Annotated in this window: 88 protein-coding genes (1 of these 88 only partly in view); 34 read left to right on the top strand and 54 right to left on the bottom strand. The window is 71.8% G+C overall.

Annotated features, from left to right (window positions below; all coding sequences use genetic code 11):
- Positions 1-179: 179 nt before the first annotated feature.
- Positions 180-611, bottom strand: coding sequence for a hypothetical protein (locus tag ABZ862_RS07355; protein ID WP_360954503.1), 432 nt, complete (start codon positions 609-611; stop codon positions 180-182).
- Between the two features lie 111 nt (positions 612-722).
- Here ABZ862_RS07355 and ABZ862_RS07350 point away from each other — a divergent pair, with 111 nt between their 5' ends.
- A complete protein-coding gene (locus ABZ862_RS07350) occupies positions 723-1118 on the top strand; it encodes a hypothetical protein (RefSeq protein ID WP_360953737.1) in 396 nt (131 codons plus the stop codon).
- Positions 1119-1399: 281 nt separating this feature from the next.
- On the opposite strand, the gene ABZ862_RS07345 is transcribed toward ABZ862_RS07350, so the two are convergent.
- From ABZ862_RS07345 to ABZ862_RS07295, 11 genes are all read right to left on the bottom strand, one after another.
- On the bottom strand, positions 1400-1843 hold the full coding sequence (locus ABZ862_RS07345) for a PIN domain-containing protein (RefSeq protein ID WP_360953734.1): 444 nt from the start codon (positions 1841-1843) through the stop codon (positions 1400-1402).
- Positions 1840-2106, bottom strand: a complete 267-nt coding sequence (locus tag ABZ862_RS07340; RefSeq protein WP_360953731.1) for a CopG family transcriptional regulator — start codon at positions 2104-2106, stop codon at positions 1840-1842. Before ABZ862_RS07340 ends, ABZ862_RS07345 begins: the two co-directional genes overlap by 4 nt.
- A gap of 300 nt (positions 2107-2406) precedes the next feature.
- Positions 2407-2745 (bottom strand): XRE family transcriptional regulator, encoded by a 339-nt coding sequence (locus ABZ862_RS07335; protein WP_360953728.1) that lies wholly within the window; start codon positions 2743-2745, stop codon positions 2407-2409.
- Entirely contained in the window at positions 2742-2942 is a 201-nt protein-coding gene (locus ABZ862_RS07330) for a type II toxin-antitoxin system RelE/ParE family toxin (RefSeq protein ID WP_360954500.1), read from the bottom strand. The genes ABZ862_RS07335 and ABZ862_RS07330 overlap by 4 nt, the downstream gene beginning before the upstream one ends.
- Complete coding sequence (locus tag ABZ862_RS07325) at positions 2939-3856, bottom strand: ion transporter (RefSeq protein ID WP_360953725.1); 918 nt, start codon at positions 3854-3856, stop codon at positions 2939-2941. The genes ABZ862_RS07330 and ABZ862_RS07325 overlap by 4 nt, the downstream gene beginning before the upstream one ends.
- Positions 3857-4033: 177 nt before the next feature.
- Positions 4034-4261, bottom strand: a complete 228-nt coding sequence (gene tatA / locus ABZ862_RS07320) for a Sec-independent protein translocase subunit TatA (RefSeq protein WP_360953722.1) — start codon at positions 4259-4261, stop codon at positions 4034-4036.
- A 90-nt stretch (positions 4262-4351) separates the two neighbouring features.
- Positions 4352-5872, bottom strand: a complete 1521-nt coding sequence (locus ABZ862_RS07315; RefSeq protein WP_360953719.1) for an LCP family protein — start codon at positions 5870-5872, stop codon at positions 4352-4354.
- A gap of 538 nt (positions 5873-6410) precedes the next feature.
- Complete coding sequence (mgtA, locus tag ABZ862_RS07310) at positions 6411-9077, bottom strand: magnesium-translocating P-type ATPase (protein WP_360954497.1); 2667 nt, start codon at positions 9075-9077, stop codon at positions 6411-6413.
- A 49-nt stretch (positions 9078-9126) separates the two neighbouring features.
- Positions 9127-9486, bottom strand: a complete 360-nt coding sequence (locus ABZ862_RS07305; protein WP_360953716.1) for a metalloregulator ArsR/SmtB family transcription factor — start codon at positions 9484-9486, stop codon at positions 9127-9129.
- 178 nt (positions 9487-9664) lie between these two features.
- On the bottom strand, positions 9665-10051 hold the full coding sequence (locus ABZ862_RS07300; RefSeq protein WP_360953713.1) for a hypothetical protein: 387 nt from the start codon (positions 10049-10051) through the stop codon (positions 9665-9667).
- 570 nt (positions 10052-10621) lie between these two features.
- The gene (locus ABZ862_RS07295; RefSeq protein WP_360953710.1) at positions 10622-11206 is read right to left on the bottom strand and encodes a TerD family protein; all 585 of its coding nucleotides are present in this window, start codon (positions 11204-11206) and stop codon (positions 10622-10624) included.
- Between the two features lie 540 nt (positions 11207-11746).
- On the opposite strand from ABZ862_RS07295, the gene ABZ862_RS07290 reads away from it, so the two are divergent.
- Positions 11747-12073 (top strand): helix-turn-helix transcriptional regulator, encoded by a 327-nt coding sequence (locus ABZ862_RS07290; protein WP_360953707.1) that lies wholly within the window; start codon positions 11747-11749, stop codon positions 12071-12073.
- A gap of 71 nt (positions 12074-12144) precedes the next feature.
- Here the strand turns inward: ABZ862_RS07290 and ABZ862_RS07285 are convergent, their stop codons facing one another.
- Positions 12145-12948 carry a hypothetical protein gene (locus tag ABZ862_RS07285; protein ID WP_360953704.1) on the bottom strand — a complete coding sequence of 268 codons (804 nt, stop codon included), beginning with the start codon at positions 12946-12948 and terminating at the stop codon, positions 12145-12147.
- Between the two features lie 731 nt (positions 12949-13679).
- Between ABZ862_RS07285 and ABZ862_RS07280 the strand changes: the two genes are divergently transcribed.
- Positions 13680-13883: a cold-shock protein gene (locus tag ABZ862_RS07280; protein ID WP_053670392.1), complete on the top strand. Its 204-nt coding sequence runs from the start codon at positions 13680-13682 to the stop codon at positions 13881-13883.
- A gap of 211 nt (positions 13884-14094) precedes the next feature.
- Positions 14095-15642 (top strand): DEAD/DEAH box helicase, encoded by a 1548-nt coding sequence (locus ABZ862_RS07275; RefSeq protein ID WP_360953700.1) that lies wholly within the window; start codon positions 14095-14097, stop codon positions 15640-15642.
- A 212-nt stretch (positions 15643-15854) separates the two neighbouring features.
- Here ABZ862_RS07275 and ABZ862_RS07270 read toward each other — a convergent pair whose 3' ends face one another.
- Positions 15855-16229, bottom strand: a complete 375-nt coding sequence (locus ABZ862_RS07270; RefSeq protein ID WP_360953697.1) for a hypothetical protein — start codon at positions 16227-16229, stop codon at positions 15855-15857.
- Positions 16230-16880: 651 nt separating this feature from the next.
- Here ABZ862_RS07270 and ABZ862_RS07265 point away from each other — a divergent pair.
- Complete coding sequence (locus tag ABZ862_RS07265) at positions 16881-17255, top strand: MerR family transcriptional regulator (protein ID WP_360953694.1); 375 nt, start codon at positions 16881-16883, stop codon at positions 17253-17255.
- Between the two features lie 159 nt (positions 17256-17414).
- Here the strand turns inward: ABZ862_RS07265 and ABZ862_RS07260 are convergent, their stop codons facing one another.
- Positions 17415-18962: a hypothetical protein gene (locus ABZ862_RS07260; RefSeq protein ID WP_360953691.1), complete on the bottom strand. Its 1548-nt coding sequence runs from the start codon at positions 18960-18962 to the stop codon at positions 17415-17417.
- A gap of 277 nt (positions 18963-19239) precedes the next feature.
- Here ABZ862_RS07260 and ABZ862_RS07255 point away from each other — a divergent pair, with 277 nt between their 5' ends.
- Positions 19240-20214 carry a ferritin family protein gene (locus ABZ862_RS07255; protein ID WP_360953688.1) on the top strand — a complete coding sequence of 325 codons (975 nt, stop codon included), beginning with the start codon at positions 19240-19242 and terminating at the stop codon, positions 20212-20214.
- Positions 20215-20312: 98 nt separating this feature from the next.
- Here the strand turns inward: ABZ862_RS07255 and ABZ862_RS07250 are convergent, their stop codons facing one another.
- A complete protein-coding gene (locus tag ABZ862_RS07250) occupies positions 20313-20858 on the bottom strand; it encodes a hypothetical protein (protein ID WP_360953685.1) in 546 nt (181 codons plus the stop codon).
- A gap of 291 nt (positions 20859-21149) precedes the next feature.
- Between ABZ862_RS07250 and ABZ862_RS07245 the strand changes: the two genes are divergently transcribed.
- A complete protein-coding gene (locus tag ABZ862_RS07245) occupies positions 21150-22790 on the top strand; it encodes an FAD-dependent oxidoreductase (protein WP_360953682.1) in 1641 nt (546 codons plus the stop codon).
- On the opposite strand, the gene ABZ862_RS07240 is transcribed toward ABZ862_RS07245, so the two are convergent.
- From ABZ862_RS07240 to ABZ862_RS07220, 5 genes are all read right to left on the bottom strand, one after another.
- A complete protein-coding gene (locus tag ABZ862_RS07240) occupies positions 22750-23613 on the bottom strand; it encodes a hypothetical protein (RefSeq protein ID WP_360953679.1) in 864 nt (287 codons plus the stop codon). The two genes, ABZ862_RS07245 and ABZ862_RS07240, sit on opposite strands and share 41 nt — an antisense overlap.
- 186 nt (positions 23614-23799) lie before the next feature.
- Positions 23800-23985, bottom strand: a complete 186-nt coding sequence (locus ABZ862_RS07235) for a hypothetical protein (protein ID WP_360953676.1) — start codon at positions 23983-23985, stop codon at positions 23800-23802.
- An 89-nt stretch (positions 23986-24074) separates the two neighbouring features.
- Complete coding sequence (locus ABZ862_RS07230; RefSeq protein WP_360953673.1) at positions 24075-25367, bottom strand: glycosyltransferase family 2 protein; 1293 nt, start codon at positions 25365-25367, stop codon at positions 24075-24077.
- A gap of 368 nt (positions 25368-25735) precedes the next feature.
- Complete coding sequence (locus ABZ862_RS07225) at positions 25736-26224, bottom strand: hypothetical protein (RefSeq protein WP_360953670.1); 489 nt, start codon at positions 26222-26224, stop codon at positions 25736-25738.
- A 396-nt stretch (positions 26225-26620) separates the two neighbouring features.
- On the bottom strand, positions 26621-29737 hold the full coding sequence (locus ABZ862_RS07220; RefSeq protein ID WP_360953667.1) for a tetratricopeptide repeat protein: 3117 nt from the start codon (positions 29735-29737) through the stop codon (positions 26621-26623).
- 517 nt (positions 29738-30254) lie between these two features.
- On the opposite strand from ABZ862_RS07220, the gene ABZ862_RS07215 reads away from it, so the two are divergent.
- A complete protein-coding gene (locus ABZ862_RS07215; protein WP_360953665.1) occupies positions 30255-32507 on the top strand; it encodes a tetratricopeptide repeat protein in 2253 nt (750 codons plus the stop codon).
- A 693-nt stretch (positions 32508-33200) separates the two neighbouring features.
- Here ABZ862_RS07215 and ABZ862_RS07210 read toward each other — a convergent pair.
- From ABZ862_RS07210 to ABZ862_RS07185, 6 genes are all read right to left on the bottom strand, one after another.
- A complete protein-coding gene (locus ABZ862_RS07210; RefSeq protein ID WP_360953662.1) occupies positions 33201-34439 on the bottom strand; it encodes a hypothetical protein in 1239 nt (412 codons plus the stop codon).
- Positions 34440-34672: 233 nt separating this feature from the next.
- On the bottom strand, positions 34673-35200 hold the full coding sequence (locus ABZ862_RS07205; protein ID WP_360953659.1) for a hypothetical protein: 528 nt from the start codon (positions 35198-35200) through the stop codon (positions 34673-34675).
- Positions 35184-35675, bottom strand: coding sequence for an RNA polymerase sigma factor (locus ABZ862_RS07200; protein ID WP_360953656.1), 492 nt, complete (start codon positions 35673-35675; stop codon positions 35184-35186). Before ABZ862_RS07200 ends, ABZ862_RS07205 begins: the two co-directional genes overlap by 17 nt.
- Before the next feature lie 127 nt (positions 35676-35802).
- The gene (locus ABZ862_RS07195; protein ID WP_360953653.1) at positions 35803-36492 is read right to left on the bottom strand and encodes a class F sortase; all 690 of its coding nucleotides are present in this window, start codon (positions 36490-36492) and stop codon (positions 35803-35805) included.
- Complete coding sequence (locus tag ABZ862_RS07190) at positions 36489-36899, bottom strand: sortase-dependent protein (protein ID WP_360953650.1); 411 nt, start codon at positions 36897-36899, stop codon at positions 36489-36491. Before ABZ862_RS07190 ends, ABZ862_RS07195 begins: the two co-directional genes overlap by 4 nt.
- 128 nt (positions 36900-37027) lie before the next feature.
- Positions 37028-37603 carry a cupin domain-containing protein gene (locus ABZ862_RS07185; protein WP_360953647.1) on the bottom strand — a complete coding sequence of 192 codons (576 nt, stop codon included), beginning with the start codon at positions 37601-37603 and terminating at the stop codon, positions 37028-37030.
- Between the two features lie 172 nt (positions 37604-37775).
- Between ABZ862_RS07185 and ABZ862_RS07180 the strand changes: the two genes are divergently transcribed.
- Positions 37776-38333, top strand: coding sequence for a hypothetical protein (locus ABZ862_RS07180; RefSeq protein ID WP_360953644.1), 558 nt, complete (start codon positions 37776-37778; stop codon positions 38331-38333).
- 216 nt (positions 38334-38549) lie between these two features.
- Positions 38550-39296 carry a DUF4142 domain-containing protein gene (locus ABZ862_RS07175; RefSeq protein ID WP_360954494.1) on the top strand — a complete coding sequence of 249 codons (747 nt, stop codon included), beginning with the start codon at positions 38550-38552 and terminating at the stop codon, positions 39294-39296.
- A 111-nt stretch (positions 39297-39407) separates the two neighbouring features.
- Here the strand turns inward: ABZ862_RS07175 and ABZ862_RS07170 are convergent, their stop codons facing one another.
- Positions 39408-41051: an alpha-amylase family glycosyl hydrolase gene (locus tag ABZ862_RS07170; protein ID WP_360953641.1), complete on the bottom strand. Its 1644-nt coding sequence runs from the start codon at positions 41049-41051 to the stop codon at positions 39408-39410.
- 341 nt (positions 41052-41392) lie between these two features.
- Between ABZ862_RS07170 and ABZ862_RS07165 the strand changes: the two genes are divergently transcribed.
- Entirely contained in the window at positions 41393-42331 is a 939-nt protein-coding gene (locus tag ABZ862_RS07165; RefSeq protein WP_360953638.1) for a hypothetical protein, read from the top strand.
- 36 nt (positions 42332-42367) lie between these two features.
- On the opposite strand, the gene ABZ862_RS07160 is transcribed toward ABZ862_RS07165, so the two are convergent.
- Positions 42368-43711, bottom strand: a complete 1344-nt coding sequence (locus tag ABZ862_RS07160) for a helix-turn-helix domain-containing protein (protein ID WP_360953635.1) — start codon at positions 43709-43711, stop codon at positions 42368-42370.
- A gap of 220 nt (positions 43712-43931) precedes the next feature.
- On the opposite strand from ABZ862_RS07160, the gene ABZ862_RS07155 reads away from it, so the two are divergent.
- On the top strand, positions 43932-44072 hold the full coding sequence (locus ABZ862_RS07155; protein WP_360953632.1) for a hypothetical protein: 141 nt from the start codon (positions 43932-43934) through the stop codon (positions 44070-44072).
- Between the two features lie 56 nt (positions 44073-44128).
- Here the strand turns inward: ABZ862_RS07155 and ABZ862_RS07150 are convergent, their stop codons facing one another.
- Positions 44129-45364 (bottom strand): hypothetical protein, encoded by a 1236-nt coding sequence (locus tag ABZ862_RS07150; RefSeq protein ID WP_360953629.1) that lies wholly within the window; start codon positions 45362-45364, stop codon positions 44129-44131.
- Positions 45365-45703: 339 nt separating this feature from the next.
- Here ABZ862_RS07150 and ABZ862_RS07145 point away from each other — a divergent pair, with 339 nt between their 5' ends.
- The 4 genes from ABZ862_RS07145 (at position 45704) to metG (ending at position 50929) form a co-directional block, all read left to right on the top strand.
- Positions 45704-46147 carry a hypothetical protein gene (locus ABZ862_RS07145; RefSeq protein ID WP_360953626.1) on the top strand — a complete coding sequence of 148 codons (444 nt, stop codon included), beginning with the start codon at positions 45704-45706 and terminating at the stop codon, positions 46145-46147.
- 179 nt (positions 46148-46326) lie between these two features.
- Positions 46327-47229 carry a hypothetical protein gene (locus tag ABZ862_RS07140; protein ID WP_360954491.1) on the top strand — a complete coding sequence of 301 codons (903 nt, stop codon included), beginning with the start codon at positions 46327-46329 and terminating at the stop codon, positions 47227-47229.
- A 185-nt stretch (positions 47230-47414) separates the two neighbouring features.
- Positions 47415-49088: a VWA domain-containing protein gene (locus ABZ862_RS07135; RefSeq protein WP_360953623.1), complete on the top strand. Its 1674-nt coding sequence runs from the start codon at positions 47415-47417 to the stop codon at positions 49086-49088.
- Between the two features lie 131 nt (positions 49089-49219).
- The gene (metG, locus tag ABZ862_RS07130) at positions 49220-50929 is read left to right on the top strand and encodes a methionine--tRNA ligase (protein WP_360953620.1); all 1710 of its coding nucleotides are present in this window, start codon (positions 49220-49222) and stop codon (positions 50927-50929) included.
- A gap of 109 nt (positions 50930-51038) precedes the next feature.
- Here metG and ABZ862_RS07125 read toward each other — a convergent pair whose 3' ends face one another.
- Positions 51039-51251 (bottom strand): DUF397 domain-containing protein, encoded by a 213-nt coding sequence (locus tag ABZ862_RS07125; RefSeq protein ID WP_360953617.1) that lies wholly within the window; start codon positions 51249-51251, stop codon positions 51039-51041.
- A gap of 674 nt (positions 51252-51925) precedes the next feature.
- On the opposite strand from ABZ862_RS07125, the gene ABZ862_RS07120 reads away from it, so the two are divergent.
- From ABZ862_RS07120 to ABZ862_RS07110, 3 genes are all read left to right on the top strand, one after another.
- Positions 51926-52171, top strand: a complete 246-nt coding sequence (locus tag ABZ862_RS07120; RefSeq protein ID WP_360953614.1) for a hypothetical protein — start codon at positions 51926-51928, stop codon at positions 52169-52171.
- Between the two features lie 97 nt (positions 52172-52268).
- The gene (locus ABZ862_RS07115; protein ID WP_360953611.1) at positions 52269-52484 is read left to right on the top strand and encodes a hypothetical protein; all 216 of its coding nucleotides are present in this window, start codon (positions 52269-52271) and stop codon (positions 52482-52484) included.
- Between the two features lie 204 nt (positions 52485-52688).
- Entirely contained in the window at positions 52689-53618 is a 930-nt protein-coding gene (locus ABZ862_RS07110) for a hypothetical protein (protein ID WP_360953608.1), read from the top strand.
- A gap of 32 nt (positions 53619-53650) precedes the next feature.
- Here the strand turns inward: ABZ862_RS07110 and ABZ862_RS07105 are convergent, their stop codons facing one another.
- Positions 53651-54649, bottom strand: a complete 999-nt coding sequence (locus ABZ862_RS07105) for an intradiol ring-cleavage dioxygenase (protein WP_360953605.1) — start codon at positions 54647-54649, stop codon at positions 53651-53653.
- Positions 54650-54772: 123 nt separating this feature from the next.
- A complete protein-coding gene (gene aspS, locus ABZ862_RS07100) occupies positions 54773-56536 on the bottom strand; it encodes an aspartate--tRNA ligase (protein WP_360953602.1) in 1764 nt (587 codons plus the stop codon).
- A gap of 145 nt (positions 56537-56681) precedes the next feature.
- Between aspS and ABZ862_RS07095 the strand changes: the two genes are divergently transcribed.
- Positions 56682-58811, top strand: a complete 2130-nt coding sequence (locus tag ABZ862_RS07095; protein WP_360953599.1) for a SpoIIE family protein phosphatase — start codon at positions 56682-56684, stop codon at positions 58809-58811.
- A 205-nt stretch (positions 58812-59016) separates the two neighbouring features.
- On the opposite strand, the gene ABZ862_RS07090 is transcribed toward ABZ862_RS07095, so the two are convergent.
- Together ABZ862_RS07090 and ABZ862_RS07085 are read right to left on the bottom strand one after the other, a co-directional pair.
- Positions 59017-59994, bottom strand: a complete 978-nt coding sequence (locus ABZ862_RS07090; RefSeq protein ID WP_360953596.1) for a pirin family protein — start codon at positions 59992-59994, stop codon at positions 59017-59019.
- A 117-nt stretch (positions 59995-60111) separates the two neighbouring features.
- Complete coding sequence (locus tag ABZ862_RS07085; protein ID WP_360953593.1) at positions 60112-60618, bottom strand: SseB family protein; 507 nt, start codon at positions 60616-60618, stop codon at positions 60112-60114.
- A 255-nt stretch (positions 60619-60873) separates the two neighbouring features.
- On the opposite strand from ABZ862_RS07085, the gene ABZ862_RS07080 reads away from it, so the two are divergent.
- The 6 genes from ABZ862_RS07080 to ABZ862_RS07055 all read left to right on the top strand — a co-directional run bounded on the left by ABZ862_RS07080 (position 60874) and on the right by ABZ862_RS07055 (position 67164).
- Positions 60874-62700 carry an acyl-CoA dehydrogenase gene (locus tag ABZ862_RS07080; RefSeq protein ID WP_360953590.1) on the top strand — a complete coding sequence of 609 codons (1827 nt, stop codon included), beginning with the start codon at positions 60874-60876 and terminating at the stop codon, positions 62698-62700.
- A 219-nt stretch (positions 62701-62919) separates the two neighbouring features.
- Positions 62920-64248 carry a M18 family aminopeptidase gene (locus tag ABZ862_RS07075; RefSeq protein ID WP_360953587.1) on the top strand — a complete coding sequence of 443 codons (1329 nt, stop codon included), beginning with the start codon at positions 62920-62922 and terminating at the stop codon, positions 64246-64248.
- 305 nt (positions 64249-64553) lie between these two features.
- A complete protein-coding gene (locus tag ABZ862_RS07070) occupies positions 64554-64805 on the top strand; it encodes a DUF6458 family protein (protein ID WP_360953584.1) in 252 nt (83 codons plus the stop codon).
- A gap of 254 nt (positions 64806-65059) precedes the next feature.
- Entirely contained in the window at positions 65060-66211 is a 1152-nt protein-coding gene (locus ABZ862_RS07065; protein WP_360953581.1) for a glycosyltransferase family 2 protein, read from the top strand.
- A 168-nt stretch (positions 66212-66379) separates the two neighbouring features.
- Positions 66380-66544 carry a hypothetical protein gene (locus ABZ862_RS07060; protein ID WP_360953578.1) on the top strand — a complete coding sequence of 55 codons (165 nt, stop codon included), beginning with the start codon at positions 66380-66382 and terminating at the stop codon, positions 66542-66544.
- A 125-nt stretch (positions 66545-66669) separates the two neighbouring features.
- Positions 66670-67164, top strand: coding sequence for an LURP-one-related family protein (locus tag ABZ862_RS07055; protein ID WP_360953575.1), 495 nt, complete (start codon positions 66670-66672; stop codon positions 67162-67164).
- A gap of 121 nt (positions 67165-67285) precedes the next feature.
- On the opposite strand, the gene ABZ862_RS07050 is transcribed toward ABZ862_RS07055, so the two are convergent.
- Entirely contained in the window at positions 67286-68083 is a 798-nt protein-coding gene (locus tag ABZ862_RS07050) for a carbon-nitrogen family hydrolase (RefSeq protein WP_360953572.1), read from the bottom strand.
- A gap of 220 nt (positions 68084-68303) precedes the next feature.
- Between ABZ862_RS07050 and ABZ862_RS07045 the strand changes: the two genes are divergently transcribed.
- Positions 68304-69128, top strand: a complete 825-nt coding sequence (locus ABZ862_RS07045) for a maleylpyruvate isomerase family mycothiol-dependent enzyme (RefSeq protein WP_360953569.1) — start codon at positions 68304-68306, stop codon at positions 69126-69128.
- A 206-nt stretch (positions 69129-69334) separates the two neighbouring features.
- On the opposite strand, the gene ABZ862_RS07040 is transcribed toward ABZ862_RS07045, so the two are convergent.
- Entirely contained in the window at positions 69335-70576 is a 1242-nt protein-coding gene (locus tag ABZ862_RS07040; protein ID WP_360954488.1) for an MFS transporter, read from the bottom strand.
- Positions 70577-70626: 50 nt separating this feature from the next.
- A complete protein-coding gene (locus ABZ862_RS07035; protein ID WP_360953566.1) occupies positions 70627-71316 on the bottom strand; it encodes a GntR family transcriptional regulator in 690 nt (229 codons plus the stop codon).
- 238 nt (positions 71317-71554) lie between these two features.
- Here ABZ862_RS07035 and ABZ862_RS07030 point away from each other — a divergent pair, with 238 nt between their 5' ends.
- Both ABZ862_RS07030 and ABZ862_RS07025 read left to right on the top strand, forming a co-directional pair.
- Entirely contained in the window at positions 71555-72457 is a 903-nt protein-coding gene (locus ABZ862_RS07030; protein ID WP_360953564.1) for a D-alanyl-D-alanine carboxypeptidase, read from the top strand.
- A 196-nt stretch (positions 72458-72653) separates the two neighbouring features.
- A complete protein-coding gene (locus ABZ862_RS07025) occupies positions 72654-73610 on the top strand; it encodes a Bro-N domain-containing protein (protein WP_360953561.1) in 957 nt (318 codons plus the stop codon).
- 98 nt (positions 73611-73708) lie between these two features.
- Here the strand turns inward: ABZ862_RS07025 and ABZ862_RS07020 are convergent, their stop codons facing one another.
- From ABZ862_RS07020 to pdhA (ABZ862_RS07010), 3 genes are read right to left on the bottom strand one after another with little or no spacing between them, the layout of a single operon-like run.
- Positions 73709-75295, bottom strand: a complete 1587-nt coding sequence (locus ABZ862_RS07020) for a dihydrolipoamide acetyltransferase family protein (protein ID WP_360953559.1) — start codon at positions 75293-75295, stop codon at positions 73709-73711.
- A gap of 10 nt (positions 75296-75305) precedes the next feature.
- Entirely contained in the window at positions 75306-76286 is a 981-nt protein-coding gene (locus ABZ862_RS07015) for an alpha-ketoacid dehydrogenase subunit beta (RefSeq protein ID WP_360953556.1), read from the bottom strand.
- 1 nt (position 76287) lies between these two features.
- The gene (gene pdhA, locus ABZ862_RS07010; protein ID WP_360953553.1) at positions 76288-77475 is read right to left on the bottom strand and encodes a pyruvate dehydrogenase (acetyl-transferring) E1 component subunit alpha; all 1188 of its coding nucleotides are present in this window, start codon (positions 77473-77475) and stop codon (positions 76288-76290) included.
- A 617-nt stretch (positions 77476-78092) separates the two neighbouring features.
- Here pdhA (ABZ862_RS07010) and ABZ862_RS07005 point away from each other — a divergent pair.
- Positions 78093-79109, top strand: a complete 1017-nt coding sequence (locus ABZ862_RS07005) for a phosphotransferase (RefSeq protein WP_360953550.1) — start codon at positions 78093-78095, stop codon at positions 79107-79109.
- Between the two features lie 137 nt (positions 79110-79246).
- Here ABZ862_RS07005 and ABZ862_RS07000 read toward each other — a convergent pair whose 3' ends face one another.
- Entirely contained in the window at positions 79247-80827 is a 1581-nt protein-coding gene (locus tag ABZ862_RS07000) for a protein kinase (RefSeq protein WP_360953547.1), read from the bottom strand.
- A gap of 331 nt (positions 80828-81158) precedes the next feature.
- On the opposite strand from ABZ862_RS07000, the gene ABZ862_RS06995 reads away from it, so the two are divergent.
- A complete protein-coding gene (locus ABZ862_RS06995) occupies positions 81159-82850 on the top strand; it encodes a protein kinase (RefSeq protein ID WP_360953544.1) in 1692 nt (563 codons plus the stop codon).
- Positions 82851-83048: 198 nt separating this feature from the next.
- On the opposite strand, the gene ABZ862_RS06990 is transcribed toward ABZ862_RS06995, so the two are convergent.
- Positions 83049-83588, bottom strand: a complete 540-nt coding sequence (locus ABZ862_RS06990; protein ID WP_360953541.1) for a bacterial proteasome activator family protein — start codon at positions 83586-83588, stop codon at positions 83049-83051.
- Between the two features lie 165 nt (positions 83589-83753).
- Here ABZ862_RS06990 and ABZ862_RS06985 point away from each other — a divergent pair, with 165 nt between their 5' ends.
- Positions 83754-84419, top strand: coding sequence for a hypothetical protein (locus ABZ862_RS06985; protein WP_360953538.1), 666 nt, complete (start codon positions 83754-83756; stop codon positions 84417-84419).
- A 37-nt stretch (positions 84420-84456) separates the two neighbouring features.
- Here ABZ862_RS06985 and ABZ862_RS06980 read toward each other — a convergent pair whose 3' ends face one another.
- The 6 genes from ABZ862_RS06980 to pdhA (ABZ862_RS06955) form a co-directional block, all read right to left on the bottom strand.
- On the bottom strand, positions 84457-85437 hold the full coding sequence (locus ABZ862_RS06980) for an NAD(P)H-quinone oxidoreductase (RefSeq protein ID WP_360953535.1): 981 nt from the start codon (positions 85435-85437) through the stop codon (positions 84457-84459).
- 314 nt (positions 85438-85751) lie between these two features.
- Positions 85752-87218: a molybdopterin molybdotransferase MoeA gene (locus ABZ862_RS06975; RefSeq protein ID WP_360953532.1), complete on the bottom strand. Its 1467-nt coding sequence runs from the start codon at positions 87216-87218 to the stop codon at positions 85752-85754.
- On the bottom strand, positions 87215-88135 hold the full coding sequence (locus ABZ862_RS06970; protein ID WP_360953529.1) for an NTP transferase domain-containing protein: 921 nt from the start codon (positions 88133-88135) through the stop codon (positions 87215-87217). Before ABZ862_RS06970 ends, ABZ862_RS06975 begins: the two co-directional genes overlap by 4 nt.
- Before the next feature lie 216 nt (positions 88136-88351).
- Positions 88352-90001, bottom strand: coding sequence for a dihydrolipoamide acetyltransferase family protein (locus ABZ862_RS06965; RefSeq protein ID WP_360953526.1), 1650 nt, complete (start codon positions 89999-90001; stop codon positions 88352-88354).
- The gene (locus ABZ862_RS06960; protein ID WP_360953523.1) at positions 90001-91005 is read right to left on the bottom strand and encodes an alpha-ketoacid dehydrogenase subunit beta; all 1005 of its coding nucleotides are present in this window, start codon (positions 91003-91005) and stop codon (positions 90001-90003) included. The genes ABZ862_RS06965 and ABZ862_RS06960 overlap by 1 nt, the downstream gene beginning before the upstream one ends.
- Positions 91002-92198 (bottom strand): pyruvate dehydrogenase (acetyl-transferring) E1 component subunit alpha, encoded by a 1197-nt coding sequence (gene pdhA, locus ABZ862_RS06955; RefSeq protein ID WP_360953520.1) that lies wholly within the window; start codon positions 92196-92198, stop codon positions 91002-91004. The genes ABZ862_RS06960 and pdhA (ABZ862_RS06955) overlap by 4 nt, the downstream gene beginning before the upstream one ends.
- A gap of 174 nt (positions 92199-92372) precedes the next feature.
- On the opposite strand from pdhA (ABZ862_RS06955), the gene ABZ862_RS06950 reads away from it, so the two are divergent.
- The gene (locus ABZ862_RS06950; protein WP_360953517.1) at positions 92373-92873 is read left to right on the top strand and encodes an Lrp/AsnC family transcriptional regulator; all 501 of its coding nucleotides are present in this window, start codon (positions 92373-92375) and stop codon (positions 92871-92873) included.
- A gap of 80 nt (positions 92874-92953) precedes the next feature.
- Here ABZ862_RS06950 and ABZ862_RS06945 read toward each other — a convergent pair whose 3' ends face one another.
- Together ABZ862_RS06945 and ABZ862_RS06940 are read right to left on the bottom strand one after the other, a co-directional pair.
- Complete coding sequence (locus ABZ862_RS06945) at positions 92954-93544, bottom strand: TetR/AcrR family transcriptional regulator (RefSeq protein ID WP_360953514.1); 591 nt, start codon at positions 93542-93544, stop codon at positions 92954-92956.
- On the bottom strand, positions 93541-95055 hold the full coding sequence (locus ABZ862_RS06940; RefSeq protein WP_360953511.1) for a 3-hydroxyacyl-CoA dehydrogenase: 1515 nt from the start codon (positions 95053-95055) through the stop codon (positions 93541-93543). The genes ABZ862_RS06945 and ABZ862_RS06940 overlap by 4 nt, the downstream gene beginning before the upstream one ends.
- A gap of 273 nt (positions 95056-95328) precedes the next feature.
- Between ABZ862_RS06940 and paaN the strand changes: the two genes are divergently transcribed.
- Positions 95329-97017, top strand: coding sequence for a phenylacetic acid degradation protein PaaN (paaN, locus tag ABZ862_RS06935; RefSeq protein ID WP_360953508.1), 1689 nt, complete (start codon positions 95329-95331; stop codon positions 97015-97017).
- A gap of 71 nt (positions 97018-97088) precedes the next feature.
- Here paaN and ABZ862_RS06930 read toward each other — a convergent pair whose 3' ends face one another.
- The 3 genes in view from ABZ862_RS06930 to ABZ862_RS06920 are tightly spaced (each overlapping or abutting the next) and all read right to left on the bottom strand, a layout consistent with a single transcriptional unit that may run on beyond the window.
- Complete coding sequence (locus ABZ862_RS06930; protein WP_360953505.1) at positions 97089-97850, bottom strand: TrmH family RNA methyltransferase; 762 nt, start codon at positions 97848-97850, stop codon at positions 97089-97091.
- Positions 97847-99076 carry an HTTM domain-containing protein gene (locus tag ABZ862_RS06925; RefSeq protein ID WP_360953502.1) on the bottom strand — a complete coding sequence of 410 codons (1230 nt, stop codon included), beginning with the start codon at positions 99074-99076 and terminating at the stop codon, positions 97847-97849. Before ABZ862_RS06925 ends, ABZ862_RS06930 begins: the two co-directional genes overlap by 4 nt.
- Positions 99073-99655, bottom strand: the 3' portion of a protein-coding gene (locus ABZ862_RS06920) for a DUF5819 family protein (RefSeq protein ID WP_360953499.1). 254 nt of this gene lie beyond the right edge of the window; 583 of the gene's 837 nt are visible here — the last part of the coding sequence; the start codon falls outside the window, past its right edge; it ends in the stop codon at positions 99073-99075. The genes ABZ862_RS06925 and ABZ862_RS06920 overlap by 4 nt, the downstream gene beginning before the upstream one ends.

Here is a 99655-nt window from a genome sequence, read left to right as displayed (position 1 = left end):
CCAGCGCCGCCCGGTTCGGGTCCGCGCTCTGGCCTTCGTCCAGCGCGGACCGCCCCCGCCATCCCCATCGAAGGACAAACAGCGGCATTGTTGCCTCTCGTGGTCCAAGCCACCGCCAAGGACATCCGCTGGGGCGGACGCCCCGCAGCCACGGCCGCACGAGGATCCGGGCGCCGCAGTCAGTCCTGGCGACAGCGGGCAATGAGCTGTGCGCCATCAGCGGTGAGTAACCGCGGCATGAGCCGACGCAGCGCAGCCGCATGCTGACGGACACGCTTGAGCGTCGCTCGCCGGATCGGAGCCGAGCCGGGAACGTCTTGAGCGGGACCGCATCCGCTCAAGACGTACAACTCCTCCAGCCACACTCCCCTGGCCCTCACACCGTCCGATGCGACCGGGGCGACCAGCGTCGCCACCACGGGCTCGTGCCCGTCCAGGAACCAGACCTCCACGTCGAGACCGCTGCTGTGGAAGAGGAGTCCATCGTCAGTCTGCTCCGGGCCCGAGAAGCCTGCGTCCTCGACCAGGAACGCGAACTCGACGCCCGCTTCCGCCCGGAATGCCTCGGACAGATCCCCTTGATGCCCCATGCTTCGATACTCCGATGCCATCAGCACCGGCGGAAGACCTCAACCCGGCGAACCTTCGCGGTCACAGCACCAGGCCCGGCTCCAAGCCGACTTGGTAGCTTCGCTGGCATGGATTGGGGACCCTTCGCGAGTGTGGCCGCAGCTGTGATAGGCGTCGGCGGTGTCATTGTCGAGCGCCACAGGAGGGAGCCGCGCGGCCGTGAAAGGATCAAGTCAGACCTTGAGCTGCTGAACCTTCTGCCGTCAGACAGCCAGGTGACCCCCCTGCTCCGCACGCACATCGAAGACAGCATCCGACAGATGATCGAAGTTGAGGACGTCAAGCGGCGCGATCCCTTCGGTATCGCCCTTGCGATCGTCTTCATTTTGCTTGCAGGCGCTCTCATCACCACAAGCTTCCTGAACGGTGGCTGGTACTGGTGGCTCACCGTTCCGGGGGCAGTGACAGGGATCTTTGGTATCGCCGGCCTCGCTCAGGATGCGGCCAAGAGAACCCGTGATGAGCGGGGAAGACCCACGGTTGAGTAGACGCCCCTGACCGGCCCTTCCCTATGCGTTCGTGTGCTCGGTCCGGCTCGAACGGGATCCTGGATCGGCTGAGTCGGTCGACGCGCAGGCGCACGACGGACCGGGACGCCGCCCGTCTGCTGCCGGCGCCACCATGTCAGTGACTGGCTCCGACCTGCATCAGGCCGGCCCTCAGCTCGCTGTCCTGGGCGACGGTGGACGCCCGTTCTGCGCGGGCTTCGTGGTGGAGGGGTGCGTAAGTCCCTTTGTCGGAGAGGGCACTTGGCGGCCGGGGGTCTGCGTCAGAGGGGGAGGTCGTCGGGGAGTACCCGGAACGCCTTGTGGCGGCCCAACGGGCGTACGGCGCGGAAGTCTCGTCGGTCGAGGGTGAGGATCGCGTCCGTGTCGTAGTCGGCGGCGAGCGCCACGTTCACCGCATCGGCAAGGTCGAGGTCCAGCGCGCGGTAGCGGACACGGACGGACTGGGCGGCTCCCAGGTGCTCCTCCGTGATCTCCGGCATGACGACACGACCCCGGCTCATCCAGCGCCGTAGGTCGTCGACCGCGCTGAGGGCGGCCTCTCTGCCGAGCTCACGCGTCGCCACGTGATCCAGTTCGGCCAGCAGGAGCGGGGACATGATCAGCAGGCCCGCCGCCATGATGGCCTCGTTCGCCGCCCGGTGTTCGGGATGAGCCGAGTCCAGGGCTGCCAGAAGGCCGGATGTATCGGCGATGACGATGATCACGCGGCGGATCCGGAACTCGGGCCGGTCTCACGCCGGACGGCTTCGGCGACCGTGTCGCGGACCTCCGACGTGGAGAGCGTGCGGCCCGGCCCCTCGAAGGTGCGGGAGAACAGCGGCTCGTCCCAGACCCGGTTCGCCATGGCCGCAAGGTGGATGCCCTGGCGGATGATCTCGGCCTCGCTTATTCCTCGGCGCTTGGCGGCCTCCTTGATGATGGCCAGGTCCTCGGGGTCGGCGTAGACGTTGGTACGCTTCATGGACATGTACCAAGGGTAGTCCATGTACCAGATTGATGTATCTGCGCGATCCCGGTGCAGGTCAAGCCGACCACACGCGTCACCGTTGACGCCTCGCCCGAGCCGGACGCCGCAGGGAAAAGGTTCACCGTGACCGGGCGGGTCACACGGTGAGCCTGCAGTTTCACGGCAGAGGGCAAGTGTCCGATTCCCCGGGAGGTCGCGCGAGGAACACGGGGAAAGCCGGGGATCGACTCCCTCGGCCGACCCGGCGACAAGCGTGTAAGCAGCCGTGTCTCAACTCCACGGCATCTGGCGACAAGCTGCTCAGGCGACGGTGTACTCGGCATCCCCGAAATCTGCGACTACGCGCAGTCGACCGCCGAGTGCTTCCACGTAGGCCCGGAGGGTCACGACCTCCGCACGATCCAGCTCCCTGTGCTCGATCGCGGAGACCCGAGGTGCCAAGACCCCCATGGAGGCGGCCACTTGACGCTGAGTGACTGCCTGTTCACGCCTGACCTCCGCAAGCTTGTGAGCACGTACTTCGGCGGTCAGCCGGTCCATGGCCGCTTGCTTCTCCTGAGCCGACCGCACCGGCAACCCAGCGGCCGCGCGCCGATCGCGCGCCTTGCGCCTGGTTTCCTCCCAGCTCACGGCGCTCATTCGTACTCCCTGGTTTCAAGATCGGCCAGATGTTTCCGGTACCGCTCCTCAGCAAGCGGGATGTTCATGTCATACCAGCACTGCCAGTTCCCGGCCTTGTCACCGGCCACCAGTAATACTGCCCGGCGCACCGGATCAAAGGCGAAGAGGATACGAATGCCGTAGTGACGGTTCCTGACGGCGCAGGCGGCGGTCAGCGGGGGTCCCTGGTGGTCGGGAGCAGGGGGGCTGAGCGGGTGAGGTCGTGTTCCAGTGCTTCCAGGGCCTGGCGGGTGGCTGTGATGCGTTCCAGCAGGGCGCGGTGGTCCTCCGGGGGAGCGGCGGCGGGGACCGGGCGGGGGTCGTCCTGTGGTTCCTCCCGTTCCATCTCCCGGGCCTCGTCCAGCGAGGTGATGACCACGCCGATCAGGACGTTGACGAGGACGAAGGAGGCGATCAGGACGTAGGAGGCGTAGTAGACGAGGCTCCAGCGGGAGACCGCCAGGCCGGCGTGGACGGCGTCGCCGATGCCGTCCAGGGTCATCAGCAGGAACAGGGTGAGGACGGCTCTGCCGATGGAGCCGTAGTGCTTGGGGTCGCTGTGGCCGAAGAAGACCCAGCCGACCATGGCGTAGACGTACAGCAGGAGTGCCCCGACGAGCAGGAAGCTGAGCGTGCCGGGCAGGCTGCGGGCGACCGCGACCAGCACGATCCGCAGCTGTGGCAGGAAGCGGGCCGTGCGCAGCACCCGGGCCAGCCGCAGGAGCCGCAGCACGGTGGTGTTCTCGCGGACCAGGGGCAGGAACGCGCACAGCACCACCGCGAGGTCGAACAGGTTCCACGGGTCCTTCCAGAAGTCCCGTGGGCGGTCCGCGTACGCGCCGAGGCGCAGCAGGATCTCGGCGGTGAACACGGCCAGGCAGCCGTGCTCGGCCGGCCATAACCAGCGGTGCCACTCCTCGACGAGCCCGGAGTAGGTCTCCAGGCCCAGCAGGGCCGCGTTGAGGAGGATGACGGCGAAGACGCCGAGGGCGAACCAGCGGGCTTCCGTGAGGGCCCGGCAGCGGTGTGCCAGGTCCTGGCGGGTGGGTCGGGGCGCGGCGCCGGTCGTGCGGTGGTGCTGCTCGGGCATCCTGCTGTCGTGCTCCTCGGCTCTGCGGCTCTGCGGGGTGTCTGGCCGACGCTGCGGGGACGTCGGTTCGTCGGAGGGTCGTCTGACGGGCCGTCGGTCACCGGACGGCCGGTGAGCCGCCGTTGGGCCACGGCTTCGGCGGTGTGAGCTGCCGGCCCGCGCCGCCGGCCGCTCGGGTCACTCGGCCGAGGTGCGCTCCGTGGCGGGCGCGTTCTCCGGCTGGGCGGCGGAGTACCGCGCGGTGGCAGGGCCGTCGTCCTTCATGGCCCTGGCCTCGCTCTTGAGGATGCGCATCGACTTGCCCAGGCCGCGGGCCGCCTCGGGCAGCTTCTTCGAGCCGAACAGGACGATGATCACGACGGCCACGATCAGCAGGTGCCAGGGTTCCAGTCCGTTGCGCAGCATCCCTTACGCCTTCCTCTCGGACACCGGAGCCTTGCTTGCCGTGTTGCGCAACTGTACAACCCGGGGGCGATCCAAGGGGAGGGCGGTGTCTCAGCTGTCGGAGTCGGGTTTGGTGGCTGCCGCGGCGTATGCCTGGGACGGCGTCATGGGAACGCCGTTGAGGGCGACCGTCTTGTAGGGGCTCACCTGGGCGCAGTGCTTGCCCTGGTCGGCGGTGGAGACATGGGCGCCCGCCACCGCGGTTTTGGTGTCGGCCGGCGCGGGCGAGGAGGTGCCGCCCGGAAAGCTCGTGCCGCTGGGCCAGTCGCTGCCGATCACCAGGGTCAGGCCCGTTCCGGTGCCCTGCTTCAGGTGCGAGGAGGACAGGCCCAGCGCCTTGGCTGCCGTCCGGGCCTCGCCCTTCCGGCCGGTGCCGTAGGTGAGGGTCGTGACGGCTGCGGAGCTCGGGGCGTTGGCCGTGGTCGTCGCGGAGCTGAAGCCCTGGCCGGTGAGGGCGTTCGCCACGGTGGAGGCACGGCCCGTGATGCCGGTGCCGTTCTCCACCGTGACGGCGATCCGGGACGGGGGCACGGCCGAGGCGGTGGCAGTGGCGGTGGCGGCGGCGGCCGTGGATCTGCCGCCGGAGCCGGTGGACAGCGACTGGTCCCCGGCGATGGCGGCGAAGAGGCTCTTGGCACCGTCGGCCACCACCACGCGGTCGCTGTCGGAGGGGTCGGGAGCGGTCTGCATGGTGGTGAAGGTCATCCGCTTGGTGGGCACCTTGTTCACGTCGGCCGCGAGCCCGATGAGCTTCTTGACGCTGCCGAGGCCGTCGTCCACGGTCAGTGCCTTGGTGGCGGCGTCCGCGAGATCGTAGACCGCCGTCGGGTCGGTCAGGGTGCCCGCACTCTTGAATTTGCGGATCATCGCGCTGAGGAAGATGTGCTGCGTGAGCGTACGGCCGAGATCGCTGCCGTCGCCGAAGCCGTGCCGGGAGCGGACGAACTCCAGGGCCGTCTCTCCCTTGAGGGTGTGGGTGCCCTTGGACAGTTTCAGGTGCGAGTAGGTGTCGTAGACGTCGGCGCTGACGCACACGGAGACACCGCCGACCGCGTCGGACATCTTGACCACGCCCGAGAAGTCGAGCTGGACGAAGTGGTCGATGGGGATGCCGGTGAGCTGGTGGACGGTGGCCACCTGGCAGGCGGGGCCGTACTGGAGCGCGCTGTTGATCTGGCCGTGGTAGCCGGCCGTGGACGTACCGGTCGCCGTGTCCTTGCAGGCCGGGATGTCGGTCACGGTGTCGCGGGGGATGCTCATCACGGTGGCGTTGGAGCGGTCGGCGGATATGTGCACCACCATCTCCACGTCCGCGTTCCCGCTGCCGCTCTGCACGCCGGTCTTCGAGCAGCCGCCGCCGAGCTTGCAGTCCGCCGCGCTGGTACGGCCGTCCGAGCCCATGACCAGGATGTTGATCGGGGTCCGGCCGAACGCGTCCGCCTTCTCCGCACCGCCCTTGCCGTCGAGCGGGACACTGTTGATGTTGCCGTTCAGGTGCTCGTAGAACCACCAGCCGACGCCCGCCGTGCCCAGCACCAGGACGGCCAGACACAGGCCGGCGATCCGCAGCACCCGCCCGGCGCGCCCTGCCGGCCGGGTCCGGCGGCGTGACCGGGAGTCTGTTCGGGGGCGGGCAGCCGCCCGGCCCCGGCGCCGGGAGCCCGGCGGGCGCGTCCCACCGGGCTCCGCCTCGCGTCGGCCGGGGGTCCGGGTGGTGGAGGTGCGCGTGGCCTGACCGCCCGAGCCGTCCCCGGGGTCGCTCATTCCCTACTCCCATGAACGGCCGGCCCGTCAGCGTGGTCGTCCTGGGACGGCCGGAGCGTGCGCGGCGGTGTGCGGGCAGCCGGGGCAGGAGCTCACCGCGGTTGCATGATTGCGCAATCTAACAAACATCTGGGGATCGGGACACAGATCCTCCCGCGTTCCACACGGTCCGTGCAGAGCCTTTCGGCCCCGGCCGGGGCAGTACCGAACGGCGGTTGCGTCCAACGTACTTGCCGCCTCTCGGCCGTTGCGCAACTCGGCATCCGCACCGAGGAGTTCGAGCCTACTCCCGCGCCCGTCCCCGGTCTGTGCCGGCCGACGTGCGGCTGGCGGGGCGGGATCGGGTTCAGGGCCCTTGGGGGGCGGCGCCCGCGGCGAGCCGTCGCTCACCGCGCGACGCGGCCACCCGGAGCCCGGCCGCGTAGAGCAGGAGAACGGCACCGAGCAGCAGGTAGTACACCGCTGGAAGTCCGGTCAGTCCGAGCGGCGGGCCGAGCGGTGACGGCGGCAGCAGCAGGCCGATGACGGTGAGCACCGCGGCGGCCCGGCCCACGGGGCCCGGCCCGCGCCCCCTCGGGCCTGTGCCGGTCCGCAGGAGCAGCATCACCAGCGCCTGGGTGAGCAGGTTCTCGGTGAACCAGCCGGAGTGGAACAGCGCTTCGTCGTCCCCCGTTCCGGGGCCGTGCAGGGCGAGCGCGAGGACGCCGAAGGTGACGAGGTCGGCGACGGCGTTGAGCACGCCGAATCCGGTGATGAAACGCAGCAGGTCGGCTGGGCGCAGCACCATGGGGCGGTGCAGCACCGACGGGTGGGGGCGGTCGCGGGCGAAGGCGAGCTGGGCCGCGTCGAAGCACAGGTTCTGTGCCAGGACCTGGGCCGGGAGCATCGGCAGGAACGGCAGGAGGAGCCCCGCGGAGAGCATCGCGATCACGTTGCCGAGGTTCGAGGACAGCGTGACCCGCAGGTAGGTGGCGATGTTGCCGCCCGCGTGCCGGCCGGCTCCGACGGCCTGGGCGATCGCGGTGAGGTCCTTCTCGGCGAGGACCACGTCCGCGCTCTCCCGCGCCACGTCGGCGGCATCCCGCGGGGCGATGCCGACGTCGGCGGCGCGCAGGGCGGGCAGGTCGTTGACGCCGTCGCCCAGGAAGCCCACCGTGTGCCCGGCGGCCCGCAGTACGGTGATGATCCGGGCCTTGTCCTCGGGGGTGCAGCGGGCGAAGACGGTCGTACGGCGGACGAGACCGGCGAGTTCGGCGAGTTCGGCGGAGGCGAGACCATCGGGGCCGTCGAGGCGGTGGAGGCGGCCGAGGCGGTCGGCTGTGAGCACCGCGTCCCCGGCGAGGGGTATGCCGAGGTCGTGGCAGGCCCGGGCGGCCGTGCCCGGATGGTCGCCGGTGAGGATCTTGACGGTGACGCCCTGTTCGGTGAGGACGGCCAGGGCGTCGTCGGCGGTGGGCGCGAGTGCGTCCCGCAGGGTGATCAGGCCGCGGAAGGTGAGGCCGCGTTCGTCGGCCGGGGTGTAGTCACGGGCGCGCGCCGGGCGCTCGGCGACGGCGACCGCGAGGACGCGCAGACCGTCCTCGGCCTGCCGGGCGGCGAGGGCGGACAGCCGCGCCCGGTCGTCGTCGGAGAGGACGCAGCGTTCCAGTACGGTCTCGGCGGCGCCCTTGGTGACGAGGGTGTGGGTGCCGAGGCGGCCGGGGGTGCGGACGACGACGGTGGCCAGGCGGCGGACCGGGTCGAAGGGGACGGCCGCGATCCCGTCGTACGCCGCGAGGCGGTCCTCGTCGGCCGCGTCCAGGAGCGCTTCGTCGAGGGCGTCCGCGGCCGGCAGGTCGGCGAGCTGCAGGGTCCACCAGGCGTTCGCGGCGGCCCAGTGCAGGATCTCGGGGTCCTCACGCCCGTCCGGGTCCCAGGCGCGGTGGACGACCGGCCGGTCCTGGGTCAGCGTGCCGGTCTTGTCCAGGCACAGCACGTCCATGGCGCCCGTGTCGTGCAGCGCGGGCAGCCGTTTGACGATCACCCCGTGGGTGCGGGCCAGCAGCGCGGCGCCGCGGGCCAGGCAGGTGGTGACCAGTACCGGCATCATCTCGGGGGTCAGCCCGACCGCCACCGCGACGGCGAACGGCAGGGTCTCCAGGCCGCGCCCGCGCAGCGCGGCGTTCGCCATGAGGACCAGCGGCGGGGTGAGGAGCATGAACCGGATGAGGATCCAGGAGATGCCGTGCACGGAACGGTCGAACGCGCTCGCCCGCGGCCGACCGGTGCCGGGGCCGTGAGCGGCGGCGAACCGGGTGTGCGCACCGGTGGCGGTGACGATCGCGGTGGCGCTGCCGGAGGCCACACCGCTGCCCGCGAAACACAGCTGCGGCTGTCCGAGGACACCGGCCCCTGCGGGGTGCGGGCTGTCGTCGGCGTACTTCGCGACGGGGGCCGACTCCCCGGTCAGGGCGGCCTGGTGCACGGTCAGACCGCTCGCCCGCAGCAGGCGTACGTCCGCGGGGACCAGGTCGCCCGGCCCGAGCCGCACCACGTCGCCGGGGACCAGCTCGCCCACGGGCACCTCGCGGACCACGGGCGGCGCGGCCCCGTCCCCGTCGTCCGCGCGCCGCAGCACGGTGGCGGTGGCGGCGACCAGTTCGCGCAGCCCGGCCGTGGAGCGGTCGGCCCGGTGCTCACCCGACGCGCGCAGCACGCAGCTCACCACGACCAGGAGGAGGATCACCGCGGCGGTCCCCCAGGCGAGGACGGCTGCCGACACCAGGCCGAGGCACCCCAGCACGGCGGTGAACGGATCGCGCAGACTGCGGGCGAACAGCCTCGTCCACGATGCTTCACGCCTGGCCGGAACCGTGTTGTCGCCGAACGCTGCCAGCCGCTCCGCGGCCTGTGTCTCCGTCAGGCCGCGCGGGCCGCTGTCCAGCCGACGCAGCACCTCCAGCACGCTCGGCACCTCCAGCACGCTCGGCACGGCCGGCCCCGGGCGGGACCGGTCGGCGCCGGGGGCCGGCAGAGCCACGGGACCGGATGCTCCGGCGTCCTGCCCCGGGGCCGCAGTGGTCTCAGTCACCGGCCTCGCGCAGTCGGCGGACCGGCGATGCCTGGTACGACCGCGCGGTCAGCTGTCCGACCATCACGCGCACCACGGTCACGATGTCGGGGTCGTCGACGTAGTAGACCTGTCGGCGCCCCTCACGTCGCGAACGCACCAGCCCCGCGAGTTTCAGCTTGGCCAGGTGCTGGCTGACCGCCGGCAGGGCGCCGCCCACCCGGTCGGCGAGGCGGGTGACATCGCTCTCGCCCTGGGACAGCGCCCACATCAGATGCAGGCGGGCCGACGAGGCGAGCAGACCGAACGCCGCGGCCGCCTCGGCCAGGACTTCGGCGGACGGATCTTCGAAGCCACCGACGTTCTCCGCCACAGTCCTCTCCCGTTCCGACCGCAGCACGGCCGCCGCTCATGTGCCCGCCCAGTCTAGGGGCGACGGGGAAGGCCCCTCATCGGCTGGATCGTCCTCGGGCCGGTCCCCGGCGCCATCGCCGAGATCCTCGCGCAACGGCCGCGGCGGTGCGGAAGTCACCGTGCGCGGCCCGGCCGTCTCATGCGTTCGGCGTCACCGGCGCACGGCGCGGTCTCCCCGGCCCCCCCGGACGTTCTCCCTCGATACGGGCGAGCAGAAAGGGCACCATTCCCCTTTCCAGCAAGGCCAGTTCCGCAGCCTGCTGTGCCTGTGCCGTCTTCGCGCCGGCGTCGCGTGCGGTGCTGTCCTCACCGAGGGAGCGGTTGCGTTCGGCCGTCACCGACCGCCAGATCAGATCACCGACCACGGCCCCGGCGGCCACCGCGCCGACGAGAAATCCCGCCGTAAGAAGGCAGTCGCCCACATAGGGGCGCCCGTCGAGGACGCGCAGGCCGTATCCGGTCGGCAGAAGGACACCTGCGACCACTGCCGGCAAGCCCGGTACGAGGATCGCCGACCTGAGCACGCTCCCTCCCGCACCGCACGTCCCCCCTCCCGGGTGTTCGCCGGCCTCCGGCCGGTGATCACACCCGGCGACCGCGGGCCGGGCGTCCTGACAGTCCTGGCACCCGACGGCCGTCGCGGCGGTGATGACGGCATGCGCCTGAAGCGCCTCGGCACGCAACCGCTCACGATCCAGCGACCCGCCGGTGCGTTCCAGCGCGCTCGTGACCTGCCGTGAGTCCAGGGCCTGATCGAGGACACGCCGGAACGGGACACCGGCCTCTGCCTGTGACGGTTCGGGACCCGTCATGTGTCTCCCGGTGAGCTGGAAGCCTTCGCGGTGCCCGCAGTGCGTGGAACGCCCGCGCCGGACTGCGGGGGAGGAGTGAGGAGTGAGGAGTGAGGAGTGGCGAGTCTAATGCTTCGCGGCTTGCGCAATCCTGAAAGGCTTGACCGGTGGCCGGGCGCCCGCGAGGACCGGCGCCGGCTCGCTCGCAGAGTGGCCCTGTGACGGGCGGCCTGGGCGCCCGCCACATGACGGGCACCCGGGCCGGCGGGGTTCGGCCGGCCGTGGGCCGGGCTCGCAGGCGTGCTACTTGCTGATGGCGAAGCGCATCAGGGCGTGCTCGTCGCCCTGCTTGATCTTCCCCGTCACGTTGATCACCTCGAGTTTCCAGCTGCCGCCGACCCGCATCGCCTTGGCCACGGCGCAGCCGTTGTCCTGGGTCAGCAGGCTCGGCCAGATGTCGGCGACCTGCTGGGTGCTGCCGCCGGTCGCGTCGTAGACCTTGAAGCTGATGTTGCGCGCCTTCTGGAAGGAGCTGCCCTTCTTGTACGCGGCGGCGACGAACACGATCGACGTGATGTGCGGCGGTATACGGGCGAACTCGACGGTCACCGTCTCGTCGTCGCCGTCCCCGTGCCCGCTCTGGTTGTCGCCGCTGTGGACCAGCGAGCCGTTGCCCATGGGGTCGAGCGAGTCGAGTCCCGCGAGGCGCACCGGGTCTGCGCCCTGCATGGCGATGGCGATCAGGTCGAGGTCCGTGCCCTGCCTCTGGCGGAGCTTGCCCAGCACGCCTCCGCTGCTGCCGACCGTGGGGTCCCAGGACGCGCCGATGGACAGATGGGTCACCCCGTCCAGGTCCGCCGGGCCGTCTTCCTTGGTGAGCGTGATCATGTCTGGGACATCCCTTTCCCGAAGATTGCAACAAACAGAGTGTGCCCTCCACATTGTTGATTTCATATGACGGGCCTGCACCGAACCGGCTGCATCGGTAACCGGCTGCATCGGTGCTGCCGTCTTCCGCCCGGCCCGTCGCCCGCCCAGGCCGTCGCCCGCCCGGCCGGGCAGCACCTCCGTCCCCGTACCACCACGGCCCTGTCGGTCGGCGGTCACTTCGACGTCCGCACTCGGTGGCAGAGAGGGTTACGCGGCTTGCCCCCGCCTTCAGCACAGTGCGGTCCGAGCCTGGTCCCAGTTCCTCAACGAGCGCGTGCCGCGGCGGAGGCGCGGCCACCGATGGAGTGACGTACGGAGCAGGCCCAGACGCGCCGCTGGACAGGTAAAACGCAGGTCAGGGTGTTCCCGAAGGACCGTGCGAGGAAGATTGGGCCAGGTTTTTCGGGGAACCAAGTTTTTAGCTACAGCTAAAGGTGGCATTCTGGGAGTAGGGCAACGACCGTTGCCCTGAGCAGACTTGGGGGTTACTCCGTGAGCATGTTCGCTCGCAGTGAGAGCAACACCGACTTAGCGGCTGCCCAGCTGGGCCGGCAGGCCACCGCGTCCCTCGCCGGCCTTCTCGCGGGCCTGAACACGTCCCGTTCGGACCTGGCCAAGGCCATGGGCGTCAGTCCGGGACGCGTCAGCCAGATCATGTCCGGAGACGCCAATCTGACGGTGCGTACGCTGGCCGCCGTCGCGGAGGCGCTCGGAGCCGGCGTCGAGATCAGGTTCTACACCCATCCGCAGACCCCGGACGGGCAGGACGACGGCAGCGAGGCCCAGTCACCGGCGCACGAGAGCAGCCTCGTCTCGCGGCTCTAGGTGTTCTGTCCGGTAACCCGTTCCCGCCCGTGCGGACCTTCCCGCCCGTGCGGACCTTCGGGCGGGAGGCACTACCGCTGGTTGCGGACGCGGCGCAACCAGCGCCACCGTGACGGGGCCGCGCCCCCGCGGAAGGCGTCATTGGGAATGATCTTCGACCGCAACTCCTCGAGTGCGGCCTGTTCCGACTTCCGGCCGTGCCGGTAGGCGAGGAGGAGCAGGTGCCCGCACCTCGCACGTGCCTCTCCCAGGGCGCTCCGGCACTCGAACACCTCCCGCTCAGTGGGTTCTCGCCGGTCCCAGCGTGAGTGGACTCCGCACGCCTGGTCGGTTCGCGTCTGCACCTCCAGGGCCTTGTCTATCGCCTGCTGTGCTTCTTCGTAGGCGGTGTTGATCGCTTTGAGCTGCGCCGCCTGCTGGTGCCGCTCCCGCAGGAACTGCCACACGTCATGGGCCAGCAGGCGCAGCTGGGCCGACTGCTCGACGCCGTCGGTGAACTCCTCGCACCAGCTCAGGCCGTCGGTGTGGATCCGGTACTCGAGCCGCTCCATCAGCCAGGCCACCCCGAGGGTCATCAGCTTCACGTACGGCTGTGTGGTCTCGTCCCGCTTCCTGCGGGGCAGCGCGGTCGCCCCCATGCCGAAACCGACCGCGGCCGGGGGAACCTTGGCCAGATGCGGCAGCAGAAATCCCGCACCGACCGCCACACCGCACATCAGCGCCACCACCGACAGCGCCAGGCCGACCGACCAGCGGCTGCCCAGCAGCCTGCCCTTGCCGCTGAAGTGACGCAGCAGACCGAACCAGGCCACACCCGCGCACACCGCGGCCGGTAACACGAAGGCAGTCCACCAGGTCTGTTGATACCAGCTCATCAGCGGCCCCACGCTCACGCACGGACAGGACAGGACCGACGCCAGCGAGCAGAGGTGAGGCGGGCTCCCCCTCGGCGTGTACGCGCCCAGCCCTTTCGCGGCAGCCCTCCACACAGACCACAGCGAGCGACCACGATGATGTCACCCACTACCGCACCACTGGGTCACTTCGGCCAACAATCAGCCACCCCCGCACCGGTGGAACGGCCACGCCCGTTCACACGGCGGCTGCCGCGCCAGGGCCGGTGAGGCGCACGGGCGCTCCCTCTCCCTTTCCGCGGGCCTTTCCCTTTGCCGACGGCTCGGGATCTTTGCCGACCGCCCCGGATCTTTGCCGACGGCTCCAGGGCGCCGACGTGTGGTTCTCGTCTCCTTTCCGGGAACCGGTGCTCGCGTCGGCTTCCCGGCCCGCTGATCGGCGCGGAGGGCGTGCACCCGCCGTCGCACCAGGTCACAGGGCTGCGGACGGAAACAGCCGACGAGAACACCGTGCCCCCGGAAAGCAATATCTGTGGTCGCAGCGTAAGAATTCGACGCGGCGCCCGATGAATATTCCTGCGAGCACAGGCGGTCCAGAATTATCTTCCCCGCAGGGCCGACACCGGCATGCTACTGTCGTCATCAGTTGCAGGTGTGGTTGCCAGAAGGTTTTTCCGACGGCTGATCATCACGGCGACACGGAATGCGCACAGGGCTCATTCCTGACACCGTTCCCCGTAAGGAGAAACATCATGGCCACAGGCACCGTGAAGTGGTTCAACTCGGAAAAGGGCTTCGGCTTCATCGAGCAGGACGGCGGCGGCCCCGACGTCTTCGCCCACTACTCGAACATCGCCACCCAGGGCTTCCGTGAGCTGCTGGAGGGCCAGAAGGTGTCCTTCGACATCGCCCAGGGCCAGAAGGGCCCGACGGCCGAGAACATCGTTCCCGCCTGACGCACCGGCACCGACGCGTACTTCGCAGCTGGGGCCCGCACCTTGGGGTGCGGGCCCCAGCTCGCTTCATTTCCAGTCATTCCCGGTAATTCCCAGTCATTCCCAGGGTGATTATCCCCTGTCGTCCACGGCCCGTTCTCGCAATTCTCTGCACCGCTCGATCTGCTGCGGAAAATTCCTTGATACGCGCCCGCATCGAGGAAGGTTCCGCTTGAACCCCACACGTACCACCCGCGGCCGCACCGGTCGCCCGGCCGACCGCTTCGGTGGGAATTCCGCGGCCGGCCGCTCCTTCGCTCCGCGCCGCTCCGGCGGTCACGGCGGCAACCGCCAGCGGACGCAGGGCGAGTTCGCCCTGCCGAAGACGGTCACACCCGCGCTGCCCGCCGTCGAGGCGTTCGCCGAACTCGCCATGCCGGCCCCGCTGCTGGCCACGCTCGGCCAGGAAGGCGTGACCGTACCGTTCCCGATCCAGGCGGCGACCCTGCCGAACTCCCTGGCAGGCCGTGACGTACTCGGGCGCGGGCGCACCGGATCGGGCAAGACCCTCGCCTTCGGCCTCGCGGTACTGGCCCGTACGGCGGGCCGCCGTGCCGAGCCGCGCCAGCCGCTGGCCCTGGTCCTCGTACCCACCCGCGAGCTGGCCCAGCAGGTCACCGACGCGCTCACTCCCTACGCCCGCGCCGTGCGGCTGCGGCTCGCCACCGTCGTCGGCGGCATGTCCATCGGCCGGCAGGCCGGTGCGCTGCGCTCCGGCGCGGAGGTGGTCGTCGCGACGCCCGGCCGTCTCAAGGACCTCATCGACCGGGGTGACTGCCAGCTCTCCGACGTCGCCGTCACGGTTCTCGACGAGGCCGACCAGATGACCGACATGGGCTTCATGCCCCAGGTCACCGCCCTGCTCGACCAGGTACGCCCCGGGGGCCAGCGGATGCTGTTCTCGGCCACGCTGGACCGCAACGTCGACCTGCTGGTCCGCCGCTATCTGACCGACCCGGTGGTGCACTCCGTCGACCCGTCGGCCGGTGCCGTCGCCACGATGGAGCACCACGTGCTCCACGTGCACGACACGGACAAGTACCGCACGACCACCGAGATCGCCGCCCGGGACGGCCGGGTCATCATGTTCCTGGACACCAAGCACGCCGTGGACCAGCTGACCAAGCACCTGCTGAACAACGGTGTCCGCGCCGGGGCCCTGCACGGCGGCCGGTCCCAGCCGCAGCGCACCCGGACCCTGACGCAGTTCAAGGACGGTCACGTCACGGTCCTGGTCGCCACCAACGTCGCGGCCCGCGGCATCCACGTCGACAGCCTGGACCTGGTCGTCAATGTGGATCCGCCCAGCGACCACAAGGACTACCTGCACCGTGGCGGCCGTACGGCCCGCGCCGGGGAGTCCGGCAAAGTCGTCACCCTCGTGACCCCCGGCCAGCGCCGCGGCATGAGCCGGCTGATGGCTTCCGCCAGCATCACACCGCACATCACCGCGGTCCGTTCGGGCGAGGCGGAGCTGAGCCGCATCACGGGCGCCCAGGCGCCCTCCGGTGTGCCGGTGGTCATCACCGCGCCCGCCGCGGAGCGGCCCCGCCGCACCTCTTCGCCGTCCCGGAGCCGCCGGAGCCGTACCGGTCAGGGCCGTCCTGCCGCTCAGGGCCGTCCCACCGGTCAGGGGCGTCCTGCGGGTGAGGGTCGTCCCACCGCCGAGGGGGCTCGCCGCAGGACACAGCGGCGGACCGGTGACGGCTCGGCCGTGTAGGCCGGGGCAGGCGACGCCCGCAACCGTCGCCTCGCCGCGAACAAACGGGCGGGAAACCGCCCTCAGGATCCCGCTGGGCCCTGCCGACGCGCGTCGGCAGGGCCCAGCGCCGTGTCGGGTCCTCGCACCACCCCACCGGCCGGACCGCGGGACGCACGACGCGGGCCTCACCGGCCGGACCGCCCGGCGCGGGCAGCGGTCTCAGGACCGGCTCACCGGTCGACGTAGCTGAGCTCCCCCACGGTCCATGCGCTGACGTCCTTGATCGCGACCCGGTACATACCGCCCGTCTCCGGGATGCCGAGGCTGCCCTGCAGGATCCGGGCGAGATGGAAGTGCAGATGCGTGGGCGCCTCGCCGCGTCCCGGCCGCTTCTCGCGCGGCCCGCGGGCGAAGAGGTCCGAGAACGGGCCGAGACGGTCCGACGCCTTCAGCACCTCCGCCACCCGCTCCCTCCACACGGCCTCGGGAGCCAGCCGACCGGTGATCACGGCACCGCCGACGACCACGGTCAGCGACATCTGATTGCTTCGTTCGGACTCCACCGCCGCGGAGATGGTGACGAGCAGCTCATCAGGGTTCGACATGACAGCTGAGCATATGCGGCCCGCCCGCGTCCGGGCGGCCTGCGGGGCTGACGCGGGCGCCCGCACGGCGGGAGACAGCTTCCGCACCCCGGGGAGGACCGGATACCGCAGGGTTCTTCCTCCCGCAGAAGAGTGAAATCTGCTCCTACCGAGGTAGCTTTTCGCGCCTGATGTGGGTACGGTTCTTCTCGTAGACGCGGTCGAACGAGACCCGCCAGACACGAACTGGCGGATGGCTGTAACGCAGTACGCAGGTCAGTGCGGCTCTCGAGCCTCGAAGCCACAGCGTCACCGGAACGGTGACGGGACTGGGAGCCGCACCGGGCGGCTCGCACGTCGAGGAGCTGCCGACAGCAGTACCGGTTCATCCAAGAGGTTCACGCAAGAGATCGGTCCGGAGAGGAACGGAGGAGCAGACGCCATCAGGATCGCCCGGCCCGGGGAACACTCGGCCCGGGTACCGCAAGACCCCAGAACGGATGGTGGTCCCCGGTCACGCAGCTGCGATCCCCCGCTCCGCCCTGCCGGGCCGGGTAGCGGAAACAGAAGGTCGGCAGAGCAACAGGGCCGACAGATGGTGTTGAATTTCCTTCGGGGCCCTGGTGCCGTACGGCACCAGGGCCCCTCGACGCGTTCGCACAGCGAGGTGACATGACATCGGACCGCCCGTTGAATGATCGTCTGGACGACGACGACTACCCGGCGTACACCATGGGCCGGGCCGCCGAGATGCTCGGCACCACCCCAGGCTTTCTGCGAGCCATCGGCGAGGCTCGCCTGATCACTCCGCTCCGCTCGGAGGGAGGACATCGCCGGTACTCCCGCTACCAGCTGCGGATCGCCGCACGCGCCCGCGAACTCGTCGACAAGGGAACCCCGATCGACGCCGCGTGCCGCATCGTCATCCTCGAGGACCAGCTCGAGGAAGCGCAGCGCATCAACGCCGAGTACCGCCGAGCCGCCGGCGAACCGACGGCCGGCTCCACCCCGGGCCCCCGCCCCGGCTCGGGCTCCAGCTCCGGCTGACCACGCGGGCGGCTCCGCACCCGGGTCCGGCTCCCTGCCATGCCGTGCCTGCCACGGCTGCCGTATCCGCCACGGCTGCCGGCCGGATGAACGGCGGACCGCCCATCCGGTGCGCCTACGCAGCCCGCGACGGCCCCGAAGGGATCGGAAGAGGCGGGTTCAGCCGATCGCGTACGCCCGGTACACCGTCTCCACCGAGCGGTCCCCGGCGGCGTCCTTCACCTCGGAACGCAGGGCGACGGCGCCCGAGGCCGGGTTGTGGACGGATGCCTGCCAGGTCGAGCCGGAGTGCTTGACGGTCACCGCCTTCCAGGTCTTGCCGCCGTCGGCGGACGACCAGACCCGGACGGACTTGGCGGTCACCTTGGTGAACTTGTCGTCGGGGCCCTGCGAGCCGCGCCCGGCACTCACGTCGACCGTCGTGGTGCTGTTCGGTGCGGCCTGGTTACGGGTGTTCAGCCCGGCGGGCAGGAAGCGGGTGAGGAAGACGGGCGTGACCATCGGCTTGGCCGGGTCGGCCTTGAAGCCCCAGTCGAGGGTGATGCGCGACGACAGCATGCCGGCGGGGAACGTGATGCCCGGGTGGTGGCGACGGGCGTCGACGGTCAGGTGGTACCAGCCCGCCGAGCGGATGCCCGCGGAGAACTCGTCGTCGGACGAGCCCCAGTTGGTCAGGGTCTTCTTCTTGATGACGGTGCCCCCCTTGGTCAGGGCCACCGTCTCCTTCGTCGGGTCGGCCCCGCCGGCGCCGACGTCGGGGTCGCCGATCAGGGCGTCCGGAATGAAGTGGACGGACTTGTTCCTGACCGTCGGCAGGTAGTGCAGCGGACTCCACACGGCCCGGCCGAAGGACTGGGTGACGCTCTGCCCCGCCGTCAGTGTCCTGGCCTTCGGGAAACCGCCGCCGACGTGGTCGCCGTTGTCCGCGAAGATGTCGTCGCGCGGCTGCCAGGTCCCCGGCGTCACATGGACGGTGGCGCTGTACGGCGCGCTGTCGGAACCGACCCCGGCCATCAGGTCGGTCGTGCAGTCGTCGGTCTTCGGCGTCGCCTGGAGCGCGGTGTAGTTCTGCCGGGCCATCTGCGTACCGCTACGCACCGAGAAGCGCATCGTCGCCAGTTTCGACCGCTTGAACGCCCCGCCGGGCGCCGCCGGGATGCCCGTGGTGTTCTTCACGGCGACATAGCCGTCGTTCCCCGACCACCGCGCCAGGTAGCCGAACTGGAGCAGCTTGGAGGAGTTCGGGATGGCGTAGAGGGCTCCCTCGTCGTTCCAGCCGCCCACACTGAAGGCGGAGGGCATGGTGCTGACGGTGGCGGCGCACACCTGCGCGCTGATGCGCGGCGGGTCGGTCACGTCGGCGGGCGTGTCCAGCGACACCTTGACGGCCTTGCCCTTGCGGGCGTCGAGGGTCACCGACGTGCTGCCCGAGACCTGCACGACCTGCGCGCCGATGGTGTCGGTGCCCAGACCGTCCGTGGCGCTCTCGTAGATGTCGGTCATCGCGAGGTAGCGTCCCGACGGCAGGCTGATCCGCTTGCCGGACTTGACGCTGTACGTCTGACCGGACGGCACGGCGACGACGGTGACCGTCGTCGCCACCTTGCCGCCGTGCCGCCCCAGCGTGGTGACGGCCAGCGACGCCGACGCCGCCTGCGCGGACGTGGCGGAAACGGCGGTGGCGACCAGCGGCAGCAGCGCGGCCACACCGGTTAAAGCGAGCGATCTCCGTCGCACCCTCATCAATTCCCCAACTCCCCTTCACGGCCCTCGAATTCGGCCAATCCTAGCCATGGCACGGACATGACGGATCAAGGGGGAGACACGCCCGGTCGAGCCGTGCCGAACACCTTGCGCGACGTCGACCGAGCCGTCCATCACACTGTGTAGTCACTCCAAAGGGGGAGATTAAAAAGCGGAAGCGGGCGGGGGCGGGTGGCATGGGAGGGGCGCTCGAACGAACGGGTGTCCGGAAGGAGCCGTCATGTTCCGCCATTCCCTACGCACGCTCGTGGTCGGTCTGTGCGCGCTGACCGCCGCCTCCCCGGCTGCCACGGCCATGGCGCTCACCGGGTCCGTTCCCGGTGATCAGCACCTGGGCGCGTACACCGTCACCCGTGCCCTGCACGCACGGACTCTCGCCGACCTGGCCACCGGCATGAAGGGGGAGGCGTTCGCCTACGCCTCGTACAGCCTCTTCGCCGTCCAGGCCGACCGCGAGGGCCGCCCCGCCGTGGGCCGGCTGTTCCGGGCCACGGCGGACACCGAGCTGAACGAGCACCTGCGGCAGGCGGCCGCCCTGGCGGGCACGGTCGGCACCGACGCGGCCGATCTGCGCCAGGCCATCAGCGGCGAGACCTACGAGCACCAGGTCATGTACCGCCGCTTCGCCGCGCAGGCCCGCGCCGACGGCGACCTCATGGCCGCCAGGCTGTTCACCGAACTCGCGGCGGACGAGGGCCGGCACCGGGACGCCTTCCGTGCCGCGCTCAGGGTCGTGACCACCGGCAGAGGTACCGTCCCGCCGCCCCCGGTGGCCGACCCGGTCACGGTGCCCGCCGGGCTGCCGAAGGTGAAGGCCGCCCGCACCCTGGCCAACCTCGACACCGCCCTGCACGGCGAGGCGCTGGCCCACGCCAAGTACATGCTCTTCGCCGCCCACGCCCGGCAGACCGGCAACGCCGCGCTGGCCCGGCTGTTCGAGGGCACCGCCAAGGTCGAGCTGCGCGAGCACTTCGCCGGGGAAGCGGTCCTGGCCGGCCTGGTCCGCACGACGCGGCAGAACCTGCGCAGGGCCGTCACCGGCGAACGTCTCGAGGCGACCACCCTGTACCCGGGGTTCGCGAGGCGAGCCGCCGCCGTCGGCGACACCGCCGCCGCCCGCTACTTCCGCGACACCGCCGCCGACGAGGCCCGCCACGCGACCGCCTTCCAGCAGGCGCTCGACCGGCTGCGGTGATCCACGGTCCACGGGGAGTGAGACCCGTGTGTCCCTCGCCCGGCAGGGGTGTGCGGCCGTGCGATCACCGGTCGGCGGATCTCATGGGGGTGTTCCGGTCACGCCGGGGGTGCGGCGTAGGGGTTCCCGTCGGACGCCGGTGAGCCACCCCGCCGGGCCCCCGGCGGCGGCACCGGAACCCAGTCCGGGCCACGGTGGTCCAGCCACCAGCCGCCGATGGTGTGGAACTTCTCCTCGAACCGGCGGTCCCACTTGAGCCAGCCCGTGATCGGAGCCCGCAGGCGGGTGACACGGCCGCTCGCTTCGTAGATCACCACGATCCGGCTGCCGAACTGCGACTCCACGCAGATGGCCTGGACGTCCGCCCACGGGATGGTCCGGCGGCGGAAGACGCGTACGACGGCCGCCGACGGTGTGAGAGCGATGCCCAACGGCCGCGACGTGGCCAGCCCCAGGACCAGCACGACGGCCCAGATCACCACCGCGAACCGCAGCGGACGGAACATTCCTCCGTCCTGCAGGGACGAAATCGCCACAGCCGTGAAGAACACCGTGCTGGGCAGCACGGGCAGCATGAGCTGGAGGAGCGTCGGCCGGTATCGGATGTTCTCCGGTGACACCGCACCGGGCCGCGCCTGCTGCATCGGTTCCCACCCCTCACGCCATGCGGCCGCCGACGGCGCATGATCACCGGGGCAGTGTGGCGGACCGGGAGCGCACTGTCCATACGCCCTGTCCGCGTCCGCCCCGTCCGGCCGCCCGACCACCCCACCACGCAGCCGCTCGGCCGCTCGGCCGGAAGGACCGGCCGGGTCTCTGGGTGACGGCGGACCCTCGGCCCCGGGTGTCAGGGCCGTTGGTCCCCATCGGCGACCGCACCGCCCTGCATACCCTAGGGGGTATAAGAACCGCGGGGGGAGAGAGCGAGGAGAGCCGTGAAGGTCGTCATCGTGGGAGGTGTCGCGGGCGGGATGTCCGCCGCGACCAGGCTGCGCCGGCTGCGGGAGGACGCGGAGATCGTCGTGCTGGAGCGCGGCCCGGACGTGTCGTACGCCAACTGCGGGCTGCCCTACCACGTCGGTGGTGTCATCACCGAGCGCGACAGGCTGCTCCTGCAGACCCCCGCCTCCCTGAACGCCCGGTTCGCCCTCGACGTCCGGGTCCGGCACGAGGTGCTCGGCATCGACACCGCCTCACGCACCGTCCGGGTCAAGGACCTGGACGCCGATCGCGTCTACAGCCTCTCCTACGACGACCTCGTCCTCAGCCCCGGCGCCTCCCCCGTCGTGCCGCCCGTGCCCGGCGCCGAGCGCGGGCTGACCCTGCGGGACGTCGGGGACACCGACCGCATCATCGAGACCGTCGGCACCGGCGGCGTCCGCAGTGCCGTGGTCGTCGGCGCCGGGTTCATCGGGGTCGAACTCGCCGAGAACCTCGCCCACCGCGGCCTCGACGTCACCCTCGTCGAACTCGCCGACCAGGTGCTGCCGCCCCTCGACCCCGAGATGGCGGCCCCGCTCGCGGATGAGCTCGAGCGCGGCGGCGTACGGCTGCGGCTCGGCACCCGGGTCACCAAGGTCCTGCCCGACGCCGTCGAACTCGACGACGGCACCGTCGCCCCCGCCGCCCTCGTCGTCTTCGCCGCCGGGGTCCGCCCCGACACCACGCTCGCCCGCGCCGCCGGTCTGGAGACCGGCCCCCGCGGCGGCATCGCGGTCGACGACCGGCAGCGCACCAGCGACCCCCACGTCTACGCCGTCGGAGACGCGGCCGAGAAGCGCGACCGTCTCACCGGCGACAGCACCCTCGTCCCGCTCGCCAACCTCGCCAACCGGCACGGCCGTCTCGTCGCCGACGTCATCGCCGGGCGGCCGGTCCGCTCCCGCTCCGCCGTCGGCACCTCGATCGTCAAGGTCTTCGGCCTCACCGCCGCCGCCACCGGCTGGAACGAGAAGCGGCTGCGCGACGCCGGACGCCCGCACAGCGTCATCCACATCCACCCCGCATCCCACGCCGGCTACTACCCCGGCGGCCGCCAGATGGCCCTGAAACTGCTCGTCGACCCCGCCGACCAGCGCATCCTCGGCGCCCAGGCGGTCGGCGGCGACGGCGTCGACAAGCGCATCGACGTCCTCGCCACCGCCCTCGCCACCGGACTCACCGCACCGGAGCTGGCCGACCTCGAACTCGCCTACGCCCCGCCCTACGGCTCCGCCAAGGACCCCGTCAACATGCTCGGCTACGTCGCCGACAACCGCGTCACCGACACCACCGACACCGTCCAGTGGCACGAGACCGAGCAGGCGGCGCGGGACGGAGCGGTACTCCTCGACGTACGGACCGGGGGCGAGCACGCGGCCGGAGCCATCCCGGGCTCGCTCAACATCCCCGTCGACGAGCTGCGCACCCGCCTCGACGAGATCCCCGCCGACCGTCCGGTCGTCGTGTACTGCCAGGTCGGACTGCGCGGCCACACCGCCACCCGGATCCTCGCCCAGCACGGCTACGACGTACGCAACCTCGACGGCGGCTGGCTCACCTGGCAGGCGGGGCGGAGCCGCCGGGACGAGAAGTGACGGCCGGTTCCTGAAGGACGATCACGGGGCGGACGGAGAAGTCCTCGTACATCTCCTCCCCCTCCGCCCCATGGACGAACCCGGCCATCTGCGGGTTGCGGTTGGCAGTGGCCAGCGGCAGCCAGCCGAGCAGAATGCCGTAACCACCGCACACCGACTCACCGCCGTCCCCGCCGTGGACGGCGGTGGGGTCGCTGGTCAGCTCCGCGCGGTAGGTGTCGTAGGCGATGCGCAGGCCGAAGGCGTTCGGACGGGTGTGGGGGCCGGTGCGGTCGCCGTAGGGGATGCGGTCCATGGGGCAGTCGTTCCCCCAGCGGAACAGCGTGCCCGCGCCCGCGCCACAGGCGTGTTCCCACTCGTCCGGGGTCGGCATCCGCAGGCCCCGGGCCGCCAGCGCGGACCGCAGGACGGAGGGCGCCTCCGCCAGCGGCTCGTCCTCCACAGCCATCAGCACGGTCGCGACCTCGGCGGTGCGGTACGGGCTCAGCAGCTCGGCGAGATGGGCCCGCAGGTCGGAGCCGTGGCCGAAGCCCTGCTCAACGCTGTCGGCGTAGTCCGCGCTCTGTTCCGGCGTCGGCTCCCAGGCGTCCAGATCGAAGCCGAGGGACACCCTGCCGCCAGGGATCAGCGCGAACTCCCGGCCGTGGCATTCGATACGGACGCGGTGCAGCGGGGCACCGAGGTGCTCGGTGGTGTCCACGGCGGTCACCCGGCCCTCCGCCGCACGAGCGGCCTCCTCGGCGACGCGGCGCGCGGCGGCCAGGTCGAGGGACCTCCAGCGGTCGAAGGTGAGATCGGCGAGTGCGGGCGCTGCCATGGCCATGCGCCGCAGTCTCGCACAGGCGTACGACAACACGATCCGTCACCCACAGCAGCCTGCCGGGACCCACGTGTTCTTCGGGGGGGCGGCCGTTCGTCGTGTCATGGACCGGATGACCAGGGTCGCGCCCATCGGGTTCGGCGCGAAGGTCGCTGTCGCCTGACCCCGGTCACTTTTCCCGACCCCCGCTCAGTTGCCCGCCGCGCTCGCGTCGCGGCGGCGGCGGTGGGCGGCGGCTGCGTAGGTCGTCAGGCCGCCCAGGACCAGTGCCAGGCTGGCCGCGATGATCAGGCCGGTGGTGGAGGAGGTGCCGGTGGCGGCCAGGGAGGCACCCCCGGCGACGAGTCCGGTGCCGGTTCCGCTGAGGTAGTTCACGGGCTTGTTCCTGTCTTGCGGAGGAGAGAGTTGTCTGGAGGCGTGAGCGGAAGGAGGTGGGTGGGCGGGGGCCGGAGGCGGTCGGCCGGTCACTTCCAGGCCGAGACGCGGGTCGCGTACGACTTCACGACCGACGACACGAACCAGTAGGCCCGCACCGAGGAGAAGACCAGCCCCGGCAGCATCAGCACGTCGATCAGGACGCCCTTCCAGCCGAGGTGCCGGGTACGGAAGGCGGCGTAGAGGACCCAGAAGGCGACCAGGCCCAGCCACACCGGGTCCAGGACGAACCCGGAGTCCGCGACGACACCGGTCCAGGCGGCCAGCCAGCCCAGGGTGTAGAGGAAACCGGCGAAGCCCAGCACCATGCTGGTGATGGAGAACCAGGTGTGCTTGGTCCAGCCGCGGCGGCGCAGGGTGTCGACGGTGCCGCGCCCCCAGCGCTCGCGCTGGCCGATCAGCTCGCGCAGGGTGGGCATGAGGTCGGTGTAGGCGATGCAGTGCTGGTTGGCGGTGACCTTCCAGCCCGCCTCCTTCAGCGCGAGCGTCGTCTCGTAGTCCTCGACGAGGTTGGCGTGGTCCTCCCAGAAGACCTCGCCGCGCCAGCGCAGGATGCTCAGCAGCGCCTCGGTGCGGTAGAAGGAACCGGCGCCGGACATGCTGTGGATGCCGAACCGGTAGCGGCCGCGCGCGTAACGGCCGTACTCCATGATCTGCATGCCCAGCAGATACCGCTGCCAGAGGTTCTTCCACAGCCCGGTACGGCCCAGGCAGGTGGCGCTCAGCCCGCCCACCCGCCGGTCGGACGCCATGACGTTGCGGGCCCGCTCCAGGAACTTCGGGTGCAGGCTGGTGTCCGCGTCCATCACCAGCAGGTACTTCACCGTCGCCGCGAGTCCGCCGGGCGCGCGGTGCAGCCAGCCGATGCCGTGGTTGAGGGCGCCGGCCTTCTTGTGCGGGTTGTCGGGCAGGTTGAAGACGACCGTGCGCGGTACGCCGGGACGGTCGGCGAAGTCGCGGGCGAACTCCTCGGTGCGGTCGGAGGAGTTGTTGACCACGACGACGATGAGATCGGGCGGTGCGCTCTGCGCGGCCAGCGACTCCAGCGCCAGCAGGACGCCCGCCTCCTCGTCGCGGGCGGGGAGGATCACGGCGGTCTCCATCAGCGGAGCCGCCGCCTGGGTGACCAGCCGCCGCCGGTGCGCACCCTGGGCACGCCGGCCCCGGGCCTGGGCCTGGGTGTCGGTCTCGGTTTCGGTCTGGGGCTGGAAGGAGCCGCCCTCTGGCGGGTGGCCTTCCCTGGTGAGCAGGGGGCCGGTCGGGCCGGCCCCGACCGCTGCGGACGCCGGTTCGCGGGCAGCGGACGTCCTGTGATCGGACACGGACATGGTGGTGTGCATCCCCCAGCGGCACGACGGCCGCCACGTCATTCTTGTCTCTACGGACGGCATTCGGCTGCCGTCAGCCCTGGGCGCCGACTCCGTGCCCGATGTGTCCCCCCGGCACGGAGCGGCGCGGCCACCACGGTGAGACGCGGCGGCACGTGAGTCCATTGTGGCCCCGGGAGTTACGGCTCCGGAAGAGTGACGGAAGGGCGCGCGGGTGCCCAAGGGGTGGTGCGGAAGTCCGTTTCGCGCCCCTCCAACGTGTCACCCGAAGGTCCGGGGCTGTTCGCGACCGATCGAGGCCGAGCAGGGCGTGAAGGCCCACGATCTCCACGGTCGCGGCCCCGTCCGGTCCAGGTGGCCGGTCAGCTCGGCCCCGGTCCCCGCTCAGGGGCGCGGCCCTCTTCGGCCGGGCCGTTGAAGGTGATCCCGGAGAAGTCACGGCCCTGGAGCACCGGGCCTTGCTGGCTCCCGCCGCCGATGATGTTGGTGACCTGTCCCTCACCGCTGTGAAGCCCCTGGGCCTGCCGACTCCACCGCTCGAGTGCCTCACGGAAAGCCGGGTCCTGCCGGGCCCGGCGGGTCAGGGACTCACTCAGTGCACGGGCCCGGAGCATGTCGTGCGGGCTCTCGTTCAGTGCGGCCAGTTCGTCCTCACCGGCCAGTCCGTCCTCATCAGCCGGTTCGTCCTCACCGGCCAGTCCGTCCTCACCGGCTGGCCGGACCACCGGAAGCGGCTGCCGCTCGGGGCGTCTTCGCACCAGGCCGGTCAGCGTCTCCCACAGGCTCCGGCCCGCTTCACCGCCGGCTCCGGTCGCCATCGCCACAAGAAGTCCCACCGAGATCGGATCCATGCCCGTACTCCCACCCCGTGAACGGATCGCCGTGCATGACCCGTCATGGTTCCAGGAACAGCCGCCCCGGTGGAAGGACGGGTCAAGCCAGCCCGGTGCCGGGCCGTCCGTCGACGGACGGCCCGGCACCGGATGCCCCGTTCGTCAGATACCGGTCACCGAAGGCACGACAGAAGTGACGACGACATAGGCGATGCAGGTGAGCGCGGAGCCCGCGACCGCGACACGAAGAGCGGCAGAGAAGAACTTGAGCATGGATTTCCTTGGTTCGTCCTAGGAACAACGGAAACGGACCGGGAACCCCCCGCTGTGAACCGGAGTCCGTGAGGCCATGATCGTAGCAGTCGCCGCATGACTATACGCAACCTTGCATGACTACACAGAGCGTCGGATCCGCTACCCGTGCCCGGGTTCCGAGCCACGCGCATCGGCCAGCGCACGAGCCGCGCGGGCTTCTTCGTCGGAGGCACCGATATGGCTGCTCAACGACCGGCTCTCCTCCAGATGGGCCACCGCCTCAGCGGTACGACCGGTCACTTGTTCGGCCAATGCCAGATCATAGAGTGCGTCGACCTCCTCGCCCACGGCGTGGATGCGCCGAGCCAGGGTGAGGGCCTTGAGGTGCCAGGCCAGCGCCTGCTCGCTGCGGCCGGCCGTGTGATGCGCCCGGCCGATGCGATGCAGAGCGATCGCCTCGCCACGGAAGTCCTTGATGTCCCGGAAGACCGACAGGGCGCCGTCGTACAGGGCCAGGGCCTCGGCCGTCCTGCCCTGCATGTCCAGGACGCTGGCCAGGTTCATGTGGAGAACGGCATGGTCCCGCCTGCTGCCCAGACCCTCCGCCACGTTTATGGCTTCCCGGTAGGCGTGTTCCGCCGTCTGCGGATCGCCCATCTTCTTGCTGATCTCCGCCAGGTTGTTGAGCGCGGTGTATCTGCCTCGCGCGTCGCCGAGTTCGGCGAAGTCGGCGAGCGCGGCCGTGAAGAACCCGAGCGCCGCGTCATGCTCGGCGAGATGCAGATGCGTGATACCCAGCATGTTCCGGGTGCGCGCGATCAGATGCCTTCCCTCATGACCGTCCAATCGCGCCAGTGAGCCCGTCAGAAGTGATCTCGCCTGCGCGTACTCACCCGTCTGCCACAGGCAGACGGAGATCTGGTGGACGCTCTGTGCCTCGAGTTCGGTATCGCTGACGGACCGGGCGATGTCCAGCACCTCGCGTGCCTCCGCGACGGCCTCCGGGTAACGGGAGCCGTGCACGTGCACGGCGGCGAGGTCGAGCAGAGCCCGGGCCCTTGCCATCCGATCGCCCTGAGCGTCCCAGTGGGCGAGGGCCCGGCGCAGCAGCGGTTCGACCGTGTCCGGACGTCCTTCCATGGCCAGAAACCCGGCGAGCACATGCACCGCCAGCGCCCATTGGCGCCGTGTGCCACGTTCCTCGACCTGATGCAACGCGTCCAGAAGATTTGCACCTTCGGTGATCAGCCATTTCTCAGCGGATCGCGGGTCCACCGGCCCCGCGAGCGCGGCAGGAGCGACGGTACGGACCTCCGGTGACATGCGTGCCCGTTGAGGGTACGCCGACCGGTCGGCGAGGTCCGCGGCAGCGAGGTAATGAGCCACCAGAGCCCCCACCGCCGCACGGGCGTCCTGCGCGGAGTCCTCGTCACCGGCCTCGATCAATGATCGTGCGTGGTCGCGCAACAGGTCATGCATGGCGAATCGATGTGGCGACGGTTCGGAGATCAGATGGTGGGCCATGAGTTCTTCGAGCACGCGCTCGGCGGCTGCGACGGAGAGACCGGTCAGCGCCGCCACCGCCGAGGGCCCGAACTCGACCCCGTGGTGCAGACCCACGCGCCGGAAGACCAGCCGCTGTTCGGCGTTGAGGGACCGGTAGGACAGGTCGAACACATGGGTGAGTGATCGCTCGCTGTCCCTGAGCTCGGCGAGACGCCCGCCACCGCCGGTCAACTGGCCCAGCAGATCGGCGGTCGTCCACGACGGACGCGCCAACAGCCGGTTCGCGGCGATCTCGACGGCCAGCGGCAGAAAGCCGCATACACGGACGATCCCGTCCATGTCCTCCACGCTCACCCCCGACCGCGCACCGAGCCGCCGGGTGAACAGGGCGATCGCGTCGTCACGAGGCAGTACATCAAGGGTGAGCGCCCGTAACCCGGGCAGCCCGGGGAGCCGTCTTCGGCTGGTCACGATGACCGCTGTGGGTGAAGCACCCGGCAGGAGCGGCCGGACCTGCTCCGAATCGGTCGCGTCGTCCAGGATGACGAGCATGCGGCGGTCCCGGCAGACCAAGCGCCATTGGGCCACGAGGTCCGTCTCGTGCAGCAGTTTCCTCGTGTCCTTTCCGAGCAGACGCAGCAGTTCGGCGAGCACCTGCTCGGGCATGCGCGGTGTGCCGTCGGGAGCCGACCGCCCGAGGCGCACGAAGAGCCGGCCGTCGGGGAAGCGGTCACGCAGCCGGTGCCCGATGTGCACGGCGAGCGAGGTCTTCCCCACCCCTCCCATGCCGTGGATCGCCTCGACGCTGATGACGACACCCGGCCCGTCTCCTCCCCCGGCCTCGGCCTCGGCCGCAGCCTCGCCCAATACGGTGTCGAGCCTGCGCAGTTCGCCCCGGCGGCCGATCCAGGGAACGTCACGGGGCAGGTTGTCGGGTGCTCGTCCGGACGGCCGCACGTGTACCTCGCCGCCGCCGCGGCCCTCCCCGTCCTCGCCGGCGTCCGCATTCCGCAGCAGTTCCCGTGCGGGCGTGCCCTGCAGAATTCCCTGGTGCACGCGGTGCAGCCGCCGTCCGGCGTCGAGGCCGATGTCACGGACCACGCGCTGCCGGGTGCGGTGGAGAAGTCTGGTCGCATCAGCTGTCCGGCTGCTGCCGTACAGGGCGACGGCCAGCCGCTCGGCCATCGCCTCGTCGAGGGGATGCTCCTCGACCAGCGGCAGCAGGACGGGAACAGCGTCGGTGAACCTGCCCGCGCTGATGAGGATGTCGGCGCGGATCACGGCCGCGCCCAGGGTCGTCTCCTTCACGGCGGCACGCAGGTGCTCCGGCCAGGAGCCGGAGATCCCGGCCAGCGGCTCCCCGCGCCAGAGCGCGTCCGCCCGGTCCAGGAGGCGTAAGGCCGCCTCCTGGTCGGTCTCGCGCAGGGCACGACTCTGGTTGACGCAGCTCGTGTAACAGCGCAGGTCCACCAGGTCCGGATCGATGTGCAGGACGTAGGCGTTGGTCCGGCTGAGGACGACCGGGGCGTCACCCCCCGCGATCCGCAAGGCACGGCGGACCCTGGACACATGGGCGTGCAGTGCCTCCCGCGCTTTCAGGGGCGGATGTTCGTCCCAGACACGGTGGATCAACGTGTCGACGCTCACGGAACGGTCCGCGTCCCAGGCGAGGGCAGCCAGGGTGAGGCGGGTCTTGGTCGATCCGAGATCGTTGCGACGGCCGGAGGTCCGTATGTCCACGGACCCCGAGAGCCGAATCTCGAGCTCCACCAGCGTCCTCCCCGCCGGTAGGCCGGCCTTCTGCCAGCCGGGCATACGAGGCTGCCATGTGGTCGCCTCATGGGCCATATGAGGGCGGATTACGTCCGAAAGCAAGCGAACGCGAATACGTTCTGTTCGTTTTCCTCCCGAAGCGGGGAGGGGATTCCCAGGTACCGGACGGTTGATACCGAAAGGATCCCCTCCTATGTCAGGTTCCCCGTCGAAGCGGCTGGCGGAGCTGCACGCGGCCTTGGCCGCTTGCGGCCGCGACCGGGACTCCGCCGCCTGGCACGAGTTGGCGCGGGTGGTGACCACTGCGGCCCGTGCAGACGAGGCGGTGGCCGGACTCTGGCCTCCCGACGGGGCGGCGGCACGAGAGCCGACCACGACCGCTTGGTGGCCGCTGGCCCAAGAACTTGACCGGATCAGCTCCCGGCATGCCGGGACATACCTCGCGTTGAGCGACTGGCTACGGCATCACGCGCCGCCGCCCCTGGGCAGACCCCGCCCTCCGCTCCCCGCGTACATGTCTCCGCCCCCGGACACCCCGCCATCCCCGTCTCCGTCTCCGCAGCTGAGCGCGGACGCCACACCCCAGCCGCACGGCCCACCGCCCCCGGCCACCAACACCAACACCAACACCATCAGCGGCAGTTCCGTACTGCACGGCCCCAGTGTGCAGGCCCGCGACATCCACGGCGGCCTCCACTTCCACATCCGGCCCGAACCACCCCGCGCGGACCGCCCGGTACCCCGCCAGCTCCCGCCCGTCACCGCCCTGTTCCTCGGCCGCGACGCCGACCGAAGGATCCTGGACGAGCTGTGCACCCGACCGCCCGAGCACACCTCCCGGATCGTGGTCGTGACCGGGCTCGCCGGTGTCGGCAAGACCGCCCTCGTCTCCCACTGGCTGCACGAGCACGCGGACAGCTATCCCGACGGACAGCTTTACGCCGACCTGGGTGGTCACACCACCGAAGGCGAGAGCAGCCCCGCCTCACCGGGAACCGTCCTCGAAGCTCTGCTCGTCGCCCTGGGAGCGACGTCGCTCCCGGCGGACACCGCGCAGCGCAGCGCCCTGTGGCACTCGGTGACTTCGGAGCTGCGGATCGCCGTACTCCTCGACAATGCCTTCAGCGCCGCCCAGGTCCGTCCGCTGCTGCTCGGCACGGCCGCCGGACTCACGGTGGTGACCAGCAGAAATTCACTCACCGGGCTACGCGTCGACGGCGCCTTGGTGCACCGGCTCGACGGGCTCCCGGCCGAGGCGGCCGTCGAATTCCTCGCCGTGGGCGGCGGACCACGCATCGAACGGGAACCCGCCGCCGCGCGTGAGGTGGTCCGGCTGTGCGGGCGTCTGCCCCTGGCCGTCGGGCTGGCTTCCGCTCAGCTCGCCCTCCGCCCGCACCGTTCCGTGTCCGCACTCGCCGCCAGTCTGTCCCACGGGCAGGGACACGGTGCCGTGGACGCGCTGCGCGTCGACGGGGAGGCCGTGGTCCGAACGGCACTCGACCTGTCGTACGGTCTGCTGCCGGACACGAGTGCCGCCCTCTACCGGCTCATGGGACTGCTGCCGACGAACCGTCACGACCTCGCCATGGTGACCGCTGTCCTCGGTGGTGACGAGTCCGCCTCCGACAATGCCTACCGGACCGAACTTGCCGTACAGGCCTTGGTGGAGGCAAACCTTCTTCAGGAGACGAGCCCCGACAGCTACCGGCTCCACGACCTGGTCCGGCCCCACGCGCGCCGCCTCGCCCTGGAGCGGGAGGCCCACGAGGAGCCCGGAGAACGCGACCGGCCACTACGCCGCTACGTCGACTGGTGCCTTGCCACCACGGCGGCCGCGGACGCCGTCCTCACCCCTGGTCACCGCCTGACCGCACCCGGCCTCTCCGGGGAGACCGCGGCCCGCACCCCGTTCGACGGTCCGGACGAAGCGCTTGCCTGGCTGGGCTCGCACCGGGACACGATCATGGATGCCGTCCGGCACTGCGCACAGGCCGGCTGGTACACGTCCTGCTGGCAGCTGACCGACCTGGCCTGGGCCTTGTTCCTGCGGCTGCGCCCCACCGAGATGTGGGTCGAGGCGCACCGCCTCGGTCTCGGCGCCGCCCGCCGCGCAGGATCGCGGCAGGCCGAGAACCGCATGCTCACTTCGGGCGCCATCGGGCTGCGGAACGCAGGGCGGTACACGGAGGCCGAAGACTGGTACCGGCAGGCACTGGAACGGGCCGTGTCCGACGACGATGTACGGCAGCAGGCCCAGGCCGTCAGCGGCCTGGGACACCTCTGCCTTCTGACCGGTCGCCTCGACGAAGCTCGCGAGCACTTCGCACACGCCCTCGGACTACGGGAGTCCATCGGCTACCGACGGGGGGCCGCGCTCTCCCGACGGCGGTTGGGCGAAACCGCTCTGGCGGCCGGCGACCTCCTCTCGGCGGCCCGTTGTCTGCGACAGGCGGCCGCCGAGTTGCACGAACTGGACGAGATGTACGAGGAGACCCGGGTGCTGGCCGTGCTCGGGCATGTCCTGGACGCCCGAGGGGAGCACGAGGAGGGGCTACGGCGACTGCGTGAGGCGCTGAACCGGTTCCGCGCGGGCGACGCCAGGTCCGAGCACTGGGAAGCCCGCTGCCTGGAATGGCTGGGCCTGTCCGCCGCGTCCCGGGGCGACGCGGCGGAGGCGACGGACTGCTACGAGGCCGCCCGCGCGCTCTTCCGGCGCCTGGACCCCTCGGACGCGCAGCGCCTCGACGACCGGCTGCGGCAGCTGTGAACCGCCCACCGCAGCAGACCGGCCCCGGCCAGTCACTTCACCTCACCTCACTCGCTTCGCTTCACATCACTTCATTTCACCGAGGTACCGCGACCGCCGGCCGACCGGTCGGCGGCGTCATGCGTGTCACCGACAGCAGCGCACCGGGCGCCCTCCCGGCCGTCATCCACGCATGCGTCACCGCGGCGACAAGGTGAGCGCGGGCGACACCGGTCCTCTCGCCCCGCACCGGAAGGAGACGAACGCCCCCCGCCGGGTCCCGTACACCGATGACGACGCCCCCGTCACAGGACAGGGGCACTGCGGCCACGAGACAGCCCGGGTGACGGACGAGCAGGTCGCCCACCCGGCAAGCGGCCATGGACAGCGGCAGCGGCACATGGCCGACCAGTACGTCCGCCCATTCCGTCCGGACCGCTCGACACCGCAGACCAGGGTCGGCCCACAGGTGTACGTCGCACGGCGGCCGGCCGTCGTGATCCGCGCAACACGCCTGCCCCGGACCGGAGGCACAGGACACGAGTGCGGTTCCGTGCCCCGTGTCCGAGCGCCAGACCACGGGGACGGCCTCGCCCCGGCGGTCAGGGAGCGCGGCGTCGCTGTCCACTCCCTCGGACGGGTACGTGGCACTTTGGAAACACACCGTGGTCCAGGCGAGATGACGGGCGAAACGGTACTGTCCGCCCAGGCGGCTCATCCTGCCTCTTTCCGGTCCGGGCGGACCTCCCACTCCGACAGCGGTGAGGGCGCGGCGGGCGGCGGCACGTACGGCGGATGCGCCGGTTCACTCAGGTCCAGCAAGCGGTAGACGATCGAGCGCATCCGCCGGTGGAACTCGCCCGGCACCGAGGACAGCGCGGCCGCCACCCGGGCGTACTGCCCGGGCCTGCGCGTCCGTGCCGCGTACTCCAGCTGCCCGGCCGGCGGATGCAGCGGCGACATGACCGGCGCGGCGGTGGCAAGCAGTGCCGCCGGTGAGAAGGGCGCCATCTCGCGTTCCGGACTCCCTGTGAGCAGCACCGTGGCATCCGTGAGGGTGCCGTACGCAGTGAGTGAGCCATGGTCGCCCACGAGCCAGTCGGCAGCGATCAGCAGTGCCTGCCAGTCGGCCTCCGGAGGCACGATCGCAAGCCGTTCACAGGCCGCCAGCCAGCCGCGCACCTGCCATGTGCCGTGGCCCGCGTAGACGTTGGGGTGGAGCAGGAGCGCGATCCGGTAGCGGTCCCCGGGCAGCTGGGTCAGCAGGTGCGGAACGAGCGAGTCGAGCCGTCCGAACGTCGATGCCGGCCCCCAGGTGGAGGTGACCACCACGAGCCGCTGCCCGGTGCCGACGCCGAGCACGCGCCGGTAGGCGTCGCGCCGGGGCAGCTCGGCGACGATCCGGTCCACGCAGGGGTCTCCCACGACATGGGCCACCGGCAGCGCCTGCGGGCAGGAACGCGCCAGCTCCGCGAGATCCCGGTCGTGGGCGTAGCCGATCGCGGCCGGGACGACGCGGCCGTCGTGCATCAGATGCTGCGGGCTGAGCATTCCGGGCCACCGCTGCTGCCCGGGAGCCGCCGCCGTGACGTCGGTGAGCGGTTTGATCTGCCCGGCACCGTGCGAGATCCGCAGGACCGGGGCCCGCAGCTCGTGCAGGCCCCGTGACCCGGCCGCCAGCACGAGATCGAATTCGGCCCGTAACGCCTCCTCCCAGGGCACGGTCGTGATGCCCAGACCGTGCAGGAACTGTGCGACACCGCTGCCGAAGGCGTGCGGCGCCGCCGTGAAGACCACCTGGACACGCAGGTCCGCGTGCAGCAGCCCGAAGACTTCTCGCAGCCGCTGCGCGAACGTCACCGTGTGGACGACCACCAGCACCCTCTTGCAACCCCGTACGGTCAGCCAGTGGCCCTGTTCGATCAGTGCCGTCTTCGTCGTTCTCAAGGACATGCGATCCCCCATCGCCCGTCAGCGCGTGGTGCGTATGACGAGGAGAGGAGTGCCCGGCCCCCGCGGCGCTTTCCTTGCAGCACCCTTGCAGCACCCTTACGGCCGCCGGAACGCGTGCCCGGGTACGCGTACGGGTGCGCGCGGTGCTCACGTCCATGAGCTGTCCGACGCCCGCGCACGACTTCCTGTGACCTGCGTCGCGTGCGCTTTACGCGTCACGTGCGCCGGACGCGTCAGGTGGGTGACGGGCGGGTGCCGGTCGTGGCGCGGACCGTGGTGCGTTCCGTGGCGGTGGCACGGGGCGTGGCGCGGGCGGCGGCAGTGGGGCCGGCGGTGGCAGTGGTGTCGGCCGGGTTGCGGGTGCGGGCGCCGGTGCCGGGGGAGGCACTCGGGACGGTGCTCGGGCGGGGGGCCGGCGTCACCGGGTCCGTCGACGGAACCCGGGACCGGTCGGAGGGTGAGGTGGGGGTACGGGTGGGGTCGGGTACCGCGGACGGGGCGGTGGGCGGGGCCAGGGGGATCGCCGGGCGGGGCGGGCCGGTGGCGGAGGTCAGGTGGAGGGGGAGGGTCAGCAGGGCGGCTGCCGCGCAGGTCAGGGCCGCGCCCAGGGCCGTACGGCGCAGTCGGCGGCGGGACGCCGTACGGCGGACGGTCTCGTAGTGGCCGGGGGGCGGGGCGAGGAGGTCGGCCGGGGGGCGGAGGATCACCGCGAGGGGGTCGTCGGGGGCGAACTCCGGGTCGTCGTCAAAGCGAGTGGTCAAGGCTTCTCCTCAGATGGACGCGGAGCAGTTCGCGGGCCGCGTGGAGGTCGGCCTTGACGGTTCCTTCCTTGCGCCCGGTCAGCACGGACACCTCCCGGATCGGCATGTCAGCGTAGTAGTGGAGCAGGATCGGGACGCGCAGCCGTTCCGGGAGGGACTGGACCAGCAGGCGTACCGAGGGGTCCGTCTGTTCCTCCGGGCCGCGCACCGCCGCCTCCGCCGTGACCCGGCGCATCGCCCTGCGCTCGCGCTCCAGTTTCCGCCAGTGGTCCCGGACCAGATTGGCCGCGGTGACATAGAGGAAGCCGCGCGGCTCCTCGACCGACGTCCAGCGGGCCCAGAGCCGGGTGAACGCCTCCGACGCGATCTCGTGGGCGGTGCCGTCGTCGTCCACGAGACGGCGGCACCAGCCGGCGAGGCGCGGGTAGAGGGCGGCGAACAGCTCCGACGCCTCCTTGTCCCGGGACCGTTTCAACGTTCTCCATCGAGGTCGGAAGTGTCGGAAGTGGGGGTGGGGATGCGGGTGCGGGTGCTCCGCGTCGTCCGCGTCGTCGGGGAGGATGCCGGGCCGACGGGGTGCGTTCCCCACGGCCCGGGATCCGTCAGCCGGTGGAGGTCAGGGCGGCGAACACGATCACGTTGTCCAGGTAGCCCGTGCCGGTGCGCGGGCCGCCGCAGGTGATCAGCCGCAGCTCCGGGCGGTCCACGTCGCCGTAGACCTCGCCGGACGGGAACGCCGATTTGGCGACCGTACGCAGCCGGGTCACCCCGAACGACGCCTCGGTGCCGTTCGCCAGGCGCACCGCGATCCGGTCGCCCCGGCGCAGCTCCGCCAGCCTGCGGAAGACGCCGTCGCCGTAGGAGCCGACCGTGACGTGCCCGAGGATCACCGACGGGCCGGCCTGGCCCGGAGCCGGCGAGTTCCGGTACCAGCCCGCCCGGTCGTGCGCGGTGACCGGCGGTACCTCCACGGTGCCGTCGGACGCCAGGCCCAGCCGTATCACCGGGGTGTCGACGCCGACGGCCGGGATCCGCAGCCGCACCGGGACCGAGCGCGCCAGGGCGTGCGGTTCGTGCGTGTCCGGTGCGCCTGCCGTCCCGGACGGCGCGTCCGTGGTGCCGGACGCCCGTCCCGCGTGCACCGGCCCGGATCCGGATCCGGCACCGGATCCGGCACCTGTCCGGGCCTCGGCCCTGACCCCGCTCCCGCCCCCGCCGCACGCCGTCAGCAGCGACGCCGACATCGCGGCCAGCGAAGCCGTGGTGAACGCGCGCCGGGAGAGTGCGGTCATGCTCCGGTGGCCCGGCGGCGGCGTACGACGAGGAACGCGCCGCCACCGGCGACCAGCGCCGCCGCGGCACCCCCGCCGATCAGACCGGCCGTGCTGCCGGATCCGGAGGACTCCGGCGCGACCCCCGTGTCGGGGGCGCCCTTCGGCACGACGGAGACCTGGCCGCCCTTCGTGTCCCGGGCCGGGGCGGGGCTCGCCCCCCGGTCGGACGGCGCGACGGTCGGTTCGGTGACCGGTGCTGCCGATGCCCCGGTGGACGGCCGGGTGGTCGGGACCGGGGCGGCCGTGGCGCTCGCGCGCGTCGAGGGGACGGGGGACGGGGTCCCGCTGTCGGCGAACGCCGGGGCGGCGCCCGCGAGTACGGCGGTGGCCGTCAGGGCCAGGGCGCTGAAGACGGTTCGGCGCATGGTGTCGCTCTCAATCCGTGGCTCGGTGATGAAATCGAGCGGAGAGACGAGGCAGCGGCACCGCGCGTTGTAAAGGAATGGCAAAAGAGAGAGAGGGGTGGGGGAGGAGGCGAGGGGGAGGGCGGGGGCTACTGCGCCTCCGGCATCCGCAGCGCCGCTCCCGGCCGGCTCAGCGCCCTGATCAGGTCCGCCCGCGCCGGATGGCGGTCGGCGAGTTCCGCCGGGTCGCCGCCCTCGTAGTCGGAGGGCAGGAAACCCGGCGCCATGGTCGTGCCGAACAGCGACCAGCGGCCGCCCGGTGCCACCCGTGCCCCCATCCAGGTACCCGACGGCACCACGGTCTGGCAGGTCTCCGGGCCGCCCAGCAGAACCAGTTCGTCGCCGCCGTCGGGGAAGAGGAGAAGCAGTTCCAGGGGGTCGCCGCGGTAGAAGTGCCAGATCTCGTCGGTGGGCAGCCGGTGCACGGCCGAGAAGTCGTCCGGCGCGGCGGTGAGCAGCATCATGATCGCCGTACCGGACGGGCGGCCCGAGGCGTCCGGCGGGCCCGCCCAGGTCTGCCGGAACAACCCGCCCTCCACGGGCAGCGGGCGCAGACCGTGCAGGGCGGCGAGCCGTGCGGGGTCCTCCCCCGGCGGGGACGGCACGTGCGGCGGGTGCGACGAGTGCGACGGGTGGGGCGCGGATGCGGGCCGGTGGTCGTCCATATGGCTCAGCCTGCCCCCTTCCGTGCGCTGCCGCCCGGGGCGTGACCAGCACCCGCCCGCCATCCGGGTGACGCCCGGCGTGCGGCCCGTACGCCACGGCCCTTGACTGGTCATGGTGTACGGACGTACCCGCGGCCGGTCCTCCCGGCCGCCCCCCGGAAGGCGAGGCGACATGACGCGCTGGACGACCGCTGCCGTGGTCACGACGGCCTCGGCCGTGTTGGTACTCGCGCCGGTACTGACCGGCTGCTCCGACAACAACAGCCCCTCCAGCACGGCCAGCAAGGCCGCCTCCGCCGCGTCCTCGCTGGCGTCGCAGGGCGCCTCGGCGGCGTCCTCGCTGGCGTCGCAGGCCGCTTCCGCCGGCTCCTCGCTGTCCTCGCAGGCCGCCTCGGCGCTGGCGTCGGCCACGGCGGAGGCGGGGCAGAAGCTGGACGAGATCAAGAACGGCACGAACGTCAAGAGCGACGTCACCCTCGGCACCCCGGCCACCGGCTCCGACGGCCGTACGACGGTGCAGGTGACCGTCCGCAACACCGCCGGCTCGACGAAGTCCTTCGCGGTCGAGGTCACGTTCAGGGATTCCGGGGGCGGACTGCTCGACGTGGTGATCGTGACCCTGTCCGACGTACCGGCCGGCAAGTCCGCCGACGCCACGGCACGCAGCACGCACCAGCTGTCCGGGGACGGCGGGGTGAAGGCCGAGGTCGGGCAGGCGGTGCGGTACTGAACGGACGGCCGCCGCGCCACGGGCTCTGTGCCACGGGCGCCGCGCCCCCGACTCCCCGCTCGGTTGCGGCCGTTCACAGTTTTTACCAAAACTAGAGATTCCGATGCGTGCCCCGTCCGTATCTCCCGGTGTCCGACCACCCGCCCTGCGCGGGGGGCACCCGACCGGGCAGGAGGCACGGTGCGCTTTTCGCGAAACGCGATGGGAACTCTCTTCGTGGGCGGGGCCCTCAGCGTGACGCTCGTCTCGCTGGCATATCCCTCGATGCTCGGCGTGACCAAGGTGTCCAGTTCACCGGACCTGGTGATCGCGCAGACCCAGTGGGGGCCGCTCACGGAGGGGGACCGGGACTTCGTGGTGAAGGTGCGCTCGGCGGGGCTGTGGGAGTACCCGGTGGGGCAACTGGCCCTGAAGAAGGGGACGTCCAAGGCGGTCGTCACCGCGGGCAAGCATCTGATCGACGGGCACGCGGCACTGGACACCACCTGCCGCAAGATCGCCCCGATGCTGAACATCTCCATCCCCAACCAGCCCAGCCCGCAGCAGCAGGGCTTCATCAACACCCTGACGGCGGACAGCGGCAAGCAGTTCGACAAGGACTTCGCCAACATCCTGCGCGTCACGCACGGCACGATCTTCAACTCGATCGCGAAGATCCGCTCCACCACCCGCAACACCCTGGTGCGTGCCCTGGCCGACCAGGCCAACGACACGGTGCTGGACCACATCACGGTCATGGAGCAGACCGGTCTGGTCGACTTCGACCAGGTCCTCTTCCAGGAGACGACCCCGCCGAAGCTGCCCTCCTCCGACCTGACCCCGCCACCGCCGTCCGGCGGCCAGCCCGAGGTCGTCCTCACCCCGCCGCCGAACAGCACCACGCAGCCGCCGGTCCTGCCGGGCGAGAGCGGCGCCAACGGGACCGGTGGCCAGGCGGCGAGCAACAGCCCGGCGGTGGGCTGATCCCGGGCGGACCGCCCGGCGGCGGGGCGTGAACCCGCGGCCGCAGGACGTGACCCGCGGACAGCGGCCGTACGCCCGTGACCGGCGGCCGCATGTCCGTGACCGGCGGGCTCAGGCGAGCCAGGCCGTGGTGTCCGGCCCGAGCCGCCCGTCCTCCGTCGGGGCGCTGCTGAGCAGCACCTCGCCGGGTGGCAGCGGCACGGACCGGCCGGACAGGTTGGTCACGCACCGCCACCCGTCACCGCGGGCGAACTGGAGGACGCCCTCAGGGGATTCGTCCGCCCAGACCAGCCGCTCGCCGTCGAGCAGCTTGCGGCGCAGCCGCAGGGCGGCGCGGTACAGCTCCAGGGTCGAGCCCTCGGTGCCGTCCTGCGCCGCCACCGCGTACGACGCGAACTCCGGCGGCTGCGGCAGCCAGGCACCGCCCGCCCCGAAGCCGTACGACGGTCCGGTCGTCGTCCACGGGATCGGCACCCGGCACCCGTCGCGGCCCTTGCGGACCCGGCCCGTCTGCTGCCAGATCGGGTCCTGAAGGACGGCGGTGGGCAGGTCGGCGACCTCGGGCAGGCCGAGTTCCTCGCCCTGGTAGACGTACGACGAGCCGGGCAGCGCCAGCATCAGCAGGGTCGCGGCGCGCGCCCTGCGCAGTCCGGCGGCGCGGTCGATGCTTGGGGCGCGGCCGTCCGACAGCAGCCAGGCGTTCTCGTCGGTGCCGGGCGGCAGGACGAGGCGTGACGAGTGCCGTACGACGTCGTGGTTGGACAGCACCCAGGTGGCGGAGGCACCCGCCGTCTGCGCGGCCGCCAGGGACTCGGTGATGACCTGCCGCAGCGCGTCCGCGTCCCAGGCGGTCTGAAGGTACTCGAAGTTGAAGGCCTGTCCGAGTTCGTCGAGCCGGGCGTACAGGGCGCGGCGGGAGTGCGGGACCCAGGCCTCGGCGACGGCGGTGCGGGGCGGGCTGTAGGTGTCGAAGACGCGGCGCCAGTCGCGGTAGATCTCGTGGACCTCGTCGCGGTCGTAGTAGGGGTGGCTGCCGGGCGGGACCCGGTGCAGGGCCAGTTCGCCGACCGCCTCGAGATCGCCCACGTCGCGCAGCGGCTCGGAGAGGTCCTTGGCGAGGGCGTGGGCGACATCGACACGGAAGCCGTCCACGCCCCGGTCGGCCCAGAAGCGCAGGGTGGCGCGGAAGTCGGCGCGGACCTCGTCGTGGTCCCAGTTGAGGTCGGGTTGCTCGGTGGCGAAGAGGTGCAGATACCACTCGCCGTCGGCCACCCGGGTCCAGGCACTGCCGCCGAACACCGACTGCCAGTCGGTGGGCGGGAGTTCACCGTGCGTACCGCCTCCGGCGCGGAAGACGTAACGGTCCCGGGCGGCGGATCCGGGGCCGTCCCGGAGAGCCTCCTGGAACCAGTCGTGCCGGTGGGAGGTGTGGTTGGGGACGATGTCGACGACGACCTTCAGCCCGAGCCGGTGCGCCTCGGCGGTCATCTCGTCGAAGTCGTCGAGTGTGCCGAGGCGGGGGTCGACATCGCGGTGGTCGGCGATGTCGTAGCCGCCGTCGGCGAGTTCGGAGGGGTAGAAGGGGCTCAGCCACACGGCGTCGACGCCCAGCGTGGCGAGGTGCGCCAGGCGCTGGGTGATGCCCTTCAGGTCACCGAGCCCGTCGCCGTCGGCGTCGGCGAAGCTGCGCGGGTACACCTGGTAGACGACGGCCTGGCGCCACCAGTCCGGGTCACGGGAGGAGATGTCGGGCACGCGGGCTCCCTTTCATGGGCGATCGGACACGGACGCGTCGCTGTCTGCTGCTGAGCGGTCCTCCCACGGTACGGGCCTGACCCCGGCCGGCCCAGCGTGAGGCCGTCCGGGGGTACTCCCTCCGGGGGATTTCCGCGGCCGGGCCCGCGGCACCGCCGAAGCGGGGGTCCGGGGGCGGCAGCCCCCGGGGACGGGCACGGGAAGGGGCGGCGGGGGCGAAACCCCCCGGCCCCGCCCCCTCCCCCGTACGCCACCGAGCACTCGCGGACCGCGCGCCCCGGTGTTCCCGTGGAAGGGATCTGCGAGTCCGGCCCGAGCCGTCCACCCCGGAGGCACCCCGAATGAGCCGTCGCCGCCCACCAGCCGTCCGCACACTCACCGAGACGGCGGTCAACGCCAGATCCGCCCCCGTGTTCGCGCTGCTGTTCGTGTTCGCCGCGCTTCTCACCGCGGCCGCCTGCGCGGGCGTGGGCAGCGGGAGCGTGACGGCCGACGACCCCGCGGGGGCGCAGCCGCCACCGGTCGCGTCACCCGCGTCGCCCGCGCCGCGGAAGGGTCCCGTGCCGCTGACCGCGGCACAGGCCGCCGCCGTGCTGGTCACCGACGTCGACCTGGGCGCCCCCTGGACGCCCACCCAGGGCGCGGCGACCTGGCGGGACGGGTTGCTGAAGGCGACGGCGAACGACGCCTCCCCCGACTGCCAGCGCCTGCTGGACGCCCTCTACACCGACGAGATCCTGGGCGAGCCCTCGTCGCCGGGGACCGCCGTCGCACTGGACGACCCGGCCGACCAGGCCCAGCTGCGCTACCAGGTCGCCGTGCACCGGGCGGCCGACGTGGACCGCACCCTGGGCTGGCTGCGGACGCTGCCGCAGACGTGCGGACGGTTCACGGCGACGACGACCCGGGCCGGGGTGCAGGACGTGCAGGTCACCGAGGAGCAGCTGCCGCAGGTGGGCGACGCGCGGGAGGGGCTGCGGGTGACGCTGACCGGGCAGGGGACGGCCGGCACCGCTACCGGGACCGGGAACCTCGACGCCGCCACCGGCACCCCCGTCACCGGGACCGGGACTGCGAATCCCGGAGTCGGGAACACCGCCACCGGCGCCGTGGCGGGGGCCGGTGTGCTCACGCTGGACATCGCGGCGGTACGGGTCGGCGACGACGCGATCACCGTCACCACGGGCGGCCCGGCCGCCGTACCGCCCGCGGCCACGCAGGCGGCCCTCCAGACGGGCGTGCAGCGCCTCACGGAGGCCCGACGACCGCACCCCGCGTGACCGCCGGGCCGCGGTGGGGCGACCCGCCCGCGCCCGTCACAGCGAGGGCTGCGCCGGTGCGGGCCCCAGGGTCGTGGTGCCCGGCGCGGTGCGGTGCCCGAGGCCGGTGCGGTAGGCGTCCAGGGCCGCCTCCACACGCCCCGTGCGCCGCAGCAGATCGCCCAGCAGCCGGCACAGGTCGGCGAGGTCGCCCGCCGCGCCCGCCCGCTCCAGCAGGCTGAGGGCGCGGACGTAGTGCTCCTCGGCCTTCTCCGTGTCGCGGGCGTCGTCGGCGATGATGCCGAGGAGGCGGTGCGCGGCGGCGGAGTGGACGGCACCGCGCTCGGAGGAGAGGTCGCCGAGGACACCGTGCAGCAGCCGGGCGGCCTCCTCGGACTTGCCGCGCCGGTGCAGTACGTCGGCGAGTTCCACGGCGACCTGACTGCTGTAGAGGACGGCGCGCTTGGCGCTCAGCATGGCGAGGGCCTCGCGCAACTCGCCTTCCGCGCTTTCCAGTTCACCGTTCTGGACACAGACGTAGCCGCGCATCCAGTGACACATGGCGAGTTCGGTGCGGATCTGCAGCTGGCGGTAGAGCTCGGCGGCCTTGGCGAGGGAGGCGTCGGCCTCGGCGACCCGGCCCTCGGCGATCAGGGTGCGGGCGACGGAGCGGTGCATACGGGCGACGAGGGCGGGGTCGCCGACCTGCGGGGCGAGGGCGAGGGCGAGTTCGGCGGCCTGGGCGGCGCGGGCGTGGGCGCCCATGTCCATGTAGGGGCCGATGATGCTGCCGTAGAGGAGGAGCAGGGCGTCGGGGTCCTGGAGGCCGCCGCGGTTCAGCTCGTCGAGGGTGGACTCCAGCAGGTACACGGCGTACCGGAGTTCTCCGGCGAGGTAGTGGGAGACGGCGCGGCCGCGCAGCGCGGGGACCCGGGCGGGGAGGGGATGGTCGGCCAGACACGCCTCGGCACGCTCGAAGTAGAGCCGCCCGACATCCAACTCGCCCGTCTCGAGCGCGCATTCGCCGAGCCCGAGCAGCGCGGTGGCCCGCTCCCAGCCGAGCCCGTGCCGTTCGGCCTCCGCGAGGAGGGTGCCGTACTGCTCGGCCGCCTCCTCCGCAGCACCGGTGGCGAGGGTGCGCTGCGCCTCGGTCAGCCGCAGCCGCAGATCGGCGGCGAGGCGGGCCGGGCGGCCGGTGGCGAGTTCGTCGAAGGCGACACCGAGACGGTCCGCCACATGCCGCAGCGCGTCGTCGGAGGGGCGCACCCGGCCGGACTCGAGGGTGGAGATGTACGCGGGCGTGTACGTGGGCTCCGCCAACTGCTTCTGGGTCAGCCCGCGTTCGGTGCGCAGCTGCTGCACCCGGCGACCGATCGTGGTCGGGTCGTCTCTCTCCGGCATCGCCCCAACTCCCCCTGTGCCTCTTGCCGTTAGGCTGCGGCAGCCTCTAGGTTAAACGCCACATTAAACATGCTTAACACGCCGCTGTTGTTGCGAGGTTGCCGTGCTCGGACACACATCCGCGCGTTACGAACGCCCCAGCGCACTCTCCCGCCACCTGTCACACAGTCTGCCCCGCCGTCCGCCCCGCCCCGGCAGGCGGACGGCCGCCGTCAGAGGTGTGACGGCGGCCGTGATCGCGGTGGCCGCCCTGATCACGGCCGCCAACGCCGTCCCGGCCCCCGCGGTCCCCGCCCACTCGGTCCCCACCCACACCGGCCGGCCCCCCGCCCAGCCGACGGCCCACACCGAAGGAAGCTAGCGCCGGGGCACGGCCGGACGACCGGACGGCACGGATCGACGACCGGACGGCACGGATCAGGGATTGGCCGCCTGTAGCAGATCGAGGTGCCGGCGTACGTTCTCCAGCGCCCCCTCCCGCCGTCCCGGCACCCGCTCCCGCAACTCCGCTAGCAGCAGGCCGAGTTCACGGACCTGCGCGGAGTCCTGGATCCGGCTCCACTGGTGGTGGGCCCGGTCCGCGGCCGTCTCGACGGCGGGCGCGTCGGCCGCCTGCCCCGCCGCGAGCCGGGCCGACGCGACCTCGAGCCAGGTACGGCAGCTGCGCGCCGGGTCTCCCGCGAGCATCGCCAGATCGGCGCGCACCTCCGCCCAGTGCAGCACCTCCTCGGAGGCGGGCCCGTGCTCCCGTACGGCGGCCTCGGCCCAGCGGGCGGCCAGCGCGTCGGCCTCGGCGTGCCGCCCCGCCTGCGCGGCGGCGGTGATCTCGGCGTGCGGATCACCGGCCGCCGGCTCCGGAGCCGGCTCGCCCGGCACCGAAGCCGGTGCCGGTGCCAGAGGCGGTGCCGGTGCCTGGCCCCGCTCGCCCGGCACGAGATCCTGCGCCCGGCCCCGCTCGCCCGGTACCGGATCCTGCGCCCGGCCCTCCTCGCTCAGCACGAGATCCTGCTCCCGGCCCTGCCCCCGGCCGCCCCGCCGTCCGCCCGTCGCCGCCGTCTCCGCGTCCAGCAGCCGGGCCAGCGCCGCCTCGTGCAGCTGCCCGGCGGGCGGCCGGTGTCCGCTGCGCAGCAGCGTGGCGACGGCCTTCATGTACGCCGGCTGCGCCACCGTACGCCGCTGCGGCGGCGGGGCGACCCGCCCGTAGACGGCGGTCCCGGCGCCGGAGTCGAGCGGCTGGGTGCGCAACAGCTCCCAGGTCTCCGCATCGGCGTGCAGATCGGCGAACAGGGTCGTCGAGCCCGGTGCGCGCAACCGCAGTTCCTCCCGGAACCAGTGCCAGGGGAAACCGGTGTAACGGACGGTCGACGGGGTGGTGCGGGCCAGCGCGAGATGGGGGAGGCGCTGCTTGCGGTCCGTCTGGAGCTGGCCGGTGACGAAGACGGTGAGCGGATCGGGGGAGGTGGCCGCGGCCCGCAGCCGGGTGAGGACGGCCTGCGGCTCCAGCGGATCGGCGAGTTCGACGACGTTGGCGGTGTCCGTACCGGACAGCACGGCGGGGGAGACGGCCGCGAGCACGGGGAGCACGGAGGCCGCGTCCACCAGACAGCCCCGGCCCTGCGGCGAGGCCGCGAGCAGCAGCACGGTTCCGGGCATCGGCCCCTCCAGTCGGACACACCTGAGTCGGACACATCTCTGTCGAACGCGCCGAGCCGAGATCGCAGACCCGGACCGAAACCGCGACCCGGACCCGGCGGAGCGTCGATCACCTACGGCAGCACGGTAACCGCTGCGCGGGCAAAGGAAGATGAAGGACCCGCAAACGTACCCCTACGGGCAGCGGCCCGGGCCGTGCGAGGACCGCCGCCCGCCGACTTGCCAGGGTCGCCGCCCAGGTGTGGTCTGGAAGGCGGAGTGCGCCGACGCACCGCCGCCTCGCTGTATCGCCGTCTCGCGGTACGGATGTGTCGGCGTGCCGAAAGGGAGGAGTGCCCCATGTCCTACGCGCTGCCCACCCAGGGCCCCGTGACCGGCCGCCCGGTCCACACACCCGACGTCTTCAGCGAGCGCACCCACGCGACCGCGAGGCTGGTGGTCCCGGTGCTGCTCGGTCTCGTCTACGGCTACTGGGCAGCCGCCGACCGGCGCGCCGGCGGCCCCATCACCGGCTGGAACGTGCTGTTCGGCATCGTCACCACGATCGTGTTCGCGGTGGTGATGGCCACCCTGCTGGTGGTGGGCCCGCACCTGAAGCGCGAGGTGCACGCCCTGATGTGGGTCGCGTTCACGGGCACGGCGTTCGGCTTCCTCTACAGCCAGAGCGGCGCCTCGGTGCTGCGCTGCATGCTCATGGGGCTGCTGATCGGCGCGGTCACCGGGGCCGCCCTCTTCTACTGGTACTACACGCACGAGGACGCACAAGGCCACCACCTGGCATAGCCCCCCAGCCCCCGCCCCTCGACCCCGGCGCCCACCGCCGGGGTCCACATCTGCCCCGGCTCCCCCCTTCCTCCCCTCCCCTCCCCCTCCCCCTCCCCGTCTCCACCCACCCGGCCGTACAACGCACCGCACCGCTCGCACACCGCGCGCACCCGTCGTTGCCTGGAGAGGTGCTGTCGCTGTCCTCACGTCTCCGGAACGCGCTGTCAGCCGTACTCATCGCGCTGGCCTGCTTCCTCCTGCCGTTCGGCGCGCTGGCGGCCTGGGCGGCGTACGGCCTGGCCGACAGCGGCCGCTACGTCACGGCGATGGCGCCGCTGGCCGCCGACCCGGACGTACGGAACGCGGTCGCGGACACCGTCGGCGCGGGCATCCTGCGCGAGGTGGACATCGGCGGCCCTGCCGCGCAGGGGACGGTGGCGCCGTTCGTCCAGGACGCGCTGCGCTCGTTCACCCGTACCGAGGCGTTCCGCACCGCGTGGGACGCGGGCAACCGGGTCACGTACGACGCCGTGTGGCAGGCCCTGCACGACGACCGCGCAGGCACCGTGACCGTCGACCTGGCCCCGGTCACCGCGCAGGTGAGGGACCGGCTCAGCCGCGACCACGTGCCGCTCGCCGACCGCATCCCGGTCGAGCACACCGCGGTCGCCGTCCTGCCCGCACGGGACCTGGACGGTTTCAGGAAGGGGTTCCACGTGCTCGAAGTCGCCGGCTTCTGGCTCCCCGTCTCGGCCGTCACGTTCGCCGCGGCCGGTATCGCCGTCGCCGTACGCCGTCGCCGGGCGGTGATCGCGACGGCCCTCGGTACGGCGCTGGGCGGCGCCCTGCTGGCCCTGGCCCTGGCCGTCGGCCGCCGGGTCACCCTGGCCCGGCTGCCGCGGGAGGTCTCCCAGCCGGCCATCGGTGCCATCTACGACGCCCTCACCGACACCCTGTACACCTGTGCCTGGCTGCTGCTGGCGCTGGGCACGACGGTGGCGGTGACGGCACGGCTGACGCGGTACCTGCGGGTCATGCGGCTGCTACGGCGCCGGCGGGCACCCGAGCACGAGCGGGAGCTCGTGGGCTCGGCGGACTGACGCACCGCGCCGCCGACCGTGACGACACTCAAACGAAATTGACCGAACCTGACCGAAAGTGGCCGACCCTCCAGGGTACGCAGCAGCCCTCGCCCCTCCCCAAGATCCCCTCCGAAGGCGGTTAACCTTACGTGTCCGTCCTGGCCAGGGATTGACGGGCTACAACTCATGCGAAGGGTTGCGACATGGGCATTCTCACTCTCCTGCGGAAGAAATTCGGCCGCCAACGCAAGGAGGGCGCGGCTGAAAACGTGCAGGAACCCACCGCTTCGACCACTTCGCAGGCCGAGGCCGCACAGCCCACCCCGGAACCCCACATCCCCGAGCCCCGCCCGGAGACCGACTCCGAGCACGACCTCGTCTCGGCGGCTTTCAACAACGTAACGATCCCCAAGCCGACCCCGGAACCGGCGGCGGAACCTGTCACGGAAGCAACCCCGGAACCCGAACCGGTCGCGGAGCCCGTGGCGGAAACCACACCTGAGCCGACCCCGGAACCGGCGGCGGAACCCATCGCAGAAGCAACCCCGGAACCCGAACCGGAACCGGAACCGGTGGCGGAGCCCGTCGCGGAACCGGCGCCGGTGGCGGAAGCAACCCCCGAGACAGAGCCGGAACCCGAGCCCGTGGCCGAAACCACGCCTGAGGCGGCCCCAGAACCGGAACCGGTGGCGGAGCTCGTGGAGGAGACGACTCCGGAACCGGTGGCAGAGCCCGTCGCAGAAGCAACCCCGGCACCCGAGCCGAAGCCGGAACCGGTGGCGGAGCCCGTCGCGGAACCGGCGCCGGTGGCGGAAGCAACCCCCGAGACAGAGCCGGAACCCGAGCCCGAGCCCGAGCCGGAACCCGAACCCGCAGCAGAACCCGTGGCAGAAGCGACCCCGGAACCCTCGACGGAGCCCGAGCCCGCAGCCGCGATCGCGGTCGCAGCCGCCGAGGAACCGGCTGCCGCTGCCCCCGTCCCGGAACCCGCCGCCGAGGCCGCACCAGTCTCCGAGCCGGAGCCCACGCCCGCTCCCGAGCCCACTCCGGCGACACCCGAAACCCCCGACCCGACGGCCGCCGACGACGAGGACGCCCCACAGGGGCCACCCGCACCCGACGACGAAACCCGCACGGGTGGTGCGGGTGGGAACACCCCCGCCGAAGGCGAAGCCGAGGCGTCCGCCCCCGCGCCGGAGGCCCCGGCCCCGGTCCTGCCCCCCACCCTCGCCACCGCGTACACCGCCGCCGCAGCCGTCCTAGAGGCACACGACCTCACGACCGCCCGAGCGAAGCTCTACCTGGTCCTCGACCGCTCCGCCTCCATGCGCGCGTACTACAAGGACGGCTCGGCCCAGGCCCTGGCCGACCAGACCCTCGCCCTGGCGGCGAACCTGACCCCCGAGGCCCCTCAGACCCCGGAAACCGCAGAGGCCGGCGCCGGCGTCCACGTCGTGTTCTTCTCCACCGAGGTGGACGGCACCGCCGACCTCACCCTCACCGACCACGAGAACAAGATCGACGAGGTCCACGCCGGCCTGGGCCGCATGGGCCGCACCAGCTACCACGCCGCCGTGGCGGCCGTACTGGAACACCACGCCAAGTCCGCGACCGCGACCCCCGCCCTGGTGATCTTCCAGACGGACGGCGCCCCCGACGCGAAGACCCCGGCGACGCAGTCCCTGACGGAGGCCGCGAAGACCCACCCCGAGGTCTTCTTCTCCTTCGTCGCGTTCGGTGAGCACGACAACAAGGTGTTCGACTACCTCCGCAGGCTGAAGACCCCGAACACGTCGTTCTTCCACGCGGGCCCGGCCCCGAAGGAGCTCACGGACACGGAGTTCTACGAGGGCGTTCTCGCGAACTGGCGCCCGTAAGGACACAGAGCCCGGCCCCGCCCCGTGCCGCCCGCCTCCCACCCCGCAAAACGGGAGGCGGGCGGCATACACATGTCGGATACGATTTCAAGGTTCGTATCACCGCGACCGCGACCTGGGAGCAGCCCCCGATGGCTCGACACCTCATCACCAGCGCCCTTCCGTACATCAACGGGATCAAGCACCTGGGCAACATGGTGGGGTCCATGCTCCCGGCGGACGTGTACTCCCGTTATCTGCGCCAGCGCGGCCACGACGTGCTGTACATCTGCGCGACGGACGAGCACGGCACCCCCGCCGAACTGGCGGCGAAGGAGGCCGGGATCTCCGTCGCGGAGTTCTGCGCGCAGGCGCACGACGCGCAGAAGGCGGTCTACGACGGCTTCGCGCTCGCCTTCGACCACTTCGGCCGCAGCTCCAGCGCGGAGAACGTCGAGATCACCCAGCACTTCGCGCGCCGCCTCAACGAGAACGGGTTCATCGAGGAGCGGGCGATCCGCCAGGTCTACTCGCCGGCGGACGGCCGTTTCCTCCCGGACCGCTACGTCGAGGGCACGTGCCCGCACTGCGGCTACGACAAGGCGCGCGGCGACCAGTGCGAGAACTGCACCCGGGTCCTGGACCCCACCGACCTGATCAACCCTCGCTCGGCGATCTCGGGCTCCACGGACCTGGAGGTGCGGGAGACCAAGCACCTGTTCCTCCTCCAGTCGAAGCTCCAGCACGAGGTCGAGGAGTGGGTGTCCCGGCACGAGGCGCAGTGGCCGCAACTGGCGTCGTCGATCGCCCGCAAGTGGCTGACGGAGGGCCTGCACGACCGGGCGATCACCCGCGACCTGGACTGGGGCGTACCGGTCCCGGCGGACACCTGGCCGGAGCTCGCGGCCGAGGGCAAGGTCTTCTACGTGTGGTTCGACGCGCCGATCGAGTACATCGGCTCGACGAAGGAATGGGCCGACGCGACCGGCGGCGACTGGAAGTCGTGGTGGTACGACGTCGACACGGACGTCCGCTACACCCAGTTCATGGCGAAGGACAACGTCCCCTTCCACACGGTGATGTTCCCGGCCACCGAACTCGGCATCCGCGAGCCGTGGAAGAAGGTCGACTACGTCAAGGCGTTCAACTGGCTGACGTACTACGGCGGTAAGTTCTCCACGTCCCAGAAGCGCGGCGTCTTCACCGACCAGGCCCTCGACATCCTCCCGGCGGACTACTGGCGCTACTTCCTGATCGCCAACGCCCCCGAGTCGGACGACTCCTCGTTCACCTGGGAGCACTTCACGGCGACGGTGAACAAGGACCTGGCCGACACCCTCGGCAACTTCGTCAACCGGGTCCTGTCCTTCTCGAAGAAGCGCTTCGGCGACGAGGTCCCGGCGGGCGGCGAGCCCGGCGAGGCGGAGACGAGGCTGGGCGAGCAGATCGCGGAACTCCTCGCCGACTACGAGTCGCACATGGAGTCCCTCCAGTTCCGCAAGGCGGCGGCGGCGCTCCGCGCGCTGTGGTCGGCGGGCAACTCCTACCTGGAGGAGAAGGCCCCCTGGCTGGAGATCAAGACGGACAAGGACGCCGCGGCCCTCACCCTCCGCACGGCGATGAACCTGATCCACCTGTACGCGGTGATCTCGGAGCCCCTGATCCCGGCGACCTCGGCCGCCATGCGCCAGGCCTTCGCCCTCCCCGACGACACGGCGACCTGGACCACCCCCGCCGAGGCGAAGTCCCTCACCACCCTCGCCCCCGGCATCCCCTTCACGGTCCCCCCGGTCCTCTTCGCCAAGCTCACGGACGAGGACCTGGAAACGTACAAGACCCGCTTCGGCGGCACGGAAGCCTGACGGTCCTCTCCGGAGAACGCAGAACGGGAAGCGGCGGCCAGGGTCACCCGGGAAGTCCCCGGCCCCTGGCCCGCCGGACCGCCGGTGCCAAGACCGCCGGTGCCAAGGGTCAGTTGCCCACCACGTACATCACGAAGCCTGCCCACGCTTCCGGGGCGAGGCTCAACCGAGGGCCTTCGGCATCCTTCGAGTCACGCACATGGACAGTGGCGGGCGTGGATGCCACCTCGACGCAGTCGTTCGGATTGCTGCTGTCGCTGTAGCTGCTCTTGAACCACGTCAGCTCGGAGCCGTCTCCGACAGGTGTCCAAGCTGCTTGCACATCACCATCATGCCCCCGACCGGGCGAGTCAGCGTCACCTCACGCCCGTATCCCGAAGAACCGCCCTGCTCGGCACCGGAACTCGGTTATCCGAGCTGCGGTAGCTTCGGCGGCTTTGTTCATAGAACTCGGGGGAAAGAAACCCCACCCACCCTCCCTCGTCGCGCGCGCGGCAAACTCACTCCTGCGAGTGAACCTGCCCAACTGGGCTGGTCAGGGGACGGGTTGCGTGGCCTACGCTCAGCGCTACAGCACCGCCGCAAACATGCGGCGGCCCCCGCCGGGACAGCCATCCCAGTGCGAGGGCCTGACCAACGAGGAAGAAAGAGGCTTCCCGATGGACTGCGAAAACCCTAGCCTGCCGATGCGCCCCGCGTCCCGTTTCCCCGCCGAAAAGCCCCCGACCCGGCCCGCCCGCCCACACCAGCGCGAGCGCCCCCGCATCGGCGGCGTGATCCACGAGTACGCGACTCACCCCTCCCGCTTCACCGTGGTCGGCAACCACTTCTCCCAGCACCCGGAGTTGTCGGTGACAGCCCTGGGGGTCGGCCTCCACATCCAGTCCGTCGCCCCGGGCACGCCGGTCGACATCAAGACCCTGGCCGCCCGCTTCCCCGAGGGCCAGACCCGTATCGCCGCCGCGCTGAACGAACTGGAGACCCACGCCCACTGCCGTGGAAGCGGGCCGGTGCCTACGCCTCTACCCGCGCAACGCCCTCCTCGCCCTGCTGGCCCGTGCCACCTGGCTGCCGTACGGGGACCTGTACCACTTCGCCCACTCCGCGCACCCCGCCGTCCGCTGGAACTACCTGCCCACGCTGGAGAAGTGCCTGCACGGCCCCGACTACCGGCCGCACGCACTGCTGCTGGGCGCATCCGCCGTACTCCTCCACCACCGCCGGTCCACCCACCGAAAGTGATCACGGCCTCCGGCACAGGTGACACCCGCCAAGGGCCGAAACGGCCTTGAGCCCCTTTGGCCGACGCCACGGGAGCGTGTCAGTCGAGGAGGAGGCGATGGCCTTCCGTGGGGTGGATCTGCCCGGCCGCCGCCGGCATGCCGACCGGCATACAGCGCTTCTGGGCAGTGCCGACCTCACCGACCAGGCGCTGTCCGACAACATCGAACTCGGCGTGGTGCTGCGCGACCGGCAGGTGGTCGGGGCCCTGGTGGACCGCTTCCGCCGGCTTCCGGACCCCGGGAACGGTGTCATGCGACGACAGCTTCGGTGAGGTGTCAAGAGGGTGTGGACAGTACGGGTCACCGGCCTCCGTAAAGCCTGTTGCGCGCATTCACTCACGTGAGTGAAAAAACTAACTTGGCTGGAATTGTGCCGGGTTGATCGGCTTACGTTCAGCTCGACGGGACGCAATCACAAACGGGCGTCACCGCACCCGGGCTGCGCCAACGGCCCCTCCCACGTACCGAGGAACCCCATGGTCAGTTCGCCCCATGAGGCGATGCACCGGCTCTTCCAGCACGATCTGGAGCTGTTCAGCCGTCTCTCACCGCTGCTCGGTTTCAGCCTTCCCACGCCTCGCAACGTCACGGTCCTGCCGACCGACCTGACCGAGACGGACCCCGTCGAGCGGCGGGTGGACACACTCCTGAAGTTCCGGCTCGGGGAGGACGAGGACGACGTCCTGATCCTCGCCGTCGAGTCGCAGGGCCGGAAGGACCCGGCCAAGCCGGCGAGCTGGGCCTACTACACCTCGTTCCTGTGGACGAAGTACAAGAAGCCCACCGCGCTGGTGGTCGTGTGCCAGGACTACGCCACGGCCCGGTGGGCGGCGCAGCCGGTGACGAGCGGACCGCCCGGTCTGCGCACGCTCACCGTCGCGCCCCTCGTCATCGGCCCTCACAACACGCCGGTGATCACCGACCCGGCCCAGGTCCGCGAGGACCTCACGCTGGCCGCGCTCTCCGCCATCACACACGCGGGCGATCCGGACATCGATGCCATACTGAAGGCGGTGTCCACCGCGTTGCGGGACGTCCCCGACGACGTCACCGCCCCGATCATCGAATTCATCGGACAAGGCCTGGGCGACCGCCCGGCCCAGAAGCTCTGGAGGCAACTGGTGGCCGTGGACCTCTCCTTCTACAAGTCGCCCATCGCCGAGGAGATCCGCGACGAGGGGCGTGAGGAGGGACGCGAGGAGGGACGCGAGGAGGGGCTCGCCATCGCCATACTGCTCGTCCTCACCCGGCGTGGCGTCGATGTCTCCGAGGACGTCCGCGAGCGCATCAACGCCTGCACCGACATGGACCTCCTCACCACCTGGCTCGCCCGCGCCCTCACCGCCGCCACCGCCGAAGAGGTCGTACAGGACGAGGAGGTCGGCGGGGTCCGGCGGGCGGGGTGACACCGCCCGCCGGACCCCGTCGTGGCGGTGCGTCAGCTCGGCGTGGCCGAAGGTGATGCGCTCGGTGCCGGGCCCGGGCCGTTCTGGCCGTCGTTCGTCGTGGCCGGGTCCACGCCGACCGTGAGCGACGCGCGGACACCTCGCGCGATGTCGTCGTGGCGGTAGCGGAGGTTCAGCAGGCCGCCCTGGGCGCCGGACTGGTCGTAGATGGTGTCCTCGGTGAGGGTCGTGCGGGGCTTGGTGTTGGAGGCGTACGGCTCGACCACGGCCGTGGCCAGGACCGCCTCCTCCGCGAAGAAGAACTGGCCCGTGTGGCAGGTGTGGCCGCCCTCGTAGCCGGCGTCGGTCCACTCGCCGTCCACATGCACCTTGGTGTGGATGTGGACGCAGCGGCCCTGGTACCAGCCCGGGAAGACGGTTCTGAAGGTGACGTGGCCGTGCCGGTCCGTCCGCCACGTGCCGCGGAGGTAGCGGGTGTCGTCGGTGGGGTCCTGGTGGCCCCCGCCCCCGCCGCCCGGACCTCCGGTGGGGGGCTCGCCGGTCGGCGTACCCGTCGGGGGCTCGCCCGTCGGGGCCGGGCCGCCGCCCCCGCCGCCGTTGCCCTGGGACTCGTAGCCCGAGTACACGCCGCCCGCGTCGCAGTGCCAGATGTCCACGGCCGCGTCGCGTAACGGACGGCAGGTCTCCGAGTCGATCACCTTCAGGGAGAGCAGGAGCGGGATGCCCTGTCTGTCCTCGGTGATGTCCGTGCGGAGCTTGTCCGCGTCGATGTAGTAGGGGCCTTCCACCGCCTCGGAGGTGAGGCGGTAGCAGACCTCCGTGCCGCCGGGGGCGCCCGTAACACCCGTGTCCGCGGCGGGAGGCACCGGCTCGCGTCGCTCCGCGGCCAGCGCCTTCGCCGCGAACGTCGTCGCCAGGGCCGCCGTCGCCGCCACTCCCGCACCCGCCGCCATGACGGTGCGCCGCGTCGGCTGTGAGGGGACCGGCTGTGAGGCTGCCGGTTCGCTGTGTGGTTCCTGGGGTTCCGTCATGAGGCCGGGACGCTAGGTAAGAAACCTGTCAGGAACATGGGAATGGGCTGTCAGTCCGCCGAGGAACGGAAAGTGGCCCGGAACCGATCGTCGGTTCCGGGCCACTCACCGTCAGACTCCCGCCTACTTCGGCTGCGGCTTGCGCACCAGCAGGTGCAGCTCCTTCAGCCGGGCCTCCTCCAGCTCCGTCGGCGCGCCCATCATCAGGTCCTGGGCGTTGCCGTTGAGCGGGAAGGCGATGGTCTCGCGGATGCTCGGCTCGTCGGCCAGCAGCATGACGATACGGTCGATACCGGGGGCGATGCCGCCGTGCGGCGGGGCGCCGAAGCGGAACGCGCGCAGCATGCCCGCGAACTTGTCCTCCACCGTCTCGCGCGCGTAGCCCGCGATCTCGAACGCCTTGAGCATGATCTCCGGCTCATGGTTCCGGATCGCGCCGGAGGACAGCTCGACACCGTTGCAGACGATGTCGTACTGCCAGCCCAGGATGTCCAGCGGGTCCTGGGTCTCCAGGGCCTCCAGACCGCCCTGCGGCATGGAGAACGGGTTGTGCGAGAAGTCGATCGCGCCGGTCTCCTCGTCCTTCTCGTACATCGGGAAGTCGACGATCCAGCAGAACCGGAACACGCCCTCCTCGAAGTGACCGGCACGGCGTGCGGCCTCGACCCGCACCGCACCCATGATCTTCGAGACCTCGTCGAACTCGCCCGCGCCGAAGAACACCGCGTGCCCGGCGGCCAGCGACAGCCGCTTGGTCAGCTCGGCGACGTTCGCCTCGGTGAGGAACTTGGCGATCGGGCCGGTCAGCGAGCCGTCCTCGGCCACCCGCACCCACGCCAGGCCCTTCGCGCCCAGCGAGATCGCGAACTCGCCGAGCTGGTCGAAGAACTTGCGCGGCTGCCCGGCGACGTCCGGTACCGCCAGCGCGCGCACGTGCTTGCCGGCGAACGCCTTGAACTCCGAGCCCTCGAAGACATCGGTGAGGTCGGTGAGCTCCAGCTTGGCGCGCAGGTCCGGCTTGTCGGAGCCGTACTTCAGCATCGCCTCGCGGAACGGGATGCGCGGGAACGGCGAGGTGACGTGCCGGCCGCCGCCGAACTCCTCGAAGATCTCCGTCATCAGCCGCTCGATCGGCTGGAAGACGTCCTCCTGCTCGACGAAGCTCATCTCGACGTCGAGCTGGTAGAACTCGCCCGGCGAGCGGTCGGCGCGGGCGTCCTCGTCACGGAAGCAGGGCGCGATCTGGAAGTAGCGGTCGAAGCCGGAGATCATCAGCAGCTGCTTGAACTGCTGCGGCGCCTGAGGGAGGGCGTAGAACCTGCCCGGGTTGAGGCGGGAGGGGACGACGAAGTCGCGGGCGCCCTCGGGGGAGGTCGCGGACAGGATCGGCGTCGCCATCTCGTTGAAGCCCATCGCCGCCATCTTGTGACGGATCGAGGAGATCACCGACGTACGCAGCAGGATGTTGCGGTGCATGCGCTCGCGGCGCAGGTCGAGGAAGCGGTACTCCAGGCGCCGCTCCTCGTTGACCCCGTCCTCGGTGTTGATCGTGAACGGCAGCGGCGCGGCCGCGCCCAGCACCTCGGTGTCGCCGACCTCGATCTCGATCTCACCGGTGGGCAGCTCGGGGTTGATGTTCTCCGCGCCGCGGGAGACGACCTTGCCGTCGATCCGGACGACCGTCTCCTTCGAGAGCTTGTCCAGCGCCTCGTAGGCGGCGGTGCCCGGGCGGGCGACGAGCTGCGTGATGCCGTAGTGGTCGCGCAGATCGATGAAGAGGATGCCGCCCAGGTCGCGCCGATTGTGCAGCCAGCCGCTCAGCCGGACGTCGGCGCCGACGTCAGAGGCGCGGAGCTCGCCGCAGGTGTGGGACCTGTACCGATGCATCGTCGTTCATCCATTCCCAGGCGTGTGCAGTGGGTGTTTCACGTGAAACACCCCCAGCCTACCGGCGTCCACGAGATCACCTCCCCACCATTACGGTGCCGGTGACCACTGGCACTCTCCGTTCCCCTGTTCCTAAAGTGGGGCAATGCGCACTGGTGAGCCCCTGCCCGCGGTAGGGGACGTCCTGGCCGCCCTCGCCACCGGGGTCTGGCACTGGGACACCGCCACCGGGCTGGTCACGGTCGACGCCGAGGCCGCCCGGCTGCTCGGGCTGCCCGCGCGCGAGGCCCTCCTCACCGAGGCCCAGACCCGCGCCCGGCTCCACCCCGTCGACTGGAACGAGATCACCGGCGTCGTCCAGCTCGCCGTCGCCGAAGGCACCCTCGCCGAGGTCCGCATACGGATCATGGACGAGCGGGGCCGGATCGTACGGGTCGTACGCAGCCGTTCCAAACCCTCGTTCGACCCGGTACGCAAGGCGTACGAACTGATCGGCACCCTCCAGGAGGTCACCGAGCCGTCCCCCGGCACCGCCGCCGGACGCAGCGCCGTCACCGGGGACTGGCGGCGCTCCCGCGAGGCGTTCCTGCTGGACGCGGGCCGCGCGCTCGCGGAAGCCCGGTCCACCACCGAGGTCCTGCGGGTCGCCGCCGGTCTGTCGATGCCGGGCTTCTCACCCGACGGCCTCGCCGTCTTCGGCGCCGAGGGCGGCCAGCTCACCGTCATCGGCCACCACGGCCAGCAGCCCGGCGACGAGAACCCCTTCGTCGAGATGTCACTGGCCACCGACTACCCCGCCGCCGAGGTGGTACGCACCGGACGCGCCGTCTACCTCTCCTCACCGGAGCAGTACAAGGAGCGCTACCCGCTCACCTGGCCGCTCGCCAGCCGCTTCGGCCGCCAGTCCTGGGCCTTCCTGCCGCTCACCGCGGGCGGCCGGACCATGGGCGCGTGGATGGCGGGCTTCGCCTATCCCGTCGCCTTCAACCCCGACGAGCGGTCCGTACTGACCACCGTGGCCCGGATGCTCGCCCAGGCGCTGTCCCGCGCGGGAGCCGCCGACGCCTCCCGGGAGCTGACCGACGGCCTCCAGCGTTCCATGCTGCCGGTCCTCGGCCCCCGCATCCCCGGGATGAACATCGCCGCCCGCTACATACCCACCGGCGGCGGGCTCCAGGTCGGCGGCGACTGGTACGACATGATCCCGCTGCCCGGGGGCGACCGGTTCGCCCTGGTCATCGGCGACGTCCAGGGCCACGACGTACGGGCCGCCGGACTGATGGGACAGCTGCGGATCGCGCTGCGCGCCTATGCCGCCGAGGGCCACCGCCCCGACGCCGTCCTCGCCCGCGCCTCCCGTTTCCTGCACGGCATCACCGACAACCCCTGCGAGGAGACCGACCCGCGCTTCGCCACCTGCCTGTACGTCGAGGCCGACCCGTCGACGGGCGTACTGGAGATCGCCCGCGCCGGACACCCGGAGCCCGCGGTGCGGATGGCGGACGGCACCGTGCTGACCCGGCCGACGGCGGGCGGGCTGCCGCTGGGCATCGACCCGGACGCCGACTACCCGACCACCCGGCTCTTCCTCGAACCCGGCGAGACCATGCTGCTCTGCACCGACGGGCTGATCGAGACCGGCGGTCACGACCTGCAGACCGGCTGGCGGCGGATCCGCGGCATCCTCGAGGAGCACACCGGGGATCTGGAGACCCTGGCCGACGCCGTCGTCCAGGGCGTCCACGGGCCGTCCTCGCACCACACCCCCGGCCCGCTGGCCGACCGCCGCGAGGACGACATCGCCGTCGTCCTGCTGTGCCGGCCCGGCGCGGGCCGCCCCGGTGAGGCATGCGGCTGCGCCGGAACCCTCGGCGTACGGCCCGGTGGGCGCCGCACGATGCTGACGGTCGCCCAGGACGAACCCGCCCGGGTCGCCGAGGCCCGCCAGCAGCTGCGCCAGCTGCTGCACGACTGGAGTTCACCGGAGCAGATCGACTCGGCGGTCCTGCTCCTCTCGGAGATGCTCACCAACGTCCTGGTGCACACCGACGCCGACGCCCTCCTCACCGCCGAGGTCACCGGTGACGTGGGCGAACGCCGGATGCGCATCGAGGTCACGGACGCCGGCGACGACCTCCCCCACAAACGCCGCCCCGGCGAACTGGCCTCCTCCGGCCGGGGCCTGGTCCTCATCGAACTCCTCGCCGACACCTGGGGCGTCGACCCGCGGGGCGAGGGCAAGAGCATCTGGTTCGAACTGCACGAGAAACACTGACGGCCCGCACGAGAAACGCCGAGGGCCTGCGCGAGAAACACCGACGGCCGGGCCGCCCGGGTGCGGACGGCCCGGCCGTCAGCCCGGGACCGGACGCCGGACGGCCAACCGGACGCCGGACGGCCAGGTCGGTGACCGGACGTCAGACGGGCCGGCCGGGCCGGTGACCGGGGGCCGCCGGTTCGGCCGGACACTTGAAGGCGGGTCAGGCGTCGGGGCCGTCGCCGCTCATCCCGTGCACCGCCGGGATGCTGCCGAGGCGGCCCTTCTGGTAGTCCTCGAAGGCCTGCATCAGCTCGTCCTTGGTGTTCATGACGAACGGGCCGTAGTGGACCATCGGTTCGCGGATCGGGCGGCCACCGAGGAGGACGACCTCCAGGTCCGGGGTGCGGGAGTCCTGCTTCCCGTCCGCACGGACGGTCAGCGAGCCGCCCGCGCCGAAGACGGCCGTCTGGCCGACGTGCACCGGACGGCGTTCCGTGCCGACCGAGCCCTTGCCCGCCAGGACGTACGCCAGGCCGTTGAAGTCCTCGCGCCACGGGAGGGTGAGCTCCGCGCCGGGCGCCAGGGTGGCGTGGATCATCGTGATCGGGGTGTGGGTGATGCCGGGGCCCTCGTGGCCGTCCAGCTCACCGGCGATGACACGCAGCAGCGCGCCGCCGTCGGGAGAGGTCAGCAGCTGGACCTGGCCGCCGCGGATGTCCTGGTAGCGCGGCGCCATCATCTTGTCCTCGGCCGGGAGGTTCACCCACAGCTGGAGGCCGTGGAAGAGACCGCCGGACATGACCAGCGACTCCGGCGGCGCCTCGATGTGGAGGAGACCCGAGCCGGCCGTCATCCACTGGGTGTCGCCGTTGGTGATGGTGCCGCCACCGCCGTTGGAGTCCTGGTGGTCGAAGATGCCGTCGATGATGTAGGTGACGGTCTCGAAGCCGCGGTGCGGATGCCAGGGGGTGCCCTTGGGCTCGCCCGGCGCGTACTCCACCTCGCCCATCTGGTCCATCATGATGAACGGGTCCAGGTGACGGTAGTGGATCCCGGCGAACGCCCGGCGCACCGGGAAGCCCTCGCCCTCGAAGCCGCTCGGCGCGGTCGTGACGCCGAGCACGGGGCGGGCCACGGCGTCGGCCGGTGCGGTGACGCGGGGCAGGGTCAGCGGGTTCTCGACAGTGACTGCGGGCATGTCGGTTCCTCCTTGTGCGGCCAGTTTAGTTGAGCATTGAACTTTCTGCCACTCATCCGGAACGCGAAGAGCCCGGAGGACATTCCCTCCGGGCTCCGGTCACGTCGGACGTCTCCGCTAGCCGTACATCCTGCGCATCGCGAACTCCACCATCTGCTCCACCGACTTCGCGTCGAAGACGATCCGGTGCTCGCCCTCCATGTCGAGGACGAAGCCGTAGCCGGTCGGGAGCAGGTCGATCACCTCGGCGCCGGTGATCACGAAGTACTTGGACTCCTTGCCCGCGTACCGGCGCAGCTCCTTGAGCGAGGTGAACATCGGGATCACCGGCTGCTGGGTGTTGTGCAGCGCGAGGAAGCCCGGGTTGTCGCCGCGCGGGCAGTAGACCTTGGAGGTCGCGAAGACCTGCTGGAAGTCCTCCGCGGTCAGCTGCCCCGTGGTGAAGGCGCGCACCGCGTCCGCGAGCGAGGGCGGGGACGGCTCGGGGTACAGCGGCGGCTGCTGCTGGCCGTAGCCGCCCATCCCGCCGGCCATGTGCTGCTGACCGCCCGCCATGTGCTGCTGCGGCGGGACGTATCCCTGCTGCGCGGAACCGACGTCGGTCGGCTGACCGTATCCGTACATGGGCGCAAGCGTACCGAGCCGTCCGCCCGGATGGCGTAAGGGCGGGGCACTGCGAGGCACGGATCACGGCGGCCGGCGCCACAGCGGCCGCGGATCGGCCGGCGCCTCGGTGGTCGCGGATCGGCCGGCGTCCGGAAGTTCGGGGTTGCGTCTTATTACCGACGGGTAGCATCATCGTAGCCGTACCTACTTGCCAGTATGCGAAGCAGTGCGAGGATCCAGTGCCTCGCCCGATCTCTCCACGGAGCCATCGCCATGGGGCACTACAAGCCGAACCTCCGCGACATCGAGTTCAACCTCTTCGAAGTCCTCGGCCGCGACAAGCTGTACGGCACGGGACCGTTCGAGGAGATGGACACCGAGACGGCCAGGAGCGTGCTCGGGGAACTGACCCGTCTCGCGGAGAACGAGCTGGCGGAGTCCTTCGCCGACGCCGACCGCAACCCGCCCGTCTTCGACCCCGAGACCAGCACCGCGCCGGTCCCCGCGTCCTTCAAGAAGAGCTACCGCGCCTTCATGGACTCCGAGTACTGGCGCCTCGGCCTGCCCGAGGAGATCGGCGGCACCACCGCGCCGCCCTCGCTGATCTGGGCGTACGCGGAGCTGGTCCTCGGCGCGAACCCGGCCCTGTGGATGTACTCCTCAGGCCCCGCGTTCGCCCGCATCCTCTTCGACGAGGGCACCGAGGAGCAGAAGAAGATCGCCGGGATCGCCGTGGAGAAGACCTGGGGGTCGACCATGGTGCTCACCGAGCCGGACGCCGGTTCCGACGTGGGCGCGGGCCGCACCAGGGCGGTGAAGCAGGAGGACGGCTCCTGGCACATCGAGGGCGTCAAGCGCTTCATCACGTCCGGTGAGCACGACATGGAGGAGAACATCCTCCACTACGTCCTCGCCCGTCCCGAGGGCGCCGGCCCCGGCACCAAGGGCCTGTCCCTCTTCCTCGTCCCGAAGTACCTCTTCGACTTCGAGACCGGCGAGCTGGGCGAGCGCAACGGCGTCTACGCCACCAACGTCGAGCACAAGATGGGCCTCAAGGCGTCCAACACCTGCGAGATGACCTTCGGCGACCGCCACCCGGCCAAGGGCTGGCTGATCGGCGACCGGCACGACGGCATCCGCCAGATGTTCCGCATCATCGAGTTCGCCCGCATGATGGTCGGCACGAAGGCCATCTCCACCCTCTCGACGGGCTACCTCAACGCCCTCGAGTACGCCAAGGAGCGCGTCCAGGGTCCCGACCTGGCGAACTTCATGGACAAGAGCGCGCCGAAGGTCACCATCACCCACCACCCCGACGTGCGCCGCTCCCTGATGACGCAGAAGGCGTACGCGGAGGGCATGCGCGCGCTGGTGCTGCACACCGCGTCCGTGCAGGACACGATCGCGGTCAAGGAGGCCACCGGGGAGGACGCCTCCGCCGAGCACGCCCTCAACGACCTGCTCCTGCCGATCGTCAAGGGCTACGGCTCCGAGAAGGGCTACGAGCAGCTCGCCCAGTCGCTGCAGACCTTCGGCGGCTCCGGCTTCCTCCAGGAGTACCCGATCGAGCAGTACATCCGCGACGCCAAGATCGACACCCTCTACGAGGGCACCACCGCGATCCAGGGCCAGGACTTCTTCTTCCGGAAGATCGTCCGCAACCAGGGCGCCGCGCTGAACTCCCTCGCCGAGGACATCAAGAAGTTCCTCGCGCTCGGCACCGGCGGCGAGGATCTGGCCGGCGCCCGCGAACAGCTCGCCAAGGCGGCCGTCGAGCTGGAGGCGATCGTCGGTCTGATGCTCACCGACCTCGCGGCCACCGAGCAGGACGTGAAGAACATCTACAAGTGCGGGCTCAACACCACCCGCCTGCTGCTGGCCTCCGGCGACGTCGTCGTCGGCTACCTGCTGCTGCGGGGCGCGGCCGTCGCCGCCGAGAAACTGGAGCGGGCCACCGGCAAGGACAAGGCGTTCTACACCGGCAAGATCGCGGCGGCGAAGTTCTTCGCGGCCACCGTCCTGCCCGGCGTCACCCTCGCCCGCAAGCTCGCCGAGAACGTCGGCCTGGACCTGATGGAGCTGGACGAGGCCGCGTTCTAGGGAGACAGGGGCACCCGGGCACGGGGCACCGGGCACCGGGGCACGGGGTGGGGCGCCCGCCCCGCCCCACCCCCGCCATGTACTTCGTACGTTGTAACGACATGTACGGCCCCCATACGGGTGCGGCCCCTGCCAAGCCCGGCGAAACCCCGCACCCTCCGCCCAGGGCCCGCTCCCAACCACCGGGAGCGGGCCCTGGTCCGTCGTTAAGGTGAACCCATGAGACCGAGCTCCCGTTTCGACCGCGGCCACACCGACGACCTCCTGACCTTCCTGGCGTCGAGCCCGTCGCCGTACCACGCCGTCGCGAACGCCGCCGAGCGGCTGGAGAAGGCCGGATTCCGGCAGGTCGCGGAGACGGACGCCTGGGACGGGACGAGCGGCGGCAAGTACGTGCTGCGCGGCGGGGCGGTCATCGCCTGGTACGTCCCGGAGGGCGCGGCTCCCCATACGCCGTTCCGGATCATCGGCGCGCACACCGACTCGCCGAACCTGCGCGTCAAGCCGCTGCCCGACACCGGCGCGCACGGCTGGCGCCAGGTGGCGGTGGAGATCTACGGCGGCCCGCTGCTGAACTCATGGCTCGACCGCGACCTCGGGCTGGCCGGCCGGCTCACCCTGCGGGACGGCTCGACGCGGCTCGTCAACGTCGACCGGCCGCTGCTGCGCGTGCCCCAGCTCGCCATCCATCTGGACCGCTCGGTCTCCTCGGAGGGTCTGAAGCTGGACAAGCAGCGCCATCTCCAGCCGGTGTGGGGGCTCGGCGGGACGGTGCGCGACGGCGACCTGATCGGTTTCCTGGAGAGCGAGGCGGGTCTCGCACCGGGTGAGGCCACCGGCTGGGACCTGATGGTCCACTCCGTGGAGGCGCCTGCCTACCTGGGCCGCGACCGGGAACTGGTGGCGGGGCCGCGCATGGACAACCTGCTCTCCGTGCACGCCGGTCTCGCCGCGCTGACCTCGGCGGCGGGCACCTCGGCCGCGGGTGCGGGCGGCGGTGAAGGCTCAGGAGGCACGCCCTGCATCCCCGTACTGGCCGCGTTCGACCATGAGGAGAACGGCTCGCAGTCCGACACCGGTGCGGACGGGCCGCTGCTGGGCGGGGTGCTGGAGCGCTCGGTGTTCGCGCGCGGCGGGTCGTACGAGGACCGGGCCCGCGCGTTCGCCGGCACCGTCTGCCTGTCCTCCGACACCGGTCACGCGGTGCACCCCAACTACGCGGAACGCCACGACCCGACGCACCACCCGCGGGTCAACGGCGGTCCCATCCTGAAGGTGAACGTCAACAACCGCTACGCCACGGACGGCACCGGCCGCGCGGTGTTCGCCGCCGCCTGCGAGGCCGCCGGGGTGCCCTTCCAGTCGTTCGTCTCCAACAACTCCATGCCCTGCGGCACCACGATCGGCCCGATCACCGCGGCACGGCACGGAATCCGCACCGTGGACATCGGCGTGGCGATCCTGTCGATGCACAGCGCCCGCGAACTGTGCGGCGCGGACGACCCGTACCTGCTGGCCAACGCCCTGACGGCCTTTCTGGAGAACTAGTGCCGCAGCAGGCAATGTTTGCCCGTGAAGGAGCGGCGTCCGGTGCGTGCTCTCTGGGGGTCCCCCCTGCTCGAAGAGCTTGGGGGAGTGCCGGGCGTCGCGACGGGGCGAACATTGCCTGCTGCGGCACTAGGCCGCAGCAGCCCGTGTCTCTCTTCCTCCCGGCGCCGAGGGCCCGTTGAGCGAGCCGGCCGGGGGCCCTCGGGCGGCCCGGGACCCTTAGGCGAGCCGACCGGGGGTACCCGCTGCCTACCGGACGCACCGGACACCCCGGACGCGTCGGAACGCACAGAGAGGCACAGCTCATGGGGCTCGGTGGATGCATCATCCTCATCGCCGTGGGAGCCATCCTCACGTTCGCGACCGACTGGCACATGAACGGCGTCAACCTGGACCTGGTCGGCATCATCCTGATGGCCGTCGGACTCATAGGCCTGGCGACGTTCAGCGGTATCGCGCAGCGCAGGCGGGTCGTCGTACCGTCGGCCACGCCGGTCATCGAGGAGGACGGACGCCCGCATCACCACGACGGCTACCGCGACGGGTACGGCATGTGACCAACCTCTCGCCGCACGAGGGAGGCGGCCCGCCGCGGACGGGGAGCCGCAGGGCCGCCGCAACTCCCTTATTTGTGACCGTAATCGGGCATGCGGCGCCCACAGGACGAGCACAGACAACCTTGCCCTATCCGTGATCTGGGACAACTTGCCAACTTGTGTGAATATCGTGAACACTCTGAGCACTTGCATGAGGCTCGGAGAGTGAGGTCAGCACCCGGGCCTGACGTACCGTCACCTCGGGGGGCCGCACCGTGCTCGACCTCGCCTCCCCGGCGCACGCACCGCGCTCGCACCGCGCCGGTCGCCACGCACCGCGCCGGGCGCATGCCGCTCCTGACGAACCCGCCGTCAGACCGCGCCTCGCGGTCCTGATCCCGGCACACAACGAGCAGGAACGTATCTCCGCCGCCATCCAGGGCCTCTGGGACCAGACCCGGCCCCCGGACCTGATCATCGTGGTCGCGGACAACTGCACCGACGACACCGCCGCGATCGCCGTCGAGCACGGCGCGCAGGTCTTCCACACCGAGGGCAACCAGCACAAGAAGGCCGGCGCCCTCAACCAGGCCATCGCCTGGGTGCTGCCCCACCTCGACGACCGCGACCTGCTGCTGGTGCAGGACGCCGACACCGTCCTCGACCCCTGGTTCACCGAGACCGCGCTCAGCACGTTCAACCGCAAGGTCGGCGCGGTCGGCGGCGTCTTCTACGGCGAGCAGGGCGGCGGGCTGATCGGCCTGCTCCAGCGCATGGAGTTCCACCGCTTCGCCTGGGAACTGGAGCGCAGCGGCGGCAAGGCGCAGGTCCTCACCGGCACCGGCACCATGTTCCGCGCCCATGTGCTGCGCGAGGTGCGCGCCGCCCGCCGCTCCGGGCAGATCGGGGGCGGCGGCGGCTACTACAGCCTCGCCTCCCTCACCGAGGACGACGAGATGACCAAAGCGGTCAAGACCCTCGGCTACCGCACCATGTCACCCGCCGGCTGCGCCGTCGTCACCGAGGTCATGCCCAGCCTGCCCAAGCTCTGGCACCAGCGGCTGCGCTGGCAGCGCGGCGCCCTGGAGAACCTCCGCGACTACGGCTGGACCAAGGTCACCGCCCGCTACTTCGTCCAGCAGTTCCTGATGGGCTTCGGCGCACTGTCCTTCCTGGCCTACCTGATCTGGATGACGACGTACACCAGCCTGTACGGCTGGCCCGGGTTCTCACCGTTCTGGACCGCGATCGGGCTGATCTTCGTCGTCGAGAAGACCGTCTCCGTGCGCCGCGCCGGACCGCTCGCGGTGCTGCTCGCCGCGCTGATGATCCCGGAGATGCTCTACGACCTCTTCCAGCACGCCGTCTACTTCACCTCCCTGTGGGGCCTGGTGCGCCGCAGCGAGGAGAAGTGGGTGGCCACCTGAGACCGCCGGCTCCCGTCCCCGGCCGGCGGCCGGGTCCGCCGGAGACCCGACGGCCGGGCCGACCGCCTCGGCCGCATCGGCCAGGGCCTCCGGCGGACCACCTCCCCGAAGCCCCCACAACCACCTCAACCCCCTGCACCCCACGCACCAACCCCGAGGAGTAGCACCATGTACGGACGAGTGATAGGCGCGAGCACCACCGGCGCGGGCGGCGCCACGCTCGCGGCGACCGGTCTGTGGATGAACAGCATGGCCATGCTGGTGGCCGCGACCACGCTGGTCGCCGCCGGAGTGGCCGTCTTCAAGCTGGCCCCGCGCCCGCGCCGCCGGTAGCCGACCGCGGACCCCGGCCGCCGGCACCGCACCCTGCCGGGCCGGCGGCCGGAACCTGTCCGCCGAGCGCCTCCAACGGCCTAGCGACGGCGTTCCCGGCCGTCCGGCCGGGAAGGCGTACGTCCATGAGATTCCTGGTACGCGACCGGCTCCTCGGCCTGGGCGAGGACTACTGGATCGAGGACGAGCACGGCGAGAAGGTGTTCCTCGTCGACGGCAAGGCAATGCGTCTGCGGGACACCTTCGAACTCAAGGACACGCACGGACGCGTCCTCATCGACATCCACCAGAAGATGTTCGCCCTGCGCGACACGATGGTGATCGAACGGGACGGCGCACCGCTCGCCCGCATCCGGCGCAAGCGGCTGTCCCTGCTGCGCAACCACTACCGCGTGACGCTGGTCGACGGCACCGAACTCGACGTCAGCGGCAAGATCCTGGACCGGGAGTTCGCCGTCGAGTACGACGGCGAACTCCTCGCCGTGATCTCCCGGCGGTGGCTGCACCTGCGGGAGACCTACGGCGTGGACGTCGTACGGGACGACGCGGACCCGGCGCTGCTGATCGCGGTGGCGGTGTGCGTGATCCACCTCGCGGAGCACGAACGGGAGGGGGACTAGTGCCGCGGCACTAGGCGGGCACGCGGGCACGCGGACACGAGGACACGAGGACACGGGAATACGGCGGGGCCTGTGGGGCCTTCCGGAGGGCCGGGAGCCGGGGTCCGAGGGCCCCGCGGGGTTATCGGTGCGGGCTCTCCAGGCCCAGCACCCGGTCCTTCAGGGCGGGGAACTGATCGCGGGTCACGGCGACTTTGGCCGGATCGAACTCCACCGTGAGGACCTCCTCGCCGGAGCCCGCCTCCGCCAGCACCTCGCCCCAGGGATCCACCACGATCGAGTGACCCGCCTGGGGAACCCCGGCATGCGTGCCGGCCGTTCCACAGGCGAGCACGAACGCCTGGTTCTCGACCGCCCGCGCCCTGGCCAGCAGCGTCCAGTGCGAGCGGCGGCGCTCCGGCCAGCCCGCCGGGAGGACGAAGGTCTCGGCGCCGGCGTCGACGAGACCGCGGAAGAGCTCGGGGAAACGGAGGTCGTAGCAGGTGCCGAGGCCGAGGGTGGTCTCCGGCAGGCGGACCGTCACCAGGTCCTGGCCCGCGCCCATCAGCACGACCTCGCCCTTGTCGAAGCCGAAGCGGTGGATCTTGCGGTAGGCGGCGACGAGATCGCCGGTGGGAGAGAAGACGAGGGAGGTGTTGTAGAGGGGGCCGTCCGGGTCACGCTCGGGGATCGACCCGGCGTGCAGCCACACGCCCGCGTCACCGGCCGCCTCGGCCATCGCCTCGTACGTCGGTCCGTCCAGCGGCTCGGCCTGCTTCCCGAACTCCTGGTAGGCGAAGGCCCCGATGGTCCACAGTTCGGGGAGGACGACCAGGTCGGCGAGACCGGCCTGCGCGCGCACGAGCGCGGCGGCCCGCGCTCGACGCGATTCGGGCGATTCGTCCTGGTCTACGGCGATCTGGATCAGCGAGGCGCGCACACTACCACCGTCCTGGCATTCTAGGCCGTACACACGAGCCTACGATCGTCACACCAAAGCACTGCCGGGGTGACTCGCAGCAGCGTAACTTGGGGGTCCCCCCTTGTGCTCGACCCGAGCCGAGGGGGACGTTCGAGAGACGCCGAAAGCAGCCACCGCCCACTGGCACCCGCCCGCCATACACCGCCCTGTTCCGAAAACCGCCGAGGGGTCCCGTTCCGTGAGTCTGCATCCCACCCTCCAGCCCTACGCCGACGCGTGGACCCACTCCATCGACGCCATATCCGAGCTGGTCACGCCGCTCGTGGAGGGTGAGTGGAACCGGCGGACCCCCTGCCCGGCCTGGTCGGTACGGGACATCGTGTCGCATGTCATCGGGCTGGAGTGCGAGATGCTCGGCGACCCGCGGCCCATCCACACCCTGCCGCGCGACCTGTACCACGTGACGAACGAGCACCAGCGGTACATGGAGATGCAGGTCGACGTGCGTCGCCACCACACGGCGCCGGAGATGACGGCGGAACTCGAGTACACGGTCATCCGCCGCAACCGCCAGCTGCGCAACGAGTCACGGCTGCCCACCACGAAGGTGCGCGGCCCGCTCGGTACGGAGATCACCCTCGAGGAGGCCATGCGCAACCGGGCCTTCGACGTGTGGGTGCACGAGCAGGACCTGCGCGCCGCGCTGGGCGTCCCCGGTGACTTCGACTCCCCCGGCGCCCATGTGGCCCGCGACGTGCTGCTGGGCGAGCTGCCGCGCGTGGTCGCCCAGGACGCCGACGCGCCGCGCAGCTCGGCCATCGTCTTCGACGTGAACGGGCCGATCGAGTTCCTGCGCACCATCCGCGTCGACATCCAGGGCCGCGGCACCCTCGAGACGGCGCCCGCGCTCGGCCCGGCGGCGACCCTCACCCTGGACTGGGAGACGTACGTCCGGCTGGCGTGCGGCCGGGTCACCCCGGAGGCGGTGGCGGACCGCGTCAAGACGGAGGGCGACCCGGCGCTGACGACGGCGATCCTGCGGCACTTCGCGATCACGAAGTAACCGGGAAGCGCCGGGACGTACGGGAGAGGGCCGGCCGGAGCCGACGGAGCCCGGCAGGGCCCGGCAGAGCCCGGAAAGACCGGCCGGAGCGGGACCGGGGAGCGAGAGCGAGTCCCGCGCAGCCGGCCTGCACGGTGGCGGGGTGCGGACGCGCCGGACGCCGCGTCCCGATCGGGACGGCCCGATCGGGACGACGCTGACGGGCCCTACGCGGGCACGTGCACGGTCTCCACCCGGCTGGCGACCAGACGCTCCCGTTCCCTGCGGGTCGCGCGCCTGCTCAGCCGCAGGATCTGGCTGACGCCCAGCGCCTGGAGGACGAACACCGAGGAGAAGGCGACCGTGAAGTTGTCGCCCGTGGCGTCCAGGAGGATCCCGATGGCGAGCAGGGTCGTGATCGACGCGAGGAAACCACCCATGTTGGTGATCCCGGCCGCGGTGCCCTGACGCTCCGGCGGATTGGCGGGGCGCGCGAAGTCGAAGCCGATCATCGAGGCGGGCCCGCACAGACCGAGCACCGTGCACAGCACGATCAGCAGCCACATCGGCGCGTGCTCCCCCGGCCAGACCAGCGTGAGCCCCCACAGCACCGAGGTCGCCGCCACGGTCCCCAGGGCCAGCGGCAGCCGCGCCGCGTGGTGCCGGGCGATGATCTGGCCGTAGACGAGGCCCACGATCATGGTGGACAGCACGGTCAGGGTGAGGAGTTCACCGGCCGTCGCCCGGGACAGGCCCTGTGCCTTCACCAGGAACGGCAGGCCCCACAGCAGCAGGAACACCATCCCCGGGAACTGCGTGGTGAAGTGGACCCACAGACCGAGGCGGGTGCCCGGTTCGCGCCAGGACGCGGCTATCTGCCGGCGTACGTAGACGGCGCCGCGGTGCGCGAACGGCTCGGGCTCGTGGCCCTCGGGGTGGTCCTTGAGGAACAGCAGGGCGAGGACGAGGACGACCACACCGGCGACCGCGCTGCCCGCGAAGGCGGGGGTCCAGCCGAGCCCGTGCAGCAGACGCGCCAGGACCAGCGTGGAGACCAGGTTCCCGGCCATGCCCACCAGACCGGCGAGCTGCCCGACCAGCGGCCCGCGCCGCACCGGGAACCAGCGGGTGCCCAGCCGCAGCACACTGATGAAGGTCATCGCGTCCCCGGAGCCCAGCAGCGCGCGCGAGGCGAGCGCCATGCCGTACGTCTGCGAGAAGGCGAAGCCCAGCTGACCCGCCGTGAACAGCACGGCCCCGATGCCCAGCACCTTCTTGGTGCCCAGCTGGTCGACCAGCAGACCGACGGGTATCTGCATGCCCGCGTAGACGAGCAGCTGGAGGATCGAGAACGTCGACAGCGCGGAGGCGCCCACATGGAAGCGGTCCGCCGCGTCGAGTCCGGCGACGCCGAGCGAGGTGCGGAAGATGACGGCGACGAAGTAGACGGAGACGCCGATGCTCCACATGAACACCGCGCGCCGGCCGCCGGGCGGGTCACCGGGCAGCCGGACGGCGCTCACCGGACCTCCCCGCGGGCCAGGTGGGAGAACCAGCCGACGTGCCGGTGCACGATCGCGACGGCGGCCTCCGCGTCACCGGAGCGCAGCGCTTCGAGGATCTCCGCGTGCTCGCTGAGCGTCTTGGCGATCCGGTCGGGGTGGGAGTGCATCACGGCGACGCCCATCCGCAGCTGACGGTCGCGCAGTTGGTCGTAGAGCCGGGAGAGGATCTCGTTGCCGCCGCTGCGGACGATCTCGGCGTGGAAGCAGCGGTCGGTCACGGCGGCGCCGGCGTAGTCCCCGGCGGCGGCCTGTGCCCGCTGCTTCTCCAGCAGTTCCCCGAGCCGTGCGAGCAGTCCCGCGGGGGCGGGCACGGCCTTCCTGGCGGCGTGCTCCTCGACCATCAGCCGTGTCTCCACGACGTCGTGGATCTCCTGCGCCGAGACGGGCAGCACGAGGGCGCCCTTCTTCGGGTAGAGCCGGATGAGCCCTTCGGCCTCGAGCCGCAGCAGCGCCTCGCGGACCGGGGTGCGCGAGACCCCCACGGCCTCGGCGAGTTCCCCTTCCGTGAGCAGGGTGCCGCCCTCGTACCTGCGGTCGAGAACTCCCTCTTTGACGTGCGCGTACACACGATCGGCGGCGGGGGGCGGCTTGGGGGAGGCGGATCGTGGTGGCGCGGTGGTCGCGACCTGGGCAGACGAGGGCATGTGCACAGCATAGATACATCAGGTACGCATGCGCTCCGGCGTCCAGCATGTGGGCTCGATTCACCCGAACGGGACGTTCCGTCGCGCCATGGGAACCCCGGAGCCCCGATCGGGCGACTTCTCCCAGCGGACGCACAACCATCTGTGCTACCTACGTGTCACACACATGCGGCTCCATGCACTCCAGGTTCAACTCGGCCGCATCACAGGGGCATTCAACGTATTCGGGGTTATTCTCTTGATAAACGGCATTAAGGGCATCCGACTTCGCCGAGCCGTCGCCGTCGCCGTCACCTCCGGCGCCATGCTCGCCACCGGAGCCCTCACCGCGGCGCCCGCGCAGGCCGTCACCACGCCCTCGATCGTGGCCAAGGGCGGCTACGTCATGAACAACGCCAACGGCTCGTCGCTGTACACCAAGGCGGCGGACACCAAGCGTTCGACGGGCTCCACCACGAAGATCATGACCGCGAAGGTCGTCCTCGCGCAGTCGAACCTGAACCTCGACGCCAAGGTCACCATCAAGAAGGTCTACAGCGACTACGTCGTCGCCAACAACGCCTCCCAGGCCCACCTGATCGTCGGCGACAAGGTCACCGTCCGCCAGCTGCTGTACGGGCTGATGCTGCCGTCCGGCTGCGACGCCGCCTACGCGCTCGCCGACAAGTACGGCACCGGCACGTCCGTGTCCACGCGCGTGAAGTCCTTCATCGGCAAGATGAACACCGCCGCGACGAAGCTGGGCCTGACGCACACGCACTTCGACTCGTTCGACGGCATCGGCAACGGCACCAACTACTCGACGCCGCGCGACCTGACGAAGATCGCCAGCAGCGCGATGAAGAACTCCACGTTCCGCACGGTCGTCAAGACCAAGTCCTACACGGCGAAGACCGTCACCAAGACGGGCAGCACCCGCACGATGTCGCCGTGGACGAACACGAACACGCTCCTCAGCAACTACAGCGGCACGATCGGCGTGAAGACGGGCTCCGGCCCGGAGGCCGGGTACTGCCTGGTCTTCGCCGCGACCCGCAACGGCAAGACGGTCATCGGCACGGTCCTCTCCTCCACCTCCGTGACCCAGCGCGAGACGGACGCGAAGAAGCTCCTGAACTACGGCTTCGCCAAGCTCGGCTGATCCGCCGGCCTCGGCACGGAGGGCCCGCCGCTGTCACTCAGCGGCGGGCCCTCCGCCGTATCGCCCGCCCATGCTGCACATGCGGGACGTCCGGTCCAGCGTTTTCGGTGTTCTTCCCTCACAATCGTGAACATTGCTACGTCAGCTGGCGTATTCGATTTCCGCCGTTCTACGTTCCGCGGCGGAGGTGGTTCAGATGAACGAACCCAGCAAACGGCCCGATTCCGTCGAGCGGTACGAGGCCATCGACGTCAGCGACTTCGTCTACGCGGCGACCGGAGACCGCGTACGGAGGCTGACCATGCCGGACGGGAGCCACTGGTTCCCGGCGGCGGACGTGTGCAGGCGACTGGGATACACCACAACCCGGAAGGCACTCGTCGATCATGTCCCGGAGAAGCACCGAGAGAGTCTTGAGACTGTGACCGGAAGTCACAGTCTCAGCATTCCCGCAGGTCGGGAGTGGCGTCGAGACTTGCAGCTCATCGATCTCCAAGGGCTGATCCTCCTCGTCAACGCCTGCACGAAGCCCGCTTGCGCACCCTTCAAGCAGTGGGTCGCCGAGGTGATCGAGACCGTCCAGCGGGACGGCGTCTACAGCCTGGAGGAGGCCGAGGTACAGCCCGCCGGGCCCGGGGCCCCCATCGCCTACGCCATGCCGGACCAGGTCGCCGAGGCCATCGTGCGGCTGGAGGCGCACAACCTCCAGATCGATCAGGAGCTTGCTGTCGCACAGCGCGAATCGCTGTCCCTGCAAAAGGAGATGCTGACCGCCCAGCAGGCCGCGCTCACCGCTCAGGAAGCCATCGCCGAGGCCATGGGACGTATCGCGGACCGGCTCGACGTGCTGGGGATCGAGCGGCTCGTGCCCGCCGGTCCGCCCTCCGGTGAGGCCACCACGGAATCCGTGCTGGCCGACTGGCGGCAGCGGCTGTCCGTGACGCAGGACGTGTGGACGGTGGCCGTGGTGATCGCACCCGTGCTCGTCGAACGGGGTGAGCTGCGGGAGCCGCTCGAATCGATCGCCGCCCGTACGGGGCTGACGGTGCGGCGGGTCAACGAGTCCCTGCGCATGCTCAGCAGGCACGCCTGTATCCGCACCCGGGGCGCGGCGGAGAACGGGGCGCCGGTGTACGTGCTCAACGGCGGCTGAGTACCGGCGGGACGCGCCGGAGAAGACGGAGGGGGCGGTCGCAAACCGTAGATGCGGCCGTCCCCTCCGAGGGTGTGAGGTTAGCGGATCTCAGGGCCTCATGCCCAGGTGATCAGCCGCCTCGGGTGCTCCAGGACCGCCGCGATGTCGGCGAGGACCTTCGAGCCCAGTTCACCGTCGACCAGGCGGTGGTCGAAGCTCAGGGCCAGGGTGGTGACCTGGCGGGGCTTCACCTTGCCCTTGTGGACCCACGGCTGGAGCTTGATCGCGCCGACCGCGAGGATCGCGGCCTCACCGGAGTTGAGGATGGGCGTACCCGTGTCGATGCCGAAGACGCCGACGTTGGTGATGGTCACCGTGCCGCCCTGCATCGCCGCCGGTGACGTCCGGCCCTCCTTCGCCGTCGTCACCAGGTCGCCCAGCGCTTCGGCCAGCTCCGGCAGCGTCCTGGCGTGCGCGTCCTTGATGTTCGGGACGATCAGCCCCCTGGGGGTGGCCGCCGCGATGCCCAGGTTGACGTAGTGCTTGAGCACGATCTCCTGGTTCGCCTCGTCCCAGGACGCGTTGATCTCCGGGTTGCGGCGGAGGGCGACCAGCAGGGCCTTGGCGATGAGCAGGAGCGGGGTGACCCGCAGTCCCTGCATGTCCTTGTCCTGCTTCAGTTCCGCGACCAGCTTCATGGTGCGCGTGACGTCGACCGTCACGAACTCCGTGACATGCGGCGCGGTGAAGGCCGAGCCGGACACCGCCGCGGCCGTCGCCTTGCGGACGCCCTTGACCGGGACACGGGTCTCGCGCGCCGCGTCGAACCCGGCCGGGGGCGCGAAGGCCGCGGTGACCGGGGCGGCGGCCGTCGGTGCGGGGGCCGTCGGTGCGGGGGCCGTCGGTGCGGGGGCCGTCGGTGCGGGGGCCGGAACCGGCTCCACCGGCTGCGCGGTGGGCGTCACCGCCGCGTGGACGTCCTCGCGGGTGATGATGCCGTCCGGGCCCGACGGGACCACCGTGGCGAGGTCCACGCCGAGGTCCTTGGCCAGCTTGCGCACCGGGGGCTTCGCCAGGGGGCGCGTGCGCGGCTCGGCGGGGGTGGCGGTGGGCGGGGCGGGTGGGGCGGGTGGGGCGGGCACGGTGGGAGCCGGAGGCGTCGCGCGGCCGTTCAGCTCGGGCTGCGGCTGCGGCTGCGGCACCGGGGGCGCAGGGGTCACCGGGGTGACCGGGCCCGCCTGGACCGCCGCCGGCTCCGCGGCCTTGCGCGGGCGGCGCTTGGTCGAGCTCGCGGCCACGCCGTAGCCGACCAGCACCGGCTGGCGGCCCGAGACCGCACCCGAGCCCGCGCCGGGGGCCTCCGCCGCCGGTGCCGCCGGCGCCGGCGCCGGTCCGGGAGACGGCTCGGCCGCCGCCTGCGGCTGCGCGGGGGCCGCGGCTGTGCCGGTCACGTCGACCGCGATGATCGGCGTGCCCACGTCCACCGTGGTGCCCTCGGGGAAGTGCAGGTCGCGGACCACGCCGTCGTACGGGATGGGCAGTTCCACCGCCGCCTTGGCCGTCTCGACCTCGCACACCACCTGGCCGTCCGTCACGGTGTCGCCGGGCTGCACGTACCACTTGAGGATCTCGGCCTCGGTGAGTCCCTCGCCCACGTCGGGCATCCGGAACTCGCGCACGGACCCTTCGGTCATCGTCGTCACGACCCTCTCCTCAGTACGCCAGGGCGCGGTCGACGGCGTCGAGCACCCGGTCCAGACCCGGCAGGTACTCCTCCTCCAGGCGCGCCGGCGGGTACGGGGCGTGATAGCCGCCGACCCTCAGCACCGGGGCCTCCAGGTGGTAGAAGCAGCGTTCCGTGATCCGGGCCGCGATCTCCGCGCCCGAGCCGAAGAACACCGGCGCCTCGTGGACGACGACCAGCCGGCGGGTCTTCTCCACGGAGGTCTGGATCGCGTCGAAGTCGAGCGGGGAGACCGAGCGCAGGTCCAGGACCTCCAGGGACCTGCCCTCCTCGGCGGCCGCGTCGGCGACCTCCTGGCACAGCTTCACCGACGGGCCGTAGGCGACCAGGGTGAGGTCGGTGCCCTCGCGCACCGTCCGCGCCTTGTGCAGCGGGCCGGGGATGGCCTCGGTGTTGACCTCGGCCTTGTCCCAGTAGCGCCGCTTCGGCTCGAAGAAGATCACCGGGTCGTCGCTCTGGATGGCCTGCTGCATCATCCAGTACGCGTCCGACGCGTCCGACGGGCTGACCACCTTCAGGCCCGCCACGTGTGCGAACAGCGTCTCGGGGGACTCCGAGTGGTGCTCCACCGCGCCGATGCCGCCGCCGTAGGGGATACGGATGACGACGGGCAGTTTGATCTTGCCGAGGGCACGCGCGTGCATCTTCGCGAGCTGGGTGACGATCTGGTCGTAGGCCGGGAAGACGAAACCGTCGAACTGGATCTCCACGACGGGCCGGTAGCCGCGCAGGGCCAGGCCGATCGCGGTGCCGACGATGCCGGACTCCGCGAGCGGGGTGTCGATGACACGGCCCTCGCCGAAGTCCTTGTGCAGACCGTCCGTCACCCGGAACACGCCGCCGAGCCTGCCGACGTCCTCGCCCATCACGATGACCTTGGGGTCGGTCTCCAGGGCGCGCCGCAGCGACTGGTTGATCGCCTTGGCCATGGGCATCTTCTGCGCCGCCATGTCAGACCTCCTCGGCATCCGCGAACGACGCCTGGTAGGCGGCGAACCGGGCGCGCTCCTCGTCGACGAGCGCGTGCCCGTCCGCGTACACGTTCTCGAAGATGGCGAAGCGGTCCGGGTCCGGCATCGCACGCACCACCTCACGCACTCGCCTGCCCAACGCCTCGCTCTCGGCCTCGAGTTCCGCGAAGAATCCCTCGTCCGTGTGGTTTCCGGCCTCCAGGTACCGGCGCAGCCGCAGGATCGGGTCCTTGGCCTCCCACGCCTGCCGCTCCTCGTCGCCCCGGTAACGGCTGGGGTCGTCGGAGGTGGTGTGGGCGCCCATACGGTAGGTGTACGCCTCGACGAGCGTCGGGCCCTCACCGCTGCGGGCCCGCTCCAGCGCCCACTTGGTGACCGCGAGGGACGCCAGGACGTCGTTGCCGTCGACCCGGACGCCCGGGAAGCCGAAGCCCTGCGCGCGCTGGTACAGCGGCACCCGGGTCTGCTTCTCGGTCGGCTCGGAGATCGCCCACTGGTTGTTCTGGCAGAAGAACACCACCGGCGCGTTGTAGACCGCGGAGAACGTGAAGGACTCCGCGACGTCGCCCTGGCTGGAGGCGCCGTCGCCGAAGTACGCGATCACCGCGCTGTCCGCGCCGTCCATGGCGACGCCCATCGCATAGCCGGTGGCGTGCAGCGTCTGGGAGCCGATGACGATCGTGTACAGGTGGAAGTTGTTGCTGTTCGGGTCCCAGCCGCCGTGGTTGACGCCGCGGAACATGCCGAGCAGGTTGGTCGGGTCCACTCCGCGGCACCAGGCGACGCCGTGCTCGCGGTAGGTGGGGAAGACGTAGTCGTCGTCGCGCAGTGCGCGCCCGGAGCCGATCTGGGCGGCCTCCTGGCCGAGCAGCGACGCCCACAGGCCCAGCTCGCCCTGGCGCTGCAAGGCGGTGGCCTCGGCGTCGAAGCGGCGGGTGAGGACCATGTCGCGGTACAGACCGCGCAGTTCCCCGGGCGTGATGGCGTCGATGTACTTGTCGTACTCGGCGTTCTTGACGCGCTTGCCCTCCGGCGTCAGGAGCTGTACGAGCTCCGGTTCACCCGCCCGCTTGGCGGTCGCTCGGGGCGTGCGCTTGGGGCCGGTGGTGCCGGCCTTGCTTCCGGCGCTGCGTCGCGATGTGCGCGCGGCAGTGCTCTCCACGGTCACGTGTGCTCCTCCGTCGGTCCGGCCCCCGGGGTTGCCGGTGAAGCCAGTGCGGCTCGCCTGTACCGACCACCGTGCACGGGGTGGGTGCCATCGGCCGGGAACAGGCGTGACAGGTGCCCCGGCGAGCACCCTGCAAGCCTCACGTTACCCAGTGCGCCACATTTCTGTGAAACCCCCTCTGACCTGCGTTTTTGCTTGGATTTCCAAGTAAATCCGCCGGTAGCGAAAGCGCCCAGGTCACAGCCCTGCGGAGGCCGGAGCAACCGCACCGTATCCCGCCCACCTCGCGCACGGGAAGACTCCGGAAGCAGCACACATTCCGCCATCCGGGGCGGACCCGTCAGTGCTCCCGTCCCTGCACCTCTGCCACAGCCGTCACCACAGCCCCGCCACAGCCGGCCACAAGTCACCCGCGGACTCCCGGCACCGACCGCGGGTCGACCGGCCCTCGCGCCGATCACGGTGATCCTCCGGCAGTGAGCGCAGTGACACCTGACAGCTCACACAAGCCCGCACACAGTGTAATCGATTGCGACGTTACGTAACAAGTCCCAGCTCACAGGCCCGGCTCGTGCCCTAGCATCTGGCGCGTGCCACGCTCTGCCGTACCAACCCTTATGCCTTGCGCGCCCCCTCTGGGCGCCCTGCTCCGCCAGTTCTCCGCCGGTTCCGCCCTCGCCTGCCAACCCGTCGAGCAGGGTCTGCTCAACCGCGGCTACCGGCTGCGCACCACCCGCGGCCGTTACTTCCTCAAGCACCACTTCGACCCCGACACCGCCGACCCCGCCGCCATCGAGCGCCGGCACCGCGCCACCCAGCGGCTGGCCGATCTCGGCGTCCCCGTGGCGCCCCCGCTGCCCGGCCGGGACGGGCGGACGGTCGCCGTCGTCGGCGGCCACGCCTACGCCCTGTACCCCTGGGTCGAGGGACGCCACCGGCACGGCGGCCAGCTCACCCGGGGCCAGTGCACCCGGCTGGGCGCGCTGCTGGGCGCCGTGCACGCGGCGCTGGACCATGTGATGCCGCCGAAGAACCGCACCCGCCCGGCGACCGGCCCGCACCCGGTGGAGAGCGCCGACCCCACCGACACCTTCGCCCTCATCGACGACCTCCTCGGCCGTGTCCACCGCCGTACCCCGCCCGACGCCTTCGACGAGCTGGCCCGCCACCGGCTGGTCGAGCGGCGCGGCCTGCTCGAGCGGCACACGGACCGCCGTCCGCCGCCGGGCGGCCCGGTGGGCTGGGTGCACGGCGACTTCCACCCGTTCAACCTGCTCTACCGGGGCGCCGCGCCGGCGGCGATCATCGACTGGGACCGCCTGGGCGTCCAGCCCCGCGCCGAGGAGGCCGTTCGCGCCGCCGCGATCTTCTTCCTCCGTCCCGCCGGCACCCTCGATCTGCCGAAAGTGCGCGCCTACGCGCGCGCGTACCGGCGTGCTGCCCAGGTCACGTCGACGGAGCTGGCGGCGGCCGCGCACCGGGTGTGGTGGGAGCGGCTGAACGACTTCTGGATGCTGCGCTGGCGCTACGAGCGCGGCGACACGCGCGCCGACCCGCAGTTCCCGGCCGCCTCGGCACTCGTCGTGTGGTGGACACGGGAGTACGACGCCGTGGCGGAGGCGTTCACGGGGTGAGCGGATGAACAGGGGAGCGGGTGAACAGGGACGGGTGAAGAGAGCGTCGCCGGAACGGCCGAAGCGCGGGCCGGGTGACCGTACGTCACCCGGCCCGCGCTTCAGGGACTCGGATCAGACCCGGGAGGGCCGGAACTTCAACCGCCGCCCGCCGTGCTGCCGCCGCCACCGGCGCCGCCGTCCGTGCCGCCGGTCGGGTCCGAGGACGACTGGGTCTGCGTCTGGGACGGCTCCGCCGGCGGCGCGCTGGTCGTCGGGTCCTTCTGCGTCGGCTCGCTGCTCGGCTGGCCGCCGGTGTCGTTCTGGGTCTGCGTCCACGTCGGGGTGGCCGACGGCGAGTAGTACGACCCCGAGCCCGAACCGCTGTTGTCACCGGACGAGTCGTCCGTGGTCGTTTCGGTCGCCTCGTCGGTCGGCGACTCGCTGCTCTGCTTGTCCTTGGCCGTCGGACTGGTCGTGGGCGACTGCGAGGTACCCGAACCGCCCGTGCCGTTGCCCGTGTTGTTCAGCGCCAGCGCCACGCCCGCCGCGATCGCGATCACCGCGAACACGGCGAGCACCCACAGCTTGCCGCGCCCGCTGCCCTGGTTGCCGTGTCCCTCGAAACCACCGTCGTCCCCGCTGCCGTAGCCGGTGGGCAGGATCGGCTGCGGGATCTGCGTGGTGCCCGAGTGCGGGGTGCCGGGGTGCGCCATCGCCGTCGTCCCCGCGAAACCGCCGGGCGGGGTGTGCCGGCCCTCGTGCATGTCGACCGGACCGGTGTTCCAGGTGCCGGTGTGGCCGCCCTGGTCGTACAGCATCTGCAGGGCGTACTGGACCAGGCCCCGCATCTCCTCGGCCGTCTGGAACCGGTCGTCCGGCTCCTTGGCGAGGGAACGCATGACGAGCCCGTCGAGTTCCGGCGGGCACTCCCCGCCCGGGATCCGCGACGGCGGCACCGCGATGTCCTGCACATGCTGGTACACCACCGACAGCGGGGTCTCCCCGATGAACGGGGGCCGCAGCGACAGCAGTTCGTACAGCAGGCAGCCCGTGGCGTACAGGTCGGAGCGGTAGTCGACGGCCTTGCCGAGCGCCTGTTCCGGCGACAGGTACTGGGGCGTGCCCATCACCATGCCGGTCTGTGTCATCGTCGTGGACGCGCCGTGCAGCGCGCGGGCGATGCCGAAGTCCATCACCTTGACGGCACCGTTGTGGGTGATGATCACGTTGGCGGGCTTGATGTCGCGGTGCACGATGCCGTGCTGGTGCGAGTAGGCCAGCGCCTCCAGGACGCCCGACACGATGATCAGGGCCTGCTCGGGCCCGGGCGCCTCGGCGTTGAGGAGCAGATCGCGGATGGTGCGGCCCTCGACCAGCTCCATGACGATGTACGGCACCGACTGACCGCCGACGACGTCCTCGCCGGAGTCGTACACGGCGACGATGGCATGGTGGTTGAGGCCGGCCACCGACTGTGCCTCACGGGTGAAGCGGGCCTTGGACGTCGGGTCCTCGGCGAGGTCGGCGCGCAGCAACTTCACCGCCACCGTCCGGCCGAGGCGCACGTCCTCGGCGGCGAACACCTCCGCCATACCGCCCCGGCCGAGCCTGCCGGTCAGCCGGTACCGGCCGTCGCCGACCAGGCCGCCGTTGCCCCAGTTCTCCGGCGCGTCTGACATACCGCCGCCGGACGCCTCGGGGTCGGACGGGCCCTGGGCGCGCTGCGTCTGTGCCATCAGTCCTCGCCGTCGTTTCTGCCCGCGATGCGCGCGGTGTTGTCACGGTCTCAGTCGGCCACGCTACAGCCTCGGCGCACGGCTCCGGACCCGGACGGGCACCGTGAGGGAACCGATCCAGGCCGGTCATCAAATCCGTACCACGGGCCGTCGTGCAAATTCTGTGTACCGCGCGTATGACCGCTGTAACTCTTGCGCGACGCTTCTTTCGCTTACGGTCACGGAACGGGCACCGCGCTTGACGTGTCACTGCCCTGGGGCAGACTTGGCCGGGAATGACACATTCGATCAACGGCGACGCCTCACAGGCGGCCCATGGGGGGCACGGAAGATGAGCACGGACGGCTCACAGGGCCGGTACGCGGGGCAGGCTCTCGCCGGGGGCCGCTACCAACTGCGCGACCTGCTCGGCGAAGGCGGCATGGCCTCGGTCCACCTCGCCTACGACTCCGTGCTCGACCGCCAGGTCGCCATCAAGACCCTGCACACCGACCTGGGCCGCGAACCGGCGTTCCGGGAACGCTTCCGCCGCGAGGCCCAGGCAGTGGCGAAGCTCACGCACACGAACATCGTCTCCGTCTTCGACACCGGCGAGGACACGCTGCCGGTCGACGGCTCCGCCGCGGGCGGCGGGATGCCCACGCCGTACATCGTCATGGAGTACGTCGAGGGCCGCCCGCTCGGCTCGGTGCTCGAGGAGGACATACGGCAGCAGGGCGCGATGCCCGCCGGCAAGGCGCTGAAGATCACCGCGGACGTGCTGGCCGCCCTGGAGATCAGCCACGAGATGGGGCTGGTCCACCGCGACATCAAGCCGGGCAACGTCATGGTGACCAAGCGCGGTGTCGTCAAGGTGATGGACTTCGGCATCGCGCGCGCGATGCAGTCCGGCGTGACCTCGATGACCCAGACCGGCATGGTCGTCGGCACTCCGCAGTACCTCTCCCCGGAGCAGGCCCTGGGCCGCGGCGTCGATGCGCGCTCCGACCTCTACTCGGTCGGCATCATGCTGTTCCAGCTGGTCACCGGGCGGCTGCCGTTCGAGGCCGACTCGCCGCTGGCGATCGCCTACGCACATGTGCAGGAGGAGCCGGTCGCGCCGTCCTCCGTCAACCGCTCCCTCCCCCCGGCGGTGGACGCGCTGGTCGCCCGCGCGCTGAAGAAGAACCCCAACGAGCGTTTCCCCACCGCCGAGGCCATGCGCGACGAGTGCCTGCGCGTCGCCGCCTCCGTCCAGGCGGCCCCGCCGAACATCGTGCCCGGTGCCCGGACCTCCAACGGCGCGGGCGTCGCCTCCGCCGTGTTCCCGCCGGTCGACCAGTCCGCGGCGCCACCGGCGGGCCCGGTGCAGACGCCGTACCAGCCGGCACCCGGCCCGTACGGCACACCCGCCCCGCAGCACCAGCACCAGGCGCAGGCGCAGTCCGCCGCTTACGGCTATCCGCAGCAGGGTGGCTACGCGCAGACCCCGCCCCACGTCGGCTACGGGCCGCAGCAGGGTGCCCCGACACCGCCCCCGTACACGATCAGCCCGCAGACCGTGTCCTCCTCCCCCCAGGGCGGTGGCGGCCGCGGCAACCGGCCGGTGGTCATCGGCTCGATCGCCGTCGCCCTCGTCGCGGTGACCGGCCTGATCGTCGCCCTGATCATGAACACCGGGGACAGCGGCAGCAACGCGCAGGGCGGCGACTCGACCGCGTCGTCGACGGCGTCGGTGTCCGCCGTCGCGGGCCACCGGGGGCCCGACACCAGCAAGAAGATCGACAAGACCAAGTGCTCCGAGCCGCAGGAGTCGTACAACGACCCTGCCAAAGTCCAGGCGCCGGACTTCGGGTTCAAGAACTGGTCGTCGGTCCTCGTCTGTCTCAAGGCCGCCGGCTGGAACTACAAGAAGAACCCGGTGGACGAGAACACCTACGGCCAGGACACCGTGATGAAGCAGTTCCCGGAGGCGGGCACGGACTTCGACCCGAAGAACCCGCCGACCTTCCAGTTCGACATCTCGACCGGCAATCCGGCCTGAGGCCCGAGAGGTCCGAGAGGTCCGAGAGGCCCGAGGCAAGAACGGCCTGAGGCGGGCGCGGTGTGAATGAGGGCCCGGCAGCTGCTGCCGGGCCCTGCGGTGGACGGGGGCTCCGGAGACACGGCTCCGGAACCGGGTGGATCCGGAGGTTCCCGGAGCCTTTGAGGTTCCGGGTGTCTCCAGAGGTTCCGGGCGCCTTCAGAGGTACGGTCCGCCCGCGCGGCCGCCCGCGCGCTGCTGCTCGCCCTCCTCATGGCCCACGCCCGGCGGAAGCGCACGCCTCATCTGCTCCAGCTGGGCACGCGCCGCCATCTGCTGGGCGAACAGCGTCGTCTGGATCCCGTGGAAGAGGCCCTCCAGCCAGCCCACCAGCTGGGCCTGCGCGATCCGCAGTTCCGCGTCGCTCGGAGTCGTCTCGTCCGCGAAGGGCAGGGAGAGCCGCTCCAGTTCCTCCACCAGCTCCGGCGCCAGGCCGTCCTCCAGCTCCTTGACGGAACTGGCGTGGATCTCCTTCAGCCGGGCACGGCTCGCCTCGTCCAGGGGAGCGGCGCGGACCTCTTCGAGCAGCTGCTTGATCATGCTGCCGATGCGCATGACCTTCGCGGGCTGCTCGACCATCTCCGTCACCGGGGTCTCGCGGGAGTCCTCGTCTCCGCTGCCGCCGAGCGCCATCCCGTCCTCGCCGACGACCAGGATCTGGGGGTTCTCCGGCGACCTTTCGTTCCTCGGCATCTCCATGCCGCCATTCTCTCGCACCCCTCCACCTCATCACCGTGCCGCCCCCGGCGAAAGGTGATCGGCCGTTCCGGGCGGACAAGTTTGCGGACAACTTCCGGCGGTGGGGGCAGCTCGCCCGGCCGAGTCCGGAATGCCCGCTTCAGCGGACGGGGGGAGGGTGGGGGCGTGACGGTGTGGATGATGCGCGCGATGAGTACGGCGGGGCTGCTGGCGACGGTGGCGTCGGGCGGGACGGGAGCGGCGGCCCACGGCGGCTCGGCTCACGGCGGTCCGGACGCGGTGCCCGCGGGCCGGGCCACGGCGTCGTACGGCGCCTCGCCGTCGTACGGTGCCGGGTCGGCGTACCACGTCGCGGGGCCCTACGTCGTCTCCGCGCCCTCAGGTGCGGCACCTGGGGCGGCCGGGGCGTCTGCGTCCGGGGCGGCCGGGGCGTCGGGCGAGCCGTCCCGGGCCGGGAGTCTCGCCGGGGTGGGGCGGGAGCGGCCGGGACGGCGGGACGACGAGGCAACGGAGACGGCGGAGACGGCGGAGACGGATTCGGGGACGACGACGCCGACGCCGACCACGGCTGTGACCGCGACGGTGGCTGCCACCGCGGCGGACGAGGAAGAAGGGGAGGGCGCCGACGGGGACGGCCAGGGCGACGAGGACGGCACCGGAACCCCGGCCCCCGCTGTCACCCCCGCCGCCGACGCCGTACCGCACACCGTCGTGCACGCCGGTGCACCGGCCGAGCCCGTGTTGCGGAACCTGCCGCTGGGCGGCGGTCTCGTCCTGATCGGGCTCGGCCTGGGAGTGGCGTTCATCGGACTGCGGGTCAGACGGGTCTGAGACCCGGCGGCCGGGAGCGTCGACGTGGACGTGGACGTCAGGGGACGACGAGGAGCACCTTCCCGATGTGCCCGCTCTCCTCGACGATCCGGTGCGCGCCGGCCGCGTCGTCCATCGGCACCTCCCGGTCGACGACCGGCCGGACGTGCCCGCCCTCGATCAGCGGCCACACATGCTCCCGTACCGCCGCCACGATCGCCGCCTTCTCACCGAGCGGCCGGGCCCGCAGCGAGGTGGCGCTGATCGCGGCGCGCTTGGCGAGGAGCGTGCCGATGTTCAGCTCGCCCTTGGCACCGCCCTGCATGCCGATGATCGCCAGGCGGCCGTTGACGGCGAGGGCCTGGACGTTGCGGCCCAGGTACTTGGCGCCCATGTTGTCCAGGATCACGTCGGCGCCCGCACCGCCGGTGGCCTCCAGGAGCTCGGCGACGAAGTCCTGCTCCCGGTAGTCGATCAGGATGTCCGCGCCCAGTTCTGCGCAGCGCCGAAGCTTCTCCGGGGTGCCCGCGGTGACGGCGACCCTGGCGCCGACGGCCTTGGCCAGCTGGATCGCCATGGTGCCGATACCACTGGAGCCGCCGTGCACGAGCACCGTCTCCCCGGGGCGCAGCTGGGCGACCATGAACACGTTGGACCAGACGGTGCACACCACCTCGGGCAGCGCCGCGGCCTCCCTGAGGGCGATCCCCTGGGGCACGGGAAGCAGCTGTCCGGCCGGGACGGCGACCTTCTCGGCGTAGCCGCCGCCGGCGAGCAGCGCGCACACCTCGTCGCCCACGGCCCAGCCGGAGACGCCGGGGCCGAGCGCGGCGATGCGCCCGGAACACTCCAGGCCTGGGTAGGGGGAGGCGCCGGGCGGGGGATCGTAGAAGCCCTGCCGCTGCAGGATGTCGGCCCTGTTGACGGCACCGGCCGTCACGTCGACCAGGACCTCGCCCTCGCCGGGCACCGGATCGGGGACGTCGGCCCACACCAGTGCCTCGGGCCCGCCGGGTTCGGGAATCGTGATCGCATGCATGACAGCGACGCTACCCCGCGTGCCGCCGCTCACCGGTGTGCCCAGGGTGAACGTCCGGTACTCGCCCGGAACGGAGGCCGGGCCTGCGGGCCGGACGGGCACCGGCTCCCACCCGGGCGGAGGTCCGGTCCGTGTCCGGGACGGAGGTCCGGCACGTGTCCGGGGCGCCGGGGCGGAGGTCCGGGCTGTGGGCTGGGCGGGGACGGCTCCTGCCCAGGGCTCAGGGCCGAGGTCCGGTCTGTGCGCCGGAGGGAGGCGGGACGTGCGCCGGACGGGGGGGGAGCGGGACGTGTCCGGGGTCGAGGTCCGGTCCGTCAGGTCAGGCACACCCCGATTCCCCCGGCCGCCCACGGCAGGTCGAGGATCTCGGCCGGCTGTCCGGCCCCGGCGCCGCCCGGCGGGACGACCGCGAGGGCGTCCGCGGCGGCGATGCCGCGCAGCATGGCGGGGCCGTTGTAGTGCAGCGGCACGGCGTGGTCGCCGCGCAGCACGACGGGGACGAGCCGGGTGTCGTACGGATGCCCGTGCGTCTGGTCGCGCAGTGGCAGCGCGTACGGCTCCGGGGCCGGACGCGCGGCCAGGGTGCGCAGCAGGGGTTCGGCGAGGGTGAGCAGACCGGAGACGGCGGCCAGCGGGTTGCCGGGCAGGCCGACGAGGTGCTGGTCCTCCTGGACGCGGGCCAGCAGCATGGGGTGGCCGGGGCGCACCTTCACCCCGTCCACCAGAAGTTCCGCGCCGATCCGGCGCAGGGTGGGGTGGACGTGGTCGACCGGTCCCGCCGCGGTGCCGCCGGTGGTGACGATCAGGTCGGCGTCGGAGCCGGTGATCGCCTTGTGGAGTGCCTCGGCGTCGTCGCCCAGACGGCGGACCGCGACGACGTCGGCGCCGAGCGCGCGCAGCCAGGGCGGCAGCATCGGGCCGAGCGCGTCCCGGATCAGCCCGTCGTGCGGGAGGCCGCCGGTGAGCAGTTCGTCTCCGAGGACGAGGACCTCCGCGCGCGGGCGCGGAACGGCGGTGACGGTGTCGTACCCGGCGGCCGCGGCGAGGCCGAGGACGGCGGGGGTGACGAGGGAGCCGACCGGCAGCAGTTGGTCGCCGCTGCGGCACTCCTGGCCGCGCGGGCGGATGTCCTGACCGGGCACGACCTCCCGGGTGGCGTGCAGCCGTGCCTTGTCGTCGGTGCGGCCGTGCTCGCTGCGCAGGACGGCGGTGGTGTCGGGCGGGACGCGGGCACCGGTGGCGATCCGGACGGCCTCGCCGTCGGTGAGCGGTCCGGGCTCCGCGTGCCCGGCGAGCACGCCCTGGTCGCGCACCTCCCAGGGGCCGGGTCCCGCGACCGCCCAGCCGTCCATCGCGGAGGTGTCGAAGGACGGGAGGTCGGTCAGGGCCGCGAGAGGGGCGGCCAGGACCAGGCCGAGGGCGTCGTCGAGCGGCACCCCGACGGGGGCGCGGCGGACGCGGGCGCCTGCGGCCGGGCGGGCGGGACGCGCGGCACGGGCCGCGGCGGCGCGGGCCTGGGGCCAGGGAGTGGCCCGGTGGTGACGGTCGTCGTGGGCGTCGGCTGGCCGGGACCGACCCGGGTGACCGGGCCGTGCGGACTGATCGGCGCGGCCGGAGAACCCGGGGTGCGGGGGCCGGGCGGACGCGGGGCCGTTGGCTTCCTTCACGAGGGCGAGCGCCTCCTCGACGTCGAACTCCTCGTCGTCCGTGACGGGCTCACCCACCCGGGTGACCGGGGTGGCCTCGGTGACCGGCTTGCCCCGGCTGCCGCGGGGGGTCATCCGGCGGCCGGGCCCTGGTCGGGAGTGCGGTCGGGAGTGTCGTCGGAAGCGCCCTCCTCCTCCCAGCGCAGCGCCAGGGCCGCGGCCTTGCGGGCGGCCTCGGCGACGGCCTCCGGGCCACCGCCGGCGCGGGCGGCCGCGTAGCCGACGAGGAAGGTGGTCAGCGGCGCGGCGGGTCTGGCCACGCCGTGCGCGGCATCGCGGGCGAGGTCGAGCAGGACGCCGGTGTCGACGTCGAGATCGAGGCCCAGTTCGTCCTTGACTGCGGAGATCCATTCATCCAGCACGGTGCCATGCTCCCTGATACGTGCCCTGGCGGTTGCTATGTCGTCCCAGGTGTCGCAGTCGAAGGACGCGACGGGGTCGGGGACGCGGGTGAGGTCGAGCGCTGCCGTCAGCCGGCGCACGGGCAGCCCGGCGAGGCCGCCGTGCGCGGCGGTGAGCGCCGCCAGCTCACGGCGCAGCGCGGGTGCCCGGTAGGCGGCGACGAGCGGCTGGTCGTGTCCTTCGGCGTCGGTGAGCACCGCTCCGTCGGCGGCGGTGTCGCGCAGCGCGGTGAGCAGCGCGCGCACCGTGGCTCCGGCGAGGAACGGCAGGTCGGCGGAGAGTACGAGGACGTGCTCGGCCGTGGTGCCGCCGAGCCCGGCACCGAGCGCGGCGAGCGGGCCGCCGCCCGGCGGGTCCTCGCGCGCCCACCGTACGGGCCTGGCGGTGGGCCGGGGGTCGGCCACGACGACGGTGCCGTGCGCGTCGGCGCAGGCGGCGAGCACCCGGTCCAGCAGCTGCCGGCCGCCGACCCGCACCCCGGGTTTGTCCGCCCCGCCGAGCCGCCGCGCGGCCCCGCCGGCCAGCACGACGGCGTCGTAGGGGGCGGCCGGGGACGGCGCCGTGCTCCCGGGGAACGCGTACGAGGTCACCCCCCGAGTATGCGTGCCCGTCCGACCCCCGGGAACGCGCAGGGTGGGCCGGAGGCGGCGCGGGCGGACGCTCCCCGCCGGTGCCCCGGCTCTGCGGGAGGGCCGGGGGTACGCCTGAGGTCCCGCGAGCGGTCACCCGGACAGCCGCTCGGACAGTCCCGCGGGCGGTCACACCCGCGGTCACGCGGACAGTCGCGCGGGCGGTCACCCGGACGGCTACAGCGTGCGCAGCAGGACCGCGGGCTGTTCCACGCAGTCCGCCACGTGGCGCAGGAAGCCGCCCGCTGTGCCGCCGTCGCAGACACGGTGGTCGAAGGTGAGGGAGAGCTGCACGACCTGGCGCACCGCCAGTTCGCCCTCGTGGACCCACGGCTTGGGGGCGATCCGGCCGACGCCGAGCATGGCGGCCTCGGGGTGGTTGATGATCGGGGTGGAGCCGTCGACGCCGAACACGCCGTAGTTGTTCAACGTGAAGGTGCCGCCGGTGAGTTCCCGGGGCGTCAGGGTTCCGGCGCGGGCCGCCTCGGTCAGCCGGGCCAGTTCGGCCGTCAGCCCCTCCGCGTTCCGCGCGTGCGCGTCCCGTACGACCGGTACGACGAGGCCCCTCTCCGTCTGGGCGGCGAATCCGAGGTGGACGTGGTCGAGGCGGACGATCTCCCCGGCCGCCGTGTCGACCGTGGAGTTGAGCTCGGGGAACCGGGTCAGGGCGGCGGTGCAGACCCGGGCGAGGAGCGCCAGCAGGGAGATCCCGGGTGCGGCTCCCGGGACCGCGTTCATGGCCGTGCGCGCGCGCAGCAGTTCGGTCGCGTCGGCGTCCACCCAGCAGGTCGCGTCGGGGATCTCGGTGCGGCTGCGGGCGAGCTTGGCGGCCACGGCACCGCGGACGCCCTTGAGGGGGACCCGGGTGCCCTCCGGGGAGGCCGGGGCGGGGAGCGGCGGCCGGGGTGCGCGGGCGGCGCGGGCCGCGTTCGCGCGCAGGACGTCCTCGACGTCGGCCCGCAGGATCAGCCCGTCCGGGCCGGATCCCGACAGCTGCCGCAGGTCGACGCCGTTGTCGCGCGCCAGCCTGCGCACCAGCGGCGACACCACGCGCACGGGCCCGTCGGGGCCCGTGGACGGTGACACGGCGGGCGGCACCGCCTGGTGCACCAGGGCCCACGCCGGGGCACGCACCCCGCCGGACACGCCCGCGGCGCCTCCCGCCACGCCGTCACCACCCGAAGCGCCGACGCCGGCGCCGGTCCGGCTCACGCCGTTGCCGCCTGCGGCACCTGCCCCGGCGCGGGCCGCACCGTTGCCGAGCGCGACCTCCGCACCGGGGCCGGCCGCACCGGCCGCACCGGCGGCACTCATGGCGGCCGCGGCTCCGGCTCCGTCGGCGCCCGCAGCCGCCACGCCGGTTCCGCCCACACCGGTTCCGGTCACGCCGGTTCCGGCCACTTCATCGAAACCCGCAGCCTGCGCGCCGGTCGCGGATTCCGCGTCCGTGCCGGTGCCGGGCGCGCCGTGTGCGGGAGCCGTCGGCGGCCGTACCCTTCTGCGGCGGGCCGGGGCCTGGGTGGTGCCGTAGCCGACCAGGACGTTGCCGGAGCCCGGGTCCTGCCCGGCGGGAGACGCCGCGGGGCCCACGGCGACCGTGAGCAGCGGCGCCCCGACGGGCAGTTCCGCGCCCTCCTCGCCGAACCGGGCGGTGACGACACCGCCGTAGGGGCACGGCACCTCGACCAGGGCCTTCGCCGTCTCGACCTCGACGACGGGCTGGTCGACGGCCACCACCTCACCGACCGCCACCAGCCAGCGGACGATCGACGCCTCCGTCAGCCCCTCCCCGAGGTCGGGGAGCCTGAACTCCAGCACCTGTGCCATCAGCCCTCCGCCTCCCACTGCAGACGCGCCACGGCGTCCAGGATCCGGTCGACGCCGGGCAGGTGGTGGCGCTCCAGCATCGGCGGCGGGTAGGGGATGTCGAAGCCCGCGACGCGGAGCACCGGTGCCTCCAGATGGTGGAAGCAGCGCTCCGTGACACGGGCCGCGATCTCCCCGCCCGGGCCGCCGAACCCGCCCGACTCGTGCACGACGACCGCGCGCCCGGTGCGCCGTACGGACGCACCGACCGTCTCGTCGTCGAACGGCACCAGGGAGCGCAGGTCCACGACCTCCAGGTCCCAGCCCTCGGCCCGGCCCGCCTCGGCGGCTTCGAGGCAGACGGGCAGAGAGGGCCCGTAGGTGAGCAGTGTGGCGCTGTGTCCCCGGCGCCGCACCACGGCGCGGCCTATCGACTCAACGGCCGGCGGGTCCTCGGGGTTCCAGGTGTCCTTCGACCAGTACAGCCGCTTGGGTTCGAGGAAGACGACCGGGTCGTCGGAGGCGATGGCCGCGCGCAGCAGCCCGTAGGCGTCGGCGACGGTCGCCGGGGTGACAACGTGGAGCCCCGGAGTCGCCATGTAGTACGCCTCGGAGGAGTCGCTGTGGTGTTCGACGCCGCCGATGCCGCCGCCGTAGGGGACGCGGACGGTGAGGGGCAGGGGCAGCCGCCCGCGCGTACGGTTGCGCATCCGGGCGACATGGCTGACGAGCTGCTCGAACGCCGGGTAGGCGAACGCGTCGAACTGCATCTCCACGACCGGGCGCAGGCCGTACATCGCCATGCCGACGGCGGTGCCGAGGATGCCGGCCTCGGCGAGCGGCGTGTCGGTGCAGCGGTCCTCGCCGAACTCCTTCGCGAGCCCGTCGGTGACGCGGAAGACGCCGCCCAGGGTGCCGACGTCCTCGCCCATGACGTGGACGGCCGGGTCGGCGGCCAGCGCGTCGCGCAACGCGCGCGTGAGGGCCTGCGCCATGGTGGCGGGCCTGACGGCGACGGTGGTCATCGCGGCCCGCCCTCCCCCGTGCCGCCCGTCCCCGCCGCGTGTCCCGCCTGTCCCTCGTGTCCGGCGTGCCCCTCGTGCTCGGCCTCCAGTTCGGCCAGCAGCAGGGCGCGCTGTTCCCTCAGCTGCGGGGTGGGCTCGGCGTAGACGTGGTCGAAGAGGTCCGTCGGGTCGAGCCGCGGGTCACGGTTCATACGGTCGCGCAGATCGGCGGCCATCGCCTCGGCGTCGTCGCGGGCGGCGCGCATCCCGTCGTCGTCGAGGAGGCCGCGACCGGTCAGCTCGTGCTCCAGCAGCAGGACGGGATCGTGCTCGCGCCACGTCCGGACCTCCGCGTCGTCGCGGTAGCGGCTCGCGTCGTCGGCGTTGGTGTGGGCGTCCACGCGGTACGTCACCGCCTCGACGAGCGTCGGACCGCCGCCCGCGCGCGCGTGCGCCACGGCGGCGCTGAGCACCTCGTACACCGCCGGCGCGTCGTTGCCGTCGACGAGGCGGCCCGGCATCCCGTACCCGACGGCCTTGTGGGCCAGGGAGGGGGCGGCGGTCTGCTTGGCCAGCGGGACGGAGATGGCGAAGCCGTTGTTCTGGACCAGGAAGACGACCGGCGCCTGCCAGACGGCCGCGAAGTTGAGCGCCTCGTGGAAATCGCCCTCGCTGGAACCGCCGTCGCCGACCAGGGCGAGCGCGACCACGTCGTCGCCCTTGAGGCGGGCGGCACGGGCCAGGCCGACGGCGTGCGGAAGCTGGGTGGCGAGCGGTGTCGACAGCGGGGCGACACGGTGCTCGCGGGGGTCGTAGCCGGTGTGCCAGTCGCCGCGCAGCAGGGTGAGCGCCTCGACGGGGTCGACTCCGCGGGCGATGACGGCGAGGGTGTCGCGGTAGCTGGGGAAGAGCCAGTCGCGGTCCTGGAGGGCGAGCGCGGCGGCGATCTCGCACGCCTCCTGGCCGGTGCTGGACGGGTAGACGGCCAGGCGGCCCTGCTTGGTGAGGGCGGTGGCCTGCGTGTTGTAGCGGCGGCCTCGCACCAGCTGGGCGTACAGCAGGCGCAGCAGGCCGGGGTCGGTCCCGGCGGCGGCGGGGGTGCCGAGGACCCGGTAGGGCTCGGTGTCGGGCAGCAGGGGCGCGGGGTCGGTGCGGGGCTGCCAGGCGGGCGGCGGCGATGGCCGGTAGGCCCCCCGCTGCTCCATGACCGTCATGACGGCACCTCCTCGTGGGAGCGGCTACGGCAGGCGGTCGGGTGTGACGCGCCTCACCTACCGATTGTTCGGTCGTCGGCGCATTTTGGCTACAGGCACCCGGAGGCTGTGGACAAACGGTTCTCCACAGCCTGGAATGAACGCATTGCGTCCATGTCAAGAAGGCGGGGGGACATGACACCTGAACAAATGGCCGAGGGTGCGGAGGGGAACGCGGGTCAGCTGCCGGCGCGGCCGCTCGACGCCGTTGATCAGGACATCCTGCAGATCCTCCAGGCGGACGGCCGGGCATCGGTGCGGTCGGTGGCGGAGCGGGTCCATGTCTCCCGGGCGAACGCCTACGCGCGGATCAACCGGCTCGTCGAGGACGGTGTCATCCGCGGTTTCGGCGCCCGCGTCGACCATGAACGCGCGGGCCAGGGGACGTCGGCGTACATCACCCTCAAGATCGTGCAGAACACCTGGCGCACGGTGCGCGAGCAGCTCAGACAGCTGCCGGGCGCCTCCCACATCGCCCTGGTGGGCGGGGACTTCGACGTGCTGCTGCTGGTGCACACCTCGGACAACAAGGCGCTGCGCGAGCTGGTGCTCACCCGGCTCCAGGCGATCCCGGAGGTGCTGAGCACCCGCACCCTGCTGGTGTTCGAGGAGGAGGACCTGGAGCCGGAGGGCTGAGCCGCCCCCGGACAGCGACCGGAGGCCGTCGGCCGTCGCCACGCCCCGGGGCCGTCGGCAGCCGTCCCGCTCCGGACGCGTCAGCCGTCGCCGCGCAGTCCGGTGAACGCCAGCCGTACGACCGCGTCGGCCACCTCGCGCTCGGCCGTCCCGCGGCCGTCCGGCCGGTACCACTCCACCAGCGAGTTGATCATCCCGAACACCAGCCGGGTCGCCAGCCGCACCTCCACGTCGCCGCGTATGTCGCCGTCCGCGGCGGCCGCCGTCAGCAGTTCGGCCACCCGGTGGTCGAACTCGCGGCGCCGCTCCAGCGCCCAGCGCTCGGTGCCGGTGTTGCCGCGCACCCGCAGCAGCAGCGTCACGTAGGGCAGTTCGGCGATGAGGACCTCGACCATGCGCCGTACGACGTACTCCAGGCGGGCGGAGGCGCGCCCCACGCGCGCGTGCTCCTCGTCGAGGATCGCGAAGAGCCTGTCCAGAGCCCGGCTGACGGCGCGTCGCAGCAGCTCCTCCTTGCCGGTGACATGGTGGTAGATCGACGACTTGGAGATGCCCGCCGCCCGCGAGAGGTGCTCCATCGAGGTGCCGTCGTAGCCGCGTTCGTTGAACACCTGGACGGCGACCGAGAGCAGCGAATCGGGGGTGTACGTGTCGCGCTTGGCGGTGGTCATGAGGAGCCCTCCCGCTTCTCCGTGGCGTAGGCATGACGGTAGAGCGCGAGGGACGGCGCGTACCGTCCGGACGGGTCGCGCACATGCAGGTCGTCCAGGAGGTCGTAGGCCCAGCCGCGCCCCAGTCTGCGGCTCCACTCGAACGGGCCGAGCGGATAGTTCACGCCCAGGCGCATCGCGGTGTCGATGTCCTCCTCGGTGGCCACGCCCTTGGACACCGCGTCGTGCGCCAGGTCGACGATCCGGGCCACCGTACGCGCGACGATCATGCCGGGCGCGTCGCCGATGACGCTGACGTTCTTGCCGAGCGCCTGGAAGAGGCCGGTGGCCTCCGCGAGGGTCTGCGGCGCGGTGTCCTGGGAGGCGGACAGGGCGACCCGGGTGGCCCTGCGGTAGTCGAGGGCGAGGTCGAAGTAGACGACGTCGCGGAACTCCACGGAGGTCTGCCCGTCGGCGAGCACCAGCTGACCGCCGCCGGGCAGCACCAGGCGGGTGCCGTGGTCCTCGTCCTCCTCGCGCACGGGGATGCCCGCCTCGCGGATCAGCCCGAGCAGCTCCGAGGCGGGGCCCAGGTCGCCCTCGGCGACGACATGGGCGGGCGCGCGGGCCGGTTCCGCGGTGTGCGGCTCGGGACGCTCGGCGCCGTCGGCGTAGTCGAACCAGCCGTGGCCGCTCTTGCGGCCCAGCCGGCCGGACTCGACCAGGCGCCGCTGGGCCAGCGACGGGGTGAAGCGCACGTCCTGGAAGAAGGACCGCCACACCGAATGCGTCACGGACTCGTTGACGTCCTGGCCGATGAGATCGGTCAGTTCGAAGGCACCCATCCGGAAGCCGCCGCATTCGCGCAGCACGGCGTCGATAGTGGCCGGGTCGGCGGCCTGTGCCTCGTGCACGGCGAACGCCTCGGCGTAGAACGGCCGGGCGATGCGGTTGACGATGAAGCCGGGCGTGTCGGCACAGGCGACCGGGGTCTTGCCCCAGGCGCGGGCGGTCTCGTACGCGCGCGTGGCCGACGTGACGTCGGTGGCGGACCCGGAGACCACCTCGACGAGCGGCAGCAGCGGCGCCGGGTTGAAGAAGTGCAGGCCCACCAGGCGGCCGGGGTTGCGCAGGGCCCCGCCGACGGCCGTCACCGACAGGGACGACGTGTTGGTGGCCAGCAGGCAGTCGCCGGCGACGACGTCCTCCAGCCGCCGGAACAGCTCCTGCTTGACCTCGAGCCGCTCCAGGACGGCCTCGACGACCAGCGCGCAGTCCGCGAGACCCGCGAGGCCGTCCACGGGCGTGAGCCGGGCCCGCGCGGCGTCGCGTTCGGCGCCGGTGAGCCGGTCCTTCTCGACGAGCCGGTCCAGCCGGGCACCGATCGCCGCGGCCGCTTCCCCGGCCCGCCCGGGCACGGCGTCGTACAGCCGCACGGGATGGCCCGCGACCAGCGCCACCTGGGCGATGCCCTGGCCCATGGTGCCGGTGCCGGCCACGGCCACGGGGCTGCTGAGGTCGAGTGCTGTCATGTGCGCGATCCTCCCGCACCACGTTTTCCACAGATGCGGCAGGCCCCCTTGAGCCGACCGATCGTTCGGTTAATCTAAATCCTGACCGGCTGTTCCTGCCCCCGCACCCGTCCGTGTATCCGCCCCGGCCACCGCACCGTTCCCGCCGGGGCACCCGTACCGGTCCTGACCGGCCGGGCCCCGTCCCGGTCGGCCGGTCGGCCCGTCCTGCCCCTGTTCCCGCCCAGGTCCTGAACTCGACGGCGAGTTCGAGAGACGAGGAGTTGGTCCCGCATGGCCGCACTCACCGCGCACGAACTGATCGCCCGGCACCGGCCCACACTCGACCAGGCGCTGGAGACCGTCCGCACGCGCGCGTACTGGTCCCCGCATCCCGAGCACCCCAAGGCCTACGGCGAGCACGGCAGCCTGGACGCCGCGGCGGGCCGGGCCGCCTTCGACGCCCTCCTGGGCACCCGCCTCGACCTCGGCCAGCCCGGCACCGACGACTGGGTGGGCGGCGAGATCTCCCCGTACGGCATCGACCTCGGCGTGACGTACCCGCACGCGGACCCCGACGTCCTGCTGCCCGCCATGCGGGCCGGACAGCGGGAGTGGCGGGAGGCCGGGGCGGAGGTGCGCGCCGTGGTCTGCCTGGAGATCCTCAAACGGATCAGCGACCGCACCCACGAGTTCGCCCACGCGGTCATGCACACCAGCGGCCAGGCCTTCATGATGGCGTTCCAGGCGGGCGGCCCGCACGCGCAGGACCGCGGCCTGGAAGCGGTGGCGTACGCGTACGCGGAACAGGCGCGCACCCCGGACACCGCCGGGTGGACCAAACCGCAGGGCAGGCGCGACCCGCTCGCGCTCACCAAGACGTTCACCCCGGTCCCGCGCGGCATCGGCCTGGTGATCGGCTGCAACACCTTCCCGACCTGGAACGGCTACCCGGGCCTGTTCGCCTCCCTGGCCACCGGCAACGCCGTCCTGGTGAAGCCGCACCCGCGCGCGGTGCTGCCGCTCGCGCTCACCGTGCGGACCGCCCGTCAGGTCCTCACGGAGACCGGCTTCGACCCGAACCTCGTCGCACTGACCGCCGAGCGCCCCGGCGAGGGCGTCGCGAAGACACTGGCCGTCCGTCCCGAGATCCGGATCATCGACTACACCGGCTCCACGGCGTTCGGCGACTGGCTGGAGGCCAACGCACGCCAGGCGCAGGTCTTCACGGAGAAGGCCGGCGTCAACACGGTCGTCGTCGAGTCCACCGGCGATTACCAGGGCATGCTCGCCAACCTGGCCTTCTCCCTCTCCCTCTACAGCGGCCAGATGTGCACCACCCCGCAGAACCTCCTGATCCCCCGCGACGGCATCCGCACCGACGAGGGCCCCAAGACCTACGACGAGGTGGTCAGCGGCCTCGCCCGCGCCGTCGACGGCCTCCTCGGCGACGACACGCGGGCGAACGGCCTGCTGGGCGCGATCGTCAACCCGGACGTCACAGCACGTCTGGAGGCCGCCGCCGGCCTCGGCGAGGTCGCCCTCGCCTCCCGCGAGGTGGTCAACCCGGACTTCCCCGGCGCCGTGGTGCGCACCCCGGTGATCGTGAAACTGGACGGCACCAAGCCGGACACCGAGGCCGTCTGCCTGAACGAGTGCTTCGGCCCGGTGTCCTTCGCCGTCGCCGTCGACTCCCCGGCCGACGCGGTGGAACTGCTGCGCCGCACGGTCCGCGAGAAGGGCGCGATGACCGTCGGCGCGTACAGCACCGACGAGGAGGTCGAACGGGCCGTGGAGGAGGTCTGCCTGGAGGAGGCCGCCCAGCTGTCCCTGAACCTCACCGGCGGGGTCTACGTCAACCAGACGGCCGCGTTCTCCGACTTCCACGGCTCCGGCGGCAACCCGGCGGCCAACGCGGCCCTCACGGACGGCGCGTTCGTCGCGAACCGCTTCCGGGTGGTGGAGGTGCGGCGGGAGTCCTGACCGCGGGGTGCCGGAGCCGCCGTCCGTCGCGGCCGGACCCGACCGGCGGCGACGGGGCGGGTCCGCCCGGCTCAGCAGGGCAGGGCGGTCTTCGCGCCCCCGGTGAGACTCCAGTGGTACAGCGTCATGGCCACGCTGGTCGCGAGGTTGTAACTGGAGACCTGGGGGCGCATCGGCAGGGCGACCAGCCGGCCGGCACGCGCGCGCAGGTCACCGGACAGTCCGCTGCGCTCGGAGCCGAAGGCGAGCACCGCGTCGTCGGGCAGCTTCAGGCCCCGGATGTCCTCGCCTTCCGGATCGAGCGCGAACAGCGGGCCCGCGGGCAGCTCCGCCGTCTCCAGCCGCTCCACCACGGTCGCGAAGTGCAGCCCCGCCCCGCCGCGCACCACCGTGGGGTGCCAGGGATCCAGCGTCCCCGTGGTGACCACACCGGTCACCCCGAAACCGGCGGCCAGCCGGATCACCGCACCCGCGTTGCCGAGGTTGCGCGGATTGTCGAGGACCACGACGGGCGCGGTGCGCGGTGCACGGGCCAGCGCCGCGAGACCGGCCGCGCGTGAGGGCCGTACGGCCAGGGCGGCCACCCGGGTCGGATGAGGGCGCGGCACGAGAGCGCGGTACGTCGCCTCGGGGACCTCGGTCAGGAGGGCGGCCAGCCCGTCCCGTACGTCCGGGGCCAGTTCGGCGGCCAGGTCCAGCGCCGCCCGCCGGTCGGCCGTGACCGCCACCGGCACCTCGGCACCGAACCGCAGGGCGTGCTTGAGGGCGTGGAAGCCGTCGAGCAGGACGGCGGCCCCGGCGAGCCGGTGCCAGCGGGTCACGGGGTCGGTCATACCGTGAAGCCTACGTGCGCGGGCTCGGCGTCCTCGGCCGCGTCCGCCGCCCGCTGCCCCGGCAGCACCGGCCGCAACCGCCGCAGCAGCCGCTCACGCACGCGTACGGCCCCCGAGCCGAGCCGACGCAGGAACGGCGTCGGCAGGAACACCGAGTCCGCCGCGATCATCGCCAGCGAGAAGAACGGCAGCCCCAGGACCACCGCGATCGCCGCGTGCTCGGTGATCATCACGGCCAGCAGCACGTTCTTGACGCGCCGGTTGAACACCGTGAACGGGAAGGCGACCTGAGCGATCACGGTCCCGTACGTCACCAGCATCACCATCGTGCCGCTCGCCGACAGCAGACCCGCCAGGCCGGGCCACGGCGAGAAGGACTCCAGGTGCAGCGGGTAGTAGACGGCGGTGCCGTCCTGCCAGCGCGGGCCCTGGACCTTGTACCAGCCCGCCGTGGCGTAGATCAGACACGCCTCGGCCATGATCACGAACAGGGCGCCGTTGTGGACGGCGTCGGTGACGATGTCGAGCAGCAGGCGCGGCTGCGCGCCGGGCACCCCGTCCGCCCGGCGCCCGGTGATCCACCACAGGGCCTGCGCCAGCCACGCCGCCCACAGCAGCACCGGCACCAGCGGGTCGCCGCCGAGCCTGCCCGCCAGGGTCGCCGCGACCAGCGCCACGCCGAGCACACCCCACAGCAGCGGACCCGTCCGGTCGCGGACCTGCTCGCCCCGCGCGCGTGCCGCCCCGGCACGCCGCTGTCTGCGCGCGTCGAGGGACCACACACGGCCGCAGCGCGTGAACACCAGGTAGACCGACATCAGATGCAGGACGTTGTCACCGCCGTCCCCCATGAAGACACTGCGGTTCTGCAGGGAGAGCAGGCCGGCCATGAACAGCACGGACGTCGTACGGGTCCGCCAGCCGAGCAGCAGCAGGGCGGCCGACAGCACCGTGAGCCCGTAGACCGACTCGAACCAGGCCTCCCCCCGGAACCACAGAAGCGCCGTGAAGGCACCGTTGTCGGTGGTCAGCTGCCGGGCGGCGTCCCAGCTCCACGGGGCGTGGGGGCCGTACATCTCCTGGCGGTGGGGGAACTCGCGCAGCAGGAACAGCAGGGTCGTCGCGGCGAAGCCGATACGGATCACGGCGCTCTGGTACGGCCCGAGGGGGGACCCGGTGACGCGGGCCAGGCCGCGGGAGACCGGCAGGGCGAGGCCGTTCCTCACTTCACGCCTCCCTCGGCCTCGTCCGCCGGGACCGTCCACCAGGGCAGCTCGTGGTAGGCGGGCATCGTGGACACCTGTTCGCCGCTCCAGCGGGGCGGCGGCACGTTCGTGGTGACCGAGCGGACCTGGACACGGTCGATGCCGCCGCCCCGCCCCACCGCGCCGTCCCGGTCCAGGCGCAGCACGGCGATACGGCGCAGATACTGCTCCGAGAGCGCGCCGCGCAGACCCACCGGACGGCCTTCGCCGTCGTGCGAGGCGAGGAAGAAGTCCCAGGCGCGGCGCAGCTCGTTCTGCCGGGTGTGGCTCGGCAGCAGGCTGCCGTCGACGGCCCGGCCGTCCTCGGCGGACAGGTCGTACCAGCCGGTGGTCCGGACGGTGCCGTCGGCGCCGCGGGTATCGGCGCGGACCTGCACCGCGATGTCCTGTTGCAGCGGGTTGGGCGCGAACAGCTTCCAGTTCTGCTCGAACTCCGGGTAGATCCAGTCGTCGATCGCCCGGCTGTGCTGCCGGGACACCGTGTTCGACGGCGCGACGTGCAGGAACACCATGCCGAGATGGACGACCGCGACGACCCCG

This window comes from Streptomyces sp. NPDC047000 (assembly GCF_040644295.1).
Taxonomy (GTDB): Bacteria; Actinomycetota; Actinomycetes; order Streptomycetales; family Streptomycetaceae; genus Streptomyces.
Note: the sequence above shows the minus strand (reverse complement) of the source record. Positions and strands in the feature narration are given on the sequence as shown.

What these genes read in the sequence shown, in the direction of transcription:
- ABZ862_RS07355 (WP_360954503.1), bottom strand. Translation starts at nt 611, where the DNA reads ATGGCATCGGAGTATCGAAGCATGGGGCATCAAGGGGATCTGTCCGAG.
- ABZ862_RS07340 (WP_360953731.1), bottom strand. Translation starts at nt 2,106, where the DNA reads ATGTCCATGAAGCGTACCAACGTCTACGCCGACCCCGAGGACCTGGCC.
- ABZ862_RS07335 (WP_360953728.1), bottom strand. Translation starts at nt 2,745, where the DNA reads ATGAGCGCCGTGAGCTGGGAGGAAACCAGGCGCAAGGCGCGCGATCGG.
- ABZ862_RS07325 (WP_360953725.1), bottom strand. Translation starts at nt 3,856, where the DNA reads ATGCCCGAGCAGCACCACCGCACGACCGGCGCCGCGCCCCGACCCACC.
- tatA (WP_360953722.1), bottom strand. Translation starts at nt 4,261, where the DNA reads ATGCTGCGCAACGGACTGGAACCCTGGCACCTGCTGATCGTGGCCGTC.
- ABZ862_RS07295 (WP_360953710.1), bottom strand. Translation starts at nt 11,206, where the DNA reads ATGATCACGCTCACCAAGGAAGACGGCCCGGCGGACCTGGACGGGGTG.
- ABZ862_RS07290 (WP_360953707.1), top strand. Translation starts at nt 11,747, where the DNA reads ATGTTCGCTCGCAGTGAGAGCAACACCGACTTAGCGGCTGCCCAGCTG.
- ABZ862_RS07285 (WP_360953704.1), bottom strand. Translation starts at nt 12,948, where the DNA reads ATGAGCTGGTATCAACAGACCTGGTGGACTGCCTTCGTGTTACCGGCC.
- ABZ862_RS07280 (WP_053670392.1), top strand. Translation starts at nt 13,680, where the DNA reads ATGGCCACAGGCACCGTGAAGTGGTTCAACTCGGAAAAGGGCTTCGGC.
- ABZ862_RS07270 (WP_360953697.1), bottom strand. Translation starts at nt 16,229, where the DNA reads ATGTCGAACCCTGATGAGCTGCTCGTCACCATCTCCGCGGCGGTGGAG.
- ABZ862_RS07265 (WP_360953694.1), top strand. Translation starts at nt 16,881, where the DNA reads ATGACATCGGACCGCCCGTTGAATGATCGTCTGGACGACGACGACTAC.
- ABZ862_RS07255 (WP_360953688.1), top strand. Translation starts at nt 19,240, where the DNA reads ATGTTCCGCCATTCCCTACGCACGCTCGTGGTCGGTCTGTGCGCGCTG.
- ABZ862_RS07250 (WP_360953685.1), bottom strand. Translation starts at nt 20,858, where the DNA reads ATGCAGCAGGCGCGGCCCGGTGCGGTGTCACCGGAGAACATCCGATAC.
- ABZ862_RS07240 (WP_360953679.1), bottom strand. Translation starts at nt 23,613, where the DNA reads ATGGCCATGGCAGCGCCCGCACTCGCCGATCTCACCTTCGACCGCTGG.
- ABZ862_RS07225 (WP_360953670.1), bottom strand. Translation starts at nt 26,224, where the DNA reads ATGGATCCGATCTCGGTGGGACTTCTTGTGGCGATGGCGACCGGAGCC.
- ABZ862_RS07215 (WP_360953665.1), top strand. Translation starts at nt 30,255, where the DNA reads ATGTCTCCGCCCCCGGACACCCCGCCATCCCCGTCTCCGTCTCCGCAG.
- ABZ862_RS07210 (WP_360953662.1), bottom strand. Translation starts at nt 34,439, where the DNA reads ATGTCCTTGAGAACGACGAAGACGGCACTGATCGAACAGGGCCACTGG.
- ABZ862_RS07195 (WP_360953653.1), bottom strand. Translation starts at nt 36,492, where the DNA reads ATGACCGCACTCTCCCGGCGCGCGTTCACCACGGCTTCGCTGGCCGCG.
- ABZ862_RS07190 (WP_360953650.1), bottom strand. Translation starts at nt 36,899, where the DNA reads ATGCGCCGAACCGTCTTCAGCGCCCTGGCCCTGACGGCCACCGCCGTA.
- ABZ862_RS07185 (WP_360953647.1), bottom strand. Translation starts at nt 37,603, where the DNA reads ATGGACGACCACCGGCCCGCATCCGCGCCCCACCCGTCGCACTCGTCG.
- ABZ862_RS07180 (WP_360953644.1), top strand. Translation starts at nt 37,776, where the DNA reads ATGACGCGCTGGACGACCGCTGCCGTGGTCACGACGGCCTCGGCCGTG.
- ABZ862_RS07165 (WP_360953638.1), top strand. Translation starts at nt 41,393, where the DNA reads ATGAGCCGTCGCCGCCCACCAGCCGTCCGCACACTCACCGAGACGGCG.
- ABZ862_RS07160 (WP_360953635.1), bottom strand. Translation starts at nt 43,711, where the DNA reads ATGCCGGAGAGAGACGACCCGACCACGATCGGTCGCCGGGTGCAGCAG.
- ABZ862_RS07150 (WP_360953629.1), bottom strand. Translation starts at nt 45,364, where the DNA reads ATGCCCGGAACCGTGCTGCTGCTCGCGGCCTCGCCGCAGGGCCGGGGC.
- ABZ862_RS07145 (WP_360953626.1), top strand. Translation starts at nt 45,704, where the DNA reads ATGTCCTACGCGCTGCCCACCCAGGGCCCCGTGACCGGCCGCCCGGTC.
- ABZ862_RS07135 (WP_360953623.1), top strand. Translation starts at nt 47,415, where the DNA reads ATGGGCATTCTCACTCTCCTGCGGAAGAAATTCGGCCGCCAACGCAAG.
- metG (WP_360953620.1), top strand. Translation starts at nt 49,220, where the DNA reads ATGGCTCGACACCTCATCACCAGCGCCCTTCCGTACATCAACGGGATC.
- ABZ862_RS07115 (WP_360953611.1), top strand. Translation starts at nt 52,269, where the DNA reads ATGGCCTTCCGTGGGGTGGATCTGCCCGGCCGCCGCCGGCATGCCGAC.
- ABZ862_RS07110 (WP_360953608.1), top strand. Translation starts at nt 52,689, where the DNA reads ATGGTCAGTTCGCCCCATGAGGCGATGCACCGGCTCTTCCAGCACGAT.
- ABZ862_RS07105 (WP_360953605.1), bottom strand. Translation starts at nt 54,649, where the DNA reads ATGACGGAACCCCAGGAACCACACAGCGAACCGGCAGCCTCACAGCCG.
- aspS (WP_360953602.1), bottom strand. Translation starts at nt 56,536, where the DNA reads ATGCATCGGTACAGGTCCCACACCTGCGGCGAGCTCCGCGCCTCTGAC.
- ABZ862_RS07095 (WP_360953599.1), top strand. Translation starts at nt 56,682, where the DNA reads ATGCGCACTGGTGAGCCCCTGCCCGCGGTAGGGGACGTCCTGGCCGCC.
- ABZ862_RS07090 (WP_360953596.1), bottom strand. Translation starts at nt 59,994, where the DNA reads ATGCCCGCAGTCACTGTCGAGAACCCGCTGACCCTGCCCCGCGTCACC.
- ABZ862_RS07085 (WP_360953593.1), bottom strand. Translation starts at nt 60,618, where the DNA reads ATGTACGGATACGGTCAGCCGACCGACGTCGGTTCCGCGCAGCAGGGA.
- ABZ862_RS07080 (WP_360953590.1), top strand. Translation starts at nt 60,874, where the DNA reads ATGGGGCACTACAAGCCGAACCTCCGCGACATCGAGTTCAACCTCTTC.
- ABZ862_RS07075 (WP_360953587.1), top strand. Translation starts at nt 62,920, where the DNA reads ATGAGACCGAGCTCCCGTTTCGACCGCGGCCACACCGACGACCTCCTG.
- ABZ862_RS07070 (WP_360953584.1), top strand. Translation starts at nt 64,554, where the DNA reads ATGGGGCTCGGTGGATGCATCATCCTCATCGCCGTGGGAGCCATCCTC.
- ABZ862_RS07060 (WP_360953578.1), top strand. Translation starts at nt 66,380, where the DNA reads ATGTACGGACGAGTGATAGGCGCGAGCACCACCGGCGCGGGCGGCGCC.
- ABZ862_RS07055 (WP_360953575.1), top strand. Translation starts at nt 66,670, where the DNA reads ATGAGATTCCTGGTACGCGACCGGCTCCTCGGCCTGGGCGAGGACTAC.
- ABZ862_RS07040 (WP_360954488.1), bottom strand. Translation starts at nt 70,576, where the DNA reads ATGTGGAGCATCGGCGTCTCCGTCTACTTCGTCGCCGTCATCTTCCGC.
- ABZ862_RS07035 (WP_360953566.1), bottom strand. Translation starts at nt 71,316, where the DNA reads ATGCCCTCGTCTGCCCAGGTCGCGACCACCGCGCCACCACGATCCGCC.
- ABZ862_RS07025 (WP_360953561.1), top strand. Translation starts at nt 72,654, where the DNA reads ATGAACGAACCCAGCAAACGGCCCGATTCCGTCGAGCGGTACGAGGCC.
- ABZ862_RS07015 (WP_360953556.1), bottom strand. Translation starts at nt 76,286, where the DNA reads ATGGCGGCGCAGAAGATGCCCATGGCCAAGGCGATCAACCAGTCGCTG.
- ABZ862_RS07005 (WP_360953550.1), top strand. Translation starts at nt 78,093, where the DNA reads ATGCCTTGCGCGCCCCCTCTGGGCGCCCTGCTCCGCCAGTTCTCCGCC.
- ABZ862_RS07000 (WP_360953547.1), bottom strand. Translation starts at nt 80,827, where the DNA reads ATGGCACAGACGCAGCGCGCCCAGGGCCCGTCCGACCCCGAGGCGTCC.
- ABZ862_RS06995 (WP_360953544.1), top strand. Translation starts at nt 81,159, where the DNA reads ATGAGCACGGACGGCTCACAGGGCCGGTACGCGGGGCAGGCTCTCGCC.
- ABZ862_RS06990 (WP_360953541.1), bottom strand. Translation starts at nt 83,588, where the DNA reads ATGGAGATGCCGAGGAACGAAAGGTCGCCGGAGAACCCCCAGATCCTG.
- ABZ862_RS06980 (WP_360953535.1), bottom strand. Translation starts at nt 85,437, where the DNA reads ATGCATGCGATCACGATTCCCGAACCCGGCGGGCCCGAGGCACTGGTG.
- ABZ862_RS06975 (WP_360953532.1), bottom strand. Translation starts at nt 87,218, where the DNA reads ATGACCCCCCGCGGCAGCCGGGGCAAGCCGGTCACCGAGGCCACCCCG.
- ABZ862_RS06965 (WP_360953526.1), bottom strand. Translation starts at nt 90,001, where the DNA reads ATGGCACAGGTGCTGGAGTTCAGGCTCCCCGACCTCGGGGAGGGGCTG.
- ABZ862_RS06960 (WP_360953523.1), bottom strand. Translation starts at nt 91,005, where the DNA reads ATGACCACCGTCGCCGTCAGGCCCGCCACCATGGCGCAGGCCCTCACG.
- pdhA (WP_360953520.1), bottom strand. Translation starts at nt 92,198, where the DNA reads ATGACGGTCATGGAGCAGCGGGGGGCCTACCGGCCATCGCCGCCGCCC.
- ABZ862_RS06950 (WP_360953517.1), top strand. Translation starts at nt 92,373, where the DNA reads ATGACACCTGAACAAATGGCCGAGGGTGCGGAGGGGAACGCGGGTCAG.
- ABZ862_RS06945 (WP_360953514.1), bottom strand. Translation starts at nt 93,544, where the DNA reads ATGACCACCGCCAAGCGCGACACGTACACCCCCGATTCGCTGCTCTCG.
- ABZ862_RS06940 (WP_360953511.1), bottom strand. Translation starts at nt 95,055, where the DNA reads ATGACAGCACTCGACCTCAGCAGCCCCGTGGCCGTGGCCGGCACCGGC.
- paaN (WP_360953508.1), top strand. Translation starts at nt 95,329, where the DNA reads ATGGCCGCACTCACCGCGCACGAACTGATCGCCCGGCACCGGCCCACA.
- ABZ862_RS06930 (WP_360953505.1), bottom strand. Translation starts at nt 97,850, where the DNA reads ATGACCGACCCCGTGACCCGCTGGCACCGGCTCGCCGGGGCCGCCGTC.